We start from the raw sequence: 114,177 nt of genomic DNA on the forward strand, positions 1-114,177 counted from the left end.
CGGCCTCCTCGGGCTCGCCCCAGACGGCTCCGGCGAGGCCGTACTCGGTGCCGTTGGCGATGGCCAGGGCGTCGGCCTCGTCCTCGTACCGGATGATCGAGACGACCGGGCCGAAGATCTCCTCCCGGGCGATGGTCATGTCGGGAGTGACGTCCGCGAAGACGGTCGGGGAGACGTAGTAGCCGGTCTCGCGCGGGGCCTCGGGGCCGCCGGCGACGAGCCGGGCGCCCTCCTCGACGCCCTTCTCGATGTAGCCGCGGACGCGCTGCCGCTGCTTGGCGTTGACGAGGGGGCCGACGCGCTCGCCGGGGACGTACTTGGCGACGGCCTCGGCGGCGAGCGCCACCGCCTCCTCGTACCGCTCGGCGGGGACGAGCATCCGGGTCCAGGCGCTGCACGTCTGGCCGGAGTTGGACATGACGTTGGCGATGCCGACGGCGACGGCCTTGGGGAGGTCGGCGCTCGGCAGGATCACGTTGGCGGACTTGCCGCCGAGTTCGAGGGCGACGCGCTTGACGGCGCCGCCCGCGAGGGCGCCGATGCGGCGGCCGACGGCGGTGGAGCCGGTGAAGGAGACGAGGTCCACGTCCGGGTGTTCGGCGAGGGCCTGCCCGGCGACCGGGCCGAGGCCGGTGACCAGGTTGAAGACGCCGGCGGGCAGGCCCGCCTCGTGCACGGCCTCGGCGAAGAGCTGGGCGGTGAGCGGGGTGTCCTCGGCGGGCTTGAGGACGGTCGTGCAGCCGGCGGCGAGCGCGGGGGCGACCTTGGCGACGATCTGGTGGAGCGGGTAGTTCCAGGGGGTGATCGCGGCGACGACGCCGACCGGCTCGGCGTAGACGGTGGAGTTGCCGACCTTCTCCTCGAAGGGGTGGGTGGCGGCCAGCTCGGCGTACGTGCCGGCGACCGCGATCGGCAGGCCCGCGTGGACGGCGGCGGCGAGCTGCGGCGGGGCGCCGAGCTCGGCGGTGACGGTGGCGGCGATCTCCTCCGCGCGGGCGGCGAGCGCGTCGCGCAGGGCCGTGATGCGGGCGGCGCGCTCGGCGGGCGGGGTGGCGGCCCAGCCGGGGAGCGCGGCGCGGGCGGCGCGCACGGCGGCGTCGACGTCCTCGGCGGTGCCCGCCGGGACGTGGGCGATGACCTGCTCGTCCGCCGGGTTGATCACGGGGACGGTCTCCGTCGAGGAGGCGGGACGCCACTCCCCGCCGATGTACATCGCGTCGTGGGCCTTCATCCGCTGTCTCCTCACGTTACCGACGGGTTCGCCGCTCCGACCCAAACTAGCGCTGTTAGTTTTCCGGCGCCAGGGTCTCCCGGAGTGCCCCCGGTCTCAGTACCGGACGGAACCGATCGTGCCGCCCCGGCGCGAGCCCTGTCCACGGACACCCCGCACAGCCGTACGCGCCCGGATCTGGCGGAAGCCTCCTTGCGCCCCGGCGGCGGCCCCGGCCCCCGCGTCCCCACCACGTGTCCCGGCCCCCGCATCCCCACCACGTGTACCGGCCCCCGTGTCCCCGCCACGTGTCCCGGCCCCCGCGTCCCCACCACGTGTCCCCGGCCCCCGCGCCCCGGCGGCCGGTAATTCCCCAGTAACGGCCCGGACCTAGCGTCCCCGACCGAGCCCGCCCCGCCTCCCCCAGGGCCTTCCCCCAGGTCCGTACGGGGTGGCGGGGCGTCGGCTTCCCCCGTACCAGCGTTGGAGGAGCCACCCACATGCACCTGCCCCGCTCGCCGATCCGGCGCGGAACCACCGTCTGGGCCACGGCCGCCGCCACCCTCACGGCTCTGCTCGTGGCCCCCGCCGTGGCCGCGGCGCCGTCCACGGCCGCCGCGCCCTCCCCCAAGGCCGCCACGGCCACCGTCGACCCCGGCGTCACCGCCGCCGTCGACGCCGGTGGCGAGGCGACCTTCTTCGTCGTCCTCGCCGACCGCGCCGACCTCTCCCGGGCCCGCTCGCAGCGCGGCCACGAGAAGAAGGCCCGGACCACCTTCGACGCCCTGCGCACCGAGGCCGCCCGCAGCCAGCTCTCCCTGACGCGCTTCCTCGACCGGTCCAAGGTCGGCTACGAGGCGTTCTGGATCGCCAACGCCGTCAAGGTCACCGGCGACAAGGCCCTCGTGCGGAAGCTGGCCGCCCGCCCCGACGTGGCCTCCCTCCGCCAGGAGCGGCACTACGCCCTCGACACGGTCGAGCAGTCCTCCATGACGGTCGGGCAGTCCGCGGCGACCGCCGCGCGGTCCTCCGCGACCGCGGAGGAAGCGGTGACCCCCGAGTGGGGCGTCAAGGACATCGGCGCCGACCAGGTCTGGTCCCGGTACGACAACCGCGGCGAGGGCATCGTCGTCGCGAACGTCGACTCGGGCGTGCAGTACGACCACCCGGCCCTGAAGGGCAACTACCGGGGCAACCTCGGCGACGGCACCTTCAGCCACGACTACAACTGGTACGACCCGACCGGTCAGTGCGCCGGCGGCACGCCCTGTGACAACAACGGCCACGGCACCCACACCATGGGCACGATCGCCGGCGCGGGCGGCGTCGGTGTCGCCCCCGGCACCACGTGGATCGCCGCCAAGGGCTGCGAGGCGCGCAGCTGCTCCGACTCGTCGCTGCTGAAGTCGGGCCAGTGGATCCTGGCGCCGACCGACCACAACGGCGAGAACCCGCGCCCCGACCTCGCCCCCGACATCGTCAACAACTCCTGGGGCGGCGGGAACACCACCTTCTACCAGGACATCATCGAGTCCTGGAACGCCGCGGGCATCTTCGAGGCCTTCGCTGCGGGCAACGCCGGCAACGGCACGAGCTGCTCCACCACCGAGGCTCCGGGCGCCCAGGCCCCGGCCTACGGCGTCGGCGCCTACGACGTGAACGGCAGGATCGCCTCGTTCTCCGGCTTCGGCCCGTCGCTCGTCGACGGATCGATGAAGCCGAACATCTCCGCCCCGGGCGTCGACGTCCGCTCCGCCTGGCCGGGCAACGCCTACCGCGCCATCTCCGGTACGTCGATGGCCACCCCGCACGTCGCCGGCGCCGTCGCCCTCCTCTGGTCCTCGGCCCCCTCCCTCATCGGGGACATCGACGGCACCCGCGCGGCTCTGAGCGGCTCCGCCCGCGACGTCGACGACACCCACTGCGGCGGCACCGCCGCCGCCAACAACGTCTGGGGCGAGGGCAAGCTCGACATCCTCGCCGCCGTGGACCGCGCGCCGCACTCCGCGGCCACCGTCACCGGCACGGTCACCGACCGGGCCACCGGCTCCCCGCTCGCCGGAGTCACCGTCACCGCCACCGCGGGCGAGGCCCGCCGCTCGGTGACCACGGACGCCTCCGGCGCCTACCGGCTGACGCTGGCGGCCGGCACGTACTCCCTCACGGTCGGCGGCTACGGCTACCGGGACCTCGTCGAGGACGCGCTCACCGTCACCACCGGCCAGTCCCTCGCCCACGACCTGGGCCTGGACGCCGTCCCCGCGCACGCCGTCACCGGCACCGTCCTGGACGTCACCGGAAAGCCCCTGAAGGGCGCCACCGTCCGCTTCACTGACGCCCCGCTCACCCCCGTCGTCACCGACGCCGCCGGCGCCTTCCGCTTCCCGGCCGTCGCCGAGGGTTCGTTCACCCTCACCGCCGCCCCGGCCGCGCCCGTCCTCTGCAACGGCACCTACAGCGCCGCGCTCGCCGTGGACGCCGCCGAGACCGTGACGGCCGCCCTGCCTGCCCGTACCGACGCCGCGGGCAACGGCTGCCTCCCCACCGCGTACTCCTGGATCGGCGGCAGCTCCAAGGTCGCGCTGTCCGGCGACGAGAACGCGAAGACGATCTCCCTGCCGTTCCCCGTCTCGTTCTACGGCGTGCCGTACGGCCAGGCGAGCGTCACCACGAACGGCCTGGTGAACTTCCTGGCGCCGCGGCTCGGCGACTACAAGAACACCGCCCTACCGTCCCCCGGCCAGCCCAACGGCATCCTCGCCGCCTTCTGGGACGACCTGACCCTGGACTCCAAGTCGGCCGTGAAGACCGCCGTGAGCGGCACCGCCGGTCAGCGCCGGTTCGCGATCGTCTGGGAGAACGCGGCCTTCGCCGCCGACACCGCCAAGCGCGTCACCTTCGAGGCCGTCTTCGAGGAGGCGACCGGCGCGGTCGTCCTCCAGTACCAGTCGATCGGCGCGAACGCCCTGGAGACCGGTGGCGGCGCGACCGTCGGCATCGAGAACCAGGCCGGCACGGACGCCCTGCAGTACTCCTTCGACCAGTCGGTCCTCGCGGACCGTTCGGCCATCCGTATCTTCCCGAAGGCGGCGTGATGACCCACCGTTCCCGGCGCGGCGTGCGCCTCGCCTCCGCCCTCGTCGCGGCCGGCCTCGCGCTCACCGCACTGCCCGCCACCACCGCGTACGCCGACGACGAGCCCCTCGGCCGGGTCCTCACCGACGCCCAGGCCGACGCCCTGGAGCGGCGTGCCGAACCGGCCGCGCCCCTCGACGTCACCCCGCAGGACCCGACACGGACCAAGCTCCAGGGCACCTCCGACACCGCCGACACCACCGACACCACGGCCGGTGGCCTGGCCGTCACCAAGACCTCCGGTCTGGAGACGTACCAGGGGCAGGCCGACACCGCCCAGCTCGGCGGCGGGCGCGGCGACTTCCTCGCCGTGCACAGCCTCGGCACCGTCACCCGGCTCGCCGAGGACGGCCGCACGGTCTGGAAGCGGGACAACGCCTCGCTGTACGCGGACTGGCAGGTCACGAACATCCGTCCGTGGCAGACCGAGCCGTACCCGGCCCGGATCACCACCGGCTACCACGCCAACAGCCCGTTCGCCGACAGCTCCGACCGGGGCTGGACGCAGGGCGACCTGACCGGCGACGGGGTCGCGGACGTCGTCTTCACGGCCGACGTCGGCACCAGCCCGTACCGTCCGTTCACCTCCCCCGGCTCCACACTGACCACCGGCACCTTCGTCACCGTCCTCGACGGCGCCACGGGCCGCACGCTGTGGTCGAAGCTCTTCGCCGACGCCCAGCAGGTCACGCTCGTCGGCGACACCTTGCTCGTCGGCGACCAGCCGTCGACGAGCCTCAACTCCCCGAAGGACGCCACCGCCGCACTGCGGGCCTTCCGCTTCGCGTACGACGGCACGAAGCTCACGCCGTCGGCGACCTGGACGTACGAGACGGGGCAGCGCAACGGCCGGTGGGGGTCCACCCTCCCGCTCGGCGACGGGCGCGTCGCCGTGTCCTGGTACGTGAAGAAGACCGCCACGGACCCCGCCGCGGGCCACACCCTGGTCCTCGACACGGCCGACGGCTCGGTCACGTGGCAGACGGACAACGACCTCTACTCCCGCCAGCTGGCCTACGACGCGGCACGGAAGCGGCTGGTCGCGCTGGAGCAGGCCGACCTCCGGGACGGCGTCCGGTACGAACTGGCCGCCTACGACCCGGCCGACGGGACCCGCACCACCCTCGACACCCGGGTCAACGCCCTCGGCGTCGGGCTGCGGGTCGGCCAGCTGCGCGGCGACTCCGCCCCCGAGTACGCGATCAGCGAGTCGACGCTCGACGAGTACCTCTACGTCAACACCGCCACCGTGCGCGCCGTGGACGGCGGCGACGCCGCCGAGCTGTGGTCCCACACCGTCAAGCGCGCCGAGGACAACTTCAAGGACGGCGACTCCGCGCTCGGCCTGCGGATCGCCGACGGGAAGGTGCTCGCCTCGTACATCTCCACCGAGGGCGTGGAGACCGCCGCCAACCCGGGCGGCGGCCGCTTCGGCATCCTCACCGCGCTGAACGGCCGGGACGGGGAGGTCCGCTGGCAGCACACGGGCGCCACCGCCTCGCCGATCTACGCCCAGCCGTACCGCGAGGACGACGAGTGGCGCGTGCGGACCGTGGACACCGAGCAGAACATCCGCTCGTACCGGCTCGACAGCGGCCGGCAGGCCGCGATCACCCCGCTCCAGGGCGACCTGAGCACGGGCCTCGCCGCCGACGTCAACGGCGACGGGCGCGAGGACGTGATCGTCGGCGGCCAGTCCCACGGGCTGTGGGCCTACGACGGGCCCTCGCTGGTCTCCGGGAAGCCGCGGGTGCTGTGGCAGGCCACGCTGCCCGGCTCCGTGCAGGGTGAGATCCGGATCGGCGACACCGACGGCGACGGCCGGCGCGACGACCTCGTCGTCGCGGCCGACTCGGCGGCGGTCGTCGTGGATGCCCGTAGCGGCCGGGTCCGCGAGACCATCGACGGGAAGGGCCAGTTCGTCCGCTCCGTCACCGTGGCGGACCTGGACCGGGACGGCGACGAGGAGATCCTCGTGCCGACCGACGCGATCCGCGCCTACAGCGGCGGCGGGCGCGCCCTCTGGACGTACGCGCCCGCACCCGGCCTGGCCTTCTCCGACCTCGCCGTCGCCGAGGGCAAGGTCCTCGGCTCGTACCAGACGCGCGGGGTGAACGACGGGACGGCCGTCGTCGGCGGCACGGCCCTGGACGCCCGTACCGGCAAGGCTCTCTGGTCGGCGGACCCGACCTGGACCGGCGACGCCGACACCACGGTCTACGCGGCGCAGCTCTTCCACGGCGTGTACGCCTCGCCCGGCATCCCGTACGCGGACGGCCACGCGGTCGTCTACTCGTGGATCGTGAAGGAGGGCACCGACTGGAGCACGTACGTCGAGTTCCGCGACCTCCGTACCGGCAAGGTCGTGCACACCGCGGCCGGCGGCGGCGCCTGGACGCTCGGCAACTGGTTCACCGGCGACGAGGGCCTGATCCTCGCCGGAACGGCCTCCCTGCGCACCTTCGCCAAGGGCGGCGAGGAGCACGAGATCTACACGCTGCCCACGCTGCACAACGCGCGCTTCGGCACGGGTCCGGGCGGACGCCGGCTGATCTTCGGCGGCACCGAGGGCGGGGCCTACCTGTGGGACCCGTCGGTGCTCACCGCTGACGACAACTACCCGAACCACCTTGCCAAGCTGAACGGCTACGCGACCCAGAACCTGGTCGTCGCGGACCTCGACGGCGACGGCGTGGACGAGGTCGTCGGCCTCGGCAAGGACGACACGGGCTACGACCGCACGATCGAGCTGTCCGGCGGGCGCTACCTGCTCCAGGACAGCGCGATCCACGGCATGGTGACGGGCAGGCTGACCGCCCAGTAACCCGCCACGGATCACGGACCCCCGCCCGCGCCACCGGGCGGGGGTCTCCGGCCTTCTCCGGACCACGCCATTCCGGTGCACGGGGCACCCATTACAGTGGGCGCCCTCATGAGCGCAGACATACCAGCGGGCGCACCTCCGGTGCTTCGAGTGCGCCTCTTCGGCGGGTTCCGGGTCGACCGGGACGGCGGGCCGCCGCTCTCCGAGCGGTGGCCCCGGCCGAGCGCGCGCACGCTGGTGAAACTGCTCGCGGTCTGCCCCGGGCACAGCCTCCACCGCGAGCAGGCGATGGAGATCTGCTGGCCGGACGCGGATCCGCAGGCCGCGCTGGGCAGTCTGCGGGTGGCGCTGCACGCGGCCCGCCGGGCGATCGAACCCGAGCTGGCTCCCCGGTCCGTCTCCTCCTATCTGACCGGCGAGGGCTCCTTGCTGCGGCTCGATCCGCGGACGGTACGGATCGACGCCGACGAGGCCGAGGCCTTGGCGAAGGCGGCGCTCGCGCACGGCGGGCGCGCCGAACTCGCCGCCGCGCTGGCGGCGTTCACGGGCGAGCTGCTGCCCGAGGACCGATACGCGCCCTGGGCCGAGACCCGCCGCGAGCGGCTGTCCGCGCTGCGGGAGCGCGCCCTGCTCGCCCTCGCCGCCGCCCACCTGGCCGCGGGCGCCCCCGAGGAGGCGGTCCCCGCGGCCGAGCAGGTCCTCGCGGCGGCCCCGGCGGAGGAGGAGGCGCACCGGGTCCTGATCGAGGCGTACGTGCGGCAGGGGCTGCGGCGCCGCGCGGTGGCCCAGTACCACTTGTGCCGGGAGGCGCTGGACGCGGAGTTCGGCGTGCGCCCGGGCCCGGAGACCGAGCGGCTGCACCGGGCGGCGCTCGCCGCCCCCGTGCCGGCCCCCCGCTCGGTGGGGCCCGCGCTCCCGGCCGTGGTGCGACAGCCGCCCACTGCTCCCCTGCGCGGCCGGGACGACCTGCTCGCCCGGCTGCTCGCCGCCGGTTCCCCGCCCGTGCTCGTGCTCACCGGGGAGGCGGGGCTCGGCAAGACGCGGCTGGCCGGGGAGGCGGCCCGGCGGGCGGCCGCCGGGGGGACGGCCGTGCTGTGGGGTGCGGGCCACGACGCGGAGGGGCACACGCCGTACGGCCCGTTCGCCGAGGCCCTGGACGGCTGGCTGGCGGACCGGCCGACCGCGGAGCGGGCCAGGACGGGCGCGGAGTATCCCGAACTGGCGGCGCTCCTGCCGTCCTTGGGGCGGGTGCGTCCGGAGAGCGGGCGCAGTCCCGAGGAGGAGCGGGACCGGCTGTTCCGGGCGACGGCGGGGCTGCTCGGCGAACTGGCGGCCGAGCGGCCCGTGATGGTGGTGCTGGACGACCTCCACGCGGGGGACGCGGGCTCGTTCCAGCTCCTCAGCCATCTTGCCCGCCGGGCCCGCGAGGTGGGAAGTACCTGGCGATTTCTCGCCATTGTCCGTCCTGAGGAACTTCCGGCGTCCGACCCTCGCCGCCAGGTCCTGGACCTGCTGCTGCGCCAGTCCCTCGCCGCCGCGGTCGAGCTGCCCCGGCTGTCCCGCGAGGCGTGTCTGGCGCTGACGGCGGACGCGCTGGGCGCCGACGGAGCCGTACCGGAACGGGTGTGGGAGCTGTCGCTCGGCAATCCGCTGTTCGCGCTCGAACTGGCCCGGGCCGTGCGGGACGGCGACGGACGGCCCCGTGCCCCGGAGGGCGTACGGCAGTTGGTGGCGGAGCGCCTGGGCCGGCTGGGTCCCGCGGCCCGCCGGGTGGTCGACGCGGTCGCGGTCGCCGGGCAGGACGCGGCCCTCACCGAGGTCCTCGACGTGGCCCGGCGCGGCGGCCATCCGCGGCTCTCGGCCGCCGAGGCCACGGAGGGCGTGGAGGCGGCCGTCGCCGCGTCGGTGGTCGAGGAGCGGCGGGTGGTCAGCGAGGGCCGGCCCGTGGCCGGGCTCGCCTTCCGGCATCCGCTGGTCCGGCTGACCTGCTACGAAGGGCTCTCGGCGGCCCGCCGCCGGCTCCTGCACTCGGCGTACGCGGAGGCGGTGCTGCGCCGCCGGCCCGATGCCGTGGACACCCTCGCCGCCCATCTGGCCCGGGCGGACGACCCGCGCGCCACCGGCTATCTCCGGCAGGCCGCCGAGCGGGCGGCGGCGCTCTACGCGAACGACACCGCCGACCGCTACTACGCCGAACTCACCGGCCGCCTCGACGCGCTCGCGGCCGAGTCGGCACGGGCACGGATCGACCGGAGCGCCGTGCTGCGCCGCATGGGCCGCTTCGACGAGGCGGCCCGGCTGCTCGGCGAGGCCCTGGAGGAGCTGGGGAGGCGCGGGGACGCGGACGGCCGGGTCCTGGCAGCGGCGCGGCTCGCGGAGCTGATGCCGAAGACCCGCGGGACGGAGGACGGTTTCCGGCTGCTCGACTCCTGCCCGCCCGGGCCCGGGACCCCGGCCGCCGCGGCGAGCGCCCACCATCTGGCGCGCGCGGTGCTGTGTTTCGTCGCGGGCCGGTACGAGGAGGGGGTGGCCGCCGCGCGGGCCGCGGAGGACGCGGCGCAGGCGGTGACGGGGCCGGAGCGACGCGGGCTGCTCGCCAGGGCGCTGGCCGCGCGGGCGACCTCGCTGGGCCTCGCGGGCCGCTTCGGCCAGGCGGGACCGGTCGCGGACCGGGCGCTTCCGCACGCGGAGGCGTTCGGCGATCCGCAGCTGCTGGCCTCGGTGCTCTCGGTGCTGCGCGAGACGGCGCGGCGGGCGGGGCGGCTGCGGGAGGCGATCGCGACGGGCCGCCGGGCGCTCGCGCTCGCGGAGCGCTCGGGCGATCCGACGGCGACGGTCTTCGAGCGGGCCAACCTGGCGGAGCTCCACCTCCTGGTGGAGGAGGTGGAGGAGGCCCGGGAGCTCGCCGAGACGGCGGTGCGGGACACGGAGTCGCACGCGGTGTGGTGCGCTCCGTACGCGCTGGTCGCGCTCGCCCGCGTCCACATGCGGGAGGCGACGCCCGGCGCGGGCGCGCTGCTCGACCCGGCCGAGCGGACGGCGGTGGCACAGGGCGACCATCAGGCCGCGTACGAGGTGCGGTCGGCGCGGGCCGAGCTGGCGGTGCGGGAGGGCCGGCCGGAGGAGGCGCTGCGGCTCCTCGCGGGGTACCGGGAGGCGGGCACGGCGCATCTGACGGCCTGGGCGCTGCTGGCGTGCGGGCGGGCCGCGGAGGCCGCGGAGGTGGCGGGCGCCGAGGTCGGGCGGGCGGAGCGGGCCGGTGAACGGCTCGCGGAGACCGAGGCCCGTACGACGCGGGCCGCCGCACTCGCGGCGCTGGGCCGGGAGCGGGAGGCGGCGGAGGGCTTCGGCCGTGCGGCGGCCCTGGCGGAGGAACTGCCGTACCCGGCGGGCGCACGCCGGCTGGCGGGAGCCCGCCGGAGCGGGGAGAGCGGCGGACGCTCGGAGGGTGATCGACCCTCGGAGAGTGGCGGACGCGGGTCGAACGACCGGCGCGGCTAGAGCGACGGGCGCGGCTGGGGCCCGTCGGTCGGAGCGTCAGATCGTGCGGTCGATGTCGGTGAGGTGGGCGAAGACGACGATGTTCGCCTCGTAGCCCGTACCGCGGTCGAATGCTCCGCCACAGGTGAGCAGCCGCAGTTCGGGCCGCCCCGTGGCGCCGTACACCTCCTTGTCGGGGAAATCGGCCTTGGGGTACGTCCGGACGCGGTCGACCGTGAAGACGGCGACCTTGCCGTCGGCGCGGGCGACCCGGATCGTGTTGCCGGGGCTGAGCGAGTCGAGGTTGAGGAAGACGGCGGGCCCGCTGCGGGTGTCGCGGTGGCCGACGACGACGGCGGTGCCGCGCTCGCCCGGGGTGGCGCCCTTCGCGTACCAGCCGACGACCCGGGGGTCGTCGACCGGCGGGGTGGCGAGTCGCCCCGCCCCGTCGAGGCCGAGTTCGATCACCGGGGCCTCGATGGTGATGGCCGGGACGGCGAGCACCGTGGGACGCGAGCGGGCGAGCGGCCGGGGCGCCGGTGCCGGCCGGGGCGGGGGCGTGGCCCTGGGGAGCGCCCGGGGCTTCGCCTTGTGGTCGAGGGCGGCCGGGGCGCCGGCCGCCTCTTCCGCCGCGGCCGGTCGCGCAGCGGGAGGTCCCGCGGCGGCCGGTCCTGCGGCGAGCGGCGGGTCGGCCGGTTCCCCGTCCCCGGCCCACCAGGCGACCCCGGTCACCAGGACGCACGTCACCGTGACCGTCCTGGTGAGCCGGAGCAGTCGCCTCCGCCTCCGCGTGAGGCGGGACCGGCGCGTGAGGCCGGACCTACGCGGCGCCATTGTCGCGGCGGCGCGAGCGACGGATCAGGACCAGTCCGGCCGTGCCGGCGAGGCCCGCCGCGACGGCCGCCCCGATGCCGAAGGTCGAGGAGTCCTCGGCGGCGATCGGCGCGCTGCCGCCGCCGCCCGCGCCGACCGGGCCGTGCGGGGGCTTGTGGTGCGGGGGCTTGCCGTGGCCGTCACCGCCGGGGCCTCCGCCCGGGCCGCCACCGGGGCCTCCGCCGGGGCCGCCGGTCCCGTTGGTGGCGGTCGGCGTGGGCGTCGGGTTGGTGACCACGCCGCAGTTGACCCGGAAGACCTTCGACTTCGCCGCGCCGTTCTGGCCCACCCACGTCCATTCGACCTTGTACATGCCGGACGACAGGCCGGTGATGTCGTCCGTGTGTCCGTCACCGTTGCTGTCGACGGCGATGCTGCCGTTCTTCAGCGACGGGTCCTGGTTGCCTGGCTGGCCGGGCTGCTCGTAGATGTTCCACTGGACGCTCTGCAGGCCGTCGAAGTTGAAGGCCGCGAAGCGGAAGGTGCATCCGACCAGAGGCTCGTTCTCCTGGCTGGTGTCGGGGGTGCCCTGTCGGTGGACCTTGACGTCACCGTTGTCGCCGGGCGCGGCGAAGGCCGCCGGGGCGCCGGCGAGGGTCACGCCGCCGAGCGCCAGGGTGGCGAGTGCCGCGCGGAGCAGAGTGCGGGTGGGGGGAGTCGTCATGAGGGAGGTCCTCCAGTCGTGAGTGAGCAGAGCGGACGCGCATTGCGATAATCCGACTATCTGTCACGACATGGACACAGAAGGTGACGACTCGACCGCACCGGCCTCCGTCTCCACCCGTCCGGCCCACGCCCCGGCGCCACACGGGAGGGGCCGGGCCGGGGCCGCCCGGCTCAGATGATCCCGAAGAGGATCCCCGCCGCCAGCACGACCAGCGAGGTCAGCGCGGCCCACTTCACCGTGAACCGGGTGTGGTCGCCGAACTCCACCTTCGCCATGCCGACGAGGACGTACACGGCGGGCACCAGCGGGCTGGACATGTGCAGGGCCTGGCCGACCAGCGACGCCCGGGCGATCTCCAGGGACGACACGCCGTGGGCCGCGCCGGCCTCCGCGAGGACGGGCAGCACACCGAAGTAGAAGCCGTCGTTCGACATGAAGTAGGTGAGCGGGAGGCTCAGGACGCCGGTGACCACGGCCATGTGCGGGCCCATGCCCTCGGGAATGGCGCCGACCAGCCAGTCGGCCATGTGCTTGACCATGCCGGTGCCGGTGAGCACGCCCGTGAAGACGGCGGCGGCGAAGACCATGCCCGAGACGTTGAGGACGTTGTCCGCGTGAGCGGCGATCCGGGCCCTCTGCTCGGCCATGTTCGGGTAGTTCACGGTGAGCGCGAGAGCGGCGCCGAGGAGGAACAGGACCGGGATCGGCAGCAGCTCCAGGATCATCGCGGCGAGCAGCACGACGGTCAGGCCGGCGTTGAACCAGTACAGCTTGGGGCGGAGGGTCGCGCGGTTCGGGTCGAGCCCCTGGAAACCGTCACCGTCGCCCGCGCCCGTACCCGCGTCCGCCTCGGCACCGGATCCGCCGACCTGCTTCTTCGGCGTGTCCGCCCCCGTACCCGCCCCGCCGCCCGCCGCGACCAGGACGGTCTCGGTCTCCGGCACCAGGGCCTCGTCGAGCGTGAGGTAGCCGATGCGCTTGCGCTCGCGGCGCCCGAGGACGTACGCCAGGGCGAAGACGAAGAGCAGGCCCACGCCGAGCGCGGGGATCATCGGGACGAAGATGTCGGCGGCGTCCAGCTTCAGCGCGGTCGCGGCGCGGGCCGTGGGACCGCCCCAGGGCAGGGTGTTCATCACGCCGTTGGCGGTGGCGGCGACACCCGTCATGACGACCAGGCTCATACCGAGCCGCTTGTAGAGCGGATACATCGCCGAGACGGTGATCATGAAGGTGGTGGAGCCGTCGCCGTCCAGGGAGACGATCGCGGCGAGCACCGCCGTACCCACGACGACGCGTACCGGGTCGGCCTTGCAGAAGCGCAGGATGCCCCGGACGATCGGGTCGAAGAGGCCGACGTCGATCATGACGCCGAAGTAGACGATCGCGAACATCAGCATCGCGGCGGTCGGCGCCAGCTTGCCGACCCCCTCGATGACGTAGTCGCCGAGCTGGGCCCCCTGCCCGACCGCGACGCAGAACAGCGCGGGGATCAATACGAGCGCCGCGATCGGCGACATCTTTTTCATCATGATCAGGACCAGGAAAGTCGCGATCATGGCGAAGCCGAGGACGGTCAGCATGGAGGACACCTCACGTTCACCGTTGAACTGCCGCCGAGCGGCGGTCCGGATGACGGTAGGTGCCCTCTTCTGCCGTTAACAAGATGTTGACGCGTGAGCAATACGAGCAAAACCCCAGGTCAGAGCCGAGTCGACGGCAGGAGTCATGGCTGGGGTCATGGCGGGGGGGCACGGCAGGAGTCACGGCGGGGGTCACGGCAGGGGTCACGGCAGGGGTGCCACCTGCACGGGGAAGCCGTTGAGGACGGCGGTGCCCGAGAGGGGGTCGATCCGGGAGCCGTCGAGGAGCTGGTTGACGTTGACGCCGGGGCGGGTGGCGGCCACGGAGAGCCGGGTGCCGGGCCGGTCGTGGCCCCACCCGTGCGGGAGGCTCACCACGCCCGGGCGCACCCCGTCGGTGATCTCCACCGGAGCCTCCAGGGAGCCGCCTTCCCCGGTGATCCGGGCGGGTGCGCCGTCGGTCAGTCGCAGTCGGGCCGCGTCCTCCGGATGCACCTGGAGGGTGCAGCGGTTGGAACCGCCGCCCAGGGCAGGGGTGTTGTGCAGCCAGCTGTTGTTCGAGCGCAGGTGCCTGCGCCCGACGAGCTGGAGGGTGCCCGGGGCCGGGACGGCGTGCAGCGCGGCGCGCAGGCGGGGCAGGTCGGCGGCGAGGGGCGCGGGGAGGAGTTCGATCCGGCCGCTGCGGGTCTTGAGCACCTGCTGGACACGCGGCTTGAGCGGGCCGAGGTCGATGCCGTGCGGCCGGTTCCGCAGCTCGTCGAGGGTGAGTCCGTACGGGCCGAGGCGCAGCATCAGGTCGAGGCGGCGCTCGGGTCCGGTGGCGCCGGTCAGCCGGTCCGCGAACTCCTTCGGATCCGCGCCGTACGCCGGGGAGTGCTCCTGGGTGACGGCCTTGGCGAGGGTGGTGTCGATCGCGAGCTCGTCGACGGCGGACGGCGGGGCGCCGTGCATGCCGGAGACGGCGAGGATCAGGCGGGCGTGGATCTCGCACTCGTCCATGGAGTCCGCTTCGAGGGGGATCGCCGCCGGGGTGTAGCGGGCCTGGTCGCGGACGGCGAAGGCGTTGAAGGCGAAGTCGAAGTGGGCGCTCCGGGAGGGCGGGGGCGGGGGCAGGACGACGTCGGCGTGGCGGGTGGTCTCGTTGAGGTACGGGTCGACGGCGACCATGAGGTCGAGGGAGTCGAGGGCCGCGTCGAGCCGGTTCCCGTCGGGGGCGGAGAGCACGGGATTGGCGGCGACGGTGATCACCGCCCGGATGCGTCCGTCCCCCGGGGTCTCGATCTCCTCGGCGAGCGCGACCAGCGGCAACTCCCCCTTGACCTCGGGGTGGTGCGAGACCCTGCTGTGCCGGCGGCCGAGGGCGAAGCCCTTGCCGGGGCCGGCCGGGCGCGGGGCGGGTGCGGTGGCGGAGAGCGGGAAGAGGGCGCCCCCGGGCCGGTCGAGGTTGCCGGTGAGGACGTTGAGGACGTCGACGAGCCAGTTGCCGAGGGTGCCGTACTCCACGGTGGAGCTGCCCATCCGCCCGTAGACGGCGGCGGAGGGCGCGGCGGCCAGTTCGCGGGCGAGGGTACGGATCGTGGCGGCGTCCACGTCGCAGGCGGGGGCGACGGCCTCGGGGCTGAACTCCCCCACCGCCGCTCGCACTTCCTCGACCCCTTCGACGTGGGCGGCGAGCGGGCCGAGGTCGGTGAGGCCCTCCTCGAAGAGGGTGTGGACGAGGGCGGCGAGGAGGAGCGCGTCGGCGCCGGGGCGGATGGCGACGTGGCGGTCGGCGAGGCGCGCGGTGCGGGTGCGCCGGGGATCGACGACGGTGAGGGTGCCGCCGCGGCGGCGGAGCGCCTTGAGCCTGCCGGGGAAGTCGGGGGCGGTGCACAGGCTTCCGTTGGAGTCGAGCGGGTTGGCGCCGAGGATCAGGAGGTGGTGGGTGCGGTCCAGGTCCGGGACGGGCACGGCGAAGGGGTCTCCGAACAGCAGCCCGCTGGAGACGTGCTTGGGCATCTGGTCGAGCGTGGACGCCGTGAAGAGGTTCCGCGTGCGCAGGGCGCCGATGAGCAGGGGCGGGTAGAGAGCGCCGGCGATCGTGTGCACATTGGGGTTGCCGAGGACGATACCCACGGAGTCCGGCCCGTACTCCTCGATCAGCGGGCGGATCCGGGCGGCGATGGTGTCGAACGCCTCCGCCCAGCTCGCCTCCTGAAGCCGGCCGTCCTTCCGGACGAGCGGGCGGCGGAGCCGGTCCGGGTCGGCGTCGACCTCGGGGAAGGCGGCGCCCTTGGGGCAGACGAACCCCTGGCTGAACACGTCCTCGCGGTCGCCGCGGGCTCCCGTGACCCGGGAGCCGTCGGGCGTCAGGGTCAGGGCCAGTCCGCAGGTCGCTTCGCAGAGGGGGCAGATGCGCAGGACGGTGGGCATGGCGTCTCCCTGGTGCGTCGGGTGGCGCCGAGCATACCGACCGGTTGGCACGTGCGGGAGGGGTGTGCGGGAGAGGCGTGCGGGAGCCTCGTGCGGAGGCTGCCCGCGGAGCCTCTAGGAGAGCGAGGGTGCCAGGTAGGCGTACAGGAGTTGGCGGGTCTCGTCGATCAGCGCCGGGTCGCCCTCGGGGTCCGTGCGGAAGGCGAGCCGGACGAGGGCGTCGGCGGTCTCGACGCCGACCAGGACCTTCCGGCGCAGGGCCTCGTCGGCGGCGCGGCCGAGGTGGACGGCGAGCAGCTCGCAGAGCCGCTCGGCGACGAGGTCGTTGGGGTGTCCGGCGGAGTCCTCCGCCCCCTCCCCCACCTCGTCCGCCCCCGACTCCTCCCCCGTCTCCCCCGTCTCGCCCGGCGCGCCGAAGTCGACGAGCGCGAAGCCCGGGACGGTCCGCTTCATGGCGATGAACTCGTCGAGGACCCCGTCGATGGCGCCGTACGCGTCGAGGACGGGCGTCGCGGCGAAGCGGGTGGAGATCCGCTCGGCGTACTGGTCGAGGTTGCGGTGGGCGAGGGCGGCGACCATCGCCCGCTTGTTGCCGAAGAAGCGGTAGACGGAGCCGATGGGGACGCCCGCGCGGGCGGCGACGGCGCGGGTGCTCAGCTGCTCGTAGCCGGTCTCGTCGAGGAGAACGGCGCAGGCGTCGAGGATCCGGGCGAGCCGCTCCGCGCTGCGCTGCTGGACGGGAGTGCGGCGGAGCGCGGGCGGGGGCTTGGGGCGGGTCTGGGGCACGGGGACCATGATGCCGCTCCGGTGGTTGTCAGGCGATGAGCAGGCCGATGCCTCCGAGGGTGTACGCGATCATCAGCAGGAACAGCGGCAGTTGGCCGGCGACGGCCCGGGCGGGCGGGAAGAGCCGGACGGACCGGTCGTGGGCGGCGACGACACCGAGGACGTGACCGGTGACGATCGCGGCGACCTGGAGGGTCGCGAGGCCGCCGGGGCCCAGTGGTGGGGCGGGCGAGAGGGCGTTGTCAGTGCCCGCTGCCATGATGACTGTGCGTGGTCCTTCGGTGACGAAGAGCGAGAAGTAGTGGGCGACGAGGTAGCCGAGGGCGATGGGCAGGAGTGAGTGGGCGAAGGAGGTGAGGGGTGTGGTGAGGGACCGGTCCATGAGGCGGAGGGCGCCCGCGCAGAGTCCGTAGAAGGCGGCGGCGAGGGCGACGACGGCGAGCAGGCCGAGCGTGGCGGTGACGGTGGGGCCGAGGGAGGAGGTCTGGAGGGTGGTGATCCAGCGGGGGTTGTCGGAGAGGCCGTCGTAGGCGGTGGAGCCGAGGAGGACGCAGACGGTGGCGACGAGACCGGGGGTCTGTGGGGTGGAGTCGAGGCCGTGGAAGGGGGAGCGCAGGACCAGGCGGCCGTCGGCGCGGCGGCCGAGGGGGGAGAGCCGGGCGAGGAGGGAGGAGTAGACCTCGAAGGGGTCGGCGTGGGCGAACCAGCGGTCGCCGTAGCGGGCGGCCCCGAGGAGCTGGACGCCCGCGTGGACGGCGAGGGCGATGAGGAGGGTGGTGGCGGAGGCGTTGTCGGGGGCGACGAGTTCGAGCCAGGTGAAGAGGAGGAGCCCCGCGGCGGCCGGGCGGATGCCGAGGGCGGCGGGCAGCGGGCGGGGGTTCCGTGGCGGGCGGAGGGAGTGGAGGGTGCGGAGCGGGTTGAGGAGGCGCCAGACGGGGCCGAGGAGGAGGGAGGCGGGGACGAGTCCGACCCAGAGGAGGACGTAGAGGGCGCCGGGCGCGGGGTTGCGGTCCGGGTCGTCGGGGCCGAGGAGGAGGTGGAGGAGGAACAGCAGGGCGACGGCGGCGCCCAGGAGCCGGAGGGTGGTACGGGTGGCCGGCGCGTCGGCCACCCGCTGGACGGATACGGGGAGGGGGCGCCCGGCCAGGTCTCCGCGGAAGCGGGAGGAGGACCAGAGCAGCCCGAGGGCGAGGAAGGAGACGAGGAGTGCGGTGAAGGCGCCGGCGTAGGCGTAGAAGGGCGAGAGGGGGAGGTCGTGCCGGGAGCCGACGCCGTGGGCCAGGGGGACGCCGGTCACCGGACGACGAGCTGGGTCAGGAGGAGTCCGGATTCGTGGGTCTCGACCTCGAAGAGGCCGGTGCGGTCCGCGGTGAGGGTGAGAGTGGCGGGGACGCCGGGAGAGAGGGGGAGTTCGCGGTCGTAGCCGTGCACGTGGAGGGTGTCGGCGCGGTCACCGGTGACCTGGAGGGTGAGGCGCTCGCCCTTCTTCAGCTCGATGCGGGAGGGGGGCGGCTGGACGGTCTTGCCGTTGATGGTGAGGCTGACGGTCCGGCCGGTCGCGGACGGCCGGGGGCTCGGCGGCGCGGTGGTGGCGGTGGCTGTGGCTGTGGCGGTGCCGGACGGCCGGGGGCTGGGCGGGGCCGAGGCGGCGGGGGCGCCGTCCAGGCGGACGGTGGCCTGGACGGGTGCGCCGGCGACGGCCCAGACCGTGTGGTCGTCCGCGTGGAGGCGGACGGTCAGGGTACGGACGCCGGGAGGTACGTACCCCCAGGCGCCGTACAGGCGGGCGGTCTCCTTGCCGTCGGCCAGGAGGCGGGCGTGGCCCCGGCCGAGGAGGGCGGCGCCGCCGGTGCTGTCCGGGGTGAAGCGGAACCTCTCCACCGTGAGGTGGACGTTCCAGCCGCCCTCGGTGTCGGGCCTGGCCTCGACGCGGACGGTGGGCGCGGTCGCCGCGGGGACCTCCCGCAGCCGGTGGCCGGATTCGTCGCGGGCCGGGAGCAGGGTGCCGCTGCTTCCGCCGGCCTGCTCATGGGTGGTGCCGGGCTTGTGATGGGTGGTGGCCCGGCCGCCGCAGCCCGCGAGGGACAGGGCGGCGGTCAGGACGAGCACCAGGGAGAGGAGGGGCGTCGCCGCCCCGCGGGGGTGCGTCACGCCGTTCCCTCCTCGCGGGGCCGCGGGTCGGCAGGGGCGGAGCCGGGGGTGGCGGCGGAGCCGGGGGTGGCGGGCGCGGCGGCGGAGGTGGGGACGGGCTCTGCCTCGTGCTCGGGCTCGGGGGTGGCCGGTCGCGGGGTGCGGGTGCCTGCCGCGATCACCGCCCAGAGGACCCAGATCACGCCGAGCAGCAGGCGGAACCAGGCGGGGCTGAGGGGGATGCCCGGGACCATCAGGACGGCCTTGTCGAAGGCGTCGAGCAGGGTGAGTGCGCCGAGGGCCACCGTGGTCCAGGCGAAGACGGGGCGGGTGGGCCGCAGGGCGAGGCCGATGACGGTCCACCAGACGCCGGTGAGGAGCAGCGCGAGGGCCGGGACGAAGGTCGGGGTGAGGGCGAGGGTGGAGCCGGCGACGTCCAGGGTCAGGCCCGCGAGGCCGACGAGGGTGGCCGCGCCGGCGAGCCGGTGGCCGCGCAGGCGGCGCCACCACAGGGCGGTGCCGGCCAGGGCGAGGACGAGGGCGCTGCCGAGGGCGAGCTGGGTCTCGACGCGCTGGATGCCCCGGGCGCCGTACCAGTCGCAGCCTGCCGGGAGGCGGCGCGCCTGGACGCTGTAGTCGGCGCAGACGAGGAGCTGGGCGAGCTTGACGGGCTCGCCGACGAGACGGTCGGTGTTCCCGGAGACGTCGCCGCGGCGTGCCCCGCAGCCGGGCAGGGCGCCGGGGCTGGAGGCGCCGACGTCGGTCTGCCAGCAGTTGCCGCTGCCCTGGCCGTCCCAGGAGACGTCGGTGCGGTTGGGGCGGGAGTTGCCGGCCTTGTCGACGCCGAGGTGGTTGTCGGCGTAGCGGTTGTGGTGGGAGGTGTCGGTCTGCTTGCCCCAGGCGGACTCGCCGCGGATGAAGGCGGGGACGGCGTTGAGGTAGAAGGCGGTGCGCTGGTGGCCGTACACCCAGTTGTTCTCGTAGAGGTTCCAGTTGCCGCCGGCGGTGATGATGCCGGTGCCGGGGGGCATGGAGATCTGGGGGCAGACGACGCCGCGTTCGTAGCCGCGGTCGACGGGCGGCTTGGCGCAGGTGCCGTCGGCGACGTACGGGTAGTAGTTCTCGTTGTTGTCGTGGATCAGGTTGCGTTCGAAGCGGGCGTGGTTCTGGGGAAGTCCGGGGTGGCCGGGGAAGGCGGAGTCCATGGAGGCGCCGCCCATGTTGTGGTCGAACTCGTTGTCGTGGACCCAGACCGAGTCTCCGGCGGTGCCGGAGTAGCCGACCATGTTGTGGTGGCTGCGGCAGCCGGTGATCTCGATGGAGTAGCGGGGTACGTCGTAGCCGCGGCCGTTGTTGATGTTCGAGGCCGAGCCGGGGTAGATGCCGGAGTCGCCGTTGCCGTACGACTCGCAGTTCTTGTAGAGGCCGTGGTCGGAGGCGAAGGTGAGGAAGCCGTACTCGTCGTTCCAGCGGGTGAGGACGTCGTCGATGACGAAGCCGTCGGCGGCGAGCACGTACAGGGAGTTGAAGGTCGTGCGCTGGGCGGTGAAGTTCCGGAAGTAGACGCCGTCGGACTGGTCGGCGCGGATGCCGTTGAGCTTCTGGTACTTGGCGTCGAAGACGACGTCGAGGCGGGAGGCGCCGGTGCCCTCGATCTGGAGGTTCTTCTTGCCGAGGATGGCGACCAGGTTCTGGTTGTGCGGGCACTGGCGCTGCTGCTCGTAGCTGAGGATCTGGTAGCCGAGCGAGGAGTTCGGGGCCTTGAGGGTGGCGCAGGCGCCGGTGGGTTTGGGCAGGGAGGGCTCCTCCTCGTAGAGGCCGGGGAGGACGGCGATCGTCATCCCGGGCCGGTCGACGGCGTCGACGGCCTCCTGGAGGTGGCGGTAGCCGTCGCGCGCGCAGCGGTCGAGGAGGGCGAGGTTGCGGGCCTTCACCGGGGCCGGGAAGCCGGATATCCGGCGGGCGAAGTCGGCGCGGTCGGTCTTGCAGACGAGGAGGTCGGGTTCGCCGGAGCGGGGCGTCGGCACGCTGCCGGAGCCGTCGGGGAAGGTGACGGGCCGCTCCTCGTGGGCCTGGGCCCCGGGCGCGGTGAGCAGGGCTCCGGCGAGGGCCGCGAGCACGACCGAGAGGGCGAGGACGAATCTTCGGGTCCAGGACATGCGCGTGAGAGTAGAGCATTGTTCATCTTTTCTGACCCCCTCGCGCGGTACCAATCCGGAACACCTCCGGCCACGCCCCCGTTGACGGAAGCGTCGCGGAATCCTACGGTCATGCATAGGATTCCCTTGTGGGCTCAGGACAGGAGCGGGCGATGACCACGGAGCAGGCCAGGAAGACGGCCGAGGCGCTCGAGTACAGCACCGGTTTCGGCAACGAGCACAGCTCGGAAGCGGTCCCCGGCGCACTGCCGCACGGCCGCAACTCGCCGCAGCGCGCACCCCTCGGCCTCTACGCCGAGCAGCTCTCCGGCAGCGCCTTCACCGAGCCGCGGGCGCACAACCGCCGCTCCTGGCTCTACCGGATCCGCCCCTCGGCCGCGCACCCGCCGTTCACCCGGATCGACGACGGCACGCTGCGCGGCGCCCCCTTCACCGAGACCGTGCCCGACCCCAACCGGCTGCGCTGGAACCCGCTGCCCGAGCCGGCCCCCGGCACCGACTGGCTCGCCGGCCTGTGGACCCTCGGCGGCAACGGCGACGCGACCCAGCGCACCGGCATGGCCGTGCACCTCTACCACGCGAACGCCTCCATGGAGCGGGTCTTCGGCGACGCCGACGGCGAGCTCCTGATCGTCCCCGAGCGCGGCGGTCTGCTGCTCCGTACGGAGCTGGGCCTGCTCGCCGCCCACCCCGGCGAGGTCGCGCTGATCCCCCGCGGCGTCCGTTTCCGCGTCGAGCTCCTCGACGAGACGGCCCGCGGCTACGTCTGCGAGAACTACGGGGCGCCCTTCCAGCTCCCCGACCTCGGCCCGATCGGCGCCAACGGCCTCGCCAACGCCCGCGACTTCCGGGCCCCCGTCGCCGCCTACGAGGACGTCGAGGGACCGGTCGAGGTGGTCAACAAGTACTGCGGCCACCTCTGGTCGGCGACCTACGGCCACTCCCCGCTGGACGTCGTCGCCTGGCACGGCAACCACACCCCGTACGTCTACGACCTGCGCCGCTTCAACGTCATCGGGACGATCTCCTACGACCACCCCGACCCGTCGATCTTCACGGTCCTCACCGCGCCGTCCGACACCCCGGGGCTCGCGGGCGTCGACTTCGTCGTCTTCGCCCCGCGCTGGCTCGTCGGCGAGGACACCTTCCGCCCGCCGTACTTCCACCGCAACGTGATGAGCGAGTACATGGGCCTCATCGAGGGCGCGTACGACGCCAAGGCGGAAGGCTTCGTGCCGGGCGGCGGCTCGCTGCACAACATGATGTCCGCGCACGGCCCCGACCGGGAGACCTTCGACAAGGCCAGCGCGGCGGAGCTGAAGCCGCAGAAGATCGACGACGGCCTCGCCTTCATGTTCGAGACCCGCTGGCCGGTGACCGCGACCCCGCAGGCCGCGAACGCCGACCATCTGCAGAAGGGGTACGACGACGTATGGCAGGGTCTTGAGCGCCACTTCCGGCCGTAGTGTCTCGGCCGTAAGCCCGTAGCCTTCGTACGGAGAACACGTGACCGCCTTCGCTCCCGACTCGCTGGTCCTGAACCGCAAGCTGCCGCTCTGGTATCAGGTCTCGCAGTCGCTGCGCGCCTCGATACTGGGCCGCACGCCCGACGCCTCGCTGCGGCTGCCCACCGAGGAGCAGCTCGCCACCCACTACGGCGTGAGCGTGCTGACCATGCGCCAGGCCCTCAAGGAGCTGGAGGAGGAGGGCCTGATCAGCCGGCACCGCCGGCGCGGCACCTTCATCGAGCCGGGCGCCCGCCGCTCCACCCCGCGCCGGCTGCTCGGCTCGATCGACACGATCGTGGCCCAGCAGTCGGGCGAGCGGACGACGGTCCTCGGGCACGGCGCCGTGCCGGTGCCGGGCGAGCTCGCCGAGTACTTCCCGGACGTGGCGGAGGTCGTGGCGTACCGGCGGCTGCGCCGTGACGGGGAGAGCGGCGAGCCGACGAACTGGGTGGAGAACGCGGTGCGGCCCGAGCTCGCCGCCGCGATCGACCCGGCCGACCTGGAGCGCTGGCCGATGACGAAGGTGCTGCGGGACGTGGTCGGGGTGCGGATCAGCCGCATCACGGACACGGTCGAGGCCCGCCTCGCCGACCCGGAGACGGCGGGCCTGCTCCAGGTCCCGCTGCTCTCGCCGATCCTCCACTACACCGGCGTGACCTACGACGAGGACGGCCGGGTCGTCGACGTGGCCCGCATCCGGTACCGCGGCGACCGCTTCTCCTTCACTGTCACGGTGGAGGCGCACTGACAGCGCTGGTTAGCATGCGGGGCGTGACGGAAGCCAAGGGCTCGGACGATGCTGTGCCCGCTCTCGACGACCTGCCCCTCCTCGACGACCTCATGCCGTGGTCCGTCGCGCCGCTGCGCTTCGGGCGGTCCTGGATCGTGGCGCCGGACGTGCGGACGCTGCGGGTCCGCTGGGACCGGCTGACCGGCGCCGAGGGGGCCGAGCGCGAGGCGCTCTTCCGGCCGAGCCGGGCGCGGACGCCGTCGAGCGCGGTGGCGGCCCTGCCCGGGCAGCGCACCGGGACCGTGCGGTTCGCCCGCGAGGCGGGCCCGTGCCCGGAGCCGGTGCGCGTCGCCCACGGGCCGTTCGACGAGCAGTGGCTGCTCCCCGACCACCGGCTCATCGACACCGCGCGCCCCGAGCTGTGGCGGGTCGCCGGGGAGCCGCAGGTCTTCGCCGTCGAGCAGGGGTACGTCCCCGGGGCGGCCGGGCCCGCGCTCCTGGTGACGGCGGCGCTCCCCGAGGGCCGCTCCCCGGCGGGCCGCCCCGGCCGGATCCGCCCGCTGTTCCGGCGCCCGGGCGGCCGGGAGCCCAATCTCGCGCCCGGCCTGCTGCCGTTCCTCACGGAGCGGTACGGGCGCGAGGTCGACGCCCGGGAGTGGCTCGCCTGGACCCTGGCGGCCGCGACCCCCTCCCCCGCCGGATGCCGCGTCCCGCTCCCCGGGGACCCGGAGGTCTGGGCGGCGGGCGTGGCGCTCGGCCGGGACCTCGCCGACGTGCAGCTGCGGGGCGCCCTGAGCGGGTCGAAGCCGAGGCTGCCGGGCGGGCGCCGCCCCTATGTGCGGGCGGCGGTCCCGGCGCGGCCCGAGGGGGTGACGTACGACGCCGGGGACGAGGTGCTCGGTCTCGGCGAGGGCCGGATCTCCCCCGTACCGCAGGAGGCGTGGGAGTTCCGGGTCGGCGGGGTGCGCGTCCTGGAGCAGTGGTTCGCGCACCGGACCGCGGCGGCCGAGCCGGGCTCCCTGGAGGCCCTCGGGCCGGCCGCCTGGCCCCAGGAGTGGACCTCGGAGCTGCTCGACCTGGTCACGGTCCTGGCGCTGCTCGGCGCGCGGGACACGGAGCGCACCGCCTTCACGGCGACGGACTCGGTGTCGCGGGAGGAGCTGCGGGCGGCCGGGGTGCTGCCGGTGCCGGACCGGGCCCGCCGCCCCGCGTCCGTACTGGACCATCAGGAGGAGGGCCCGGAGGGCCAGTTCGCACTGCTCTAGGGCCTGTCCGACCCTGATCCGCCGGACAGGCCCTGGTCGCCGTGCCTCAGGCGGGCGCCGGGACGAAGGAGTCGAGCACCCTGCGCATGGTGCGCTCGAAGAGCTCATCGGGGTCGAGCGGTTCGATCCCGGCCCCGGCGAGCACGGCGGCCAGCCGGGGGTAGCCGCCGCCGGAGATCTGCCGCACCAGGTAGGCGGTGCGGACGGCCTGTTCCTGTTCGCCGGACCAGGGCAGGGAGCGGGCGCGTTCGGCGAGGGCGATCTCGTTGGCGACGATCGTCATCACGGTGCCGTTGACACTGGCGATCAGTTCCATCTTGGTGCCGCCGGGCAGGTCGAGGCCGTCCAGGCAGCCGAGGCAGTGCTCCAGGAACCGCAGGGCGTTCGGACCGTAGGCGTAGCCCGTGGTCATCAGCCGGATCACCCAGGGGTGGCGCCGCAGGATCCCGCGCGCCTGCCGGCCCATGTCGAGCATGTCCGCGCGCCAGTCGCCGCCGGAGGTGCCGAGCGGGTCGGAGAGCGCGTACTCGCCGCTGACGGCGTCGACCATCAGCTCGTACAGATCCTCCTTGCGCGGGACGTAGTTGTAGAGCGACATGGTGCCGCAGCCGATGTCGGCCGCGATGCGGCGCATCGAGACCGCGTCGATGCCGTCGGCGTCGGCGATGCGGACCGCGGCGGTCACGATGTCGCTCCTGCTGTACGCCGGCTTCGGGCCGCGGCCCGCGCGCTCGGGCCGCGCCCAGATCACTTCAGGTTCGGCCGCTCGGCCCGCCATGGATCATCACCTCGCCCCCCATCGTAGTTACGTACACCGTACGTAGTGGGGTATGGTCACGCCATGACTACTACGTACGCTGTACTTAGTGAGGGTCTGCAGAAGCGGTACGGGGAGGTCCACGCCCTGCGCGGGCTCGACCTGGCCGTCCCCAAAGGCACGGTCTGCGGCGTCCTCGGCCCCAACGGCGCCGGCAAGACCACCGCCGTCCGGGTCCTGACGACCCTCGTGGCGCCCGACGCGGGCAGCGCCCGGGTCGCCGGGATCGACGTGGTGCGCGACCCGGCGGGCGTCCGCCGCAAGATCGCGGTCACCGGCCAGTACGCCTCCGTCGACGGCGACCTGACCGGCGCCGAGAACCTCCGGCTCTTCGCCCGGCTCCTGCGCGCACCGCGCTCCCGCGCCGACGAGCTCCTGGAGCGGTTCGGCCTGACCGCCGCGGCCGACCGGTCCGCGCGCACCTACTCGGGCGGCATGCGGCGCCGGCTCGACCTGGCCGCCAGCCTGCTCGTCCGGCCCGACGTCCTCTTCCTCGACGAACCGACGACCGGCCTCGACCCGCACAGCCGGAACGGGATCTGGGACGCTGTAAGGGACTTGGCGTCCGAGGGCACGACCGTCCTGCTGACCACGCAGTACCTGGAGGAGGCCGACCAGCTCGCCGACGACATCGTCCTGATCGACGAGGGACGCGTCGCCCAGCGCGGCACACCGGCCGAACTCAAGGCGCTCATCGGCAGCCACGCCGAGGTCGTCGTCGCCGACCCCGCGCTCCTGGAGGCGGCCGCCGCCGTCCTCGACCGGCTCACCGGCGCGGCCCCGGTCCTGGACGCCGAACGGCGCACGGTCGGCGCGGTGACCGTGGACACCACGCTCACCCTCCCCCGGATCGTCCGCGAGATCGACGCCGCCGGGGTCCACATCGTCGACGCGTCCCTGCGTCCGCCCACCCTCGACGAGGTGTTCCTGCGCCTCACCGACCGGAAGGAGCTCATCGCGTGAGCGCCCTCGTGCACGACGGGACCGCCGTCCTCGGCCGCCATCTCCAGCGGATCCGGCACGCCCCCGCCATCACCGTCATGACCCAGACGATGCCGATCGTCTTCCTCCTCTTCTTCGGGTACGTCTTCGGCAGCGCGCTCGCCATGCCGGGCGCCGAGTACCGGGCCTATCTGGTCCCCGGCATGCTCGTGGCGACGGCCGCCGGCGGCCTGATGACGGGCATGTTCCAGGCGGCGCAGGACTCGCACCGGGGCGTCATGGACCGCTTCCGGACCCTGCCCGTGAGCCGGTCCGCCGTGCCCCTCGGGCAGGCGCTCGCGGACCTCGTGGCGAGCGCGGTCGGCACGGTCCCGCTGATCCTCGTCGGCCTCGCCATGGGCTGGCGGATCGAGGGCACGGCCCCGGAGGCCCTGGGCGCCTTCGGCCTGCTGCTCCTCTTCCGCTTCGCGACGACCTGGGTCGGCATCCTGCTCGGCCTGGCCTCGCAGAGCGAGGAGGCCGCGGGCCAGCTGGGCAGCGCGACGTTCATGCTGCCGCTGCTCTCCAACGCGTACATCCCGACGGACGGCATGCCGGGGTGGCTGCGCACGGTCGCGGAGTGGAACCCGATCTCGGCGGTCACGACGGCGGTGCGGTTGCTCTTCGGCAACGCGCCCGTACCGGCGGACGCGGCCTGGCCGGTGGCCCACCCGGTGGCGGGGGCGCTGCTCTGGTCGCTCGCCCTGATCGCGCTCTTCGCACCGCTCGCGGTCCGCCGCTACGCCCGCCGCTGACCCCGCTACGCCCGCCTCTGCCCGCACCGGGCTCGCGCACGGCCGCCCGGGGTGACGGATCCCCTGATGACAGGGGCGGCCCGGCAGGGTAGGCAGGGCTGTCATGAGCACTCAGCCACTCCCCCTCGAAGGGGTCACGGTCGTCGCCGTCGAGCAGGCCGTCGCCGCCCCCTTCGCCACCCGGCAGCTCGCGGACCTCGGCGCCCGCGTCGTCAAGATCGAGCGCCCCGACGGCGGGGACTTCGCCCGGGGGTACGACACCGCGGCCCGCGGCCTCGCCTCGCACTTCGTGTGGTGCAACCGCGGCAAGGAGTCGGTGGCGGTCGACCTCAAGGACCCCCGGGGCCTGGCGCTCGTCCGGCGTCTGGTGGCCGGCGCCGACGTCTTCGTCCAGAACCTGGCGCAGGGCGCCGCGGCCCGGCTCGGTCTCGACGCCGCCACGCTGTGCGCCGCGCACCCGCGGCTGATCGCCGTGGACGTCTCGGGGTACGGGGCCGCCGGGCCGTACGCGCACAAGCGGGCGTACGACATGCTCGTCCAGTGCGAGGCGGGCCTCGTCTCGGTGACCGGCACCCCGGAGCAGCCGGTCAAGTCGGGGATCCCGGCGGCCGACATCGCCGCCGGGATGTACGCCTTCTCGGGTGTCCTCGCCGCACTCGTACGGCGCGGCACGACCGGGCGCGGCGGCCCCGTCGAGGTCTCGCTGCTCGACTCGCTGGCCGAGTGGATGGGGCATCCGCTGCACCACGGGTCGCACGGGGGCACGGCCCCGGCGCGAACGGGGCTCGCGCACGCGGTGATCGCCCCGTACGACGCCTATCCGACGGCCGACGGCGGCCTGGTGCTGCTCTCCGTGCAGAACGACCGCGAGTGGCGGCGGCTCGCCGAACAGGTCCTCGGCCGCCCCGAGCTGGCCGACGACCCGGCCTTCGCGACGAACACGGCCCGGGTCGCCGGGCGTGCGGCGACGGACGCGGCGGTGGCGGAGGCGCTGGCCCCGCTCACGGCCCCGGAGGCGCTGGCGCGCCTCGACGCGGCGGGCGTCGCCTGCGCCCGGCTCAACTCGGTCGCGGAGCTCGCGGACCACCCGCAGCTGACGGCCCGGGACCGCTGGAGGCCGGTGGACTCCCCGGTCGGGCCGCTGCGTTCACTGCTGCCGCCGATCGTCTTCCCGGACGGCCCGGAGCCGCGGATGGACCGGATCCCGGCCCTCGGACAGGACACGGACGAGGTGCTCGGGGAGCTCGGGGTGCCCGAGGCGGAGGTGAAGGAGCTCAGGAGCGCGGGCGTGATCGTCTGACGGTCACCCGCCGCACCGGGACGGCCGGCGGGACGGCCGGCGGACGCGGGTACGACGAAACGCCGGACGGGTGGGGACACGTCCGGCGTTGTCGCGAGCGGAGTCGTACGTACGGGAGGCCGGGCGGAAGCGGGCGGGTACCTCGGGGTACGCGGCCGGCCCCCCGGCCTGCTAGCGGCGCGCGCCGAAGAGCGAGCGACGCAGGCGGCGGAGCGGGGCGAAGAGCGAGACGCGTGCGCTGCGGCCGCGGTGGCTGTGCACCGGCGCCTCGGGCATACGCGACGTCAGTTCCCGCATCAGCAGCGTCGCCTCGGCCACCTCGCGCTGCGGCACGGCGGGACCGCCGAGCACCGCGAGATGGCGGTCCAGCCGCGAACTCGTCGCGCTGCTCCCGCAGGTGATGGCAGGCACTCGCGGCCTGCTGCGCATTGCTATCTGTTCCATGTCACTCCCCACCCGTACAAGGGCACCCGGCCCGGGCAGGCTAACCCTATCGCTCCACTGTCACACCCGTGTATCCCGCCGACGGGATTCACCGCACCCGTACGAGGGTTGACGGTCACCGTGCGAATCCATCTGATTCCAGGGTGAGTTGGACAGGCCTCGAACACCTGTCGAACCGTCACGAACCATCCTGCACCCGAGGCCGTGACCTCCGGACACGCAGACGGGTGTGATCTCCGACACCAAGATCGCCCCGCCGTTCGTTCCCGTACGGACCGGAGTCGGAGGGACACCGCTCGGTTACCGTGGAGCCATGACGGTGATCGCGGGTCGTTACCGACTGCTGGACGTCCTCGCGGAAGGGGCGACGGGCCCCGTCTGGCGCGCCCTCGACGAGACGCTCGTCCGCGAGGTGGCCGTCAAGGAGTTCCGCGCCCCGGCCGGACTGCCGGCCGACGACGTCCCCCTCTGGTACGCGCGCTTGGAGCGCGGGGCGCGGGCGGCCGCCCGGATCTCCCACCCCTCGGTGGTGACGGTGCACGGCGTGGCCACCGAGGACGGCCGGCCGTGGGTCGTGATGGAACTGGTCCGCGGCCTCACCCTCGCCGAGACGCTGGAGGCCGGCGGCCCGCTGCCGCCACCGGAGGCGGCGCGCGTGGGCGCCGAGGTCGTCGCCGCGCTCCGGGCGGCGCGGGAGGCGGGCGTCCACCACACGGGCGTGAACCCGGGGCACGTCCTGCTCGCCAACGACGGACGGGTCGTCGTCACCGGATTCGGTACGCGATCCACCACCGTCCCGCCGGCGGACGAGCCGGACACGGCGGCGGGGCCGCGGTCTCTCGGGGCGCTCCTCGACGCGGCCACCGGGGGCCGGCCGGGACCGCTGGCCCCGGTGATCGACCGATTCCTGGGCGAGGACCCGGAGTCGGTCCTGACGGCGGATCAGGCCGAGCGGGAGCTGCGGCGGATCGCCCCGGGGGGCGCACCGCGGGCAGCGGGGCCGCTGAGGTCGGATTCCTCCGCCCCGAGGAAGGGGAGCCGTGACGACGGGCCGCGCGGCGGGAGCCCGGCCCGTGCCGCCGGGACACCACCGCCCCGGCGATCCTCACGGCCCCGCCGGGGCCCGGTCCTGGCGGCCGGGCTCGTCGGGATCCTGCTGATCACGGGGGCGTTGACGTATCACCTCGTGCGGGACGGGGAACCGGGCGCCGGTCCCGGTCCGGGCGGGGTCACGAGCACCGCTCCGGCCGGGCCCGGCTCCACGGGTCCGGGGGACGGGTCGGCTACGCCGCCCCGTTGAAGGACGGCAGGTAGCCGCCCGACTGGCCGGCGGCGGTCGGGTGGTAGGACTCCCCGATGTTGAGCCAGTTGACGCTGTGCAGCCATTCGGAGCCGGAGCAGATCTCATGGCCGGTGAAGGGGGCGACGACGCTGGCGAAGGCGTAGCCGTGGTCGGCCGCGCGCTTGGCGACGGCCGCGTTGAGGTAGTCCGAGGCGCCGTTGATGGCGCTGCGCTCGTTCTCGCTCAGGCCGGCGATGCAGCCGCCGCCCAGCTTGTAGAAGCGCGGGTAGCCGAGGACGACGACCCGGGCGGCGGGTGCCTTGTTCCTGATGGCCGTGTAGACGGAGTCGAGCTTGCCGGGCAGCGTGGAGTCCACGTACGCCTTGGCTTGATTCACGCGGTTGATGCAGGTGGCCTCGGACTGAAGCACACAGGTCGTCATGACGTCGGCGAAACCGGCGTCATTTCCCCCGATCGTGAGGGAGACCAGGTCGGTGGCGGCGGACAGGGGGCCGAGCTGATTGGCGGTCACATCACCCGTTCGGGCGCCCGAGCAAGCCGTGAACGCGAAGGACGACGGGGCGTTGGCGTTCTTCCAGAGCACCGGATACGCCTTCGTGGAGCGCTTGCAGTCGCCACTGGCGCTGTCATAGCTGCCGGCGCCGACGCCGGAGGAGTACGAGTCTCCCAGCGCCACATAGTCGAGGGCGGCGGTTTCGGCCGCCTGAGCCGCGCTCGCCCCGGTGAGGGTGAGGACGGCGCCGAGCAGGAGCGAGGACGAAAGGGCCGCGAAGCGGGACAGTCTCATGGAACCTCCCTGTAGCAGGATCTCTGCGTTACCAGGTAGTAGCATCGGATCCGCCGCGCCGGAAGTGTTCATGTCAAAACTGGGGATGAACTCCAGCTCCCCTCAGGCGATCCTCCAGTGGCAACCATCGAGATCCGGCCATGACAGGAAGCGGAACTTCCGCTCCCGATGGACGATCGAACGAGATCGCGACACATTCCCACAACAAAACACAGAAGTGTGATCCCGCATCACTGTTCCCTGCATGCAAACGGATTGACCGAATCCGACCGGGACAGTTGCGCATCTGAGCGGCGAAGCTTCGCCAAAGTGCGGAAAAGCGGGCCACCGATCCGGGACTTGCCATACAGTCCCATTCATCAATACCGTCGTACATCTCACCCGCACAGATCCATCAGACACAAGGCTCAGGGGAGGGCTCCAGCGTCGCGATGGCTCCCGTGCGGGGCGCGGCAGGGGGGTGCCGTGCTCGGTGTGCGCACGTGCGCCGAGTCGCGGGTACCGCGCGGCCAGTCATGCCAACTCGCCGTTCCCGCAAGGAGATCGTTCCTGTGCGGGCGGGGAGCACCCCCCTTTCGAACCGGACACACCATCGGACCGCCCAAGGGGTGGGCGGCCCACCGGACGAGAGGGAATCCAGACCCATGAGCTCGTTCCTGCGCCCGTCCACTACGGGCCAAGAAATGGCCGAGCCGAGTCGAATAGCGGCCCAGTACCGGGCGATCACTTCGCATTTGGCGATCACTCCCCCGGTGAGTGTCGTCATTCCCGCGATGAATGAGGCAGAAAATCTTCCGTACGTCTTCAAGACGTTGCCGGAATGGATCCACGAAGTCGTCCTCGTCGACGGAAATTCCACCGACGACACCGTGAACGTCGCCCGCGAACTCCGGCCGGACGTCAAGGTCGTCAAGCAGGTCGGCAAGGGCAAGGGCGACGCCCTGATCAGCGGCTTCGCCGCCTGCACGGGCGACATCATCGTCATGGTCGACGCGGACGGCTCGGCCGACGGCCAGGAGATCGTCTCCTACGTCTCCGCCCTCGTCGGCGGCGCCGACTTCGCCAAGGGCTCCCGATTCGCCAACGGCGGCGGCACGGACGACATGACGACCATTCGCCGCCTCGGCAACTGGGCGCTCTGCACGCTCGTCAACCGCAAGTTCGGCGCCCGCTACACCGACCTCTGCTACGGCTACAACGCCTTCTGGCGTCACTGCCTCGACAAGGTCACGCTCGACTGCACCGGATTCGAGATCGAGACCCTGATCAACATCCGGGTCGTCAAGGCCGGCCTCAAGGTCCAGGAAGTGCCCAGCCACGAGTACCTGCGCATCCACGGCGTCAGCAACCTCAACGCCGTGCGCGACGGGATCCGGGTCCTCAAGGTCATCCTGAAGGAGAAGGGCGTCCGGAAGGCGGCGCGCCGCCGGCCCGCCGCGTTCTCGGTCAACGTCCCCCGGGGAGAGGCGTCTTGAGCGACGGCACGTCCCCGCACGGCTTCTCGGTGGTGATCTGCGTGTACACGGAGGAGCGGTGGGAGGACATCCTCGCCGCCGTCGACTCCGTACGGAAGCAGTCGCTGCCGGCGCTGGAGACCCTGCTCGTGGTCGACCACAACGAGCGGCTCCTGGCACGGCTCACCGAGGAGTACGCGGACGAGCGGCGCCGCGAGGAGGTGCGGGTGCTCGCCAACGCGGGCCCCCGCGGCCTCTCCTCCGGCCGCAACACCGGGATCGCCGCCGCCCGCGGCGAGTTCGTGGCCTTCCTCGACGACGACGCCGTCGCCGAGTCCGACTGGCTCCACCACCTCGCCGCCGCCTACGAGGGCCCCGAGGTCATGGCCGTCGGCGGCCGGACCCTGCCCGCCTGGGCCTCCGGCCGCCGCCCGGCCTGGTTCCCCGAGGAGTTCGACTGGGTCGTCGGCTGTACGTACCGGGGCCTGCCCCCGGGCCGGGTCCGGGTGCGCAACGTCCTCGGCGGCAACGCCTCCTTCCGCCGTACGGCCTTCGACGCGGCGGGCGGCTTCGCCACCGGCATCGGCCGGGACGGCGACCGGCGGCCCCTCGGCTGCGAGGAGACCGAGCTGTGCATCCGGCTCGCCAAGGCGCTGCCCGGGGCGATCCTGCTCATCGACGACCGGGCGGTCATCCACCACAAGGTGCCCGCCGTCCGCGAACGCTTCGGCTACTTCCGTACCCGGGTGTACGCCGAGGGGCTGTCCAAGGCGCTCGTCGCGCAGAGCGTCGGCGCGCAGAAGGGCCTGGAGTCCGAACGGCGCTACACGACAAGGGTGTTGCCCTCGGGCGTCCTGCGCGGGGTGCGCGACGCACTGCGCGGCCGGGCCGGCGGCGCGGGGCGGGCCGGGGCGATCGTGACCGGCGTGACGGTCGCCGCCGGCGGCTACGCGCTGGGCACGCTGCGGGCCCGGCGGGGCGGGCCGGCCTTCTCCTGGGGACCGATCGAACGGGCCGAGGACAGTGCCACCGAGGGAGCTACCGCCTCGTGAGCGCCGAGACCCGAGCCGTACCCGCCGGAGCCGGCGCCAACCGGGCCGGCGCCACCCGAGCCGTACCCGCCCGGGGCGTGCCCGTCCTCATGTACCACGCCGTCGACCGGGATCCGGCCCCCGCCACCCTGGGGCTCTCCGTCACCCCCGAGGCCTTCGCCGCGCAGATGGCGGTGGTCGCCGAGCGCGGCTTCACCCCGCTGACGACCGCGGCGCTCGGCGCCGCCTGGCGAAACGGCGTCCCGCTGCCCGCCCGGCCGCTCCTCATCACCTTCGACGACGGCTACGAGGGCGTGCACCGGCACGCCCTCCCGGTGCTCGCCGCGCACGCGTTCGCGAGCACCGTCTTCGTCTCCACCGGCTGGCTGCGCGGCAAGCACGACGAGGGCGGCGCGCTCGACACCATGCTCGACTGGGAGCAGGTGCGCGAACTGGCCGACGCGGGCACGGAGATCGGCGGCCACAGCCACACCCACCCCCAGCTCGACCAGCTCGACGCACGGCGGCTGCGCTTCGAGACGCTGCGCTGCCGGGAGATCGTCGGCGAGGAGCTCGGAAGCGCCCCGGTCTCCTTCGCGTACCCGTACGGCTACTCCAGCCGGCGGGTCCGGCGGACGGTCCGGGAGGCCGGGTTCGCGCAGGCGCTCGCCGTCGGCAACGCCCTGGCCTGCCGCGGCCAGGGGCCGTACGCCCTGGAGCGGGTCACCGTGCGCCGGTCGACGGGGATCAAGGAGTTCACCCGGCTCGTGGAGGGCCGGGCGATCGCGTGGAACTTCGCGGCCGACCGGGTCGCGACGAAGGGGTACGCGCTCGTACGGCGCGCCCGGGGAACCGCGCGGGGCCACGGGATCTGACGTACCGCCGGACCTGCGAGCGCCGACCGCCGACCCGCGCCCAGGGGGGAACGTCCCGTTCAAAACACGGTGCGCGGAATGCCCGGTTGCCGGATCATGGGCGCCATGGCTGACACCTCACCGGTACCGTCCGAGCCGCAGCGGTCGCTGCCGATCAGGCTCAACCTCGACGACAGCGACTCGCCGTCGGACGTCGTCGACGCGCTCTTCCTCGGCCGCTTCGCGACCGGGGAGCAGCCCCACTCGCACAGCACCACCCTGGACCGGGTCAAGCCCGAGGCGACGCTGCTCCCCGCGGACGCCACGGTGCTGCGGGCCGCGAAGGACGACGACCGCAGCGCCGTACTCGCCGAGGGCGAGGGGTGGACGCTGCTGATCTCCCGCTGGAACCGGGGCGCCGACGTCACCGTCACGGCCTCGGACCCGGAGCTCGCGGAGCGGGTCCTCAAGGAGGCGACCGACGGCGCGAAGGACGACCCGGAACCGCAGCCGGAGAACGTGACGATGGGGTTCTGGTACGTGTCGCCCCGGCGCGGCCCGCACCGCACCACCCGGCAGATCAGCGCCGGGACGTGGGACGAGGTCCGGCCCAACTACTCGGCGCCGGTGGCCGAGTCCATGGACCGGCTGATGAAGGTGACGCCCGAGTCGATCGCGGGCCGGCTCCTGCTGCTGCACGGGCCGCCGGGGACGGGCAAGACGTCCGCGCTGCGGACCCTGGCCAGGTCCTGGCGCGACTGGTGTCAGGTGGACTGCGTCCTGGACCCCGAGCGGCTGTTCAACGACGTCGGCTATCTGATGGACATCGCCATCGGGGAGGACGAGGGCACGGCGAAGGGCCGCTGGCGGCTGCTGCTCCTGGAGGACTGCGACGAGCTGATCCGGGGCGAGGCGAAGCACACGGCGGGGCAGGCCCTGTCACGGCTGCTCAACCTGACGGACGGGCTGCTCGGGCAGGGGCGCAACGTCCTGGTCGGGGTCACCACCAACGAGGACCTGGAGCGGCTCCACCCGGCCGTCGTCCGCCCCGGCCGCTGTCTGGCCCGTGTCGAGGTCGGGCCGCTGACCAGGGCGGAGTCGGTGTCGTGGCTCGGGCGCGAGGAGGGCGTGCCGCGCGAGGGCGCGACGCTGGCGGAGCTGTTCGCGCTGCGCCGCGGCACGCCCTCGACGGAACTCCCGGAGCCCCGCACGGCGGGGGCGGGGCTCTACCTGTAGAGCGGTGGAGACGGTCCGTCGCTCCCCCCGCGGAACGGTGGAGACGGTCCGTCAGGCGTCGTACGCCGCGCGCAGGGCCTCGCTCACCGCCGCTTCCGCGGCCGCGCGGCTGAGGCCGAGGCGATGGGCCTCCTCGGCGTACTGAGCGGCGGCGGTGGCGGCCCGGCGGGTCGCCGCGTCGCCGGCCGCCGCGACGAAGGTCCCGTGGCGGCCGCGGGTCTCGATCACCCCGTCCGACTCCAGTGCCTTGTACGCCTTGGCGACCGTGTTCGCGGCGAGGCCCAGCTGCTCCGCGAGCCCGCGTACCGTCGGCAGCTTGTACCCGACCGGCAGTCTGCCCGAGCGGGCCCGCTCCGAGATCTGGGCACGCAGCTGTTCGTACGGAGCGGTGGTGGATTCGTGGTCCACGGCGATGGTGAGTGTCACCCCTCCGATTCTGCCCCCACCCCACCGGAAAATGGGAGGCGGCGGCACACCCTCCGCACGTAGCGTGCGGCCACATGACTGTGATCGTCCGTGATGTACGGGCCGAGGACGCCGAGGGCTTCGCCCGCGTCCGCCGCGCCTCGGTGCCCTTCATGCTCGCGACCGCCGAGCAGCTCGTGTTCGACTGGGCGCGCGCCCACCCCGACAGCCACGAGCGGCCGCTCGTCGCGGTGACCGAGGACGGCGAGATCATCGGGACCGTCCAGCAGCGGATCGCGCACGACGCGCCGGAGCCGGGGATCGGCTCCGTCAACGTGTACGTGGACCCCGCGCGCCAGCGGCTCGGCGCCGGGACGGCACTGCTGCGCGCCGCCGAGGAGCACCTCGCGGAGCAGGGCGCGCGGACCCTGTACAGCTGGGTCATGGACACGCCGGAGGACCGCGCGTGGGCCGAGCGGCGGGGCTACGCGCCGAGCCGTTCCGCGCACTTCCTCCGCCTCGACCTGACGACGGCCGAACTGCCGCCGCTCCAGGAGCCGCCGGCCGGTGTCGAACTGCTGCCGGCCGAGTACTTCGCGGCCGATCCGCGGCCGATCTTCGAGCTGGACGCGGTGACGACCGCCGACGAGCCGAGTGACGTGGGGGCCTCGCTGGACGACTACACGCACTGGCGGGAGACCACCTGGAACCATCCCCTCCACGACCGGGCGCTGACGACGATCGCGGTGGTGGACGGGGTGCCCGCAGCGTTCAGCGCGGCGCAGACGGACGGCCTGGGCCGGTACAACTCGGGGATGACGGGCACGGCCCCCGCCTTCCGCGGCCGCGGGCTCGCGAAGCTCGCCAAGAACGCGTCCCTGCACCGAGCCCGCGCGGCGGGTTGCGTGGAGGCGTTCACCAGCAACGACGCCGGCAACGAACCGATGCTGGCGATCAACAAGTGGTTCGGCTACGAGATCGGCGCGGTGGAGGTACGGCATGTCCGGACGATCGGTTGACATCACCCTGGTGAAGGCGGGGCGGACGAAGATCCGCTACCCGGCGGAGGTCCTCACGGAGGAGGGCGGCCGTCTCTCGGTCCGCGCCCCGTGGGCCGCCGAGGGGGTACGGGACTTCGGCTTCGTACGGTTCGAACCGGGCGACGTCTTCGTGGAGCACTACTGGGGCGACCGCTGGTACACGGTCAAGGAGGTGTGGTCCGCCGACGGCACCCTCAAGGGCTGGTACTGCGACATCACCCGGCCGGCCGCGATCGGCGGCTCGGAGGTGGTGGTCGAGGACCTGGACCTGGACCTGTGGGTGTCGGCGGACGGCAGCGAGGTGCTGCGGCTCGACGAGGACGAGTTCGAGGCGAGCGGCCTCGCCGCCTCCGACCCGGAGGCGGCGGCCCGCGCCGTCGTGGCCCTCGACGAGCTCGAAGTGCTCGGCCGCGAGGGCCTGATCGACCTGCTGGGTCGGTAGAGGCCAGGAGGACAGTGCGACGCGGCCGGCCGGTACGGCTCGACGTCGTCGGCCGGTACCGCTCGCCACCCTCGGTCAGTGCAGCTCGCCGCCCTCGGTCAGTGCAGCTCGACGTCCGCCTTCTCCGTCGCGAGGAAGCCGGGCGTCGGGAGGCCCGTCCCGCCGGCCGTGAGCTGCATGAGATGGGCCTCGACCCGGGCGGCGCCCGGCCGGTAGGCGGGGTCCTTCACGACGGAGGTGTTGACCCACTCGTGGGTCTCCCCGTCGCACACGGCCTGGGTGCCGCCGATGCCGGAGGAACGGTTCCCCTGAACGAGGGTGGAGCTGACGAAGACGGGACCCGCGCTGTCGTCGACACAGCGGTACGTGCCGGAGAGGGTGACGGTGCTGTCGGCGCCGACGGTTCCGTGTCCGTGGACGGAGAGGCCGTCGGCCTCTCCCGCCTGGGCGAGAGGGGCGACGGCGGCGGCGAGCAGGAGGCCTGCGGCGAGTGCGGCGAGGGTGGTACGGACGCGCATGAGCGGGGTCCCTTCGGGGCGTGGGGGGGATGGTGCTGCCCGCCAGGGATACCGGATCAAGCCGCTCGGTGTCCGAAACTCACCCCATCGGGGGCGAGTTGAGGAATTTTCGGTAGTGGATACGATCGTACGGTCCGTCCGCGCGCCGCTCGACGACCTCGTAGCCGTACCGCTCGTACAGCTTCTGGTTCTCCCACATCATCGCGTTGGTGAGCAGCCGCACCTCGGGGAGGCCGAGCTGTCGCGCCCGCGCCTCCACCCACCGCAGGAGGGTGCGGCCCAGGCCGGTGCCCCGGGCGTCGGGGTGGACGGCGATCGCGTCGAGGTAGAGGTGATCGGTCTCGGGGACGACGACCACGAGCCCCCGCACGGGGGCACCGGTCACGAAGACGAGCCCGGCGGCCACGTTCGCCGCGTGGTCCGCCTCCATCGGGGCCGGTACGAGACCGATCCGTTCGATGTAGGGGTGGAAGGCCGCGTCGATCACGGCCTTCACGGCGGGCACGTCGGCGGTGCCCGCCGGGCGGATCACGTCGTCATCTGTCACGCCATCTGTCATACCGTCACATTACGACGGCGGAGGATCACCTTCCTCAGCAGCGGCCAGGCGAGCAGGATCACGACGACGGCGTACACGGTGACCGAGAACGGGGTGTTCACCAGGCCCGTCACGGAGCCGTCGCTGATCTGGAGGGCGCGGCGGAGCTGCTGTTCGGCGGCCGGGCCGAGGATGACGCCGATGACGGCGGGCAGCACCGGAAGGCCGTACCGCCGCATCCCGAGGCCGATGAGCCCGATGACGAGCAGGATGACCAGGTCGAGCGCCTCGCCGCCCACCGTGTACGCGCCGACGGCGGCGAAGAAGAGGATGCCGGCGTAGAGGTACGGGCGCGGGATGCGAAGGAGCTTGGCCCAGACGGGCGCGAGCGGCAGGTTGAGGGCGAGCAGCAGCACCATGCCGACGAAGAGCGAGGCGATCAGGCCCCACACCAGGTCGGGTTCCCGCTCGAAGAGCAGCGGGCCGGGCTGGATGCCGTACTGCTGGAAGGCGGCGAGCATCACGGCGGCCACGGCGGTCGTGGGCAGGCCGAGGGTGAGCATCGAGACGAGGGTGCCGGCCGCGGAGGCCGAGGCCGCCGACTCGGGTCCGGCGACGCCCTCGATGGCGCCCTTGCCGAACTGGTCCTTGTTCTTCGAGAGCCGCTTCTCCGTGACGTACGACAGGAAGGTGGGGATCTCGGCGCCGCCGGCCGGGATCGCGCCGAACGGGAAGCCGATGAGGGGCCCGCGCAGCCAGGACTTCCAGGTCCGCTTCACGTCGTCCCTGCCGAGCCACGGCCGGCCGACGGGGATGGCCTCGCCCGTCGTGCGGCGCAGGTGCGCGGCGACCCACAGGGCCTCGCCGATCGCGAAGAGGCCGACCGCGACGATGACGACGTCGACGCCGTCGGCGAGCTGGAGGGAGCCGAAGGTGAGGCGCTGCTGGCCGGTCATCTGGTCGAGGCCGACCAGACCGATCGTGAGGCCGATGAGGAGGGAGGCGAGGCCGCGGATGCGGGAGGAGCCGAGGACGGAGGTCACCGCGATGAAGGCGAGGACCATGAGCGCGAAGTAGTCCGGGGCGCCGATGTCGACGGCGAGCGCGGCGACGGTCGGGGCGAGGACGACGAGCAGGATCGTGCCGATCATGCCGCCGGCGAAGTGGCCGATCGCGGCGGCGGCGAGCGCCTGCGCGCCGCGGCCCGCCTTGGCCATCGGGTTGCCCTCGATGGCGGCGACGACGGCGGCGCTCTCGCCGGGGGTGTTGAGCAGGATCGAGGTGGTGGAGCCGCCGAACATGGCGCCGTAGTAGATGCCGGCGAACATGATGAACGCGCCGGTCGGTTCGAGTCCGTACGTCACCGGGAGCAGCAGGGCGACGGCCATGGCGGGGCCGATGCCGGGCAGGACGCCGATGGCGGTGCCGAGGAGCACGCCGACGGCGGCCCACAGCAGGTTGATCGGGGTGAGGGCGGTCCCGAAGCCGTCGATGAGGGAGTACAGGGAATCCATGGATCAGATCACTCCCATCAGCGGGCCGCCGGGCAGCGGGACGCCGAGCAGCTTGTCGAAGACGCCGTAGGTGAGGAGGGAGAGGGCGGCCGCGATCAGCGGGTCGCGGTGGAGGTGGCGGCTGCCGAGGGCGTAGGCCGCTCCCCAGAAGAGGAGGGCGCCGGCGACGGGGAAGCCGAGGGGGCCGATGAGGACGGCGAAGGCGAGGAAGACGCCGGCGAGGAGCAGGACGGTGCGCCAGTCGGCGGGCTCGGTCAGGTCGACGTCCTCGCCGCCCTCGGCCTCGCCGCGGCCGCCGCGCAGGACGTCGACGGTGAGGAGGACGGCGACGACGAGGAGGCCGCAGCCGACGACGAGGGGGACGGTGGCGGGGCCTACGGGGCCGCGGCCGGTGACGTCGGTGTCGAGGGTGAGGGCGTCGGTGAGGACGAGGACGCCGAGGAGGAAGAGGAGGACGCCGACGCCGAGCTCGGACCGCTCGCGCAGCCAGTTCTTCCCGGCCTTCCCGGTCTTCCCGGTCTCCTCGGTCTTCTCGGTGGTGTTCGTGGTGGTCACAGTCCGAGCTCCTTGAGGACGGAGGCGACACGTCGGTCCTGTGCCGTGAGGAACTCGCCGAACTCCTCGCCGGGCAGGAAGGCGTCGTTCCAGCCGTGGGTCTTCAGGGACTCCCGCCACTGCGGCGAGGCGTGCAGCTCGGTGGCGAGGCCGACGAGCTTCTCGCGTTCGGCGTCGGACAGGCCGGGCGGGGCGACGATGCCGCGCCAGTTGGTGAACTCGGTGTCGAGACCCGCCTCGCGGAGGGTGGGGGCGTCGAGGCCGGGGACGCGCTTCGGACCGGTGACGGCGAGGAGGCGGAGCTCGCCCGCCTTGATCTGGTCGAGGTACTCGCCGACGCCGGAGACACCGAAGCCGACCTTGTTGCCGAGGATGGAGGCGAGGAGTTCGCCGCCGCCGTCGAAGGGGACGTAGTTGACGTCCTTGGGGGCGATGCCGGCGGCCTGGGCCATCAGCATCGGGGCGAGGTGGTCGGGCCCGCCGGGCGAGGAGCCGCCGCCGACGGGCAGCTTGCCGGGGTCCTTCTTCCAGACGGCCAGCAGCTCCTGGATCGTCTTGTACGGGGAGTCCTTGCCGACCACGACGATGTCCTGCTCCTCGGTGAGCCGGGCGATCGGGGTGGTGTCGGCGAGGGTCCTGGGGGTCTTGTTGGTGTGGACGGCGCCGACGACGCCGAGGCCCATGGACATGGCGAGGCGGCCGTTGCCGCGTTCGCCGACGAGCCGGGTGAGGCCGACGGTGCCGCCCGCGCCGGGCAGGTTGAACACCTCGATGTCGCCGGTGAGGCCCGCCTCCTCGGCGTTCTTGGCGGCGGTACGGGCGGTGATGTCGTATCCGCCGCCGGGGGTGTTGGGGACCATGAAGCGCAGTCCGGGTATCTGCGTGCCGGTGTCGGTGTCGCTGCCGCTGGTGAGCAGCGGCGGGCCGACAAGGACCAGCAACGCCGACCCGAGGAGAGCGAGGGGAGTGCGCAGACGCACGTGTGCCGCCTCTCAGGAAGGAGAGAAATGGGGGTGTGAGGTGGCCCACATGTTGCCGGTACGTGAAGAAGCTGTCTCTCTTCCGCAATCAATGGACGTTGTGGTCGTTGTGGTCGCGACCTAGCGTGTCGGCGTGACGAATGTGCTGGTGGTGGACGACGACTTCATGGTCGCCAAGCTGCACTGCCGCTATGTGTCGGCGGTGGAGGGCTTCACCGTGTCCGGGGTCGCGCACAGCGGCGCCGAGGCGCTGCGCGCGGCCGAGCGGCTCCGGCCCGACCTGGTGCTGCTCGACGTCTTCCTGCCGGACATGGACGGCATCCAGGTGCTGCGGGAGCTGCGCGCCGCGGGCATGGGCATGGACGCGCTGTTCATCACGGCGGCGCGGGACGTGAGCACGATCCGCGAAGCCCTACGTGCCGGGGCGCTGCACTACCTGATCAAGCCGTTCAGCCAGGCGGCGCTGCACGAGCAGCTGCGCCACGTGGCCTCGCTGCGCAGCCGCCTCGACGACCTCGGCGAGGCCCGCCAGGAGGACGTGGACCAGATCTTCGGCACCCGCCCGCGGGGCTCCCGCGAACTCCCGAAGGGCCTCGCCGCCCACACGGCCGACCTGGTCGACTCGATCCTCCGCGCCCACCCGGAAGGCCTCTCGGCCACGGAATGCGCGGAAGCCGGCTCCCTCTCCCGCGTGAGCGCCCGCCGCTACCTGGAGTACTTCGCCCAGACGGGCCGCGCGGAGATCACGCTGCGGTACGGGGGGACGGGCCGCCCGGAGCGGCGGTACCGGCGCCTGGGCTAGGGGTACGGACGGGACATCCCTGGGAGGGCTGGGACGGCCGGGCGGCGGACACCATCCCTAGGGTTCCGACTGCCGGTCGCGGACCAGCCCCGGCACCGTCCAGCCACACGTACGTGACCCGGGCCGCGCAGTGCTACGTGCCCCCGAGCCAGTCCGGCGACTGGACGAGCTGCGACGTGGCAGGAGCCCTCTGAGCCCCGGCGCACAGCGGGGGGAGGCGGTTCCTCAGCCGCCTCTTACGCCTGCCTTAAAGCGGTCCTAAGGATCGCCATCTCCCCTTCTTCACCGGCTTTTTCACGCTTCCGGGCGGCTAGCTTCCTTGCCAACCCCCCACGCCCCACCCTCGTGAAGGAGCTGTCCCCCCATGACTTCTCGCCGTACGGCCGCGGCCGTCACCGTCACCGCCCTGTTGGGTCTGTCCGGGCTCGCGTCGGCGCCCGCGTTCGCGCACGGGTCGATGACGGATCCGGTGAGCCGGGTCTCGGCCTGTTACGCGGAGGGGCCCGAGGCGCCGCGGTCGGCGGCCTGCAAGGCCGCGGTGGCGGCGAGTGGCGCCCAGGCGTTCTACGACTGGAACGCGGTGAACATCGCCAACGCCGCCGGGAAGCACCGGGACCTGATCCCGGACGGCAAGCTGTGCAGCGCGGGCAACGACAAGTACCGGGGGCTCGACCTGGCGCGGGCCGACTGGCCCGCGAGCCGGCTGGACTCCGGGGCGCACACCTTCCGTTACAAGGGGACCGCTCCGCACCGGGGTTCGTTCGAGCTGTACGTGACGAAGGACGGGTACGACCCGACGAAGCCGCTGACGTGGTCGGACCTGGAGGCGAAGCCGTTCGCGACGGTGACCGATCCGCGGATGGAGAGCGGCGACTACGTCTTCCAGGGCACCGTGCCGAAGAAGTCCGGGCGGCACCTGATCTACTCGATCTGGCAGCGCTCCGACTCCCCCGAGGCGTTCTACACCTGCTCCGACGTGGTGTTCGGGGAGGAGACCGGCGGTGCCGCTCCGGCGCCGACCGCCTCCGCGCCGAGCGAGGAGCAGATCGAGGACGGGAAGGACGAGTCCTCCGTCGAGCACGGCGGGCACGGGGACGCCGACCCGTCGACCGGGGCGGAGGAGACGGCGGCCGCTCCGGCGCCGACCACCGCCGGGACCGGGGGCGAGGCCGGGGCCGAGAGCCCGGACGCCGCCGAGACCGCGGGCGCGGAGGCCACTCAGGTGCCCAACGCGCCCGCTCCCGCCGCCGGTTCCGGTGCCGGCTCGGATGAGCTCCTCGCCGAGACCGGGGGCGACGCCGGCACCCCGTACCTCGCGGTCGGTGGCGCCGCCGTGCTCGCGCTCGGCGCGGCCGTGCTCTTCGGGACGGCCCGGCGGCGGCGTACCCAGCAGTAGGCGTCGGCCGGGTCAGATGCCGCAGCCGGAGGCGGACCAGAAGCGGCTGGGGCGGTGGTCGACGTGGGTGTGGTCGCTGTGGCCCGGGTATCCGGGGCCGAGGATGCCGTTGAAGCCGTGGTTGCGGGCCTGCTGGGCGAGGAGGCACAGCGAGTGGGGGCCGGAGCCGAGGTCGGCCGCGTCGCCGTACAGGTGACGGCTCGACGCGGCCCCGCCGACCGCGTCGTTGCAGGCCTGGCTGCGGAAACCGCTGGTGACCCGGATGGACTGGTCGCCGAGCGCGTGCCGGAGGGCCTCCAGCTTCCACATGGTGCGCAGCGCGTTGGACTTGGCGGTGGCGGCGCTCACCGCGCCGCCCGCCCAGGTGCTGTTGCAGGTGTTCAGCTCGGCGTAGGTGAAGTGGACCGGTGTGCAGTCGTCGTCCTGAAGGCTGTAGATCTTGCTGAAGGTCGCCGGGCCCGCGACCCCGTCGGCGGCCAGTCCGTAGGCGGCCTGGAAGCGCTTGACGGCCGCGGCGGTACCGGGGCCGAAGGCGCCGTCGATCGCGAGGACGCCGCCGTAGCCGGGATAGCCGGCCACCCGGATCTGCAGTTCCGTCACATCGGAGCCGGAGGCTCCCTCGGAGAGGGTGCGCGACCAGGTGTAGCAGCCGTCGGCGTGAGCGGTGCCGGCGGTGACCACCACCCCGCCCACCACGGAAGCCATGAGCATGACAATCGAGAGAAGAAGGCGGACGGGCTTGGAATGTGCGGTACCTCGGGGCATCGAGCCTCCATTGCCTCACAAGACCGGGGGCGACCCGTGGCCGGGCCACCCCCGAGACTGACCGGCGCGTCGACGCGCGTCAACCACGCCTGACGAGCGTCATTTGTCGGCCCAATGGCGGTACCGGCTCTAGCCGATCACCGACAGGCAGGTGGTCGGGGTCGCGTGGGCCGGGTCGAGGGCGTTGGCCACCTCGTGGAAGGTGACCCGGTCCACCGTGCCGATCGCCACGTGCTCGGAGAGGTCGAGCGCGCACTTGTCCTGGATGAGGACGTTGGTGACGTTCGGGCCTGACAGGAACTGCGAGCGGTACGGGGTGACCACCTCGTCGTACTGGGACGCGATGACGTGGTAGCGGACACCGGGGACCGTGTCGCCGCCCTCGTTGAGCTTGGTGATGAACGGCGAGCCGGCGATCTGGTCGGCCAGGCCCGGCGTCGTGGAGCTGATCAGGTCCTCGGCCCCGGGGAAGTACGGCAGGAGCTTGGTGAGGCCGAGGAGGGTGGTGCCGTGGTTGTCGGGGGCGATCCCGACGAGCGTGTTCACCTTCTCGGCCCCGCCGAGGAACTTGAGGTACCAGCGGGGCATCATGCCGCCCTGCGAGTGCCCGACGAGGTCCGCCTCGGGGGCGCCGGTCGCGGCGAGGACCCGGTCGACGTACGCGTCGAGCTGCTCGGCGGACTTCGCGATGGGGCCGAGGCCGTGGAACAGGGGCACGTTCGGCAACTGGCCGTAGTCGAGCGAGAAGACGCAGTAGCCGCGGTTGACGAGGTACGGCGCGAGAACGAGCCAGTTGTCGACGGCGTTCCCGAAGGTGCCGTGGACGAGGACGACCGGGCGGGGGTGCGCGGCGGAGGGCTTGCAGGAGAAGTCGTTCCAGCCACGACCGGCGGTGGCGGTCTCCGTCTGGGCCGAGGCGGTGACGGTGGGGGCGAGCGTGGCGGCGGCGGTCAGCAGCAGGACGGACAGCGCTCTGACGGCACGCTTCCAGGACTTCCCGGGCTTCCGGGACTTCGGGGGCAGCATCGGGCGATCTCCTTGCGGCTCAAGGGGATGGTGGGGGTGCTGTGCCCTGCGGCCCGGACCACAAGTGGGGATGCGCGGTGGGGATGCGCTTCAGCCAAGCTACGCACGGGTAGCCTCGGCTGGGAAGTTACGCGTCGGTAAAAAGTGCCGCCTCGTCACAACGGAGTAATCGGGGGCCCTTTCAGGCCGCCAGCGACCCCGGCAGCACCGCCCTCGGACCGAACTTCGCCCGCGCCCGGTCCGCCACCGCCTCGATCCGCCGCGCCTTCTCGTCCGCCGGGTCCAGGGACAGCTGGTGCGCGGCCCCTTCGGCACCCGTCAGGCCCTCGGCGCGCAGCGTGATCCCCCGTACCCGGGCCCGCTGGAGGCCGAGGGCGTCGTGGAGCGCGTACGCGAGGGCGCCGAGGGCCGCCGAGTGGGCGGTCGGTTCGGGCAGCGTACGGCTCCGGGTCGTCGTGGTCCGGTCCGCGTACCGCACGGTGAGCGCGAGCGAGCGGCACACCTGCCCCTCCGTCCGCAGCCGGGCGCCGAGTTCGACGGCGAGCGAGAGGAGGGCCCTGCGGTGCTCGGTCCGGTCGACCTCGTCGTACGGGAAGGAGCGTTCGGCCGCTGCCGACCGGGAGACCGCGTTCGGGACGACGGGGGTGCGGTCGACGCCCCGCGCCCGCTCCCACACCTCACGGCCGGCCCTCGCGCCGACGAGCCGCTGGAGCACGGCGAGCGGCGCGTCCGCGACGCGGCCGACGGAGTCGAGTCCGTAGCCGCAGAGGGTACGGGCGGTGGCGCGGCCGACGCCGTCGAGCGCGACGACCGGCCGGTCGCGCAGGAAGGCGGCCGGGTCCTCGACGACGAGGGTGACGCCGGGCCGGGCCTCGCGGGCCGCCATCCGGGCCAGCATGGGGTTGGGCCCGGCGCCGATGACGCAGTCGACGCCGTACAGGGCGAGCGCCCGGACCCGGATCACCGAGGCGAGTTCGACGGGGCTCCAGTCGAAGTAGCGCAGCGCGCCGCGCACGTCGGCGAGCGCCTCGGAGGGCGGGGCGGCCTCGACGGTCGGGGTGAACTCGCCCAGGAGTTCCACCAGTCGGGGAAGCAGGGCTTCCCGCTCCGGTGCGAGGCGGAAGCGTACGCAGAGGATCATCCCGCGCTCCCCGGGCTGCTGTGCCAGAGCTTCCTCGGCGGCGTCGTCGCGCCTTCGCCGGCCGGCTTGAGGTCCGCCCAGGGGTTCATCTCGTAGCCGGTGGACATCGCGATGCGGCGGCCGGAATCGCCGTCCCCGCCGGTCGGCGCGGGCTCCGCGAGCCGCGCCCCCACCGCTTCCAGGCCGCCGGAGGCCCGCAGTTCGACCAGTTCGGCGAGGTTCCAGGCAGCCGAGCCGACCACGCTGAGGCTGCGCGGGCCGCGCCGCTGCACCACGCCCCGGACGAGGAGCAGCCAGGAGTGGAAGACGGTGTGGGCGCAGCGCTCGTGGGCGTCGTCGAAGAAGGCGAGGTCGACCAGGCCCGTGCCGTCGTCGAGCGTGCTGAAGATGACCCGTTTCCCGGAGCGGATCGGCGGGGTCTGGGTGGCGGCCTTGGCGCCCGCGACCAGGACGGTCCGGCCGTGGGGGGTGTCGCGCAGCCGCTGGGCGGAGACGACGCCGAGTTCGCGGAGGAAGGCGTGGTGGTCGTCCATGAGGTGGCGGGAGGCGTCCATGCCGAGGATGCCGAGCTCGGCGCTGAGGCGTTCCGTGTCGTCGAGGTCGGGCAGGCCGACGGGGGCGGTCTTCCCGCCCTGGGCGAGCGGGAGTTGGCCGCCGTGGGAGGCGGCTCCCCGGTGGATGCGCCGGAGTTCGGTGAGGTGGAGCAGGAGGTCGCGGCGGTTGGCGCCGAAGGCGTCCAACGCGCCGACCTGGGCGAGGCGTTCGGCGACGGGGGTGCGCGGGCGGGCCCGCTCCCAGAAGTCGAGCAGGGAGGCGTAGGGCTGTCCGGCCTCGATGCGGGCGCTCTCGGTCCCGGCGATGCCGTGGACGTCGGCGAGGCCGAGCCGGAGGCCCCACAGCACCGGGCGATCGGACACCAGTTCGATACAGTGGGCGACCGCCGAGCGGTTCACGTCCAGCGGCAGCACCGGCACCCCGCGCCGCCGCGCGTCCGCGAGCAGCAGCCGCTTGGGGTACATGCCGGGGTCGTGGGTGAGCAGCCCCGCGTAGAAGGCCGCCGGGTGGTGCGCCTTGAGCCAGGCCGACTGGTACGTCGGCACGGCGAAGGCCACCGCGTGCGCCTTGCAGAAGCCGTACGAGCCGAAGGCCTCCACGATCTCCCAGGTGCGGGCGACGACCTCGGCGTCGTATCCGCGCGCCGTGGCCTGCCGCGCGAACCAGACCTTGATCCGGCCCTGCGACTCGGGGTCCGAGAGCCCGCGCCGCACCTGGTCGGCCTCGTCGCGACCGCAGCCGGTCACGATCCGGACGATCTCGATGATCTGCTCGTGGAAGACGACCACGCCGTACGTCTCCTTCAGCGGGCCCTCCAGGTCGGGGTGCGGGTAGCGGACGGGGGCGCGGCCGTGCCGGGCCTCGATGAAGGGGCGGACCATGTCGGCGGCGACCGGTCCCGGCCGGAAGAGCGAGATGTCGACGACGAGGTCGTGGAAGGTCGCGGGCTGGAGCCGGCCGACGAGGTCGCGCTGGCCCGGGGACTCGATCTGGAAGCAGCCGAGGGTCTCGGTGGAGCGGATGAGCCGGTACGTCTCGGGGTCGCCCTCCGGGATCGCGTCGATGTCCGGCCGGGTGCCGGTGGCTCGGGCGACCTCGGCGACGGCGTGGGCCATCGCGGACTGCATGCGCACGCCGAGGACGTCGAGCTTGAGCAGCCCGAGGTCCTCCACGTCCTCCTTGTCGAACTGCGACATGGGGAAGCCCTCGCCGCTGGTGGGGACCACGGGGGTACGGGTGAGCAGCGAGGCGTCCGAGAGCAGGACCCCGCAGGGGTGCATGGCGATGCCGCGCGGGAGGGCGTCGAGCGCCTCGACCAGCTCCCAGAGCCGGCCGTACTTCTCCCGCTCCCCCGCGAGTTCGCGCAGTTCGGGCAGTTCGTCGAGGGCGGCGAGCGCGTCCCGGGCGCGGATGTGCGGGAAGGCCTTGGCGATCCGGTCGGTCTCGGCCGGGTCCAGGGAGAGGGCCGCGCCCACGTCCCGTACGGCATGGCGGACCCGGTAGGTCTCGGGCATGGAGACGGTGGCGACCCGTTCGGTGCCGAAGCGGCCGATGATCGCCCGGTACACCTCCAGGCGGCGGGCGGACTCCACGTCGACGTCGATGTCGGGCAGGGCGGTGCGGCGCTTGGACAGGAAGCGCTCCATCAGCAGGCCGTGCTCGACCGGGTCGGCGTGGGCGATGCCGAGGAGGTGGTTGACGAGGGAGCCGGCGCCGGAGCCCCGGGCGGCGACCCGGATCCCCATGCCCCGGACGTCGTCGACGACCTGGGCGACCGTCAGGAAGTAGGTGGCGAAGCCGTGGTGGGCGATGACGTCCAGCTCGCGGTGCATTCGGTCCCAGTAGGCGCGCCGGTTCCCGTACCCCTTGAGGACCATGCCGGCGGCGGCCCGGGAGGTGAGGACGCGCTGGGCGGTGCGGTGCTCGGCGCCGACGAGGTACGGCTCCGGGAAGTGCGCGGAGCCGATGCCGAGGTCGTCCTCGGGGTCGACCAGGCAGGCGGCGGCGACCGCCGCGGTCTGGTCGAGCAGCCGGTGGGCGGCGTCCCGGCGGAAGCCCGCGGCCTCGACGATCAGCTCGGCGGCGGCCAGCATGCCGTCGGGCCCTTCGGCGCCCTTGAGCCAGGCCTCTCCGCTGTCGAGCTCCTTGCGGGGGTCGATCGGGACGAGGCGGCGGGCGGAGTCGAGGACGTCGGCGACGGGCCCCTGGCCGGGGTCGGCGTAGCGGACGGCGTTGGTGAGGACGGGCCGGACGCCCTGCTCGGCGGCGAAGCCGACGGTACGGGCGGCGAGCCGCAGGGAACCGGGTCCTGTGCCGGTACGGCCGTGGTGGACGGCCTCCAGGCGCAGCGCGTCGCCGTACCGCTCGCGCCAGGGGGCGAGCAGCCGGGCGGCCCGGTCGGGGCGGCCCGCGGCGAGGGCGCGGCCGACGTCGGACGCGGGGCCGAGCAGCACGGTCAGGCCCTCGTCGTGGCCGGCGGCCCAGGGCAGCAGGGGCTGCTCGCCCGCACCTCCCCCACCCGTCCCGGCGTGGGCGGCGGTGATCATGGCGCAGAGGGAGGCCCACCCGGCGCGGGAGCGGGCGAGGAAGAGGGCGCGGGGCGCGGACTCGTCGACGAAGGCGCCGCCGCGCACGGGCACCCGGCGGGCGGAGCCCGGGTCGACGGAGCCCGGACCGCCGGAAGCCCGACCGGCAGAGCCCCAGACCGCGGAACCCGGACCGGCAGAAGCCCGGCCGGCGGAGCCGGGTTCGGGGGTGGCGGGGACCTCGCAGGCCAGGTCCACGCCGAACAGGGGGCGGATGCCCTCCTTCGCGCACGCCTTCGCGAAGCGGACCGCGCCGGAGAGGGTGTCGCGGTCGGTCAGGGCGAGTGCGTCCATGCCCCGCTCGGCGGCGCGGCCGGCCAGCCGTTCGGGGTGCGAGGCCCCGTAGCGCAGGGAGTAGCCCGACGCGGTGTGCAGGTGCGTGAATCCCGGCATGGCGCACCTCCCGCACTCCCGCATCGAATTCGTACGTACGTTCCCACCCCCTCGTCCCCACCCTAGCCCATTTCGAACGTGCGTACGATAACCCGTACGGACGACACCCCACCGCTCCCCGAGTCAGCCATTCGGCTCCCTCCCACCTGCGGAAACACCGCCCTCCCCGGAGCCTGGGGGGCATGAGTCTCGTCGATGAACTGAAAAGCGCTGTCACCCCCCGAGCCGCCCTGCTCGTCGTCGGCGTCTTCGCCCTCCAGCTCCTGTTCATCACCTCGTACGTCGGGGCCCTGCACCACCCGAAGCCGACGGACGTCCCCTTCGGCGTCGTCGCGCCCCCACAGGTCTCCGCGCAGCTCGTGGGGCAGCTGGAGAAGCTCCCCGGCGAGCCGCTCGACCCCCGGGCCGTCACCGACGAGGCCGAGGCGCGGCAGCAGATCCTGAACCGGGACATCGACGGGGCCCTCCTCGTCGACCCCACCGGCCGCACCGACACCCTGCTCGTCGCCTCCGGCGGCGGCACCGTGCTCTCCTCCGCCCTGGAGACGATCTTCACCAAGGTGGAGGCGACCCAGCAGCGCACCCTGAGGACGGTCGACGTGGCCCCCGCGTCGCCGGAGGACTTCGACGGACTCTCCGCCTTCTACCTCGTCGTCGGCTGGTGCGTCGGCGGCTACATCTGCGCCGCGATCCTGGCGATCAGCGCGGGCTCCCGGCCCGCGAACCGCGAGCGCGCGATCATCCGCCTCGGCGTCCTGGCGCTCTACGCGATCCTCGGCGGCCTCGGCGGCGCGATCATCGTCGGGCCGATCCTGGGCGCCCTGCCCGGCAGCATCGCGGCCCTGTGGGGCCTGGGCACCCTGGTCGTCTTCGCCGTCGGCGCCGCCACCCTCGCCCTGCAGTCGGTCTTCGGGATCGTCGGCATCGGCCTGGCGATCCTCCTCATCGTGGTCGCGGGCAACCCGAGCGCCGGCGGCGCCTTCCCGCTGCCGATGCTGCCCCCGTTCTGGAAGGCGATCGGTCCCGCCCTGCCGCCGGGCGCCGGCACCTGGGCGGCGCGCTCGATCGCGTACTTCAAGGGCAACGACATGACCTCCTCGATGCTGGTCCTCTCGGCCTGGGCGGTCGTCGGCTCCGTCGTCACCCTGGTGATGTCCTCGCTGAAGCGGAAGCCCGAGTCCGAGCCGATCGCGGAGGAGCTGGGCGAGGCCCGTCCCTGACCACCGCACGCGAAGGGCCCCCGGCGGATCGCTCCGCCGGGGGCCCTTCGCCGTACCGGGTACCGAGTACCGGGTACCGAGTACCGAGGTCTACTTCCCGTAGTACGCCCGGGTCATCAGTTCCTTCATGTCGTCGATCATCGGCATCCGCGGGTTGGCCGGCGCGCACTGGTCGGCGTACGCGTTCATCGCCTGCTGCGGCAGGGCCGCCAGGAAGGCCGCCTCGTCGACGCCCTCCTCCTGGAAGGAGGCCGGGATGCCGCACCGGTCGCGCAGCTCCTCCACCGCGCGGGCGTACGACTCCACGCCCTCCTCCGGTGTCGCGGCCGGCAGGCCGAGCATCCGCGCGATCTCCTGGAACCGCTCCGGGGCCCGGTAGACCTCGGCCTTCGGCCACGGCACGGCCTTGTGGGTGACGGTGCCGTTGTGGCGGATCACGTGCGGGAGCAGCAGCGCGTTGGTGCGGCCGTGGGCGACGTGGAAGGTGTTGCCGAGGGTGTGGGCCATGGCGTGGACCAGGCCGAGGAAGGCGTTGGCGAAGGCCATGCCGGCGATGGTGGACGCGTTGTGCATCTTCTCGCGGGCCTCGGGCGCCCTGGCGCCCTCCGTCACACAGGTCTCCAGGTTCTCGAAGATCAGCTTGACGGCCTGGAGGCACTGGCCGTCGGTGAAGTCGTTGGCGTAGGCGGAGACGTACGCCTCGGTGGCGTGGGTCAGGGCGTCGAAGCCGGAGTCGGCGGTGACGGTGGCCGGGAGGTGCAGCGGAAGGACCGGGTCGACGATGGCGACGTCCGGGGTGAGCGCGTAGTCGGCGAGCGGGTACTTCTGCGCGGCCTCGGGGTCGGAGATGACCGCGAAGGGGGTGACCTCGCTGCCCGTCCCCGAGGTGGTCGGGATCGCGACGAGCCGGGCCTTCTCGCCGAGCTTCGGGAAGCGGTAGGCGCGCTTGCGGATGTCGAAGAACTTCTCCTTGGTGTCCGCGAACTCGACCTCGGGCCGCTCGTACATCAGCCACATGATCTTCGCCGCGTCCATCGGGGAGCCGCCGCCGAGGGCGATGATGGTGTCCGGGCGGAAGTCCCGCATGGCGGCGGCGCCGGCCTGGACGGTGGCGAGCTCCGGGTTGGGCTCGACGGAGTCGATGACCTGGAGGGTGACCGGCTCCTCGCGGCCGTTGAGGATGTCGGTGATCTTCCGGACGAAGCCGATCTCGCCCATGGTCCGGTCGGTGACGATGGTGACCCTCTTCAGGCCCTCCATCTCGCCGAGGTAGCGGATGGCGTTGCGCTCGAAGTAGATCTTCGGCGGGACCTTGTACCACTGCATGTTGGTGTTGCGCCGTCCGATCCGCTTGACGTTGATCAGGTTGACCGCGGTGACGTTGTTCGAGACGGAGTTGTGCCCGTACGAGCCGCAACCGAGCGTGAGCGAGGGGAGGAAGGAGTTGTAGACGTCGCCGATGCCGCCGAAGGTGGAGGGGGCGTTGACGATGACGCGGATCGCCTTGACGCGCTTGCCGAACTCCTCGGCGAGCGCCTCGTCCTCGGTGTGGATCGCGGCGCTGTGGCCGAGGCCGTGGAACTCGACCATGCGGGCGGAGAGTTCGAGGCCGTGCTCGGTGGAGTCGGCCTTGAGGGCGGCCAGGACCGGGGAGAGCTTCTCGCGGGTGAGCGGCTCGGCCTCGCCGACCTCGGCGCATTCGGCGACGAGGATCGAGGTGCCTTCGGGGACCTCGAAGCCGGCCTGTTCGGCGATCCAGTGCGGGGACCTGCCGACGACGGCCGCGTTGAGCTTGGCGCCGCCGCAGTTGGTGGCGTAGGCGGTGGTGCCGAAGACGTACTCCTCCAGTTTGGTCTTCTCGGCGGCGGTGACGACGTGGGCGCCGAGCCGCTCGAACTCGGCGATGCCCTCCTCGTACACCTCCTCGTCGAGGATCACGGCCTGTTCGGAGGCGCAGATCATGCCGTTGTCGAAGGCCTTGGAGAGCACGATGTCGTGGATCGCCCGCGGGAGCTTTCCGCTCTTCGTGACGTACGCGGGGACGTTTCCGGCGCCGACGCCGAGGGCGGGCTTGCCGCACGAGTAGGCGGCCCTGACCATCGCGTTTCCACCGGTGGCGAGGATGGTGGAGACGCCTTCGTGGTTCATGAGGAGGCGGGTGGCCTCCATGGAGGGCTCGTCGACCCACTGCACGCAGTCCTCGGGGGCGCCTGCGGCGACGGCGGCGTCGCGGACGATCCTGGCGGCCTCGGCCGAGCACTTCTGCGCGGAGGGGTGGAAGGCGAAGACGATGGGGTTGCGGGTCTTGAGGGCGATGAGCGCCTTGAAGACCGTCGTCGAGGTGGGGTTGGTGACGGGGGTCATCGCGCAGACGACGCCGACGGGCTCGGCGATCTCGGTGATGCCGTTCAGCTCGTCGCGGCGGATGACTCCGGCGGTCTTCAGACCGGCCATCGAGTGGGTGACGTGCTCACAGGCGAAGAGGTTCTTGACCGCCTTGTCCTCGAAGAGGCCGCGCCCGGTCTCCTCGACGGCGAGCTTCGCCAGTTCGCCGTGCGCGCTCAGCGCCGCGAGCGAAGCCTTCTTCACGATGTGGTCGACCTGCTCCTGGTCGAAGGTCTCGAACCGGTCGAGCGCCGCGAGGGCTCCCTGGACCAGTCCGTCCACCATCTCCTTGGCCTCCATGGCAGGTACTCCTTCTTCGGGTCCCTTTTTCTCTCTGATGTCTCCATTCGACACCCGATGACCTGCGAGAAGGTCCGGAGAAAGACCCGGAGGGAGGGGCCGGAAGTCCTCTTGTGAACGGATTCACAAGAGGACTCCGGTCCGCGCCTGCCGTCGTTGCTAGAAGACGCTCACGCCGTACGCGCTCAGCGCCTCCGTCACCGGCTGGAAGAAGGTCGTGCCGCCCGAGGAGCAGTTGCCGCTGCCGCCCGAGGTGAGGCCGATGGCCCGGCTGCCGGAGTACAGCGGGCCGCCGGAGTCGCCCGGCTCGGCGCAGACGTTCGTGCGGATCATGCCGTAGACGATGTCCCCGCCGCCGTAGTTCACGGTGGCGTTGAGGCCGGTCACCGAGCCGCTGTGGATGCCGGTGGTGGAGCCCCGGCGGGTGACCGACATGCCGACGGTCGCGTTGGCGGCGCTGGTGATGTCCACGCTGCCGACGGTGCCGGACTTGGTGACCGTGCTGTTGGTGTAGCGGACGATGCCGTAGTCGTTGGTCGGGAAGCTCGACCCGGCCGTGGTGCCGAGGACGGTCGACTGCGAGGAGCTGGAGTACCAGGTGCCCGCGCCGTCGGTGCAGTGACCGGCGGTGAGGAAGTAGTAGGCGCCCGCGCTGTCCCGGACGTTGAAGCCCAGGGAGCAGCGCCAGCCGGCGTCGGCGTAGATCGCGTCGCCGCCGGAGATCAGCTTGGTGAACCTGCCGGGCGTCCGCTCGACCCGGATCGCGCCCGCGTCGGGCCCGGCCTGCCGCTTGATCTTCGCGATCTCGGCGGGGGTGACGGTGGAGTCGGCGGTGACGACGACCGCGCCGGTGGCGGTGTCGACGTGCCAGGCGGTGCCGGCCACGTCGGCGGCGAGCACGGCGTCGCTCGCCGCCGAGAGCCGCTCGGCGCCGAAGGTCTGCGCGGAGTCGGCGCTCGCGGTGGGGACGGCGAGCGCCGCGGCGGCGGCGAGACCGACGGCGACGGCGAACATCCGGACGGTTCTCGTGGGGGTGGTGCGCGTGGTCCTCACTTCTCGTTCCTCCAGAGGGGAATCGGGGGCCCGCCGTGGGGTGCCGGGCCCGTGAGGCGCGGCCCGAGGCCTGCGCTGTGGGGGAGTCTCGGGCCGCACGACTTCCGGCCGCAAGGGCGCCTTTCGGCCGTACGGCCCTCAACAGGCCTTGCTTTCAGGCTAGTTGGAGAGAATCAGTAGAGGCTGACCTTGTACTTGGCGAGGGCCTCCGGCACCGGCTGGTAGAAGGTCGTGCCGCCGGTGGAGCAGTTGCCGCTGCCTCCGGAGGTGATCCCGAGCGCCTTGGTGCCGTCGTAGAGCGCGCCCCCGGAGTCGCCGGGCTCGGCGCAGACGTTGGTCTGGATCATGCCGCGGACGGTGCCGCCACCGGAGTAGTGGACGGTGGCGTCGAGGCCTGTCACCGTGCCGCCGCGGGTGCCCGTGGTGGAGCCGGAGCGCTTGACCGACTCGCCGACGTAGGCGTCGGCGGCGGTGAAGCCGCCGGTGTGGCTGAGCGAGGTGTTGTCGTAGCGGACGAGCGCGTAGTCGTTGCCGGGGAAGCTGGAGCCCACGGTGGCACCGATCAGGGTGGACTGCGCCGAGTTGGCGTACCAGGTGTTGGCGACGTTGCCGCAGTGGCCGGCGGTGAGGAAGTAGTACGTGCTGCCGCTGCGGACGTTGAAGCCGAGCGAGCAGCGGTAGCCGCCGCCGTAGATGGCGTCGCCGGCGCCGAGCAGGGGGGTGAAGACGCCGGAGGTGCGCTGGACGCGGAGGGCTCCGGCGTCGGCGCCGGCCGCCGCGCGGATCTTCGCGAGCCCCGCGTCGGTGACGGTGGAGTCGGCGGTGACGACGACTCTGCCGGCCGTTCTGTCCACGTACCAGGCGGTGCCGCCGACCTGGGCGGCGTCGACGGCGGCATCGGCGCGGGCGAGCCGTGCCGCTCCCGCCGGGCCGGGGTCGGGGGCGGCCTGGGCGCCGGGGAGGCCGAGGGCCGTCACTGCGGCGAGTCCCGCGGCGATCGCGAGCAGTCGGGTGCTGGTGATCCTCACTGTGCTCCTCACTGTTCTCCTTCTGGGAAAAGCGGAGGGGCCCGTGGGTGGCGGGCCCGTGAGGCGCCGTCAGGTGACGTGTCCCTGACATGCACCGTGAGCGATAGTGACCCCCGCGGAGCGGGCGCACAAGACCGCCGGACGCACGGGCACCCCCGGCCGTCGCGGCCGGGGGTGCCCGATATCCGTACACCTTGCGGAGAGCCCAGGTCAGGTGGGCCGGAACGCGTCAGGAGGCGTTCAGCTGCCGCTCCCCCGCCGGTACCGCGGTGTCGAGCGTGTTGCCCGGCGGCGGGAACGGGCAGATGAAGTGGTCGGCGAACGCGCACGGCGGCAGCAGCGCACGGTTGAAGTCCACCGTCACCGAGCCGTCCGCCGCCGGGGCCTCGGGCCGCAGGAAGCGGAAGCGGTAGCTGTCCCGGCCGCTGGTGGCGTCCGCGAAGACCGCCCACAGCGAGCCGTCGTCCTCGACGGCCACCTGGAGGGTGTGCTCGCCGCCGTGCAGGTCGAAGGCCAGCTCGCCGGCGAGCCCGAGGCCGCGCTCCCGGCCGTCGGCGTTCTCGACCCGTACGCTGCGCGCCTCCTCGTACGGACGGAAGACGCCGGACACCACCCAGCGCTCGTCGTACGGGGTGGCCTCGATGCCCGCGAAGGCGCTGCGCGCCGCCGAGCCGGGGTCGAAGTCCCGTACGGCCCAGAGCCCTTCCCGCCGCAGGACCACCAGCCGCCGGCCCGCCGCCTCGACCCTGGACTCGTGGATCGGGGCGTGGTCGGCGGTGAGCCGTACGGTGCCGGTGAAGGGCTTCCCGTCGACGGTGATCGCGTCCTCGGCGTCCGCCGTCAGGACCACCTCGTCACCGTCCTCCCGCCACTCGCCGGGAACGGCCGGAATTCGACCCTCCGGGTGATCCGAGAGCCAGTGCGTGCCCGTGAGGGAGAGCGGGCCGTACGAGGAGGCGACCGCCGCCTCACGCTGCTCGTGCCAGTGCTGCCAGTCCTGCTGCGGATCCGTGCTCATGGTGTTCCACCTTTTCATACGGGCTTCGAAAGCCCGGGGCGCGCCGTGGGTCAGTTCTTGGTGCGGGGCAGGCCGGGCGGGTTGATCTCCGACTTCTCCACGGCCTCGCTGCCCAGACCCCACCGCTTGAGCACCTCGCCGTAGGTGCCGTTCCCGACGATGTGGTCGATCGCGGCCGCATAGGCGGCGACGAGGCCGCTGTCCTTCTTCGTGGTGGCCGCGATCTTCCCCTGGAGCCCGGCGCCCGCGCCGGAGAACTTCCCGGCGACCTCGGTCTGCCCGGCCGAGGCCACGTGGTACGCGACGACGGGGTTGGGGCCGAGGTAGCCGTCGATCCGGCCGGACTGGAGGGCCAGGTAGTAGTCGCTGTTGTTCTGGAAGTACGAGATCTCGACGCCCTTGCGGCCCGCCTTCTCGTTCTGCGCGGACCAGTCGACGAGGATCTTCTCCTGGTTGGTTCCGGAGCCGACGGCGATCTTCTTCCCCGCCACGTCCTCGGGGCCCTTCACCGTCCAGCCGGAGCCCTTCTTCGCCTCGAAGGCGAGGTCGTCGAGGCGGTAGGTGGCGAAGTCGTACTTGTCCTTGCGCTCCTCGGTCACGGTGACGTTGGAGAAGACGGCGTCGAACTTGGCACTGTCGAGGCCGACGAAGAGGTTCTCCCAGGAGACCGCCTCGAACTTCGGCTCCAGTCCGAGGGTGTCGGCCACCAGGGTCGCGATGTCGAGCTCGGTGCCGATCAGCGTCTTGTCGTCGGTGGCGCGGAAGGAGAGCGGCGGACTGGTGTTCGCGGCGACGCCGATGACGAGCGTGCCTCTCTTGCGGACGGCCTCGGGCACCTGCGCGGCGATGGCGTCGACCTTGGCGGTGTGGATGCGCTTCTGGTCCGGGCCCACGTTGATGCCGTTCCCCTTCTGCCCCTCGGGCTTGATCTCGGAGGTGGCGGCATCCCCCGAGCCGCAGGCGGTGAGGACCCCGAGGGCGGTGAGCGAGGCGAGGGCGGCGAGGACGGTGCGGCGGGACTTCATGACGGGACTCCTGGTGCGGGAAGGGTGACGAGCGGTCGTACGGGAAGAGCGAGGAGCGGTGGGGGGATGTGGGGCAGGGGGGGATGTGGGACGGGGGGAGATGGGAGAACGGGGGGTACGCGCGGTCAGAGGACCTTGGAGAGGAAGGCGCGGGTGCGCTCGTGGCGCGGGCTGTCGAGCACCTCGGCCGGCGGGCCCTGTTCGACGATCCGGCCCTCGTCCATGAAGACCACGGTGTCGGCGACCTCGCGGGCGAAGCCGATCTCGTGCGTGACGACGATCATGGTGGTGCCGGAGGCGGCCAGGTCCTTGATGACGTCGAGGACCTCGCCGACCAGTTCGGGGTCGAGCGCGGAGGTCGGCTCGTCGAAGAGGAGCAGCCCCGGTTCCAGGGCGAGCGCGCGGGCGATGGCGACGCGCTGCTGCTGGCCGCCGGAGAGCTGCTTGGGGTACGCCTCCGCCTTGTCGGCCAGTCCGACGCGGTCGAGGAGCTTCCGGGCCGCGGCCTCGGCCTCCTTCCGGGGGCGCTTCAGGGCCGAGACGGGGGCCTCGACGATGTTCTCCAGGACGGTCAGGTGCGGGAAGAGGTGGAAGTTCTGGAAGACGAAGCCGATCCGGGTGCGCTGCTTGAGGATGTCGCGCTCCCGCAGCTCGTAGAGCTTGTTCCCGGAGCGGCGGTAGCCGACGAGGGTGCCGTCGACGCTGACCGTGCCGCTGTCGACCTTCTCCAGGTGGTTGATGGTCCGCAGGAGCGTGGACTTGCCGGAGCCCGAGGGGCCGAGGACGACGGTGACCTCCCCCGCCCGGACGTCGAGGTCGATGCCGCGCAGGACGTGGAGCGGGCCGAAGTTCTTGTGGACGGAGCGGATCTCGACCTTGGCCGTGGTGGACTCGGGGACGGTGGTGGTGGCGGAGCTCATCGGGCGCTCCCCTTCGCGTAGTGGCGTTCGACGTAGTGCTGGACGACGGAGAGCGCGGTGGTGAGCAGGACGTACCAGGCGGTGGCGACCATCAGGAGCGGGACGACCCGTCCGTTGCGGCCGTAGACGACCTGCACCTGGTAGAAGAGTTCGCCGATCGCCATGACCGAGACGATCGAGGTGCCCTTGAAGAGCGAGATGATCTCGTTCGCGGCGTTGGGCAGAATCGAGCGCATCGCCTGCGGCAGCACGATGCGCCGCAGCTGCCGGAACTTCGGAATGCCGAGGGAGGCCGCAGCCTCCGACTGGCCCTCGTCCACGGCGACTACGCCGCCCCGGACGATCTCCGCCGCGTAGGCCGCCTGGTGGAGGGCGAGGCCGAGGACGGCGGCGCTCATCTCCCCGACGAGACCCATCGTGTCGAAGGAGAGGAAGCTCGGCCCGAAGGGGATGCCGATGCTCAACTCCTTGTAGAGATAGGCGAGGTTGAACCAGAAGAGCAGCTGGACGATGAGCGGGATGGAGCGGAACGCCCAGATGTAGCCGAAGGCGACCGAGCGCAGGAACGGGTTGGCCGACAGGCGCATGAAGGCCAGCACGATGCCGATCGCGAAGCCGAGGACCGTGCCGTAGAAGGTGAGCTGGAGGGTGACCCAGACGGCCTGGAGGATCGTCTCGGTGGTGAAGAACGCGGCGAAGACGTCCCACTCCCAGCCGGGGTTGGTGACGAGCCCGTGGGCGAACTGCACGAGCAGGACGGCGGTGGCGGCGACGGCCACCCAGCGCCAGGGGTGACGGACGGGGACGACGACGAGTTCGACGGGCGCCGGCGGGGTGGCGGCGGCTTCCGGGTCCTTCGTGACGGGGGTGTTCGTGAGGGGGGCGGTGGAGGGCGGATCGCTGGTGAGAGCCATGGCGGTTCCTCGGAAACGGGTCGGGAGGCGAGGCAGAAGGGGGAGCGCGGATCAGGCGCTCAGCGGGGCCGGAAGGCGACAGCTCCGGTCGGCGCGGTCGGCCTGGCCGCTCCGGACGCCCTGGTCACTGCGATCGCCCAGGTCACCCTGGTCGCTCAGGTCGCCCTGGGCGCCCTGGTCACCTCGGTCGCTCAAGTCGCTCAGGGCACCCCGGTCGCCCCGGTCGCTCCCCTCGCTCCCGTCGCTCAGGAAGGTCAGCGCGGCCCGTGCGGCGACGTCGTTCTGTCCGAAGGCGATCCCGCCGGTACGGGGCCGGGTGAAGGCCCCGCCCGCCCGGGCGGTGGTGTGCGGGCCGAGCGCGAAGCGGCGCGGGTGCGGGCGCCCGTCGCGCTCCAGGATCCGGGCGTCGGCGGGGTCGACGACGAGGAGGCCGCTGGCGGTGGCCCGGGCCCCGTCCTCGTACAGGGCGCGCAGCAGCGGGCTGCCGGTGAGCTCCAGGGTGGGGTCGGGCAGCCGGGCCTCGACGAGGGCGCGCGCCTCGGTCCACTCCCCCGGCACGGCGGCGGACGCGGCGCGGAAGACCCCGCGCTCCTCGTCGGTCTCGACGGTGACCTGCGGCCCGAGGAACCGGACCACGCCGGCGCGGGAGAGCGCGAGCAGCTGGCGCAGCCGGGGCCCCGGCGGGCCGGAGGCGATGTAGCTGAAGAAGCCGTGCCACCAGCCGCCCAGGTCGACGCGGCTGCCGAGGCTCAGGAGCTGGGCGTAGACGGAGAGCAGGGCCGCGAAGACGGCGGCGTCGGGGCTGTGGGCGGGGTCGTGGCGGCGGGTCAGATCGTCGGTGACGTAGTCGCGCAGGCCGTGCTGGAGCGCCTCGGCGGAGACGAAGCGGACCCCGTCGAGGGGGTGGTCGAGGGCGTCCAGGTCGAGCCGGTCGGCGGGGTCGGGGACGGCCGCGGCGACGAGCGCGGCGATCTCCGCCCCGCGCGGCGGCGCCTGTGCGTACGCCTCCTCGAAGTCGCTCCAGTCGAGGGAGGTCCGCTCGGGGTGGGTGGAGAAGAGCCGGTGGTAGTGGGCCCAGCCGAGTTCCTTGTCGATGAGCGGCCACACGTCGCGCCGGAAGTCGAGCGGCTCGTCCCGCTTCAGGAGGGCCTCGGTCTGCTCGGCCCCGAAGAACCGGGGAAGCGGGGGCCGTTCGCCGTCGAGGACGTATCCGATCTTCGAGTGGTACGGGACGCCCCGCCGCGATCCGACGTGCAGCACGGGCTCCCGGCCGGAGGGTACGTAGACGAGGTCGTCGCCCTCGCCCTCGTACCGTCCGCCGCGGCCCTCGGTGAGGAGCACCATCAGGTCGACGAAGGCGAGGCCGAAGCCGCGGACCAGGACGGGCGCGCCGGCGGGCAGCGCGGAGAGGTCGCTGTCGGCGGTGAAGTCGGGCGGGAGGTGGACGAGCCGGTGGCGGGCGGCGAAGTCGGCGAGCTCCCGCTGCTCCGGGTCGGGTTCGGCGTCGAGGTGGCCGACGGTGAGGACGACGAGGTCGGCGAGGAGCGGCTCGGCGCCGGCCTCCAGCCAGACCCGCTGGCGTCCGTCGCGGGGGCCGCCGAGCCGCAGCGCGGTGGTGCGGTGCTCGTGGACGGTGACGGAGGCGGGCAGGTCGGCGAGGACCCGCTCGTACACCCAGCGCAGGTAGGCGCCCTGCTGGGGGCGGGTGGGGAAGACGCGGCCCTCGATGCCGGCCCAGTCGGCGAGGGTGGGTCCCGGCAGGACGGGCCCGTCGAGCTCCACGGTCTCGTCGGTGAACATGGTGACGTCCTCGGCCTGGGAGTTCATCCAGAGCAGCGGGGACTGTTCGGTGCGCCAGATCCGGCCGGGGCCCGGCGGGTGCGGGTCGACGAGGTGGAGGTCGAGGCGGCCGTCGCCGTACAGCTCGGGCAGGTTGGCGGCGAGCCGTTCGAGGAAGCCGGTGCCGCGCGGCCCCGCGCCGACGATGACGATCGAGGGCGTCGAGTGCGTCGAGGGCGTCGAGGGGGCGGGGCTCATCGGGCACCGCCCGTGCCGCGGGCGTAGTACCGCTCGACGTAGTGCTGGCCGAGGCTGAGGACCGAGGTCACCGCCACGTACCAGAGGGTGGCGACGAGGAGCATCGGGATGACCTCGTACGTGCGGTGGTAGACGAGCTGGGTCGAGTAGAGCAGGTCCTGGACGGCGATGACGGAGACGATCGAGGTGCCCTTGAGGGTGCCGATCAGCATGTTTCCGGCGGGCGGGACGATCGAGCGCATCGCCTGGGGCAGCACGATCCGGGTGAGCCGGCGCCACCGGCCGAGGCCGAGGGACTGGGCGGCCTCGATCTGGCCGCGGTCGACGGAGAGGATGCCGCCGCGCACGACCTCGGCGGCGTAGGCGGCCTCGTGCAGGGTGAGGCCGATGACGGCGACGGCGACGGGGCCGAGGAGGTTGACCGTGTGGATGCCGAGGACGGTCGGGTAGAGCGCGCCGATGTTGAACCAGAAGAGCAGCTGGACCAGGATCGGGGTGGACCGGAAGAACCAGACGTACCCCCAACTGACCCCGCGCAGAACCGGGTTGGCGGACAGCCGGAAGACCGCGAGCAGGGTGCCGAGGACGAAGCCCAGGACCATGACGAGGGCGGTCAGCCACAGGGTGAGGCCGAGGCCGCGCAGGACGGACGCGGAGGTGAAGTACTCGGCGACGACGTCCCACTGGAAGGCCTTGTTGCGGACGACCGAGAGCAGTCCGAGGGCGAGGAGGACGAGGACGGCGGCCGATGCGGCCCACTGGCCGGCCCGGCGGGCGGGAACGACGCGGGGAGGCGGCTCGGCCGGCGGGGCCGTGGAGGGAGTCTTGACGAGGGTCGCGGACATGCGAAGGCTCCGTGGATGCCAGAGGGCGGATCGAACACGGGGGTGCGCCTTCACACGCGGAGAGCACGGACATGGGCCCCTCAGCCCGATCCGCCCTTCGAGGCTATGCGGTCAACATGCCCTGCTGTCAAGGGTGTCCACAGGGTGAGCTGTGCGTCTCATCATGGTTGACGCGGAAACGGATGCCTGTTCAACTGGGGCCATGCATCCGCAGCAGCTGGTCACGCGCTCCCACATCGACTTCGGTCGCGTGTGGTCCTCTTCCTGTTGAGCTGACCCTCTGCTGTGCCCCGCCCGCGTGCTGTTTTCCGCGGCGCCTTCACACACAGGCCCCTCGTGAGTGCCTGAGCCCTCCCCTCCCCTCGCTCCGCCTCGCTGTCCTCCTTCGCCCTGAAGGACCGTCATGCCCTTCGCGTTGTCCGTGTACCGGACCACGACCACCGACCCCTTGGCGCGCCCGCTCCTCGACGAGCTGGCCTACGAGTACACGACCCGGTACGGCTCCGCGCACGATCTGAGCCTCTATCCGGCCACCGAGTTCGCTCCTCCCCACGGCGCCTTCCTGCTCCTCATGGAGCACGGCCGGCCCGTGGCCGGAGGCGCGTACCGCCGCTACGACGACCACACCGCCGAGCTGAAGCGGATCTGGACCCACTCGGCGCACCGCAGGCGCGGGCTCGCCCGCCGCGTCCTCACCGTGCTCGAACGCGACGCCGCCGCCCGCGGCTACACCCGCATCTACCTGACGACCGGGCCGCGCCAGCCGGAGGCCAGGGGCCTCTACCTGGCGACCGGCTACCGGCCGCTCTTCGACGTGTCCGCCGATCTTGAGTCGCTCGGCCCCCTGCCGTTCGAGAAACTCCTGGAGAACCCGAAACCATGAGCACGCGTACGAGTTCCGGCACTGCCCGCACGACCCTCGGCTTCGCGCTGATCACCGCCGCCGCACTCACCCTCACCGCCTGCTCCGGAGGCGAACCCACGACGGCGCCGGCCGGGGCCTCGGGAGCACCGGGCGCCGCGAAGGGCACGCTCCCCAGCGAGGACGTGGTGTCGGCGGTGAAGAAGAACGAGGCCGCGGCGAAGCTGCTTCCCGCCGACGTCCGGCAGCGGGGCAGCTTCACGGTCGCCGCCTCGGTCGGGACCCCGCCCAGCTCGGCCTACCTGCCCGACGGCAGGACCGTGGTCGGGGTGGACGCCGACTTCGCGGACGCCGTGGCGAAGGCCCTCGGCCTGGAGCTGAAGCGCGAGGCCGTCGGCTTCGAGGCGATCCTGCCGGCGCTGACCAGCGGCAAGTACGACGTCGGCACCGGGAACTTCGGGGTGACCGAGGAGCGGCGCAAGACCATCGACTTCGTCACCTACATCAACGACGGCCAGGGCTTCGCCACCCGGTCCGACAGCCCGCTGAAGGCGGTCACCGACCTCACGCAGCTGTGCGGCCTGAAGGTCGCGACGGGCGCGGGCACCACCTTCGAGCAGACCCTGGAGAAGAACAAGGGCCGGTGCGCGGAGGCCGGGAAGCCGGCGTACGAGGTGAACGTCTTCAACGAGACGGGCGCGGTCTGGATGTCGCTCCAGCAGGGCCGCAGCGATGTCGTGATGAACACGATCAACGGCGTGCGGTACGCGGTGACGCAGCAGAAGAACGTGAAGTTCCTCAACGAGTACCGGCGGCTCGACGTCGGCTTCGCCTTCAAGAAGGGCACCCCGCTCGCACCGGCCTTCCAGGCGGCGGTGAACGGCCTGAAGGCCGACGGGACGTACGACCGGATCGTGAAGAAGTGGGGGGTGGCGGGGTCGGGGATCGAGCAGTCGCAGATCACCCCGCCGGAGATCCCGGCGCCGACGAAGTAGCGGAGCCGTCGCCCCGCCGGAGGCAGACGGGGTGTCAGCAGTCGCAGCCGCAGCTGCAGTCCCCGCAGCAGCCGTCTCCCTCGCAGCAGGAGGAGCAGTTGCTGCAGCAGTCACAGCAGTCGCAGCAACTGCCGGGGTCACACTGCTGGCAGAGCCCCTCGCGACGCTGCCGGCTCCAGGGGTCCTCGAAGGTCCCGCAGCACATCTGGCAGGTGCAGGCCAGACCGACCCAGAGGGCGCACCCTGCTATCAGGCCGCGCCGGTTCGGCGGCCCGGGCGGGAACGGCCCGCCGGGGCCTCCGGGGCCACCGGGACCGGGGCTGTAAGGCCCGCCGGGTCCCCCCGGGCCGGGGGCGTACGGGTTGCCGGGGACGGGTCCGGGCCCCTGGGGCGCATACGGGTTCCCCGGCACCGGGCCCTGTCCGTGCACCGACCCCGCCCCCGGCGTCCCGTGCGAGCAGCTCGTCGTACCGAAGGCCCGGTCCACCGACGTCCGGAGCTCATGGGCGAGGAGGACGTGGACGAGCTTGCCGTCGGCGAACTCGGCGTCCTTCAGGGCGAGGCGGATGCCGTGCAGGGCGTCGTCGGCGAGCCGGCGCGCCTCCTCACGGGAGGTGCCGGTCGCGGTGAGCGGGTTCCACGCGCCCGCCGCCGCGTCGGCCTGCTGGTCCTCGACGGCGTCGAGGAGGTGGGCGAGGCGGCCGAAGAGCCGGCCCGCCTCGGCGAGCGGCGCGGCGTTGTCCGGGCGCCCCGCGAGGACGGCGGTGTGCGCGAAGGCGGCCGCGGTCGCGGTCTCGGTCGGCTCGGTGACGGCGAGCAGCGGCGTTCCGAGGCCGGCGAGGGTTTCGAGCCCGGTCTGCCGGTCGACGGCGTCGACGAGGACGGCGGTGTCGAAGCCGAGGGCGCGGCCGGTCCTGGCGCCGGCCCGGTCCCAGGAGCGGGCGACCCGGCGGGCCGCGGCGGCGACGGGCTTGCGCGCCAACAGGCCGTCCCGGTCGGCGACGTGGTCCCGTACCTTCGCCGAGGCGAGGACGAGCGAGACGGCGGCGGCGAGGCGCGCGCCCTCCCCCTGGGCCACGGGCGCGGTCCGCATCCCGCGCAGCGGGCAGGGCCCGGCGGTGCGCCGCCCGCTCGCCATCGTGCCGGTCTGAGCCTCCGTCAGGACCGAGACGATGAGCCCGTCGTAGTTGGTGACGACCCGCGCGAACTGTCCGTGGTCCGCGCGAAGTGCCAGGCAGAGGCCGCAGAGGTGGGCCATCCAGTCGACTTTGAGTCCGTCGGTGAGCCGGTGCGTGCAGGGTCTGACGATTCCGAACATGAGGTGCCCCCGTGAGCCGTGCGAAGTGCCGTCGAGCGGCATCGCGGCATCGTAGCGAGCCGGGTCGTTCACCCGTACGCGCCCACCGTCACCCTTCTGGCCCGACTTTCATATTTTAAGTTGCGCGCCCCTCCGTCAGGCCCCGCATACCGCAAGTTTCCTGACGTATCGCCAGAAATCGACGCTCACGTTCTGCACCAGTACCGTCACGAATCCCCTGCGCGCCGTGTATCCACTTGGCGCGCGATCCGCATCATGGACGACGATAGGGATTGCGGAACCACAAGTGACCGCGCTGAAAGGAGGCGTCCATGGGATCGGTGCGCAAGGCAAGTGCCTGGCTGGGACTCGTCGAGGACAACGACGAGCGTTACTACGACGACGAGTACGCCGACGGTGCCGAGAACGGCGACGCCTGGGTGACGGACCCCCGGGTCCGGGTGGCCACGGACACCGCCCAGGATCAGGGCCGCCGGATCGCCACCGTCTCCCCCGACGGCTTCCGGGACGCCCGGGGCATCGGAGAGCTCTTCCGGGACGGTGTTCCGGTGATCGTGAACCTGACCGGGATGGAGCCGCACGACGCCAAGCGCGTGGTCGACTTCGCCGCCGGCCTCGCCTTCGGTCTGCGCGGCTCGATCGAGCGCGTGGCGACGCGGGTCTTCCTGCTCACTCCCGCCGACACCCAGATCGTCGGCGGCGAGTCCCGTCGGCGTCCGCAGGACGGTTTCTTCAACCAGAGCTGAGCGGGTCCGCCGGCCCGACCGGGCATCACCCGAGGGATCGGGTCAGTGCACCGGACGTCCCGAGCCGGCGGGCTCGATCGCTTCCCGGGTCGCGGGCACCCGCGGCTCGGCCGGCTCTCGCGCCTCGACGGGCTCACCCGTCACAACCGACTCGCCCCGCCCGACCGGCTCGCACCCCGCGAGCGACTCGCACGACTCGGCCGACTCGACCGACGTACACGACTCGGCCGGCTCGCAGGACGCGTCCGGTTCCGCCGGGCACTCCATGACCCGGGGCAGTCGCCGGGCCATCACCGCGCCGGCGAGCAGCAGGACGGCGCTCACGCAGAGCGTGATGTGCAGACCGTCCACGAAGGCGTGCCGGGCCGCCTGGTGCAGGGCCGTGCCCGCCGCGCCGCCGAGCTGGTCGGCGACCTGGTAGGCCTCGCCGAGGGAGTTCGACGCGGCGCTGCTCGCCTCCGCCGGCACTCCGGGGACCGAGGCGAGCCCGGGGGCGTACGCGGCGTTCATCACGCTGCCGAGCAGTGCGATGCCCATGCCGGCGCCGAGCTGGTACGAGGTCTCGCCGATCGCGGCGGCGCCGCCCGCGCTCCGCTGCGGCGCCTCGCTGAGCATCGACTCGTACGCCGAGAAGAGCGTGGTCTGCAGGCCGAAGCCGAGCAGCACGAAGCCCACCGTGAGCAGCAGCGGCCGGTCGTCCTGCCCCATGAAGGTCAGCAGGAGCACCGCGGCGGCGGTGAGCACGAAGCCCCAGCCGACCATCCGGCGCGGGCCGATCCTGCGCAGGGTGTACGAGCCGGTGGCGCCGGCCGCCATGGCGGCGAAGGTGAGCGGCAGGAGCCGGAGCCCGGTCTCCAGGGGGCTCAGTCCGAGGACGAGCTGGAGGTACTGGACGGCGATGAGCTCCAGGCCGACCAGGGCCAGCATGGCGAGGACGATGCAGCCGACCGAGGTGGTGAAGGCCGCCCGGGAGAAGAGCCGCATGTCGATCAGCGGGTGCGGGCGCCGCTTCTGTCGGCGGACGAAGAGGACGAGGAGCGCGGCGCCGACGAGCAGCGGTCCCGCGGTCGGCAGGGCGAGCAGCGGCTCGCCGGCCCCGGCGCGCTTGACCCCGAGGACGCAGCCGAGGACTCCGGCGGCGGCCATGAGGGCGCCGAGGACGTCCCAGGGGCCGTCGGAGTCTCCCCGGGACTCGGGGAGGAGGCGGCGGCCCAGCGGCAGTATCAGCGCCATCAGCGGAATGTTGATGAGGAAGACGGAGCCCCACCAGTAGTTCTCGACGAGGAAGCCGCCGAGGACCGGTCCTGTGGCGGCGCCGACCGCGGCGACCGCGGTCCAGATGCCGATGGCGGTGGCGCGTTCCCGGCGGTCGGGGAAGACCGCCCGGAGGATGGAGAGCGTCGCGGGCATGATCATGGCGCCGCCGACGCCGAGCAGCGCGCGGGCCGCGATGAGGACCCCCGGCTCGGTGGCGAGGGCGGCGATCGCCGAGGCGACGCCGAACAGCGCGTAGCCGAGGAGGAGGACCCGCCGTCTGCCGACCCGGTCCCCGAGGGTGCCGAAGAGGATCAGCAGCGAGGCACAGATCAGCGGGTAGGCGTCGACGATCCAGAGCAGCGCGGTGGAGCTGGGGCGCAGGTCCTCGGTGAGCGAGGGGACGGCGACGTGGAGGATGGTCGCGTCGAGGGCGACCAGGAGAAGGCTGACGCAGAGGACGACCAGGACGACCCAGCGGTTGGCTCCGCCGTCGGCGGCACGCTCTCGTGCTCGGGCCGTGATCGTCCGCGACATGTACGTACCTCCCAGTGAAGCTCTCGCGCTCGGCAGGCGCCGACCAGGGCGTATGCCCCTGGGGCGGCCCGACATCGACGGGCGAGTGAGCCGTCAGCGTACGCGAGTTCAAGCCCCGAGCGCGTGGTGCAGCTCTCACCCCGGCGGGCCTCCGCGTGTGGCGTACGCCACTCGGCGGGGCCCGCGCGTCGCATGGAATTCCGTACGTATATCTGTTTGAAGCAATTCCCTTGCGTTCAAACACTCTTCCGGAAAGCGCCACGCCGGCAATAGGGCAGAAGGTCATCGGATTTACCGACGGACGTCGGGAATGATCCGGCGGCTGAGACCTACTCCACATCACATGGTCATCACGAAGACACCGGATCGACCGGGACGGCTTCTCACTCCCTGTAACGTCGATTGGGTGCGTACCGACATCTTTGCCCGGCTGGACCGGGAGCCGGAACCGCCGAAGATAGAGGTCCCGGGGATGACCCGCACGCGTCTCGCGCTCTTCGGCGGGACGTCGGCGTTCTATCTGGCCATTGTCGTCGCGGTCCTCCTGTCGAGCTGGCTGGTGACCCTCGACTGGAAGATCATGCTGTTCCGGCCCTATCAGCAGTGGCCGGAGATCCACGGCTTCCTCGACTACTACGTCGTCCTCGGCCAGCGCGGCCCCACGGCCGTCATGGTGGCCGCGTGGCTGGGCTGGCGCTCCTGGCGGCAGCACACCCTGCGGCCGCTCCTGTGCCTCGGCGCGGCGCTGCTGCTGCTCAACGTCTCGGTCGGCGCGGTCAAGCTCGGGCTCGGCCGTCTCGGCCCCCACTACGCGACGCAGGTCGGCTCCGCCGAGCTCTTCGGGGGCGGCGATATATTTCCGTCGGGACACACCGCCAACGCGGTCGTGACCTGGGGCATCCTCGCCTATCTGGCGACCACCCCGCGGGCCAGGCGCTATCTGTCGGCCCTCTCGGCAGTGGTCGCGCTCGGCGTCGGCCTCACCACCGTCTATCTGGGCACGCACTGGCTGAGCGACGTCCTGCTCGGCTGGGCCGCCGGGCTCCTGGTCCTGCTCGCCCTGCCCTGGTGCGAGCCGGTCCTCGCGGTGGCGGAGTCCTGGATCCTCGCGGCACGCGACCGGCTCCGGGACCGGCTGCGCGACCGCCGCCGGCTGGTGCCCTCCCTGCCCGTGGCCTCCGGCGGACCGCGCCCGGGATTCTTCCCGCAGCGTCCGGCCGGCGCCGAGGAGCCCGTCCGCGAGACGGTGGGAGTGGCCCGCGGCCGCGCCCCCGCGACACGCGGCTGACCGCACCCCGCGTCACGGAAGGGCCCCGACCGTCCTCGGCCGGGGCCCTTCCGCATGCGGGCGCGTACGCCGTCAGCCGAGCCAGCAGCGGCTGACGGTGCCGTCCTCGACCTCGAAGTTGATGCGTCCCGACAGGTATTCCATGGTGATGATCGAGCCCGGCGGCAGAGATCTGACGACCTTCCAGCCCCGTGCCCTGGCAAGCCGCTCGGCGCCGTCCCCGTCGAGTCCCACATAGGACTCGGGAGCGTCGCGGGGCGGTTCGGGAGTGCGCGATGTGGGTGACATGGGCCTCACGTTAGCCTCTTTGCGGTCACGCTTGTGTCACAAGTTCTCGACATATGTTTGACACGCCGCCCGTCACCCGATGGGACAGTTTCGGGTCGATTCTCCAGCAATTCCGAAGAGCTTCCAGCAGTTCACACGAAGAGACTCCCCGCATCGATAAGCCCCGGGGAATTCCCTCTTCTCCGCACGTCACACGCCGAATTACCCCGTTCGCACACGCGGCGCCCTCACGCTTCCCTTACACAATGCTTACGCGTACGCGGCGGCCGGCTCGGCGGAGGAAGTGTCGGCCGACCGGAGCAGCCGCCCCCTCCGCCTCCCTCGCCCGCCGACCCGCCGCGCGCATCATGTCCGGACGCCCGGCGAGCAGGACACGCCCCGGCGGACCGGCACTAGGGGGCGCAGCGATGGACACCGAGACGGCGACCGCGACCGTCGAATCGGCCCGGCAGCGACAGGGCCGCGTCCTGATCGACTGGGCCACCACGACCGACCACAAGAAGATCGGCCACCTCTACCTGGTCACCTCGTTCGTCTTCTTCCTGCTGGCCGGGCTCATGGCCATGCTCATGCGCGCCGAGCTGGCCCGCCCGGGGCTCCAGCTCGTGTCGAACATGGAGTTCAACCAGGCCTTCACGCTGCACGGCACGATCATGCTGCTGCTCTTCGCGACGCCCACCTTCGCCGGCTTCGCCAACGAACTGGTGCCGCTGCAGATCGGCGCCCCCGACGTCGCCTTCCCGCGGCTGAACATGTTCTCGTACTGGCTGTTCCTCTTCGGCGGCCTGATGGTGATCGCCTCGCTGCTCACCCCGAGCGGCCCCGCCGCCTTCGGCTGGACCGCCTACGCCCCGCTCAACAGCCTGGAGCGGTCGCCGAGCGTGGGCGTCGACCTGTGGATCATGGGACTCGCGCTCTCGGGCTTCGGCACGATCCTCACCTCGGTGAACTTCCTCGCCACCATCATCGGGATGCGGGCCCCCGGCATGACCATGTTCCGGATGCCGATCTTCACCTGGAACATCCTCTTCACCGCGGTCCTGGTGATCGTCGCCTTCCCCGTCCTCGCGGCGGCGCTGCTCGTCCTGGAGGCGGACCGGCGCCTCGGCTCCGTGGTCTTCCAGCCCGAGAACGGCGGGGCGCTGCTGTGGCAGCACCTCTTCTGGTTCTTCGGCCACCCCGAGGTCTACATCATCGCGCTGCCGTTCTTCGGGATCGTCAGCGAGATCATCCCGGTCTTCGCCCGCAAGCCGATCTTCGGCTACGCGACGCTCGTCGGGGCCACCATGACGATCACCGGCCTGTCGGTGGTGGTCTGGGCCCACCACATGTTCGCGACGGGCGCGGTGCTGCTCCCGTTCTTCTCGCTCCTGTCGTTCCTGATCGCGGTGCCGACCGGGGTGAAGTTCTTCAACTGGACCGGGACGATGCTGCGGGGCTCGCTCTCCTTCGAGACGCCCATGCTGTGGTCGGTCGGCTTCCTCGTGTCGTTCCTCTTCGGCGGGCTCACCGGGGTGATCCTCGCCTCGCCGCCGATGGACTTCCAGGTCACCGACTCGTACTTCGTCGTGGCCCACTTCCACTACACGGTCTTCGGCACGGTCGTCTTCGCGACCTTCGCCGGCTTCTACTTCTGGTGGCCCAAGTTCACCGGCCGGATGCTCGACGAGCGGCTCGGGAAGGCCCACTTCTGGACGCTGTTCGTCGGCTTCCACCTGACCTTCCTGGTGCAGCACTGGCTCGGCGCGGAGGGCATGCCACGGCGGTACGCCGACTACCTGGCCGCGGACGGCTTCACCGCCCTCAACACGGTGTCGACGATCGGCGCCTTCCTGCTCGGCGCGTCGACCCTGCCGTTCCTCTACAACGTGTGGTGGACCCACCGGTACGGCGCGAAGGTCGACGTGGACGACCCCTGGGGCTTCGGACGCTCGCTGGAGTGGGCGACGACGTGCCCGCCGCCCCGGCACAACTTCGACGCCGTGCCGCGGATCCGCTCCGAGGCGCCCGCCTTCGACCTGCACCACCCGGAGTTCGCGGCCTACGAACGCATGCGGATCACGAGCCCGCCGGCGTCTCCCCCGGTGTCTCCCCCGACCTCTCCCCCGTCCTCGCCCTCGTCCCCGCCCCCGGACTCTCCCCCTCCGTCCGGTCGAGAGCGCGGGACAGCCGGTCCCTGAGGTCGCGGACCCGTTCCGTCAGCTCCGGCGGATCGACCACCTCGAACTCGAGCCCCATGAGCACCACGTGCACCACCGCGACGTGGAGGTTGTGCGCCCCCGCCCGCAGCAGACAGCTCCCTTCGCCCTCGGGCTCCAGGACCCCGTCCATCGGGCCGACGATCGCGGCGGCCTCGGCGAGCGGGACGAACAGCCGGACGGTGACCTCCGTCGCGTACGCCGCACCGGACACGCCCTTCGACACGTACGCGGCGAGGTCCTCGGCGGGCGGTTCGCGGGGCGGGAAGCGCGGCCCGTGCGGCGGCCTGGGCTCGATGCGGTCGGCCCGGAACGTCCGCCAGTCGCCGCGGTCCACGTCCCACGCCACCAGGTACCAGCGCCGCTCGGTGCAGACCAGCCGGTGCGGTTCGACGGTCCTGCGGGTGGCGTTGCCGCCGTGGTCGCGGTAGGCGAAGCGGAGCCGCTCGCTGTCCCGGCAGGCGTTGGCCAGCTCCGTGAGCACCCCCGGATCCACCATGTCCCGGGGCGTACGGAGCATGGGCACGGTGAACTCGGTGAGCGCGCCGACCCGCCGCCGCAGCCGCGCCGGCAGGACCTGCTCCAGCTTGGCGAGGGCGCGTACGGACGTCTCGCCGATGCCCTCGACGCCCTGACCCGCCGCCGTGCGCAGGCCGACCGCGACCGCCACGGCCTCCTCGTCGTCGAGGAGCAGCGGCGGCAGCTCGGCCCCGGCCCCGAGCTGATAGCCGCCGCCGGTGCCGGGGCTGGCGTGCACGGGATAGCCGAGCTCGCGCAGCCGGTCGACGTCGCGCCGTACCGTGCGCGAGGTCACCCCGAGCCGGTCGGCGAGATCGGCACCGGACCACTCCCGGTGGGCCTGGAGCAGCGAGAGCAGGCGCAGCAGCCGTGCGGAGGTCTCCAACATGCCCCGAGTCTGCCAGCCGTCGCGGACACCTACGGTCCTCGATGCGACCGCGGGAACCCGGCGGATTCAGCGGAGCGGACGGCCCCGGACCAGCCGGGCGGCCCTCGCCGTCAGGGCGTAGACCGCGTCGACGGCCCGGCCGATCTCGTGGTGCCGCCTCGCGCGCCCGGCCGCGTGGACGCGCCGGCTCGCGCCCCGGTCGACGAGTTCCGTCCAGAGCGCCTCGTGGCGGGCGGCGAGCCGGGCGGGCACGGGCGCGCCGTCGGGCACGGCCTCGATCCGTACGCCGGGCAGCCCCATCCTGCGGTAGGCGCGGGCGTCGGCCTCGGTGGCCGTCGTGACGGCGTCGAGGAGCCGGTACTCGTGGCCGATGTCCCGGCGGAGCCGGATGCCGTGACCGGCGGGGGCCAGGTGCTCCTGGCCGACGAGGACCGGCCCCCGCCGGGCCTGTCGGGCGAGGTGCACGGTGAGCCCCGGGCGGGTGGCGACGAGGACGTCGGCCTCGACGCCCCGCAGGTACGCGCCGATCCGGGCGTCGGTGAGCGCGCTGTACTGCTTCCAGCGGTCGTCGCCGCGCGGGAAGACCTCGGCGGACCGGTGGAAGTCGGGATGGTCACCGTCGTACCCGGGGCTGTCCTCGCGCAGGTCGACGAGATGACGCAGCGTCACGTCCGAGGGGAGTCCGAGGGCCGGCCGGTCGCGGTGGCGGAACACCGAGACGATCTCGACCTCGTGGCGCCTGGCCAGCTCCTCGGCGAGGGTGAACGTGGTCCGGATCGTGCCGCCGTGGTCGTAACCGTCGTGAAGCAGAAAGGAGATGCGCATCGGGCTGCCGGTTCCCCCCGGTCAGTCAGGCTGTCGGTCGGTCGGTCGGGCCGACTGTACTGCCGGGACGAACCCCCGTTTCACGGGCGAAGTCGCACGGGCGGGGCCGCACGGGCGACGGTTCGCGGGTGAGGTCGGGCGGGTGACGGTCACGGGCGATAGCCGAGTTGGGGCACGGTCGCGCAGTTCTCCGTCATGTCGCCCTGGCTCACCCAGCCCCGGCCGTCCTCCCAGCGGGCCACGGACAGACAGGTGTGACGGGTCTCGGGCGGTCGCGCGAGGTGCTCGAAGCGGACGGGCAGCAGCAGTCCGCGCGCGGTGTACGGCTCCGGACGGTTCAGGAACTCCTCGACGCACCCACGGGTGAGCCCGGCCCCGGCTCCGTCTCCGGTCGCGTCCCCGGCTCCGTCCGCGGACCCGGACCCCGTTCCGTCCCCGGCCAGGCACGAGCGGGCCGCGTCGGTGAACCACATCGCCGCCGCCCACCCCTCCAACTGCCACTGCGAAAGCTCCCGTTGCCCCATGGCCGCCCGGAACTCGCGAACGGCGGGATCGCCGGTGTCCTGGTGGTTGCGGCTGGCTCCGGTCACCCACAGGGAGCTCAGGCAGCCGGGAGCACGGGCGTAGTCGCGGGCGACGGACGAGGACCAGTTCTGCACGTTGGTGACCTTGGCGTCGACGCGGACCCCGAGCGCCTCCATCGCCTCGCACAGCCGCACGTTCCCGTGGGTGTCCATCGCGTCGAAGAGGAGGTCGACGCCCTGGTCCCGCAGATCGGCCGCGACCGCGCGGAAGTTGGGCAGGGCGAAGTCGACCTGCTCGTCGACGACCCGGTAGCCCTCGGCGCGCAGCCCGTCGGAGACCAGCCGGGCGTACGCGGCGGACGCGGCCTGGTTGTACGAGACGACGGCGGCGGTCCGCGCCCCCTTCTCCCGCGCGAACCAGCGGTAGACCTCGGTCCCGCCGTACAGCGTCCCGTTCCAGCCGGGCTTGCCGCCGGTGCGCGGGGCGGAGCTGCCGTAGATGCCGTAGAGGTGCGGATAGGTGTCGTAGGCGGGGGTGAGGGGCTGGCCGCCGATGTCGGGGACACCGGCCTTGGCGACGAGGGGCGCGCCCGCGTAGTTCAGGGCGGTGGTCGCGACGAGCGCGAAGACGTGGCGCTCGTCGATCAGCCGGTGCACGCACGCGTTGTTGCCGACGCCGCTGCCGCCGTCGTCGCAGGTCTCGGCCTCGATCCTGCGCCCGTCGAGGCCGCCGCGGGCGTTGAGGGCGTCGAAGTAGGCGCGGGCGCCGTCGCGCGGTCCGGTGAAGGCCTTCCCGCCGACCGGGCTCGTGGCGCTGGTGATGATCCCGACGCGGAGCGGCTCACCGCCGGAGGGGGTGGCGGTGGGCCGCGTCTCGAAGGCGCGCTCCGGGAGCCGGCTGCCGCAGGCCGTGAGCACGGCCAGAAGCGCGAGCAGCACGGCGAGGAGCAGCGCCGCGCCCGGTTCAGCAGCCCGGAACGGTGACACCGCTCAGCTCGACCAGGCCGCAGAGGGTCTTCACGGAGACCTTCCAGGTGCCGTCCTGGAGGATCGAGGTGCCCTGGGAGTCGGGCAGGGCGGGTGCCCCGCCGACGAGCAGGTCGTAGGTGACGTTGGCCTCCTCGGCCGAGGTGAACTCGACGCCGGTGACCTTCGCCGCGGTCGTGGCGGCGTTCTCGTTGCCGGCGAAGGCGGCGAGGACCGGCTCCATCGCGGCGCCGTTCTCCAGGAGCTTCACCTTCTCGGCCGCGGTGGTGTTCGGGTCGAAGAACGCCGTCCAGTTCTCGGTGATCTCCGCCTCGGCGGCGGCGGGGTCGGCGGGCTCGCCGGCCGTCGCGGACGGCGACGCGCTGTCGCTTCCCGTGCTGCCGCTCCCGTCGTCGGAGCAGCCCGCCATGGCGGGGGCGAGGGCCAGGACGGCGACGGCCGCGAGGGCCGCGAGCCGGGGGCGTCCGCCGAGTCGTGCGAGGGCCATATGCCTCACCACCGGGTGTCTCTCCGGACCGTACGGTCTGCTGCTTCCAGGGTGGGGCGAACCGGGGCATAGTGCAAGGAAAGGAAAGAGGTGGAGCAAGGGAAGGGACGAGAGCAAGACGACGAGGGAGGCCCGGTGCCGAGATCCCGGATCCTGCTGTGGGGCGGTGTCACGGCGGCCGCCGCGGGCGCGGTGCTGTGCGTCCTCGGCTGGTACGGGATCTCCGGCGAGCGCTTCGCCGAGCGGCAACTGCCCTATCTGGCCTCGTGCACGGTGCCGGGGGCGGCGCTGATCGTGGCGGGCGTGGTGCTCGTCGCGGCGGCGCTGCTGCTGCCCGTACGCCCTCCGGAGCCGCACCCGCCGGAGCGGGAGGGGACGCCCCCGCCGTCCTCGGACGGCCCGCGCCTCCGGGTCCCCGGCGGGACCCTGGCCCACCGCCCGGACTGCCCGCTGGTCGCGGGGAAGGCGGAGGCGACGGAGGTGGGCGACGCGGCCCTGGACCCCTGCCCGGTATGTGAACCATGGCCTCCCTGACGTACGAGCTGACGCTCGCCGGCCTCGCGGTCGGCAGCGCCGCCGCGCTCACCGGGATCGGCCTGGTCGTCACCTACCGGGCGACGGGGGTGCTGAACCTGGCGCACGGCGCCGTCGCCATGATCTGCGCGTACGTGCTGCGGCAGCTGGTCGTCGTGTGGGGCTGGCCGCTGCCGCTGGGCGCCCTGGTCACGCTCCTGGTGGTGGCCCCCGGCATCGGTCTGGTCCTCGACCGCGGCGTGTTCCGCCCGCTCGCCCTTCTCGGCTCGAACCCGGCGCAGACCCTGGTGGCCTCCATCGGCGTCTTCGTGCTGCTCGTCGGCGGGGCGGCGCTGCTGTGGGGCGGCGGGGCGCGGGGCGACGTGCCGGTGCTGCTCGGTGACGACCCGTGGGCGCAGCTGGCGGCGGTGGTGGCGCTGGCCTGCCTGGTGGCGGCGGTGACCCGCTGGACCCGCTTCGGCCGGGAGCTGAGGGCGGTGGTGGACAACCGTCCGCTGGCCGTCCTGTCGGGGGTGGACGCGGACCGGGTGGCGTCGGCGGGGTGGGCGTTCGGTTCGTTCACCGCCGGGCTGACGGGCGTGCTCCTCGCCCCGTACGTCCGGCTCGACCCGTACGGGATGCCGCTGCTCGTCATGGAGGTGATCGCGGTCGCGGTGATCGCCCGGATGCGCTCGCTGCCGGTCGCGGTGGCGTCCGCGGTCGCGATCGGGGTGGCGCAGGCGCAGATGACGCGGCTGCACCCGGAGGGGTGGGCGGGGCCGCTGGTCCAGGCCCTCGGCACGAACCTGTTCGTGGTGGCGCTCCTGGTGGCGGCGCTGGTCCTGCCGGGCGTGGGCGGCAAGGGCCGGGACGCCCTGCCCCCACCGGCCCGCACCCCGCAGGTCCCCGCGCCCGTCTGGCCGGCCGTCGGCATCCTGCTCCTCCTCCCCCTCGGCTTCGCGGGCTCCGACCTGCACACCGCCGTGCAGGTCCCGGCGCTCGCCGTGATCCTCCTGTCCCTGGTCGTGGTGGCGGGCCGGGGAGGCCAGATCGCCCTGGGCCAGGCGGCGTACGCGGGCCTGGGCGCCCTCCTGACGGCCCTCCTGTCGACGGCGGGCGTTCCCGCCCTCCTGGCGCTGGGGCTCGCGGTGCCGATGGTGGCCGTGGTGGGCCTGGCGACGGCCTGGCCGGCGATCCGACGCCACGGCCTGGCGCTCGCCCTGGTCACGCTGGCGACCGGAGTAGCGGTGAGCCGCTTCGTCCTCGTCCAGCCGTACGCGACGGCCGGCCTCTCGCTCGGCCGCCCGGCGGGCTTCGCCGACGACCGCGCCTTCTACGCCCTGGAACTGCTGCTCCTGGCCGGCTGTCTGGCCCTGGTGGCGGCGCTGCGCCGGGGCCGCACGGGCCGCGCGCTGGCCGCGCTGCGGGACCACGAACCGGGCGCGGAGGCGACGGGCGTCCCGGTCCCCGCCCTCAAGCTCCTCGCCTTCGTCCTGGGCGCGGCCCTGGCGGCCCTCGGCGGCGGCCTCCTGGGCATGGGCCTGCGCGCCTTCGACCCGGAGGCGTACGACCCGGTACGCGGCCTGCTCTGGTTCGCGGCCGTCCTGGTCCTGGGCGCCGACAGCCTCCTCACGCCCCTGGCGGCGGCCGCGCTCCTGGTCACCCTGGACGCGGGCCCCCAAGCGGGCGCGGCAGCAGCCCTCATAGGCCTCCTGGCCACCCAAACCGGCCGCCTCCCCCCACTGACGACCCTGCTCCACCCCAAGGCCACCGCCACCCGCACGGGCGGTGGAGGCAGGAACCCAGGTACGGCCGAAGGCCGAACGCACCCCCACGACCCGCCGGCCGCCGACGGCCCCGCACCCCCCACGGGAAGACCCGCACCTCTGTCGACGACCCGCACGGGCGGCGCGGGTGGGAACCCCAGCCCGACCGCAGGTCGGGCGCACCCCCACCGGCCCGCACCGGGCCACGCACCCGCACCCACCAACGCCCCCGCCGCCCCCGCCCCGGAACTCCGCGCGCTCGACCTCACCCTCACCTACCCCGGAGGGATCACCGCCCTCTCCCACGTCACCCTCACCCTCGCCCCTTCCCGCGTCACCGCCCTCGTCGGCCCCAACGGCGCCGGCAAGAGCACCCTCTTCGACTGTCTCGCCGGGACCCTCCGCCCCCGGCGCCACCAGGGCCTGATCACGCTCGACGGCGTCGACATCACCTCCCGCACGGCGCACGCCCGGACGCGGCTCGGGATCGCCCGGACCTTCCAGCGGCTCGCCGTCTTCCCGTCGCTCTCCGTCGAGGAGAACGTCCGCCTCGGCGCGGAGCGGGGCCGTGTCCGAGGAGACCCCGCCGCCGTCGAGCGGAGCCTGCGGCTGCTCGGCCTCGACGGCCCCGTACGCCACCGCGCCGCCGCCGACCTCCCCACCGGGACGCTCCGCCGCGTCGAGCTGGCCCGCGCGCTCGCGGGGCAGCCGCACACACTGCTCCTCGACGAACCCGCCGCCGGCCTCGACGCCGGCGAGACCGCCGCCCTCGCCCGGATCCTCGCCGCGCTCGCCGCCGACGGCCTGACGGTGCTCGTCGTCGAGCACGACCCGGACCTCGTCGCCGGGATCGCCCACACCGTGCACACCATGGAGGGCGGCCGGATCCTGTCATGAGCGTCGAGATCGAGCTGCGCGCGGCCCGGGTCCGCTACGGCCCACTGGAGGCCCTGCACGGCCTCGACCTGCCCGTGCCCGCCGGCACCGTCACCGTGCTCCTGGGGCGGAACGGCGCGGGCCGCACCACGGCCCTGCGGGCCCTCGCCGGCACCGTACGGCTCTCCTCCGGCCGGGTGCTGTGGCGCGGCGCCGACGTGACCCGGCTGCCGCCGCACGAGCGGGCCCGCCGCGGCCTGTGCTTCGTACCGGATCTGCGGGCGGTGTACGAGGGGCTGACCGTCGCCGAGAACCTCGCGCTCACCGCGCCGGACGCCCCCGCGCCGGACGCCCCCGCCCCGTACCCCGAGCTCGTCCCCCTGCTGTCCCGGGCCGCCGGGACCCTCTCCGGCGGGGAGCGCCGGATGCTGGCCCTGTCCCGCGCCCTGCTGAGGCCCGCGCGGGTGGTGCTGGTCGACGAGCCGTCGCTCGGCCTGGCCCCGCCGGTCGCGGCCCGTACGTACGGGCTCCTCGCGGCGCTCGCCGTGGAGCGCGGGGCGGCGGTGGTCCTCGCCGAGCAGCGCGTACCGGAGGGGCTGCCGCGCGGCTCACTCGTCCACGAGCTGCGGCGCGGCTCCCGCGCGTCCAGCGGGGAGCCGTCCGAGTTCGCCCCGGGCCCCGTGGAGTGAGGTCAGAGCGGCGCGATCCGCAGCATCGTGCCGACGACGATCCGGTTCGGGTCGGGCCCGATGAGGCTCCGGTTCGCCGCGTAGAGCGCCTGCCAGCCGCCCTTGACGGCGAAGCGGCGGGCGATCGAGCCGAGCGAGTCCCCCGCCTGGACGGTGTGGACACGGCCGCTCAGCCCGTACCGCTTGGAGCAGACGGGCCAGGCTCCCCAGCCCTGGGTGCGGAGGACCTCCTCCGCGATCCTGATCTGCTGCGGGCGGGTGGCGAGGTCCGCGCGCGGGGCGTATTTCGGTCCGCCGTGCTCGACCCAGGTCGGCTGCCAGAACTGGAGCCCGCCGTAGAAACCGTTGCCGGTGTTGATGTGCCAGCGGCCGCTGCTCTCGCACTCGGCGACGCATCCCCACGGCCACTGGTCGGCGGCACAGGCGTAGCCGGGTACCGCGGCCGCCGCGCGCAGGGCGTCGGCGGAGGCCGAGAGCGCCCCGGAGACAGCCCCGGAAGCCGCGCCTGAGACCGCCCCCGAGACCACCTCTGAAGCCGCCCCTGAAGCCGCCCCTGGAACCGCCCCGGCCGCCGCCGGCGCGACGGCGGTGTCCCACGGTCCCTCGGCCGCGTCCCGAGCCTGTGCGGACACGGGCGTCAGGGTGATCAGCGCCGCCGCGGCCGCCACGGAGCCGGCCGTCCAAAATCGGATCTTCGACATCGGGGCAGGCTAGGCAGCCGCGCGGCACCCCCGGCCCGTGCCGCGCGGAACACTGTTCACACCCCACCCGGTCGGAGTCACGGGCCCCGCCGCACGCGCCACCGGCAAGTTGCCTCGCTTCCACGCGTGACCCCGGCCGATCCTGACCCGTTGAACTCGGCATGAGACGCCCGGGATCGGCCCGGCGTCCCCCCGTACCGAGTCCAGGGAGCCCCCCGTGCCGCGCATGCTCGACGTCAGCGAGGACGTACGCGCCGAGATCGGCGACGAAGAAGCCGACCGGCTGCTTGCCGGCGACAACGCCCCGGGCAGCTACGACTGCACCTCCTGCCGCACGCCGGGGGACTCCGAGCAGGAGCGCACCAGCACGGTGCTGTTCGTCGGTGAGGAGACCGCGGTCCTCGCGTTCGCCCACGCCAGCTGCATCCCGTCGCAGGTCGTCAAGGTCGCGGAGGCGCAGCTCCAGGGCGCCGTCGCCTCGATCACGGCGTCGGACGCCGCCGACGCGCTGTCCGCCGCCCACCCCGAGCAGGCCGTGCTCGGCGTCACCAGCGGTCTCGTCCTGATCGAGGGCGAGCTGCACCCGGCGCTGGTCGTGGAGCCGACCGCCCCCGTGGCCCGCCCGGGCACGGACGGCCTCGTCGACGAGTTCCTGCCGCTCCTCGCGGAGCAGGGCTTCCGGCCCGTCGTCGACCTCAACGAGAAGCCGGCGGTGCTGCCGGGCTGGTCGGTCCTGGTCGCCATGGGCCAGCTGCACTCCGTCCTCCAGCCGGGGCCGAGCGGCGCCGGTCAGGCCGCCTGGTGGCAGGCGCACCAGCCGCTCCAGGTCACCGAGGGCTGGCGTGCGGCGGCCAACAAGTCGCACACGGTGCTGGTCTTCGCCGCGCCGGTGGGCTCCATCGGCCAGCAGCCGCGCGAGGACCTGCTGCGGGACGCCCTGGAGAAGGCCGCGGTGAACGGACGCCTGGTGGCGGCCGCGATGCCGCTGGCCGGCACCTGATGGACGACGGCCGGCCCGGCATAGGGCCCGCGCGGTTCCCAGGGGGGCGGGCGGGACCGCCGGCTCCCGCAGGGCTGGGAGAGCCGGGCAGGCCGAGCGGACCGGCAGGACACGTCGGACCGGCGGCCTCCGCTGGACCGGCGACATCCGTCGGACCGGCGACATCCGTCGGACCGGCGTCATCCGTCGCACCAGCGGCGTCCGTCGGACCGGTGCCGGCGGGCGCCTCTGCGGGGGCGGCCGCCGCGCGGGCCGCGGGCGGCTCGGCGGTGCCGGGGGCTCCGACCGTGCCGCGCCCCCGGCGGGCGTCTCTTTCGGAGAGCCGCCCGCATCCGACCGGCGGCGGGGTCGTTGGCACATACGTGCACCCATACGACCCTTTCCTCCAGCCGTATCCGAGCCAGATCCCCTCCATGCGCCCGGCGCAGGACGTCACGGCGGGCCAGTCGGCCACGCCCATCTACGACGCCCTGTTCTCGGAGTACCGCCGGTCGTTCCGCACGCTGCCGGGTGACCGCAGCGGCGAGGAGGAGGTGACCTTCCGGGCCTTCGGCACGACCGCGAGCACGGGTCTGTACGGCACCGGGCAGGGATACGGCAGCGGGCAGCGGCACGCCGCCGCGTATCCCCCGGTGTGGACCGCGCAGCAGCACCACACCCCGGCGGCGCTCCCGCCGGGTCCCCGCCGGGGCTTCTGACGACGGCGGACACCGCGGCGGACACCTGTGACACGGCTGAGGGCCGGGGCTCGTCGCCCCGGCCCTCAGCCGTGTCGTACCGCGCCGCCGACTACTTCTTGCGGCCGCGCTTCTCGCGCACGCGCACCGAGATGTGGATCGGGGTGCCCTCGAAGCCGAACTCCTCGCGCAGACGGCGCTCGATGAAGCGCCGGTAGCCGGCCTCCAGGAAGCCCGAGGCGAAGAGGACGAACCGCGGCGGCTTGGTGCCCGCCTGCGTGCCGAACAGGATGCGGGGCTGCTTGCCGCCGCGGATCGGGTGCGGGTTGGCCGCGACGATCTCACCGAGGAAGGCGTTCAGCCGGCCGGTGGGGACACGGGTCTCCCAGCCGGCGAGGGCGGTCTCGATGGCCGGGACCAGCTTCTCCATGTGGCGGCCGGTCTTGGCGGAGACGTTGACCCGGGGCGCCCAGACGACCTGCTGCATCTCGGTCTCGATCTCGCGCTCGAGGTAGTAGCGGCGCTCCTCGTCGAGCTCGTCCCACTTGTTGTAGGCGATGACGATGGCGCGGCCCGACTCGACCGCCATCGTGATGATGCGCTGGTCCTGGACCGAGATCTTGTCGGTGGTGTCGATGAGGATGACGGCCACCTCCGCCTTCTCGATGGCGGCGGCGGTCCGCAGGGAGGCGTAGTAGTCCGCGCCCGACTGGAGGTGGACCTTCTTGCGGATGCCCGCGGTGTCGACGAACTTCCACGTCACGCCGCCGAGCTCGATGAGCTCGTCGACCGGGTCGCGGGTGGTGCCGGCCAGCTCGTTGACGACGACCCGCTCCTCGTTCGCCACCTTGTTGAGCAGCGAGGACTTGCCGACGTTCGGGCGGCCGATGAGGGCGATGCGGCGCGGGCCGCCGACGGCGTTGCCGAAGCGCTGCTCGGGGGCCTCGGGCAGCTTCTTCAGGACCTCGTCGAGGAGGTCGCCGGTGCCGCGGCCGTGCAGCGAGGAGACGGGGAACGGCTCGCCGAGGCCCAGGGACCAGAGCGTGGTGGCATCGGCCTCGCCGGACTGGCCGTCGACCTTGTTGGCGGCGAGGACGACCGGCTTGCCGGCGCGGCGGAGCAGCTTGACGACGGCCTCGTCGGTGTCGGTGGCGCCGACGGTGGCGTCCACGACGAAGAGACAGGCGTCGGCGGCCTCGATGGCGAACTCGGCCTGGGCGGCGACGGAGGCGTCGATGCCGAGGACGTCCTGCTCCCAGCCGCCGGTGTCGACGACCTTGAAGCGGCGCCCGGCCCATTCGGCCTCGTAGGTGACGCGGTCGCGGGTGACGCCCGGCTTGTCCTCGACGACGGCCTCGCGGCGGCCGATGATGCGGTTCACCAGGGTCGACTTGCCGACGTTCGGACGGCCGACGACGGCGAGGACGGGGAGGGGGCCGTGCCCGGCCTCCTCGATCGCGCCCTCGATCTCTTCGGCTTCGAAACCTTCTTCCGAGGCGAGCTCCATGAACTCCGCGTACTCGGCGTCGCCAAGTGCCCCGTGGTCGTGCTGGTCGTTCATGAAGTCCGTTCCTTGATCATTCGTGGTCGGTGGGTCCCCGAGCCGCGGGGCCCACTACTGAAAGTCTCGCTCAGCGCCCGGTGAGGCGCCTGGCGTTTTCCAGGTGAGCGGTGAGCTGTCCCTGGATCCGTACGGTGGCCTCGTCGAGCGCCTTGCGGGTACGGCGGCCGGAGCCGTCGCCCGCCGCGAAGGCGCCGCCGAAGACGACGTCGACCCGGCCGCGCAGCGGAGGCAGTGCCTTGACCAACCGTCCGCGGCGCTCGGTGCTTCCCAGGACGGCGACGGGGACGATCGGCGCGCCGCTGCGGACGGCGAAGTAGGCGAGGCCGGCGCGCAGCGAGGCGAAGTCGCCCTCGCCGCGGGTGCCCTCGGGGAAGATCCCGAGGACGCCGCCCTGCTCCAGGACGCCCAGGGCGTTGCCTATCGCGTTCCGGTCGGTGCTGTCGCGGTCGACCTTGACCTGCCCGATGCCCTCCAGGAAGGGCCCGAGGGGCCCGACGAAGGCTTCCTTCTTGATGAGGAAGTGCACGGGGCGCGGTGCGGTGCCCATGAGCATGGGGCCGTCGATGTTGTGCGCGTGGTTGACGGCGAGGATGACGGGGCCGGAGGCCGGCACCCGCCAGGCGCCGAGGACGCGCGGCTTCCAGAAGCCGTACATCAGGCCGATGCCGATGCGTCGGCCGACGACGGCGCCCTTCGCGGAGGGCAGGGTCACTTGGCGGCCGTCCGCTTCTCGTCCACCAGGGTGACGACGCACTCGATGACCTGGTCCAGGGTGAGGTCGGTGGTGTCGACCTCGACGGCGTCGCCGGCCTTCGCGAGCGGGGAGGTCTTGCGGCTGGAGTCGGCCGCGTCCCGCTTGATCAGGGCTTCCTTCGTCGCGTGCACGTCGGCGCCCTTGAGCTCGCCGGAGCGGCGGGCGGCACGGGCCTCGGGCGAGGCGGTGAGGAAGATCTTCAGGTCGGCGTCCGGCAGGACGGTGGTGCCGATGTCCCGGCCCTCGACGACGATGCCGTGCTCGGCGCCCTTCGCGATGGACCGCTGGAGCTCGGTGATGAGCGCCCGCACCTCGGGGACGGCGCTGACGGCGCTGACCTTGGAGGTGACCTCTTCGGTACGGATGGGACCGGCCGCGTCGGCACCGTCGACGGTAATCGTGGGGCGGCCCGGGTCCGTGCCGGAGACGATGACCGGCTTGGAGGCGGCGTTGGCGACGGCCTCGGCGTCGGTCACGTCGATGCCGTTGCTGATCATCCACCAGGTGATCGCCCGGTACTGGGCGCCGGTGTCGAGGTAGCTCAGCCCCAGCTTGGCGGCGACCGCCTTCGAGGTGCTCGACTTGCCCGTGCCGGACGGCCCGTCGATGGCGACGATCACGGATTCCACGGTGGGAACACCTTCCTGGGGGAGCTCTAGGGCCTCGGCGGAGATGCAGGGGGCCTCCACAAGGTTACCGAGTCCCACGCACCCGTTCGGCCCAGCCCACGTCCGGCCGCCGTCCGGCCGCTGTCCGGCCGCTTGTCCGGCCGCTGTCCGGCCCTCCTGCGGGGCCCCGATGAGGCCCCGCAGGAGGTGGGTCGTGCGGGCCCGCCCGTCAGCTCGTCCGCAGGGCCCAGCCGCGTTCCTGGAGGGCCGTGCCGAGGGCCGGGGCGGCCGCGGGGTCGACCATGAGCTGGACCAGGCCCGCCTGCTGGCCGGTCGCGTGCTCGATGCGGACGTCCTCGATGTTGACGCCCGCGCGGCCCGCGTCGGCGAAGATCCGGGCCAGCTCGCCCGGCTGGTCGCTGATGAGGACGGCGACGGTCTCGTAGGCCGTGGGGGCGGCGCCGTGCTTGCCGGGGACGCGGGCGCGGCCGGCGTTCCCGCGGCGCAGGACGTCCTCGACGCCCGCGGCGCCGTACCGGCGCTTGTCCGCGTCGGCGGACTGCAGGGAGCGCAGGGCGCGGACCGTCTCGTCGAGGTCGGCGGCGACGCCGGAGAGGACGTCGGCGACGGGGCCCGGGTTGGCGGAGAGGATCTCGACCCACATACGCGGGTCGGAGGCGGCGATCCGGGTGACGTCGCGGATGCCCTGGCCGCAGAGGCGTACGGCCGACTCGTCGGCCTCCTCCAGGCGGGCGGCGACCATCGACGACACCAGCTGCGGGGTGTGGGAGACGAGGGCGACGGCCCGGTCGTGGGCGTCGGCGTCCATGACGACGGGGACGGCCCGGCAGAGGGCGACGAGCTCCAGGGCGAGGTTCAGGACCTCGGTGTCGGTGTCCCGGGTCGGCGTGAGGACCCACGGCCGCCCCTCGAAGAGGTCCGCGGTCGCCGCGAGGGGGCCCGAGCGCTCCTTGCCGGACATCGGGTGCGAACCGATGTACGAGGTGAGGTCGAGGCCCAGCGCCTCCAGCTCGCGCTTCGGCCCGCCCTTGACGCTCGCCACGTCCAGGTAGCCGCGCGCGAGACCGGCCGACATCGCCTCGGCGAGGGTCGCGGCGACGTGCGCCGGGGGTACGGCGACGATCGCGAGGTCCACGCGCCCCTCGGGCGCCTCGTCGGTGCCCGCGCCGAGCGCGGCGGCCGTCCGGGCGCGCACCGGGTCGTGGTCGCGGAGGTGGACGGTGACGCCCCGGCCCGCGAGGGCGATCGCGGCGGAGGTGCCGATCAGTCCGGTGCCGATGACGAGCGCTGTTCTCACTGGGCGATGTCCTTGCGCAGGGCGGCCGCGGCACCGAGGTAGACGTGCGCGATCCGGGACTTGGGCAGATCGGTCTCGACGTGGGCGAGGAGCCGGACGACCCTCGGCATCGCGCCCTCTATGTCGAGCTCCTGGGCGCAGATGAGGGGCACGTCGTCGATGCCGATGCCGATCCCCCGGGCCGCGGCGGCGGGGAAGTCGCTGTGCAGGTCGGGCGTGGCCGTGAACCAGATGCTGATCAGGTCGTCGGCGGTGAGGTCGTTGCGCGCGAGGACGGCGGTGAGCAGCTCCTGGACCTGCTCGCGCATGTGTCCGGCCTCGTCCCGCTCCAGCTGGACGGCGCCTCGGACCGCTCGTACCGCCACGTCGTGCTCCTTCGCCTGCGTCAAGTGCTCCGTTCAGCCTAGTCAGCGGTGGGGGCGGCGCGTCGCGGCGCCCGCCTTCCGAGACGGACGGCGGGCGCCGGAGGCACGGTCGGCCCCACGGCCGGACAGGCGCTGGGGCACGGCCTACAGCCGCTGCCGGCGGATGAGGTCCTCCAGTGAGCCCTCGGGCACCGAGCCGTTCGGGGTCAGCTTGTCGACGGCCTGCGGCAGGGACCGGGCGATCTGGTCGGCGGCCTCCTGCGGGCTGACGCCGGCGTCGGCGGCAACCTTCTGGAGGGTGTCGCCCGGGAGGGCTTCGGCGATCTGGGCGCCGCTGACGGGCTGGTTGTCGCCGGTGCCGACCCAGGACTGGGCCTGGTCGACGAGCCCGGACTTCGTGAGCATGTCGAGGAGTCCGCCGAGCGGGTTCGCGCCGTCGGCGCCGCCGCCGCTCCTGCCGCCCGCGAGGGCGCCGAGCAGGGAGCCGAGGATGCCGCCGGCGCCGCCGCTACCGCCCTGGCCGCCGCCTCCGAGGAGGCTTCCGAGGAGACTGCCGAGGTCGTTTCCCGCCATCGTTCTGCCTTTCGTCCGGTACGGAACAGGCCCAATCTCACCCATACCGGTACGCTCCGCCACTCGGCGTACACACCGGACCCGGTAGAACTGTCGGCATGCTGCTGCACGTCGTACCGCTGGCCGACTGGTCCGAAGACCCCGCCGATCCCGCCGCCCCCTACGCCCCGGCGTCGCTCGCCGCCGAGGGCTACGTCCACTGCTCGCCCGACGAGCCGGCGGCCCTGGCGATCGCCGACGGCCCCTACCGGTCCGCGCCCGGCCCGCTCCTCGTCCTCGTGATCGACGAGTCCCGGCTGAGCGGCGAGGTCCGCTGGGAGGGCTCGGAGGGCCGGCTCTTCCCGCACGTGTACGGAGCGATCGAGCGCGCCGCGGTGACGGCGGTCCTGGAGGTCCGCCGGGACGCGGACGGCCGTGCGAGGGAGCTGACGCCCCGCCCGTAGGCGTGTTGCGGGACCCCGGGCCGGGGCCCGGCCAAGCTGGCGCCATGACTTCACGCGCCACGAACCGCCGGGCCGTCCTGTTCGCCGCCGCGGCCCTGACGACGGGCTGCGGCTCGGACGGCGGGGGTGACGGCGGTACGGCCACCTCCAGCGCCCCGGCCACCGCCGACGGGTCGGCCACGGCGGGCACCCCCACGGGGTCCGCGGCGTCGCCCGCCCCGAGCGGTGCCGCTCCCCTGGCGAAGACGACCGATGTCCCGGTCGGCGGCGGCACGGTCTTCACCGAGCAGAAGGTGGTCGTCACCCAGCCCACTGCCGGGGAGTTCAAGGCCTTCTCCGCGATCTGCACCCACCAGGGCTGCCTGGTGAACAAGGTCGCGGACGGCACCATCGACTGCCCCTGCCACGGCTCCAAGTACCGCATCGCCGACGGCTCGGTGGCGGCCGGACCGGCTCCCCGCCCCCTCCCGGCCGAGCAGATCAATGTCTCGGGGGAATCGATCACCCTCGCGTAACCTCACCCGCATGACCCCGGAAGCGCTGGTGCGCGATCACACGATCTACTCCTGCGTCATGGGCTCGCGCGCCTTCGGTCTGGCGACCGAGGACAGCGACACCGACGTGCGGGGCGTCTATCTCGCCCCGGCGCCGCTGTTCTGGCGCTTCGACAAGCCCCCGGCCCATGTGGAGGGCCCGGGCGAGGACCAGTTCAGCTGGGAGCTGGAGCGCTTCTGCGAGCTGGCCCTGCGCAACAACCCGAACGTCCTGGAGTGCCTGCACTCCCCCGTCGTCGAGCACGTCGACGACCTGGGCCGCGAACTCCTCTCGCTGCGCGGGGCCTTCCTCTCCCGGCAGGCCCACCAGACCTTCGTCCGCTACGCCGCCGGCCAGCGCCGCAAGCTCGACGCGGACGTCCGCCAGTACGGGCACCCGCGCTGGAAGCACGCCATGCACCTGCTGCGGCTGCTGACGAGCTGCCGCGACCTGCTGCGCACGGGCGAGCTCCGCGTCGACGTCGGCGAGGAGCGCGACCGCCTCCTCGCGGTCAAGCGGGGCGAGGTGCCGTGGCAGGACGTCGAGTCCTGGATGAACCGCCTCCAGGACGAGGCTGACCAGGCTCACGGCACGAGCCCGCTCCCCGCCGCCCCGGACCACGCCCGCGTCGAGGACTTCCTGATCCGCGCCCGCCGCGCCTCGCTCTGACGCCGCTCCCGGCTCGTCACTCCCCCGGGCGCCCGGCTCAGACGTCCCAGAGCGCCCCGAAGGTCAGCAGGTCGCTCCGGTACTCGACGCGCTCCGCCCACTCCTTCGGCCAGGCGTCCGCGCCCAGGTGCGCGCCGGCGAAGGCGCCCGCGAGGGCGGCGATCGAGTCGGAGTCGCCGCGGGTGCAGGCCGCCCTGCGCAGGGCGGTGAGGGGCTCGTCGGGGAAGAGGAGGAAGCAGAGCAGGCCGGTCGCGAAGGCCTCCTCGGCGATCCAGCCGTCGCCGGTGTACTCGCAGGGGTCGAGCTCGGGGTCGGCCGTGCGCTGGACGGCGTCCAGGCGCTCCAGGACGGCCAGGCACTCGTCCCAGCCGCGCCGGACGAAGGAGAGCGCGGAGGGGTCCTGGGAGCGGGTCCAGAGGTCGCCGAGCCAGTGCTCGTGGTAGCGGTCGCGGTTCTCGTACGCGTACGAGCGCAGCTGTCCGACCAGGCCGGCCGGGTCCACGCCCTGGGCGAGGAGGTACACGGCACGGGCGGTGAGGTCGGAGGCGGCGAGCGCCGTGGGGTGGCCGTGGGTGAGGGCCGCCTGGAGCTGGGCGGCGCCCGCGCGCTGCTCCTCGCTCAGCCCGGGGACGAGGCCGATCGGCGCGACCCGCATGTTGGCGCCGCAGCCCTTGGAGCCGAGCTGGCTGGCGTCCTGCCAGGGCCGGTCGCCGTCGAGGAGCTGGCAGGCGCGCAGGCAGGTGTTGCCGGGGGCCCGGTTGTTCTCCGGGGAGTGGTACCAGTCGACGAACTCGTCCCGGACCGGCCGGACGAGGCGCAGCGGGGCGAGGACGCCCCGGTCCATGGCCGTGCGGACGCCCCTGGCGAGGGCGAGGGTCATCTGCGTGTCGTCGGTGACGTACGCCGTCCCCCGGGCGAGCGGGAGCGGCAGCTCCCGCCAGGGGCCGAACGCGGCGAGGATCGCCGGCACGTCCTTGAACTCGGTCGGGAAGCCCAGCGCGTCGCCGAGCGCGAGGCCGACGAGGGAGCCGGTCGCGGCCTGCTTCACCGCGGTACGGGTCGGGTTCGGGGTCATGAGGGTCGTCCTTCCGGTCGCAGGAGGGGCGGGTGGAGGGCCGTGGCCTCGCCCGCCCGGTAGAGAGCGGCCGGTTTCCCCCGTCCGCCGGTGCGGCGCGGCGGTCCTTCCACGGCCCGGACGAAGCCGGGCGTGGTGAGGACCTTGCGCCGGAAGTTGGGGCGGTCGAGTTCGACGCCCCAGACCGTCTCGTACACCTGCCGCAGCTCGCCGAGCGTGAACTCGGTCGGGCAGAAGGCGGTGGCGAGGCAGGTGTACTCGAGCTTGGCGCCGACGCGCTCGCGGGCGTCGGCGAGGATCCGGTCGTGGTCGAAGGCCAGGGGCCCGTACGAGCCGTAGGGCAGCCACCGGGCCTCGGCCGCGTCGCCGCCGCCGCGCGGCTCGGGCAGGCCGGGGACGAGCGCGGTGAAGGCGACGGAGACGATCCGCATCCTGGGGTCCCGGTCCGGGTCGCTGTAGGTGCGGAGCTGTTCGAGGTGGAGTCCCGCGACGGTGGCCTCGGGCAGTCCGGTCTCCTCGGCGAGTTCACGGCGGGCGGCCGTCTCGGCGGACTCGCGGGGCAGGACGAAGCCGCCGGGCAGCGCCCACTCCCCCGCGTACGGCTCCTGGCCGCGCTGGACGAGGAGGACGTGCAGGTGGTCCTCGCGGACGGTGAGGACGGCGAGGTCGACGGTGACGGCGAAGGGCTCGAAGGCGTGCGGGTCGTAGCCCTCGGGCGCCCGTGGGGTGCTCATCGGTGCTCCGGGTGGGGATCGGCGGGGCGCGTGCCCTCGGCGAGGAGCGCGTCGACGGCGGCGACGGCCGCCGCGAGCCGCTCCTCGTGCGGGCCGCTGAGGACGGCCGTCCGGCGGCCGGAGTGGGCGAGCTGGGTGAGGAAGCGCGCGGTCATCCAGGGCCGCAGGCGCTCCCCGTCGCCCGGCCCGTCGTCCGTGAAGGGGACGCCCCGGTGGTCGGTGAGCAGCCACAGGTGCTGCCGGCCGCGGGCGGCGATCTCCCCGGTCTCGGCGCTCGCGATGCCCAGGTACCGCTCGTGCCAGATGGTGGTGGCGAAGGCGTCGGTGTCGCAGAAGAGCACGGGCGAGCCGTCCCGGGCCGCCTCCTCCTCCCGTTCGGCCTGGCGCTGCGCGACGACGGGGAAGTCGGAGGAGCGGAAGGTGACGTCGGCCCGGGTGGCGCCGGGGCGGTCGGCGCGGAGCTCGGCGAGCTTGAGTGCGCCGAACTCGCGCCCGTACGCCGGTACGCACCGCGTGCGGGCCCAGACGCCGCCGCGCCGCCGGTAGTGGTCGGCGAGGGCGAGGGCCATGGTGGTGGTGCCGGTGGACTCGGCGCCGAGGACGACGACGCGGCGGGTGAGCGCGGAGCGTACCGGCGGCTCCAGGAAGTCCCAGCAGCCGGCGAGGTCGGCGCGGACGGCGGCGTCGGAGACGGGGAAGCGGGTGCGGTCGGGGTCGGGACCGAGGTCGACGCGTACGGCCTCCGCCCCGAAGAGTCGGCCGAGCTCCTGCCCGTACGACTCCGCGTACGGCTCCGCGTCCGCCGGCTCCCCGTACGGCTCCGAGGTGAAGACGGCGTCGACGCGCTCGGGCACGGCGGCCAGCAGGCCGTCGGGGCTGCCGTCGGCGGCTCCGACGACAAAGGCCTCGGGGTGGATCTCGCGCATCCACGCGACGCGGTCCGCCAGGGGCAGGCTCTCGTCCGAGGAGGCGCGGACGAGCACCGTGAGGCGCTCGCACCGCTCGCGCGCGGTGCGGACGAGGTGGTGGTGGCCGGCGTGCGGCGGGGAGAAGCCGCCGATGACGAGGCCGTGGCCGTAGTCGCGGCCGTGATCGTGGTCGTGGTCGTGGCGCCGCATGCCGCCTCCCTCCTTAAGAGTCACTCTGACTATAAATGGAGGGGTGCTTCTGCCACAAGCACGAGCGGACACGGGAAAGGCCCGTGACCGACCGGCGGTCACGGGCCTCTCACGGCGAGGAGGGGGATTACATCCCGACTTCCTTCATCAGCATGCCGACCTCGGTGTTGGTCAGACGGCGCAGCCAGCCCGACTTCTGGTCGCCCAGCGAGATCGGGCCGAAGGCCGTACGGACCAGCTTGTCGACGGGGAAGCCGGCCTCGGCCAGCATCCGGCGCACGATGTGCTTGCGGCCCTCGTGCAGCGTGACCTCGACGAGGTAGTTCTTGCCGGTCTGCTCGACGACACGGAAGTGGTCGGCGCGGGCGTACCCGTCCTCCAGCTCGATGCCGTCCTTGAGCATCCGGCCGACCTCGCGGGGCAGCGGGCCGGTGATGGCGGCGAGGTAGGTCTTCTTCACGCCGTACTTCGGGTGCGTGAGGCGGTGGGCCAGCTCGCCGTGGTTGGTGAGCAGGATGATGCCCTCGGTCTCCGTGTCGAGCCGGCCGACGTGGAAGAGCCGGGTCTCACGGTTGTTGACGTAGTCGCCGAGGCACTGGCGGCCTTCCGGGTCCTCCATGGTGGAGACGACGCCGGCGGGCTTGTTCAGCGCGAAGAAGAGGTGGGACTGGGTGGCGACGGTCAGGCCGTCCACCTTGATCTCGTCCTTCTCCGGGTCGACGCGCATGCCCTGCTCGATCACGATCTGGCCGTTGACCTCGACGCGGGACTGCTCGATGAGCTCCTCGCAGGCACGCCGCGAGCCCATGCCGGCACGGGCGAGGACCTTCTGCAGACGCTCGCCCTCCTGCTCGGCGCCGGGGAAGGTCTTCGGGGTCTTGATCTCCGGCTTGCCGGCGTACCGCTCCCGGTTGCGCTCCTCCGTACGGGCGTCGTACTCGCGCGAGCGGGACGGCTCGGTACGGCCGCCACCGCGCTGCGGGGACTGCCGGGGGCCACCCTTGGCGCCACCGCGCGCGGACGCGCCGCGGCCGCTCTTGGGGCCGCCGGCGGAGCCGCCGAGGCCGGGTACGTCGTACTGGCGCTCTTCGGGACGCGGGTTGCGCGGCCTGCTGCTGCTGCTGCCGCCGCCCTGCCTGTCGTCGCGGCCGCCGCCGGCGCCGCGGTAACCGCCGCCACCGCCGCTGCTGCCGCCGCGACCGGCGCCACCGCCACCGCCGCCGCTGCCACCACGACCGGCGCCGCCGCCGCTGCTGCCGCCGCGGTAGCCACCGCCACCGCTGCTGCTGCCGCCGCGGCCACCGCCGCTGCCGCCGCGGCCGCCGCTGTTGCCACCACGGCTCCCGCCGTTGTTTCCGCTGCTGTTCCTGCCGCTGCTGCTTCGCATCAAATTTCCGTCTTGTCGTCTACGTCTGCGTCCGGATCGAACGACGGGACGCCTTCCAGTGAATCCGGCTCGACCGCCTCCGCCTCGGGGAGGAAGGGCGCGAGCTCGGGGAGTTCGTCCAGGCCGCGCAGGCCCATCCGCTCCAGAAAGTAGTTCGTCGTCCTGTACAGGATCGCACTTGTTTCGGGTTCCGCGCCCGCCTCCTCCACCAGACCGCGCTGGAGGAGGGTCCTCATGACCCCGTCGCAGTTGACCCCGCGGACCGCGGAGACCCGGGAACGGCTGACCGGCTGGCGGTACGCGACGACCGCGAGGGTCTCCAGGGCCGCCTGGGTGAGCCGGGCCTGCTGCCCGTCGAGCACGAAGGCCTCGACGGCCGCGGCATGGGCGGCGCGGGTGTAGTAGCGCCAGCCGCCGGCCACCCGCCGCAGCTCGAAGCCGCGGCCCTGGGCGGTGTACTCGTCGGCCAGCTCGTGCAGGGCGTCGGCCACCTCGCGGGGGGCGCGGTCCAGGACCTTGGCGAGGTGCTGCTCGGTGGCGGGCTCGTCGACGACCATCAGGACGGCTTCGAGGGAGGGCTTGAGGTCGCTCACTCCTGGGCCTCCGTTTCTGGGGCGGATTCCTGGTCTGGGTCCGGGTCCGGGTCGGAGTCCCGGTCCGGGTCGGGTTCCCGGTCGAACTCGTCGGTGACGCGGGTCTCGCCGTCTCCGCCCGCCCAGGTGACGGTGAGCTCCCCCAGAGCCGTCTCCTGGTCGAGGCCGACGGCCTTCTCCCGGTAGAGCTCGAGGAGGGCGAGGAAGCGGGCGACGACGGTGAGGGTGTCCCCGGCGTCCTCGATCAGCTCGCGGAAGGCCGCCGTCCCGCGCTCGCGCAGCAGCGCGACGACCACGGCGGCCTGCTCGCGGACGCTGACGAGCGGGGCGTGGATGTGGTCGACGTACACCTGGGGCTCGGCCTTGGGCTGCATGGCCTTGACCGCCAGCCTGGCGAAGCCCTCGGCCCCGATGGAGATGACGACCTCGGGAAGCAGCTCGGCGTGGTGCGGTTCGAGTCCGACCGTACGGGGGTGGCGGCGACCCTCGGCCTCCCAGCGGTCCTGGAAGATCTCCGCGATCCGTTTGTACGCGCGGTACTGGAGGAGGCGGGCGAAGAGCAGGTCGCGGGCCTCCAGGAGGGCGAGGTCGGCCTCGTCCTCCACCTCGGCCGCGGGGAGGAGCCGGGCGGCCTTGAGGTCGAGGAGGGTGGCGGCGACGACGAGGAACTCGGTGGTCTGGTCGAGGTCGCCGTCGGGGCCCAGGGCGCGCAGGTGCGCCATGAACTCGTCGGTGACCTGGGAGAGGGCGACCTCGGTGACGTCCAGCTTGTGCTTGGTGATCAGCTGGAGGAGGAGGTCGAAGGGCCCCTCGAAGTTCGCGAGCCGCACGGTGAACCGCCCGTCGCCGACCTCGCCGGGCTCGACGACCTCGGTGACCTTGGCGGCCTTGGCGACCTTGGCGGGCTCGACCACCTCGGTGGCCTTGGCGGGCTCGACGGCATCGCCGGACTCGGCCGGCTCGGTGGCCTCGGCCGGCTCGACGACCTTGGCGGGCTCGCCGTGCTCGACGGGCTCGACCACCCCGGCGGCCTCGCCGGCCTCCGCAGCCACGACCTCCAAAGGCTCCGCCGGCGCCGGCCCCTGCGTCTCGCCCGGGCCGCGGCCCAGGGGGCGGCGGCCCGGCGGGCGGGACGTTTCGTCAGAGGCGTGGCGCATGGGGGTCCAGGGGGAACGGGGAGCTCGGCAGCCCGCAGGCTACCGTCAGCGGCCGCGCAGGCGGCGTACGAGGATGCTCGCGTCGCCGCGGGACTCCAGGTCCGCCAGGACGACGGCGACCGCCTCACGGACGATCCTGCCCCGGTCGACGGCGAGACCGTGCTCGCCCCTGAGGACGAGCCGGGCGTGCTCCAGGTCCATGAGCTCCTCGGCGGAGACGTAGACCGTGATCTTCTCGTCGTGGCGCTCCCGGCCGCTGGGCCGCCGGTTCGGGGCCCGGCCGCCGCGCCGCCGTGCCGCCGCCGGGGCGGGCACCGCGGCGGAGGGCGCGGACTTTGGAGCGGCGCTCTCGGGCTCCGCCGTCCGGGCGCGCGGTTCGGCCGCCTCGGAGTCCGCCGCCGTATGCTCCGCGGAGCGCTCGGCCGCCGTCGTGTCGCTCTCGCCCGCCGGAGCCGGGACGGCCCGGCGGGGTGAGGACGACTGGAGCGCCGTCCCCCCGGTCGTACGGAAGAGTTCGTCGGCGCCGGGCAGACTCACTCGGCGTGACACCGGGCGAGCACCTCCCTGGCGAGCTGACGGTAGGCGGCGGCGCCCACGGAGTTGGAGGCGTAGGTGGTGATGGGCTCGCCGGCGACCGTGGTCTCCGGGAAGCGCACCGTCCGCCCGATGACCGTGTGGTAGACGTGGTCGTCGAAGGCCTCGACGACGCGCGCGAGGACCTCACGGCTGTGCACGGTCCGCGAGTCGTACATCGTGGCGAGGATGCCGTCGAGCTCCAGGTCGGGGTTGAGCCGCTCCTGGACCTTCTCGATCGTCTCGGTCAGCAGCGCCACTCCGCGCAGGGCGAAGAACTCGCATTCCAGCGGCACGATGACCTTGTGAGCCGCCGTCAGGGCGTTCACGGTCAGCAGGCCGAGCGAGGGCTGACAGTCGATCACGATGTAGTCGTAGTCGTTCATCAGCGGCTTCAGGGCGCGCTGGAGCGTGGACTCGCGCGCGACCTCGCTGACCAACTGGACTTCGGCGGCCGAGAGGTCGATGTTGCTCGGCAGCAGGTCCATGTTGGGAACGGCGGTCTTCAGGAGGACCTCGTCCGCCGACATGCCCCGCTCCATGAGCAGGTTGTAGACGGTGAGGTCGAGCTCCATCGGGTTCACGCCGAGGCCGACCGACAGGGCTCCCTGCGGGTCGAAGTCGACGAGCAGCACCCGTCGGCCGTACTCGGCGAGCGCGGCACCCAGGTTGATGGTCGACGTGGTCTTGCCGACGCCGCCCTTCTGGTTGCACATCGCGATGATCTTCGCGGGTCCGTGGTCGGTCAGGGGACCCGGGATCGGGAAGTACGGCAGGGGCCGTCCGGTGGGGCCGATCCGCTCGCGGCGCTGACGGGCAGCGTCGGGTGCGAGGGTGGCCGCGTACTCCGGGTCGGGCTCGTACTCGGCGTCGGGGTCGTAGAAGTGCCCCTCGGGCACCTCGTCAAAGGCGGCGAAGTGGGTGGACTCTCGGCCCATCTCGTTGCCGGCCGTGGCGTTCACGTGTAGGCCGTCCATCGTCTTCATCGTGTGGGCTGTCGTCATGGGCTGGTGCGTCGCGAAGGTCCGCACCGCGACGGAGCCGATCGGGGCACCTGGCGCACCGCTCCCGGGAGTAATTGTCGACTCATTCACAAGTCGTCTTACCTCCTTGGATGTCACCAGGAACATTTATCGATAGGTCAGCGTGGCACCATGCCGACGGTTGGCGACTCTATGGCGTGTCACCGCTCCGCAGCAACACAATCCGCCGGACCCGGCCCGATGTGTCGGCAACCGAACACGTCTCTGTCAAGGGTGCGCAGGCATGCATCCACACGTTTCAGGGGTGCGCGAAACGGTTAAAGGGTTACGTTCGAGGCGAGTTGCGCGGGCCCCGGACGTGGCCGGACGCACAGCCGGCCGGACCTTGTCGAACAAGGTCCGGCCGGGTGTGTGGCATTGACGGCACGCGTTGACGGCGATGCCTCGGGGGTCAGCCCAGGAGGGCGCTCAGCTCGACGTGGTCGAGACCGTGCGCCTCCGCGACCTCCTTGTAAACCACCTTGCCGTCATGGGTGTTGAGACCCAGGGCGAGCGCGGAGTCGCGGCGCAGGGCCTCGGCCCAGCCGTTGTTCGCCAGCGACACGATGTAGGGCAGCGTGGCGTTGGTGAGCGCGTAGGTGGAGGTGTTCGGGACCGCGCCCGGCATGTTGGCGACGCAGTAGAAGACCGAGTTGTGGACCTGGAAGGTCGGCTCGGCGTGGGTGGTCGCGTGGGAGTCCTCGAAGCAGCCGCCCTGGTCGATCGCAATGTCGACAAGGACACTTCCGGGCTTCATCTTGGCGACGAGCTCGTTGGTGACCAGCTTCGGGGCCTTGGCGCCCGGGATGAGGACGGCGCCGATGACGAGGTCGGCCTCGACGACGGCCTTCTCCAGCTCGTAGGCGTTGGAGACGATCGTCTTCACCTTGGTGCCGAAGATCTTGTCGGCCTCGCGGAGCTTGTTGATGTCGCGGTCGAGCAGGGTCACGTGGAAGCCCATGCCGACGGCGATCTGCGTGGCGTTCCAGCCGGAGACGCCGCCGCCGATGACGACGCACTCGCCGGCGTGGGTGCCGGGGACGCCGCCGGGGAGGACGCCGCGGCCGCCGACCGAGCGCATCAGGTGGTAGGCGCCGACCTGCGGGGCCAGACGGCCCGCGACCTCGGACATCGGGGCGAGCAGCGGCAGGGCGCGGTTCGCGGTCTCGACGGTCTCGTAGGCGATGGCCGTGGTGCCGGACTCCAGCAGCGCGTCCGTGCACTCGCGGGAGGCGGCGAGGTGCAGGTACGTGAAGAGGGTCTGGTCCTTGCGGAGGCGGTGGTACTCCTCCGCGATGGGCTCCTTGACCTTGAGCAGCAGGTCGGCGGTGGCCCAGACCTCGTCGGCCGTCGCGAGGATCTCGGCGCCGGCGCCGACGTACTCCTCGTCCGTGATCGAGGAGCCGACACCGGCGTTCTGCTCGACGAAGACCTGGTGGCCGTTGCGGACGAGCTCGTGGACACCCGCAGGGGTGATGGCCACGCGGAACTCGTTGTTCTTGACCTCGCGGGGGATGCCGACCTTCATCGTCGATCACGGTCCTTGAATCTGGGGGGACAACTGGGGCACTGCGATACATACCCGGATGCACTGCGGCGCACCGGGGCAGACCACGTTCGAACGCGGCGGACCCAGTCTAATGAAGGAGTTCCCGGTGTCTAGCCTTTCAAAGTACTAATCTTTCTCGAACCCACTGCGGATTTCGTAGGCTGGGGGATCCGTTTCCAGCAATCGCTCGGCTGCGGCCCTGTGGAGCCTGGCGGCAGCCGGGTCACCGAGCCGGTCGAGGGTGTCGGCGAGCCGCAGCTGGAGCGCCGCCTGGAGCCGGGTGTCCTGCGCCCGGCGGGCCCACTCCACCGCCTCCTCGCAGGTCCGCAGCGACTCCTCGGGCCGTCCCGCGTACTCCTGGACGCGGGCCGCCTCGCTCAACGCCCGTGCGTGGCCCGGGAGATCGGCGAGCCTGCGGTAGCCGGCCGCGGCGGCCCGCCAGTTCCGCAGGGCCTCGCCGTACCGTCCGGCATAGGTCTGTACGGCGCCGAGGCGGCCGTACAGCCGGGCCTGGTCGGGGCGCTCGTCGCGGGCGAGGCGCTGGGCGAGCGCCCGCCCGTACCAGTCGCCGGCCCGCTGCCAGTCACCCAGCTCCTGATACGAGCCACCTACGGATTCCATTGCGCGACCGGTGGCGTACGGATCATTTGCTGCCCTTCCGGCATCCAATGCCAACCGATATCGCAGCAGTGCGTCTTTCGTGCGTCCGGTCCTGGCATCGAGATCGGCCAGGTTCAGCAGGGCCGCCGCCCGCTCGCGGTGCAGTCCGCGCCGCTCGGCCACGTCCAGGACGAGCTGGTGGAGGCCGTACAGCTGGGGCGCCGCGGCCTCGGCGCCGCGGTGCGCGGCCAGCGCCCTGACCAGGGAGGCGATCAGGCGGCGGGCCAGGGTGTCGAGCTCCCCGTCGGCGACGGCGAGGCGGGCGGAGGCCAGCAGGACGGGCTGCCGGGAGCGGAGCCAGTCGGCCCCGGCCTCCCGGGTCGGGAACCGCAGGGCGCGCGGCAGACCGGCCAGTTTCCGCCGGGCGGGCGAGCCCTCGGGTTCGGTGACCGCACGGCACGACTGGAGGAGCCGTACGGTCCGCTCCAGCATCCGGGCCCGGGCGAGCTGCACCTCGGCGGGCCGGTCGCGCTCCTCCAGCTGAGCGCGAAGGAGGGGGACGAGATGGGCGGGGACCTCGTACTGGCCGTCGTCGCCGCCGGAGACGAGCCCCAGGGCGGCGAAGTCGGCGAGGGTGGTGTCGGCCGCGGAGACCGAGCAGCCGGCCAGGGCGGAGGCGGTGTGGGCGTCGGCCCGGCCGAGCGGGGCCAGGGAGAGGAATCGCAGTATCCGGGCGGCGGTCGCGGGCAGCGCCTCGTGGGCGAGCAGGAAGGTCCGGGTGAGCGGGTCGCCGCTCAGCCCGCGCAGCTGCTTCGCGAGGTCGGCGACGGAGGCCTTGGGGCGGGTGGCGAGCCAGCCCCCGGCGAGGACGACGGCGGCGGGCATCCCCCCGCACGTCTCGACGAGGGTCTCGGCGGCCTGCGGGTCGACGGTGATGCGCACGGAGCCGGTGAAGGCCGTGAGCAGCTCGATGGCCGACTTGGGGTCGAGCCCGCCGAGGGTGCAGGGCCGTACGTCGGGGATGCCGGTGAGCGGTCCGCGCGAGACGCCGACGACCAGGGTGTCGGGGTTGTCGGGGATCAGCGGGTCGGCCTGCTCGGCGTCGACGGCGTCGTCGAGGATCAGGACGGCCCGGCGCCCGGCGAGGGCGTGCCGGACCAGTTCGGTCAGCTCGTCCTCGCCGGCGCCGGGCGGCTCGGCCACGCCGAGCGCGGCCAGGAGTTCCTGGGCGACGCGGGCGGTGGGGACGGGGTCGCCGCCGGGCTCGGTGAGCCGGGCGCGGAACACCCCGTCGGGGTAGCGGTCGGCGAGCCCGCCGGCCAGCTCCTCGGCGAGGGCGGTACGCCCGGAGCCCGGCTTGCCGGCGACGAGCAGGACCCGGGCGCGGGGTGCCTTGCGGCCCGTGAGGGTGTCGAGGCCGGTCCGTTCGATGTCGGCGCGCAGGGCCTTCAACTCCCGCTGCCGGCCGAAGAACCGCCGGCCCACGGCCGCCGCCACCGCCTGATCCGTCACGGGCCACGCTCCCGTCCACCTGCGCACGAGCCGATCCCGCGGGGGTCTCCGCACGGGTGATTCCGAGCGTAGTTCAGGGCGCGGCACGGACCCGGTGGAGCGCGGCGGACACATCCCCCGATCGGATCAGCCGATGGTCACACCGCCGGGTCGTGAGCGGGCGCCCAATGCGGCAACGCACGTCCGGACCGCGGCGGACCGCGACGTCCCGCTACGGGCCGCGACGCGGGCCCGTTACGCGTCGAACGGGCGGGCCGGCCAGGGCGCCTCCGCCGGGCGCAGCGCCTCCACCCCTTCGCCGGCGCGCGCGGCGGCCAGCGACAGGACGCCCACGACCAGGCAGTTGTTGTGTAGCTCGCCCGCGAGGACCCCCTTCACGAGCTCCGCGAGCGGCACCCGCGCCAGCTCCATGTCGGCCTCCTCGTCGGAGACCTCGTAGCGCTCGCCCTCCGCCTCCGCGAGGTCCTGGGCGAGGAAGATCCGTACGGCCTCGTCGCAGCCGCCGGGGGTCGTGTAGACGTCGGTCAGGACCCGCCAGTCCCCCGCCTTGACGTGGGCCTCCTCGTACAGCTCGCGCTGGGCGGCGTGCAGCGGGTTCTCACCGGGTACGTCGAGGAGCCCCGCCGGGATCTCCCAGAGCTTCTGCCGCACCGGGTGCCGGTACTGCTTGAGCAGCAGGACCCGGTCCTGCTCGTCCAGGGCCAGGACGGCCACCGAGCCGGGGTGGACCTGGTAGTCGCGGCTCGCGACCGTGCCGTCCGGCATGACCACCTCGTCCGTGCGGACACTGGTCTTCTTTCCCTGGAAGGGGGTCGTCGTCGCGACGACCCGCCACTCCTCCGGGGTGTCCTGCAGCTCCATCTGGGTCCTCCCACGTACGCGCACACACGAAAGCCGGGGTACGCGTCCGTGAGGACCCGTACCCCGGCAACGTTAACGCCGACCGACGACAGCGCCGGTTACTTCGCGGGCTTGCCCGTCTTGCGCTCGACCGCCGCCTTGACCAGGCCCGCGAAGAGCGGGTGCGGGCGGGTCGGGCGGGAGCGGAGCTCCGGGTGCGCCTGGGTGGCGACCAGGTAGGGGTGGATCTCGCGCGGGTACTCGACGTACTCGACGAGCTTGTTGTCCGGGGAGGTGCCGGAGAAGACCAGGCCGGCCTTCTTCTCCAGCTCCGCGCGGTAGGAGTTGTTCACCTCGTAGCGGTGACGGTGGCGCTCGTCCACGTACGGCTGGTCGCCGTAGACCTCGCGGACGATCGAGCCCTCGGCGAGCTTCGCCGGGTACAGGCCCAGGCGCATCGTTCCGCCCAGGTCGCCGGCGCCCTCGACGTACGCGAGCTGCTCCTCCATCGTGGAGACGACGGGGTGCGCGGTGGCCGGGTCGAACTCGGTGGAGTTGGCGTCCGGGATGTCCGCCAGGTTCCGCGCGGCCTCGATGACGATGCACTGCAGGCCGAGGCAGATGCCGAGCAGCGGCACCTTGTTCTCACGGGCGTACTGGATCGCGCCGATCTTGCCGTTCACACCGCGGTCGCCGAAGCCGCCGGGGATGAGGATCCCGTCGACGTCGCCGAGCTGCTTCTTGGCGCCGGCCGGCGTCTTGCACTCGTCGGAGGTGACCCACTTGACCTTGACCCGCGCCTTGTTGGCGAAGCCGCCGGCGCGCATGGCCTCGGTGATCGAGAGGTAGGCGTCGGGCAGGTCGATGTACTTGCCGACGAGCGCGACCGTGACCTCGTGGTCGGGGTTGTGGACGCGGTCCAGCAGGTCGTCCCAGGTGGACCAGTCCACGTCGCGGAAGGGCAGGTCGAGCTTGCGGACGACGTAGGCGTCCAGGCCCTCGGTGTGCAGGACCTTCGGGATGTCGTAGATCGACTTGGCGTCGATCGCGGCGACGACCGCGGCCTCGTCGACGTCGCACATCAGCGAGATCTTGCGCTTGATGGCGGTCGGGACCTCGCGGTCGGCGCGCAGGACGATCGCGTCCGGCTGGATACCGATGTTGCGCAGGGCGGCGACCGAGTGCTGGGTCGGCTTGGTCTTCAGCTCGCCGGAGGGGCCGATGTAGGGCAGCAGCGAGATGTGCACGACGAAGACGTTGTCGCGGCCGACCTCGTGGCGGACCTGGCGGACGGTCTCCAGGAACGGCAGGGACTCGATGTCGCCGACGGTGCCGCCGACCTCGGTGATGACGACGTCCACGTCGTCCGTCGCCATGCGGCGGATCCGGGACTTGATCTCGTTCGTGATGTGCGGGATGACCTGCACGGTGTCGCCGAGGTACTCGCCGCGCCGCTCCTTGGCGATGACCTGCGAGTAGACCTGGCCGGTGGTGACGTTGGCCGAGCCGTCGAGGTCGACGTCGAGGAAGCGCTCGTAGTGGCCGATGTCCAGGTCGGTCTCGGCGCCGTCGTTGGTGACGAACACCTCACCGTGCTGGAAGGGGTTCATCGTGCCCGGGTCGACGTTGAGGTACGGGTCGAGCTTCTGCATCGTGACCCGCAGGCCCCGGGCCTTGAGGAGCGCACCCAGGCTGGAGGCGGTCAGGCCCTTGCCGAGGCTGGAGGCGACACCCCCGGTGACGAAGATGTGCTTGGTCGTCGTGGTGTTGGGCGGCATCGCCAAGAGGGGGCTCCCGTGGTCGCGTTCTGGAGGTGCGTACCGGCGTCCCCTCCGGAAGAATCGGGGGGTGCCGTCGCTGCGGTTTCGGGGTCCTCGGCTGTCGCCGTTTCCCACCGGTCCACGGGGTACCAGGGTATCAGCGACATCGGGAGACCGCTTCCGGCCACACGCGGCAGTCGGGTGTACACGGACGGCTACGAAAGGGGTGGGGCGGGATCCGTCCGGCGGGGTGATCGGCGAGGTCACGGACGTGTTCACCCGATCGGAGCAGCGACGTTACCCGCGTGATCACCGGGTCACTAGGGTGCGACGTATTCTGCTCGGACATAGCCCGCCGAGCAGGCCGGCCAGCGGCACCACCCCGCCAGCACAACCGGACCGAAGCTCGTCGACGATCCCTTGACCGCTGACACACACAGACCCGGCTGACACCCAGCCGGCGCATCTGGAGCAAGCGCCCCGCGGGGCGGACATGGCCGTTCGACTGGAGTGAAGCACGTGGCCGGGCGCATCGAGGATTACGCACTCATCGGAGACATGCAGACCGCCGCCCTGGTCTGCCGGGACGGCAGCGTGGACTGGCTGTGTCTCCCCCGCTTCGACTCGCACGCCGTCTTCGCGGGGCTGCTCGGCACCGAGGAACACGGATTCTGGCGGGTGGGACCCGCCGTGTCCGAGGACGCCGAACCGCCCCCGGCGGACCGGCGCCGCTATCAGGGCGACTCGCTGATCCTGGAATCCGAGTGGGACACCCCGCGCGGCACGGTCCGGGTGACGGACTTCATGCCGCCGCGCGACGGCGCCCCGCAGATCATCCGGATCGTGGAGGGCGTCTCCGGCCGGGTGCCGATGAGTTCCGCGCTGCGGATGCGCTTCAGCTACGGCCGGATCGTGCCCTGGGTCCACAAGGTCGGCGACCGCACCGTCGCCGTCGCCGGGCCCGACTCGGTGTGGCTGGACACGGACGCGGAGACGCACGGCGAGGACCTCACCACGTACTCCGAGTTCACCGTCTCCCCCGGTGACCGGATCACCTTCACGCTCTCCTGGCAGCCCTCCCACAAGGAGCCGCCCGCCCTCCCGGACCCGGAGGGCTCGCTGGAGGCGACCGCCGACTTCTGGCGCGAGTGGGTCGCGCACTGCACGTACCACGGCCCCTACCGGGAGGCGGTGGTCCGCTCCCTGATCACGCTGAAGGCGCTGACGTACGCGCCGACCGGCGGGATCGTGGCCGCGCCGACCACCTCGCTGCCCGAGGAGATCGGCGGCGTCCGCAACTGGGACTACCGCTACACGTGGCTGCGGGACGCGGCGATCACCCTCTCCTCGATGCTGCGCACCGGCTACCGCGAGGAGGCCCGCGCCTGGCGGGACTGGCTGCTCCGCGCGGTCGCGGGCGACCCGGAGAACCTCCAGATCATGTACGGCATCGCGGGCGAGCGGGAGCTCGGCGAGGCCGAGCTCGACTGGCTCCCGGGGTACGAGAACTCCGGCCCGGTCCGGGTCGGCAACGGCGCCGCGAACCAGCTCCAACTGGACGTCTACGGCGAGGTCACCGAGGCCCTCCACCTCGCGCACATGACGGGGCTCTCCCGCAACGACTACGCCTCGACCCTCCAGCTGAGGCTGATCAAGTACCTGGAGACCCACTGGGACCAGCCCGACGAGGGCATCTGGGAGGTCCGCGGCCCGCGCCGCCACTTCACCCACTCCAAGGTGATGGCCTGGGTGGCCGTCGACCGCACGATCAAGCTCATCGAGTCCGGGGACGCCGACGGCCCCCTGGAGCGCTGGCGCGACCTCCGCGACGAGATCCACCGGGACGTCTGCGAGAAGGGCTACGACCCGGAGCGGAACACGTTCACGCAGTCGTACGGCTCCAAGGAGCTGGACGCCTCGCTGCTGCTGATCCCGCAGATGGGTTTCCTCCCGCCGGACGACAAGCGGGTCATCGGCACGATCGAGGCGATCCAGCGGGAGCTGTCCACGGAGGACGGCTTCGTGCTGCGCTACCCGACGGCCGGCGAGGAGGCCGGTGTCGACGGCCTGGAGGGCGACGAGGGCGCGTTCCTCGCCTGCTCCTTCTGGCTCGCCGACGACCTGGCGATGATCGGCCGCGTGGACGAGGCCCGCACCCTCTTCGAGAAGCTGCTCTCGCTCCGCAACGACCTCGGGCTGCTCGCCGAGGAGTGGGACCCGCGGCTCCAGCGCCAGGTGGGGAACTTCCCGCAGGCGTTCAGCCACGTCCCGCTGATCGACACCGCCCTGCGCCTGACGGCCAGCGGGGCGTACGGCGGCTAGGGACTGTCACCAGGGCTTGTCCGGCCCTGATACGCCGGACAAGGCCTGGGCGGCCCGCGCGGGGGACGGCGCCCGGACCTACGATGAGAAGGTCCCGTCCCCCCGCACGAAAGGGGGGCTCCCCATGGCTCCCCATGTCTCCGAAAGCGCTCTGGCCGGACTGGTCGAGGACCTGGCCGGTGAGGTGATCACCCCCGGCGATCCGGGCTACGACGAGGCACGCGCCCTGCACAACGGCATGATCGACCGGCGCCCTTCGGTGATCGCCCAGTGCGCCGGCCAGGCCGACGTGTCCAACGCGATCCTGTTCGGCCGCCGGACCGAGCTGCCGATCGCGGTGCGCGGCGGCGGCCACAGCGTCGCCGGGAGTTCCATGATCGACGGCGCGCTCGTCGTCGACCTCCGCAGGATGCACGGCGTCGTCGTGGACCCGGAGGACATGACGGTCAGGGTCGAGGGCGGGGCGACGATGTCCCACCTGGACCACGCCTGCCAGCCGTTCCAGGTGGCGACCACCGGCGGGCGGGTGTCCACCACGGGCGTCGGCGGCTTCACGCTGGGCGGCGGCTCCGGCTGGCTGGAGCGGAAGTTCGGTCTCGCCAGCGACAATCTGCTCGCCGCCGACCTGATCACCGCCGAGGGCAAGCACGTCCACACGGACGCGGAGGAGAACCCGGAGCTGTTCTGGGCGCTGCACGGCGGCGGCGGCAACTTCGGGGTGGCGACCTCGCTGACGATGCGGCTGCACCCGCTGCCCGAGATGAGCGTCGCGATGCTGCTGTTCCTGCCCGCCGACGCGCCCGAGGTGGTGCGCACCTTCCGCGATCTCGGCGCCCGCGCGCCGGACGAGATGGGCGGCGGCGCCATCTACATGCCCGCGCCCCCGGAGCCGTTCGTGCCCGAGGACCTGGTCGGCAAGCTGGTCTGCGGGGCACTGTTCACGTACACCGGTCCGGTCGCCGAGCTCCGCGAGTTCGCGGCGCCGCTGTTCGCGCTGAAGCCCGTGGTGGAGGTCGTCACGGACATCCCGTACGTGGACCTCCAGACGATGCTGGACGACCCGCCGGGGCTGCGGAACTACTGGTCGGCCGAGTACCTGCGAGAACTCCCCGACGAGGCCGTGGACGTCTTCTGCGACCGCGGCGCGCGGATCCCGGCCTCGACCGCCACCCAGCACGTGCTGTTCCTGATGGGCGGGGCCGTGGCCGCGGGGCCCTCCGGATACCCGCAGCCGTGGCGCACCGCGCCCTGGGCGGTGCACCCGTTCGCGACCTGGGAGGACCCCGCGTACGACGAGCAGGCGAAGCAGTGGGTCCACGACGTGCGGGCCGACGCGCGGCCGTGGGCCCTGGAGGCGACGTACCTGAACTTCATCGGGGCCGAGGGCGAGCAGCGGATCGTCTCCTCCTACGGTGAGGACAACTACCGCCGGCTCGCCGCCGTGAAGAACGCGTACGACCCCGACAACGTGTTCCGCTTCAACCAGAACATCGCGCCGGCCGGCTGAGCCGGCTCAGCGCAGCGCGTCGATCACCTCCTTGGCGGCGCGCTCGCCCTCCGTGGCCCCGCCCTCCATGAAGCCCTGGAAGTCGTAGCTGCAGTGCTCCCCGCCGATGTGGACGTTGCCCTGGGCCTTGCCCTCGTACCCCGCGTACTGGTGGAGGTAGCCCACGGGCCAGCAGGAGTACGCGCCGAGCGCGTACGGGTTCTTGTGCCAGGCGGAGAGCTGGGCACGGCCGGTGTACGCCCTGGACGTGCCGGGGAAGAAGGCGTCGATGCCCGCGAGGTAGCGGGTGACGAGGCCGCGCACGTACGGGTCGGACTCGGTGGAGAACGGCCCGGCCGGGTTCAGGTTCCTGGCCAGGCTGCCACCGCCGTACTGGAGGAGGATGCCGCCGGTGCCGCCCTGGATCTTGGTGGTGTCCCAGGTCTGCTGGACCTCGCCGTCGGTGAAGCAGTCGCCGGCGGAGACCCCGGGCCAGGGGCCGGTGCCGCGCCAGGGACGGGTGCCGAACTGCATGTTGAGCTTGGTGCAGTAACCCATGCGGGCGTCCCGCAGGAGGTTCCGCATGAGCGGGTCGAAGCCGGCCTGGGAGAGGTCCAGCTGCTGGAGGATCGGCAGCGGGAGACAGAGGATCGTGTGGTCGGCGGTGACGGTCCGGGTCGCGCCGGCCTCGCTGAAGGTCAGCGTCTGGGTGCCGTCGGCGTTGGCCCGTACGGCGGTCAGGGACCAGCCCTGGCGCAGGGTGCCGGCGGTGAGGGCCCCGGCGACGGCGTTCGGGAGCTGATCGTTGCCGCCGACGATGTGGTACCGCTCGTTGGACAGGCCCCAGACGTTGAAGTTGCCCGGATTGGTCTGGTAGCCCATGAGGAGGACGAGGGCGAGCGAGGACTGTTCGGTGGTGTCGGCGCCGTACTCGACGTTGTAGGCGACGTCGATGAACTTGCCGAGCGGTGAGGAGTGGCCGCCGGGGATCCGGCTCTCGATCCACTCGTACACGGACATGTTGTCGAGGGCGGTGCCGGTGGGCGTGGTCTGGTTCCAGCGGACCTCGCCCGCCTCGGAGATGTCGCGGCGCAGCGCCTGGTAGACCGCGTTGAAGTCCTCGTCGGCCTGGTGGCGCGGGTAGTAGGCGCCGCCGAACCAGAGGACCTCCTCGGCCCCGTTGGGCCCGCCGCCGAGGAAGTCCTCGACGGCGAGGTCGAAGCGGCGGCAGAGCTCCAGGATCTTCTTGTGGCTGGTGTCGATCAGCTCGCCTCCGATCTCGGAGGTCTGGCCGTACGCCCAGTGGGCGCGCTGGGTCCACATGCGGCCGCCGACCCGGGAGGGGTTGGCCTCGTAGAGCACGGGGCTCAGGCCGGCGTCCTGGAGGGTGAGGGCGGCGGTGAGGCCGGATATCCCGGCCCCGACGACGGCGATCCTGGCGGTGCTCTTGACGGGCGGGGACGGGGTGGCGGCGCGGGCGGGGACGGCCCCGCCCAGACCGGCGGCGCCGACGCCGACGGCGACACCGGCAGCGGCGGCGTACGTGAGCAGGGAGCGGCGCCCGAGGGCGTCGGCTCTCATGCCTCTGAGTTCGTCGACGGGGATGTCCAGCCGTCGGGCGTCGGCGTGCTCGGCGGCGAGACGCTTCAGGAGGTGCATCGGGTTGGTGCGTGCCATGGAGCGCTCCTGGAAGAAGGGGGAATCAGCTCTGAGGTACGGCGAGGGGGGCAGCCCTGAGGTACGGCAGCGGGGGCAGCCCTGGGGTACGGCGGAAGGGGTCAGCCCTGGGGTATGGCAGCGAGGGTCAGCCCTGAGGTACGGCAGCGGGGGCGGGGGCCTCCGCGGCGGGGCGCTCGGCCGCGTCCTCCAGGACGATCCGGCCGATGATCTCGTACCGCTCGGGCCGCTTGGCCTTGAGGTAGAAGCCGAGGCCGAGGCCGCCGAAGAAGACCGCGCCGACGATCCAGGGGATCGCCTTGAAGAAGAGGGAGTCGGCGGCGAGACCGGCCGCGGTCTCCATGTTGACGACCAGCAGGACGACGACGGCGATCATGCCGATGCCGCCGAGGAGCGGGGCGACGAGGGTCTTGAACCAGTGCCGGTCCTCGGGGTGGTTCTTGCGGAAGTAGCCGATGACGGCGAAGGAGCAGAGGGTCTGGACGATGAGGATCGCCATCGTGCCGAGGATCGCGAGCAGCGTGTAGAGGTGGATGTAGGGGTCCTGGCCGGTGAGCCAGAAGGCGAGGACGAGACCGACGGCGATCGCGCTCTGCACGTAGGAGGCGATGTACGGCGAGCCGTGCCGCGCGTGGGTGCGGCCGAGCGCCGGGTGGAGGAAGCCCTCGCGGCCGATGGCGTACAAGTAGCGCGAGGCGCACTGGTGGAAGGCCATGCCGCAGGCGAAGGAGCCGGTCAGCAGCAGCCACTGGAAGGCATCGACGGCCCAGGCGCCGATGAAGGACTGGGTGGGGGCGAAGAACAGGTCGAGCGGGCTGGCGGAGGCGGACAGCTTCACGGACTCGGTGAGGCCGTTCCCGGCGATCGTCATCCACGACACGTAGATGTAGAAGAGGCCGACGCCGATGACGGATATCAGGGTGGCGCGCGGGATGACCTTCTTCGGGTTGCGCGACTCCTCCCCGTACATGGCCGTCGACTCGAAGCCGACCCAGGACCAGAAGGCGAAGAAGAGGCCGAGCCCCGCGGAGGTGCCGGTGAAGGCGTTCATGGGGTTGATCGGCTCGACCGGGATGCCATCGGGGCCGCCGCCGGCGATGAGCACGGCGGTGGCGACCGCGAAGAGGACCGCGATCTCGGCGATGAGCATCACGCCGAGCGCCTTGGCGGTCAGGTTGATGTCGAAGTACGAGAGGAGGGCCGTCACGGCCAGCATGACCGCCGCGTACAGGATCCACGGAATGTCGACGCCGAGCTGATCGGCGACCGTCGTCCGGGCGAAGTACGCGAAGACGCCGACGATCGAGGCCTCGAAGACGATGTACGCGAGGACCGCGAGCATGCCGGAGGCCATGCCGGCGATCCGGCCGAGGCCGTGCGAGATGTAGCCGTAGAAGGCGCCCGCGGCCGTGATCCGCTTGGCCATGGCGACATAGCCGACGGAGAAGACGGTCAGGACGAGGGTCGCGAAGAGATATCCGGCGGGTGCGCCGGTGCCGTTGCCGAAGCCGACGGCGATGGGGAGGTTGCCGGTCATCGCCGTGATCGGGGCCGCGGTGGCCACGGCCATGAAGACGACACCGACCAGACCGACGGAGTTCGCCTTCAGCCGGTGGACCTCTGGGGTGGAGTTCTTTGCCATGGCGCGAGAGCATCCTCGCGTGTGACGCAGGCCACAATCGACATGCGGTCGCACAATTCCCGCCAGGGGGCGACGAGTTGTCGCCCCGATGGACGAAGTGTCCGGTCCCGTAACCGTGGGGTGATGTCACCGGAACACGGACGCGGGTAGCGTCCGGCCCCATGGACAATCAGGGCGGGATCACCGTGCAGCGGGCACTCGAACTCCCGGGGCTGCGCAGCGGGCTCCCGGAGGTCGTCGCCGGCGCGGACCGGCTGCACCGCACGGTGCGCTGGGTGCACGCGGGCGAGGTGCCGAACATCGCGTCGCTGCTCAAGGGCGGCGAGCTGCTCCTCACGACGGGCCTCGGCCTGGGCACCCGCCCGGCCGAACAACGGGCCTTCGTCCGCCGCCTCGCCGACCGGGGCATCGCCGCGCTCGTCGTCGAACTGGGCCCGCGCTTCGCCCGGCTGCCCGCGACGATAGTGGAGACCGCCCGGGCGGCCGGCCTGCCCCTCGTCCAGCTCCACCGCGAGGTGCCCTTCGTGGCCGTCACGGAGGAGATCCACACCGAGATCGTCAACGGCCACTACGCGCTCCTCCGGCAGGCCGAGGAGGTCCACCGGCAGTGCACGGAGGCGCTGCTCGGCGGCGGCGGGATCCCGCAGGTCCTGCGCATCCTCTCCGACTTCGCCGCGAACCCGGTCTTCCTGGAGACCCCCGACGGCCAGCTGCTGTACGCGGCGGGCACCGAGTCCGGGCCCGCCGACCCGCTCCAGGTCTGGGACGGGCTGCGCGGCCAGCGGGCGGCCCGCGAGTCGGGCCCGCCCACCGGCACGGTCCTCGTCGACGTGCCGGGCGGCGGCCCCGGTACGGGCTCGGTGCGGGCCCGCCTGGTCCTCCTCGCGGTCTCCGGCGCCCTCTCCCCCGTCCACCGGATGGCCGCCGAGCGGGCGGCGGGCATCCTCGCGGTCGTCCTCATGCAGGCCCGCCAGGAGGAGGAGCTGGCCGCACGCGGCCGGGGCGACTTCCTGACGGACCTGGCGGAGGGCCGGATCACCGCGGAGGCCGCGCCCGCCCAGGCCCGCGTCCTCGGCTTCAAGCCCGGCGACGGCCCCCTCCTCCCGGTGGTCATGCGCCTGGCCTCGGAACTCTCCCCGTCGGGCAACTGGGCCCTCCTCGCCCGGGCGGTCCTGGAAGAACTCTCCTCGGTCGGCGTCCCCGTACTCCTCGGCGTCCGCCCGGTCGAAGGCCGGGTCCCCCTCCTCCTGGGCCTGCGCTCGGAGTCGGAGCGCACGGCCGTCGCGGACCGGGTCGCGGCGGCGCTCCGCGCGGGCGTGGAGCGGGCCGGCCTGGAGCGCGCGGGCGTCCACCCGCCGGTGGTCGTCGTGGGCGTCGCCGGAAGCTGGGCGGCGGCCTCCGCAGGCCTGCGGCACGCGGCGGAGACGGCAACGGCCGCGCAGGGCCTCTCGGACCTCCCCTGGTACGACGCCCGCCGCCTGGACATCGACCTCCTCCTGTGGCGCCTACGGGACCACCCCGACCTGGCGGCCTTCGTGGACCGCGCGATCGGCCCCCTCCGCGACCACGACCGCACCTCCCGCCCGCCGCTGCTCCCCACCCTGGAGACGTACCTGGCCCACGCGGGCCGCAAGGCGGAAACGGCCCGAGAACTCCACCTCAACCGCCAGACCCTCTACAACCGCCTGGCCCGCATCTCCGAACTCCTCGGCACGGACCTGGACGACCCCCAAACGGTCCTGGCCCTCTCCCTGGCCCTGAGAGCCCGCCGCCACACGACGTAGCACCCCGGAGGGCCCCCTGAGCTCGCCTGCCGAGCCGAAGGCACCGTGGGGGGCACGACCCGGACCTCGACTGCTGCCGGCGCGAAGGCACTGCGGGGGGCACGACCCGGGCCTCGACTACTGCCGGCGCAAAGGCACCGCGGGGGGGCACGACCCGGACCTCGACTACTGCCGGCGCAAAGGCACCGCGGGGGGGCACGACCCGGACCTCGACTACTGCCGGCGCAAAGGCACCACGGGGGGGCACGACCCGGACCTCGACTGCTGCCGGCGCGAAGGCACTGCGGGTGGAGGCACGACCCGGGCCTCGACTGCTGCCGGAAGGCACCGCGGGGCGGCGAGGTCTCGCGTCTCGACTGCTGCCGGAAGGCACCGCGGGGGGGCGAGGCCCCGGGTCTCGCCCAGCGGCGCGAAGCTGCCGCACGGGCCAGGGGCCGGCGCCCCCGCCACCCGCCCCGCGGCGCGAAGCTGCCGCCTGGGGGGTTCGGGGGCGGAGCCCCCGGTCTCGTCAGAGTTTCGGGAAGGGGCGGGGTGGGGGAAACAACCCCGCCCCGAACCGGCACCGCGTCAGCGCCCCGCCAACTCGTCGTACACGCTCAGCACGTGCGCCACCGTCTCGTCCTCCGTCGGCCACGTCCCCGCCTGCACCCGCCCCGCCGCCGCCAGGTCCATCCGCCGTTCGGCGTCCTCCAACAGCCCCCGCACCGCCCCCGCGAGGGCCGCCGCGTCCCCGTACGGCACCAGCTCCGCCGCGTCCCCGACCAGTTCCGGCACCCCGCCGACCGCCGTCGCGACCAGCGGCACGCCGAGCCGCAGCGCCTCCTGCGCGAGCAGGGAGCGGGCCTCCCGGCGCGACGGGAGGACCGCGACGTCCGCCGCCGCCAGCAGCTCCGCGACGTCGTCGCGCCGCCCGATCAGCCGCACCGCGAGCCCCTCCGCGGTGATCCGCCGCTGGAGCGCGGCCCGTTCGCGCCCTTCGCCCGCGATGACGAGCAGCGGCTGCGGGTCGAGGTCCCGCCACAGCCGTGCCGCGTCGAGCAGGGTCCCGTACCCCCGCCCCCGTTCGAGCGCCCCGACCGCCATCAGCAGCGGCCGGTCGACCGCGCCCAGTTCGGCACGGGCCTTGCCGTCGTGCAGGCAGACGGGCCCTCGCGCGGCCGGCACGGTGACGGGGGCGAGCCGGGCGTCCCGCGCCCCGCGCCGCCGCGCCCGGTCGACGAGTTCGGACGACGTGCCGAGGACGACGGACGCGGCCCGCACGGTCCGCCGCTCCAGGAGCCGCTGCACCCCGCCCCGCGCCCCGTCCAGGTGGTTCCGGCTGTGCCAGGTGGTGACGAGCGGCGTGCGCCCCCCACCGGAGGGCCCCCGACCGAAGGCACCCCCACCGGAGGCGCCCCCACCGGACGAGCCCTCACCGAAGGACCCTCCACCGCACGGCACCGACAGCGCGAGCGCCGCCCGCACGGAGGCCTGGAGCCCGTGCGCGTGGACCACGTCCGCACCGATGCAGGCGTTACGGAGCGCGGTGACGGTCGCGGGGTCGCCGAGGCGCGGCAGGGGCACGAAGTGCGCGCCCGCGCCGAGGTAGTCGTAGAGACGGTCGAGTTCTGCCGGGGCGCACACGGTCACCCGCACGCCCCTCGCCACCAGCCCCGAGGCGAGTGATCGGACGTGGGAGCTGCTGCCCGCGCTGCCGCCGCCCAGCACTTGGACCGTACGGAGCTGTGTCACGCGCCCAAGGATGCCAGCCCGTGCCGCCGACCGTACGCACGTTCCGGCACCGAAACGGCGTCGTTCCCTTGTACGGAGGGCGTCCACCGTCCCGGCCCGCCCCAGGGTTCACCCACCCGGGTGAGCGCACGAGGCGGCGCCGCGCTCCCCCCACGCCGCGGCGGCCGCAAGACCCACCGCGTGCGCGACGAGCCCGAACCGCCCGTTCCCCGCGGCGATCGCGCCGCC

Annotated in this window: 93 protein-coding genes and 3 pseudogenes (2 of these 96 running past the window's edge); 35 read left to right on the forward strand and 61 right to left on the reverse strand. The window is 73.0% G+C overall.

Going from position 1 to position 114,177, the window contains the following annotated elements; all coding sequences use genetic code 11:
- Nucleotides 1-1,231, reverse strand: partial view of an aldehyde dehydrogenase family protein gene (locus ACZ6K0_RS25605; RefSeq protein ID WP_376407419.1) — the 5' portion only. 161 nt of this gene lie to the left of the window's left edge; the window shows 1,231 of its 1,392 coding nt (coding positions 1-1,231); it begins with the start codon at nt 1,229-1,231; its stop codon lies beyond the left edge, outside the window.
- Nucleotides 1,232-1,710: 479 nt separating this feature from the next.
- Here ACZ6K0_RS25605 and ACZ6K0_RS25610 point away from each other — a divergent pair, with 479 nt between their 5' ends.
- The 3 genes from ACZ6K0_RS25610 to ACZ6K0_RS25620 all read left to right on the forward strand — a co-directional run bounded on the left by ACZ6K0_RS25610 (nt 1,711) and on the right by ACZ6K0_RS25620 (nt 10,670).
- Nucleotides 1,711-4,305, forward strand: a complete 2,595-nt coding sequence (locus ACZ6K0_RS25610; RefSeq protein ID WP_469234487.1) for a S8 family serine peptidase — start codon at nt 1,711-1,713, stop codon at nt 4,303-4,305.
- Nucleotides 4,305-7,169 (forward strand): VCBS repeat-containing protein, encoded by a 2,865-nt coding sequence (locus tag ACZ6K0_RS25615; protein ID WP_469234485.1) that lies wholly within the window; start codon nt 4,305-4,307, stop codon nt 7,167-7,169. Before ACZ6K0_RS25610 ends, ACZ6K0_RS25615 begins: the two co-directional genes overlap by 1 nt.
- Before the next feature lie 108 nt (nt 7,170-7,277).
- A complete protein-coding gene (locus tag ACZ6K0_RS25620) occupies nt 7,278-10,670 on the forward strand; it encodes an ATP-binding protein (protein ID WP_469234484.1) in 3,393 nt (1,130 codons plus the stop codon).
- Nucleotides 10,671-10,706: 36 nt separating this feature from the next.
- Here the strand turns inward: ACZ6K0_RS25620 and ACZ6K0_RS25625 are convergent, their stop codons facing one another.
- The 8 genes from ACZ6K0_RS25625 to ACZ6K0_RS25660 all read right to left on the reverse strand — a co-directional run bounded on the left by ACZ6K0_RS25625 (nt 10,707) and on the right by ACZ6K0_RS25660 (nt 21,256).
- Nucleotides 10,707-11,483, reverse strand: coding sequence for a class F sortase (locus tag ACZ6K0_RS25625; protein WP_469234482.1), 777 nt, complete (start codon nt 11,481-11,483; stop codon nt 10,707-10,709).
- Entirely contained in the window at nt 11,470-12,186 is a 717-nt protein-coding gene (locus ACZ6K0_RS25630; protein ID WP_469234480.1) for a hypothetical protein, read from the reverse strand. Before ACZ6K0_RS25630 ends, ACZ6K0_RS25625 begins: the two co-directional genes overlap by 14 nt.
- A 173-nt stretch (nt 12,187-12,359) precedes the next feature.
- Entirely contained in the window at nt 12,360-13,769 is a 1,410-nt protein-coding gene (locus ACZ6K0_RS25635; protein WP_376407407.1) for a CitMHS family transporter, read from the reverse strand.
- 204 nt (nt 13,770-13,973) lie between these two features.
- Entirely contained in the window at nt 13,974-16,181 is a 2,208-nt protein-coding gene (locus ACZ6K0_RS25640; protein WP_469234477.1) for a molybdopterin oxidoreductase family protein, read from the reverse strand.
- Nucleotides 16,182-16,295: 114 nt separating this feature from the next.
- The gene (locus ACZ6K0_RS25645; protein WP_376407403.1) at nt 16,296-16,976 is read right to left on the reverse strand and encodes a TetR/AcrR family transcriptional regulator; all 681 of its coding nucleotides are present in this window, start codon (nt 16,974-16,976) and stop codon (nt 16,296-16,298) included.
- A gap of 19 nt (nt 16,977-16,995) precedes the next feature.
- Nucleotides 16,996-18,264 carry a hypothetical protein gene (locus ACZ6K0_RS25650; RefSeq protein ID WP_376407401.1) on the reverse strand — a complete coding sequence of 423 codons (1,269 nt, stop codon included), beginning with the start codon at nt 18,262-18,264 and terminating at the stop codon, nt 16,996-16,998.
- Nucleotides 18,261-19,118, reverse strand: coding sequence for a cupredoxin domain-containing protein (locus ACZ6K0_RS25655; protein ID WP_376407399.1), 858 nt, complete (start codon nt 19,116-19,118; stop codon nt 18,261-18,263). The genes ACZ6K0_RS25650 and ACZ6K0_RS25655 overlap by 4 nt, the downstream gene beginning before the upstream one ends.
- Nucleotides 19,115-21,256: a right-handed parallel beta-helix repeat-containing protein gene (locus ACZ6K0_RS25660; protein WP_469234474.1), complete on the reverse strand. Its 2,142-nt coding sequence runs from the start codon at nt 21,254-21,256 to the stop codon at nt 19,115-19,117. Before ACZ6K0_RS25660 ends, ACZ6K0_RS25655 begins: the two co-directional genes overlap by 4 nt.
- Nucleotides 21,257-21,408: 152 nt before the next feature.
- Here ACZ6K0_RS25660 and hmgA point away from each other — a divergent pair, with 152 nt between their 5' ends.
- From hmgA to ACZ6K0_RS25675, 3 genes are read left to right on the forward strand one after another with little or no spacing between them, the layout of a single operon-like run.
- Nucleotides 21,409-22,722, forward strand: coding sequence for a homogentisate 1,2-dioxygenase (hmgA, locus tag ACZ6K0_RS25665; RefSeq protein ID WP_376407396.1), 1,314 nt, complete (start codon nt 21,409-21,411; stop codon nt 22,720-22,722).
- A gap of 40 nt (nt 22,723-22,762) precedes the next feature.
- The gene (locus ACZ6K0_RS25670) at nt 22,763-23,512 is read left to right on the forward strand and encodes a GntR family transcriptional regulator (protein ID WP_376407394.1); all 750 of its coding nucleotides are present in this window, start codon (nt 22,763-22,765) and stop codon (nt 23,510-23,512) included.
- 14 nt (nt 23,513-23,526) lie between these two features.
- Nucleotides 23,527-24,759, forward strand: a complete 1,233-nt coding sequence (locus ACZ6K0_RS25675) for a type ISP restriction/modification enzyme (protein ID WP_469234471.1) — start codon at nt 23,527-23,529, stop codon at nt 24,757-24,759.
- Between the two features lie 46 nt (nt 24,760-24,805).
- Here ACZ6K0_RS25675 and ACZ6K0_RS25680 read toward each other — a convergent pair whose 3' ends face one another.
- Nucleotides 24,806-25,537, reverse strand: a complete 732-nt coding sequence (locus ACZ6K0_RS25680) for a TetR/AcrR family transcriptional regulator (RefSeq protein WP_376407390.1) — start codon at nt 25,535-25,537, stop codon at nt 24,806-24,808.
- 63 nt (nt 25,538-25,600) lie between these two features.
- On the opposite strand from ACZ6K0_RS25680, the gene ACZ6K0_RS25685 reads away from it, so the two are divergent.
- The 3 genes from ACZ6K0_RS25685 to ACZ6K0_RS25695 all read left to right on the forward strand — a co-directional run bounded on the left by ACZ6K0_RS25685 (nt 25,601) and on the right by ACZ6K0_RS25695 (nt 28,612).
- Complete coding sequence (locus ACZ6K0_RS25685) at nt 25,601-26,539, forward strand: ATP-binding cassette domain-containing protein (RefSeq protein WP_376407388.1); 939 nt, start codon at nt 25,601-25,603, stop codon at nt 26,537-26,539.
- Nucleotides 26,536-27,312 carry an ABC transporter permease gene (locus ACZ6K0_RS25690; RefSeq protein WP_469234468.1) on the forward strand — a complete coding sequence of 259 codons (777 nt, stop codon included), beginning with the start codon at nt 26,536-26,538 and terminating at the stop codon, nt 27,310-27,312. The genes ACZ6K0_RS25685 and ACZ6K0_RS25690 overlap by 4 nt, the downstream gene beginning before the upstream one ends.
- Nucleotides 27,313-27,415: 103 nt before the next feature.
- Nucleotides 27,416-28,612 carry a CaiB/BaiF CoA transferase family protein gene (locus ACZ6K0_RS25695; RefSeq protein WP_376407384.1) on the forward strand — a complete coding sequence of 399 codons (1,197 nt, stop codon included), beginning with the start codon at nt 27,416-27,418 and terminating at the stop codon, nt 28,610-28,612.
- Nucleotides 28,613-28,783: 171 nt separating this feature from the next.
- On the opposite strand, the gene ACZ6K0_RS25700 is transcribed toward ACZ6K0_RS25695, so the two are convergent.
- Nucleotides 28,784-29,056 carry a hypothetical protein gene (locus ACZ6K0_RS25700; RefSeq protein ID WP_125749544.1) on the reverse strand — a complete coding sequence of 91 codons (273 nt, stop codon included), beginning with the start codon at nt 29,054-29,056 and terminating at the stop codon, nt 28,784-28,786.
- A 313-nt stretch (nt 29,057-29,369) separates the two neighbouring features.
- On the opposite strand from ACZ6K0_RS25700, the gene ACZ6K0_RS25705 reads away from it, so the two are divergent.
- Entirely contained in the window at nt 29,370-30,356 is a 987-nt protein-coding gene (locus ACZ6K0_RS25705) for a serine/threonine-protein kinase (protein ID WP_469234466.1), read from the forward strand.
- Here the strand turns inward: ACZ6K0_RS25705 and ACZ6K0_RS25710 are convergent.
- Nucleotides 30,340-31,146: an SGNH/GDSL hydrolase family protein gene (locus ACZ6K0_RS25710; protein ID WP_376407380.1), complete on the reverse strand. Its 807-nt coding sequence runs from the start codon at nt 31,144-31,146 to the stop codon at nt 30,340-30,342. The genes ACZ6K0_RS25705 and ACZ6K0_RS25710 overlap by 17 nt on opposite strands.
- A 644-nt stretch (nt 31,147-31,790) precedes the next feature.
- Here ACZ6K0_RS25710 and ACZ6K0_RS25715 point away from each other — a divergent pair.
- The 4 genes from ACZ6K0_RS25715 (at nt 31,791) to ACZ6K0_RS25730 (ending at nt 35,721) form a co-directional block, all read left to right on the forward strand.
- Nucleotides 31,791-32,621 (forward strand): glycosyltransferase family 2 protein, encoded by an 831-nt coding sequence (locus tag ACZ6K0_RS25715; RefSeq protein ID WP_376407378.1) that lies wholly within the window; start codon nt 31,791-31,793, stop codon nt 32,619-32,621.
- Nucleotides 32,618-33,652 (forward strand): glycosyltransferase family 2 protein, encoded by a 1,035-nt coding sequence (locus ACZ6K0_RS25720; RefSeq protein WP_469234462.1) that lies wholly within the window; start codon nt 32,618-32,620, stop codon nt 33,650-33,652. The genes ACZ6K0_RS25715 and ACZ6K0_RS25720 overlap by 4 nt, the downstream gene beginning before the upstream one ends.
- A gap of 89 nt (nt 33,653-33,741) precedes the next feature.
- The gene (locus ACZ6K0_RS25725; RefSeq protein ID WP_469234681.1) at nt 33,742-34,506 is read left to right on the forward strand and encodes a polysaccharide deacetylase family protein; all 765 of its coding nucleotides are present in this window, start codon (nt 33,742-33,744) and stop codon (nt 34,504-34,506) included.
- A gap of 96 nt (nt 34,507-34,602) precedes the next feature.
- The gene (locus ACZ6K0_RS25730) at nt 34,603-35,721 is read left to right on the forward strand and encodes a DUF5925 domain-containing protein (RefSeq protein ID WP_469234679.1); all 1,119 of its coding nucleotides are present in this window, start codon (nt 34,603-34,605) and stop codon (nt 35,719-35,721) included.
- A gap of 51 nt (nt 35,722-35,772) precedes the next feature.
- On the opposite strand, the gene ACZ6K0_RS25735 is transcribed toward ACZ6K0_RS25730, so the two are convergent.
- On the reverse strand, nt 35,773-36,147 hold the full coding sequence (locus ACZ6K0_RS25735; protein ID WP_376407374.1) for a GntR family transcriptional regulator: 375 nt from the start codon (nt 36,145-36,147) through the stop codon (nt 35,773-35,775).
- Between the two features lie 74 nt (nt 36,148-36,221).
- On the opposite strand from ACZ6K0_RS25735, the gene ACZ6K0_RS25740 reads away from it, so the two are divergent.
- Complete coding sequence (locus ACZ6K0_RS25740) at nt 36,222-37,145, forward strand: GNAT family N-acetyltransferase (protein WP_469234460.1); 924 nt, start codon at nt 36,222-36,224, stop codon at nt 37,143-37,145.
- Nucleotides 37,126-37,608 carry a ribonuclease FAU-1 family protein gene (locus ACZ6K0_RS25745; protein ID WP_376407370.1) on the forward strand — a complete coding sequence of 161 codons (483 nt, stop codon included), beginning with the start codon at nt 37,126-37,128 and terminating at the stop codon, nt 37,606-37,608. Before ACZ6K0_RS25740 ends, ACZ6K0_RS25745 begins: the two co-directional genes overlap by 20 nt.
- 98 nt (nt 37,609-37,706) lie before the next feature.
- On the opposite strand, the gene ACZ6K0_RS25750 is transcribed toward ACZ6K0_RS25745, so the two are convergent.
- From ACZ6K0_RS25750 to ACZ6K0_RS25770, 5 genes are all read right to left on the reverse strand, one after another.
- On the reverse strand, nt 37,707-38,126 hold the full coding sequence (locus tag ACZ6K0_RS25750; RefSeq protein ID WP_376407368.1) for a DUF6299 family protein: 420 nt from the start codon (nt 38,124-38,126) through the stop codon (nt 37,707-37,709).
- A 79-nt stretch (nt 38,127-38,205) separates the two neighbouring features.
- A complete protein-coding gene (locus tag ACZ6K0_RS25755; RefSeq protein WP_376407366.1) occupies nt 38,206-38,685 on the reverse strand; it encodes a GNAT family N-acetyltransferase in 480 nt (159 codons plus the stop codon).
- On the reverse strand, nt 38,682-40,178 hold the full coding sequence (locus tag ACZ6K0_RS25760) for a tripartite tricarboxylate transporter permease (RefSeq protein WP_469234457.1): 1,497 nt from the start codon (nt 40,176-40,178) through the stop codon (nt 38,682-38,684). The genes ACZ6K0_RS25755 and ACZ6K0_RS25760 overlap by 4 nt, the downstream gene beginning before the upstream one ends.
- A gap of 3 nt (nt 40,179-40,181) precedes the next feature.
- A complete protein-coding gene (locus tag ACZ6K0_RS25765) occupies nt 40,182-40,733 on the reverse strand; it encodes a tripartite tricarboxylate transporter TctB family protein (RefSeq protein WP_376407362.1) in 552 nt (183 codons plus the stop codon).
- On the reverse strand, nt 40,730-41,713 hold the full coding sequence (locus tag ACZ6K0_RS25770; protein ID WP_376407360.1) for a Bug family tripartite tricarboxylate transporter substrate binding protein: 984 nt from the start codon (nt 41,711-41,713) through the stop codon (nt 40,730-40,732). Before ACZ6K0_RS25770 ends, ACZ6K0_RS25765 begins: the two co-directional genes overlap by 4 nt.
- A 133-nt stretch (nt 41,714-41,846) precedes the next feature.
- Here ACZ6K0_RS25770 and ACZ6K0_RS25775 point away from each other — a divergent pair, with 133 nt between their 5' ends.
- Both ACZ6K0_RS25775 and ACZ6K0_RS25780 read left to right on the forward strand, forming a co-directional pair.
- Nucleotides 41,847-42,515, forward strand: a complete 669-nt coding sequence (locus ACZ6K0_RS25775; RefSeq protein ID WP_376407358.1) for a response regulator — start codon at nt 41,847-41,849, stop codon at nt 42,513-42,515.
- Between the two features lie 364 nt (nt 42,516-42,879).
- Nucleotides 42,880-43,911, forward strand: a complete 1,032-nt coding sequence (locus tag ACZ6K0_RS25780; protein WP_469234453.1) for a lytic polysaccharide monooxygenase auxiliary activity family 9 protein — start codon at nt 42,880-42,882, stop codon at nt 43,909-43,911.
- Nucleotides 43,912-43,923: 12 nt separating this feature from the next.
- Here the strand turns inward: ACZ6K0_RS25780 and ACZ6K0_RS25785 are convergent, their stop codons facing one another.
- From ACZ6K0_RS25785 to ACZ6K0_RS25800, 4 genes are all read right to left on the reverse strand, one after another.
- The gene (locus ACZ6K0_RS25785; protein ID WP_376407354.1) at nt 43,924-44,676 is read right to left on the reverse strand and encodes a D-Ala-D-Ala carboxypeptidase family metallohydrolase; all 753 of its coding nucleotides are present in this window, start codon (nt 44,674-44,676) and stop codon (nt 43,924-43,926) included.
- 129 nt (nt 44,677-44,805) lie between these two features.
- Entirely contained in the window at nt 44,806-45,702 is an 897-nt protein-coding gene (locus ACZ6K0_RS25790) for an esterase/lipase family protein (protein ID WP_376407352.1), read from the reverse strand.
- 181 nt (nt 45,703-45,883) lie between these two features.
- A complete protein-coding gene (locus ACZ6K0_RS25795; RefSeq protein WP_376407350.1) occupies nt 45,884-46,843 on the reverse strand; it encodes a DNA polymerase Y family protein in 960 nt (319 codons plus the stop codon).
- Nucleotides 46,840-50,376, reverse strand: coding sequence for a DNA polymerase III subunit alpha (locus ACZ6K0_RS25800; protein WP_469234450.1), 3,537 nt, complete (start codon nt 50,374-50,376; stop codon nt 46,840-46,842). Before ACZ6K0_RS25800 ends, ACZ6K0_RS25795 begins: the two co-directional genes overlap by 4 nt.
- A 182-nt stretch (nt 50,377-50,558) precedes the next feature.
- On the opposite strand from ACZ6K0_RS25800, the gene ACZ6K0_RS25805 reads away from it, so the two are divergent.
- Entirely contained in the window at nt 50,559-51,596 is a 1,038-nt protein-coding gene (locus tag ACZ6K0_RS25805) for a DUF3533 domain-containing protein (protein ID WP_376407346.1), read from the forward strand.
- Nucleotides 51,597-51,686: 90 nt separating this feature from the next.
- Here the strand turns inward: ACZ6K0_RS25805 and adhE are convergent, their stop codons facing one another.
- From adhE to ACZ6K0_RS25850, 9 genes are all read right to left on the reverse strand, one after another.
- Complete coding sequence (gene adhE, locus ACZ6K0_RS25810) at nt 51,687-54,281, reverse strand: bifunctional acetaldehyde-CoA/alcohol dehydrogenase (RefSeq protein ID WP_469234447.1); 2,595 nt, start codon at nt 54,279-54,281, stop codon at nt 51,687-51,689.
- A 159-nt stretch (nt 54,282-54,440) separates the two neighbouring features.
- The gene (locus ACZ6K0_RS25815) at nt 54,441-55,334 is read right to left on the reverse strand and encodes a S1 family peptidase (protein ID WP_469234446.1); all 894 of its coding nucleotides are present in this window, start codon (nt 55,332-55,334) and stop codon (nt 54,441-54,443) included.
- A 173-nt stretch (nt 55,335-55,507) separates the two neighbouring features.
- Complete coding sequence (locus tag ACZ6K0_RS25820) at nt 55,508-56,362, reverse strand: S1 family peptidase (protein ID WP_376407342.1); 855 nt, start codon at nt 56,360-56,362, stop codon at nt 55,508-55,510.
- Nucleotides 56,363-56,591: 229 nt separating this feature from the next.
- A complete protein-coding gene (locus ACZ6K0_RS25825; protein ID WP_376407340.1) occupies nt 56,592-57,380 on the reverse strand; it encodes a DUF1684 domain-containing protein in 789 nt (262 codons plus the stop codon).
- Between the two features lie 50 nt (nt 57,381-57,430).
- On the reverse strand, nt 57,431-58,405 hold the full coding sequence (locus ACZ6K0_RS25830; protein ID WP_376407338.1) for an ABC transporter substrate-binding protein: 975 nt from the start codon (nt 58,403-58,405) through the stop codon (nt 57,431-57,433).
- Between the two features lie 125 nt (nt 58,406-58,530).
- Nucleotides 58,531-59,325, reverse strand: coding sequence for an amino acid ABC transporter ATP-binding protein (locus ACZ6K0_RS25835; RefSeq protein WP_376407336.1), 795 nt, complete (start codon nt 59,323-59,325; stop codon nt 58,531-58,533).
- Complete coding sequence (locus ACZ6K0_RS25840; protein WP_376407334.1) at nt 59,322-60,239, reverse strand: amino acid ABC transporter permease; 918 nt, start codon at nt 60,237-60,239, stop codon at nt 59,322-59,324. The genes ACZ6K0_RS25835 and ACZ6K0_RS25840 overlap by 4 nt, the downstream gene beginning before the upstream one ends.
- A 51-nt stretch (nt 60,240-60,290) precedes the next feature.
- On the reverse strand, nt 60,291-62,276 hold the full coding sequence (locus ACZ6K0_RS25845; protein WP_469234442.1) for an FAD/NAD(P)-binding protein: 1,986 nt from the start codon (nt 62,274-62,276) through the stop codon (nt 60,291-60,293).
- On the reverse strand, nt 62,273-63,121 hold the full coding sequence (locus ACZ6K0_RS25850; protein WP_469234440.1) for an amino acid ABC transporter permease: 849 nt from the start codon (nt 63,119-63,121) through the stop codon (nt 62,273-62,275). The genes ACZ6K0_RS25845 and ACZ6K0_RS25850 overlap by 4 nt, the downstream gene beginning before the upstream one ends.
- 403 nt (nt 63,122-63,524) lie before the next feature.
- Here ACZ6K0_RS25850 and ACZ6K0_RS25855 point away from each other — a divergent pair, with 403 nt between their 5' ends.
- On the forward strand, nt 63,525-64,004 hold the full coding sequence (locus ACZ6K0_RS25855) for a GNAT family N-acetyltransferase (protein ID WP_376407328.1): 480 nt from the start codon (nt 63,525-63,527) through the stop codon (nt 64,002-64,004).
- Complete coding sequence (locus ACZ6K0_RS25860; protein ID WP_376407326.1) at nt 64,001-64,978, forward strand: ABC transporter substrate-binding protein; 978 nt, start codon at nt 64,001-64,003, stop codon at nt 64,976-64,978. Before ACZ6K0_RS25855 ends, ACZ6K0_RS25860 begins: the two co-directional genes overlap by 4 nt.
- Nucleotides 64,979-65,012: 34 nt before the next feature.
- Here the strand turns inward: ACZ6K0_RS25860 and ACZ6K0_RS25865 are convergent, their stop codons facing one another.
- Nucleotides 65,013-66,296, reverse strand: a complete 1,284-nt coding sequence (locus tag ACZ6K0_RS25865; protein ID WP_469234438.1) for a DUF5685 family protein — start codon at nt 66,294-66,296, stop codon at nt 65,013-65,015.
- Between the two features lie 311 nt (nt 66,297-66,607).
- On the opposite strand from ACZ6K0_RS25865, the gene ACZ6K0_RS25870 reads away from it, so the two are divergent.
- Nucleotides 66,608-67,042 carry a cell division protein SepF gene (locus ACZ6K0_RS25870; RefSeq protein WP_024761734.1) on the forward strand — a complete coding sequence of 145 codons (435 nt, stop codon included), beginning with the start codon at nt 66,608-66,610 and terminating at the stop codon, nt 67,040-67,042.
- A 42-nt stretch (nt 67,043-67,084) separates the two neighbouring features.
- Here the strand turns inward: ACZ6K0_RS25870 and ACZ6K0_RS25875 are convergent, their stop codons facing one another.
- Nucleotides 67,085-68,833 carry an MFS transporter gene (locus ACZ6K0_RS25875; protein WP_469234435.1) on the reverse strand — a complete coding sequence of 583 codons (1,749 nt, stop codon included), beginning with the start codon at nt 68,831-68,833 and terminating at the stop codon, nt 67,085-67,087.
- Between the two features lie 406 nt (nt 68,834-69,239).
- On the opposite strand from ACZ6K0_RS25875, the pseudogene ACZ6K0_RS25880 reads away from it, so the two are divergent.
- Nucleotides 69,240-70,118: pseudogene (locus tag ACZ6K0_RS25880) on the forward strand (phosphatase PAP2 family protein); the annotation flags it as partial.
- A gap of 75 nt (nt 70,119-70,193) precedes the next feature.
- On the opposite strand, the gene ACZ6K0_RS25885 reads toward ACZ6K0_RS25880, so the two are convergent.
- Nucleotides 70,194-70,409, reverse strand: coding sequence for an I78 family peptidase inhibitor (locus tag ACZ6K0_RS25885; protein ID WP_376407320.1), 216 nt, complete (start codon nt 70,407-70,409; stop codon nt 70,194-70,196).
- A gap of 407 nt (nt 70,410-70,816) precedes the next feature.
- On the opposite strand from ACZ6K0_RS25885, the pseudogene ctaD reads away from it, so the two are divergent.
- Nucleotides 70,817-72,451, forward strand: a pseudogene (gene ctaD / locus ACZ6K0_RS25890) (aa3-type cytochrome oxidase subunit I); the annotation flags it as partial.
- Nucleotides 72,452-72,467: 16 nt separating this feature from the next.
- Here the strand turns inward: ctaD and ACZ6K0_RS25895 are convergent.
- The 4 genes and pseudogenes from ACZ6K0_RS25895 to ACZ6K0_RS25910 form a co-directional block, all read right to left on the reverse strand.
- Nucleotides 72,468-73,514, reverse strand: coding sequence for a helix-turn-helix transcriptional regulator (locus ACZ6K0_RS25895; RefSeq protein WP_469234433.1), 1,047 nt, complete (start codon nt 73,512-73,514; stop codon nt 72,468-72,470).
- A 105-nt stretch (nt 73,515-73,619) separates the two neighbouring features.
- Nucleotides 73,620-74,339: pseudogene (locus ACZ6K0_RS25900) on the reverse strand (glycosyltransferase family protein); the annotation flags it as partial.
- A 149-nt stretch (nt 74,340-74,488) separates the two neighbouring features.
- Nucleotides 74,489-75,850: an ABC transporter substrate-binding protein gene (locus tag ACZ6K0_RS25905; RefSeq protein ID WP_469234431.1), complete on the reverse strand. Its 1,362-nt coding sequence runs from the start codon at nt 75,848-75,850 to the stop codon at nt 74,489-74,491.
- Nucleotides 75,828-76,337, reverse strand: a complete 510-nt coding sequence (locus ACZ6K0_RS25910; protein ID WP_376407312.1) for an MTB12 C-terminal domain-containing protein — start codon at nt 76,335-76,337, stop codon at nt 75,828-75,830. The genes ACZ6K0_RS25905 and ACZ6K0_RS25910 overlap by 23 nt, the downstream gene beginning before the upstream one ends.
- Before the next feature lie 135 nt (nt 76,338-76,472).
- Here ACZ6K0_RS25910 and ACZ6K0_RS25915 point away from each other — a divergent pair, with 135 nt between their 5' ends.
- From ACZ6K0_RS25915 to ACZ6K0_RS25925, 3 genes are read left to right on the forward strand one after another with little or no spacing between them, the layout of a single operon-like run.
- Nucleotides 76,473-76,871, forward strand: a complete 399-nt coding sequence (locus ACZ6K0_RS25915; RefSeq protein WP_469234428.1) for a hypothetical protein — start codon at nt 76,473-76,475, stop codon at nt 76,869-76,871.
- Nucleotides 76,859-79,513, forward strand: a complete 2,655-nt coding sequence (locus ACZ6K0_RS25920) for an ABC transporter permease subunit (RefSeq protein ID WP_469234426.1) — start codon at nt 76,859-76,861, stop codon at nt 79,511-79,513. Before ACZ6K0_RS25915 ends, ACZ6K0_RS25920 begins: the two co-directional genes overlap by 13 nt.
- A complete protein-coding gene (locus ACZ6K0_RS25925) occupies nt 79,510-80,181 on the forward strand; it encodes an ATP-binding cassette domain-containing protein (RefSeq protein WP_376407306.1) in 672 nt (223 codons plus the stop codon). Before ACZ6K0_RS25920 ends, ACZ6K0_RS25925 begins: the two co-directional genes overlap by 4 nt.
- Nucleotides 80,182-80,183: 2 nt before the next feature.
- On the opposite strand, the gene ACZ6K0_RS25930 is transcribed toward ACZ6K0_RS25925, so the two are convergent.
- Nucleotides 80,184-80,882, reverse strand: a complete 699-nt coding sequence (locus ACZ6K0_RS25930) for a LysM peptidoglycan-binding domain-containing protein (RefSeq protein ID WP_469234423.1) — start codon at nt 80,880-80,882, stop codon at nt 80,184-80,186.
- Nucleotides 80,883-81,099: 217 nt separating this feature from the next.
- On the opposite strand from ACZ6K0_RS25930, the gene ACZ6K0_RS25935 reads away from it, so the two are divergent.
- On the forward strand, nt 81,100-81,882 hold the full coding sequence (locus tag ACZ6K0_RS25935) for a hypothetical protein (protein ID WP_376407302.1): 783 nt from the start codon (nt 81,100-81,102) through the stop codon (nt 81,880-81,882).
- 413 nt (nt 81,883-82,295) lie between these two features.
- Nucleotides 82,296-82,580 (forward strand): hypothetical protein, encoded by a 285-nt coding sequence (locus ACZ6K0_RS25940; RefSeq protein WP_469234420.1) that lies wholly within the window; start codon nt 82,296-82,298, stop codon nt 82,578-82,580.
- Between the two features lie 91 nt (nt 82,581-82,671).
- Here ACZ6K0_RS25940 and der read toward each other — a convergent pair whose 3' ends face one another.
- The 6 genes from der to ACZ6K0_RS25970 form a co-directional block, all read right to left on the reverse strand.
- Nucleotides 82,672-84,120 (reverse strand): ribosome biogenesis GTPase Der, encoded by a 1,449-nt coding sequence (gene der / locus ACZ6K0_RS25945; protein WP_376407298.1) that lies wholly within the window; start codon nt 84,118-84,120, stop codon nt 82,672-82,674.
- 70 nt (nt 84,121-84,190) lie between these two features.
- Nucleotides 84,191-84,778 (reverse strand): lysophospholipid acyltransferase family protein, encoded by a 588-nt coding sequence (locus ACZ6K0_RS25950; RefSeq protein WP_469234678.1) that lies wholly within the window; start codon nt 84,776-84,778, stop codon nt 84,191-84,193.
- Nucleotides 84,779-84,831: 53 nt separating this feature from the next.
- On the reverse strand, nt 84,832-85,506 hold the full coding sequence (gene cmk, locus ACZ6K0_RS25955; protein WP_376407296.1) for a (d)CMP kinase: 675 nt from the start codon (nt 85,504-85,506) through the stop codon (nt 84,832-84,834).
- 208 nt (nt 85,507-85,714) lie between these two features.
- The gene (locus ACZ6K0_RS25960; protein ID WP_376407294.1) at nt 85,715-86,803 is read right to left on the reverse strand and encodes a prephenate dehydrogenase; all 1,089 of its coding nucleotides are present in this window, start codon (nt 86,801-86,803) and stop codon (nt 85,715-85,717) included.
- Complete coding sequence (aroH, locus tag ACZ6K0_RS25965; protein WP_376407292.1) at nt 86,800-87,168, reverse strand: chorismate mutase; 369 nt, start codon at nt 87,166-87,168, stop codon at nt 86,800-86,802. Before aroH ends, ACZ6K0_RS25960 begins: the two co-directional genes overlap by 4 nt.
- Before the next feature lie 144 nt (nt 87,169-87,312).
- Nucleotides 87,313-87,741, reverse strand: a complete 429-nt coding sequence (locus ACZ6K0_RS25970; RefSeq protein WP_469234417.1) for a YidB family protein — start codon at nt 87,739-87,741, stop codon at nt 87,313-87,315.
- Nucleotides 87,742-87,839: 98 nt separating this feature from the next.
- Between ACZ6K0_RS25970 and ACZ6K0_RS25975 the strand changes: the two genes are divergently transcribed.
- The 3 genes from ACZ6K0_RS25975 to ACZ6K0_RS25985 are packed head-to-tail and all read left to right on the forward strand — an operon-like array spanning nt 87,840 to nt 89,387.
- Nucleotides 87,840-88,184 (forward strand): DUF952 domain-containing protein, encoded by a 345-nt coding sequence (locus ACZ6K0_RS25975; protein WP_469234415.1) that lies wholly within the window; start codon nt 87,840-87,842, stop codon nt 88,182-88,184.
- Nucleotides 88,185-88,228: 44 nt separating this feature from the next.
- Entirely contained in the window at nt 88,229-88,699 is a 471-nt protein-coding gene (locus tag ACZ6K0_RS25980) for a Rieske (2Fe-2S) protein (protein WP_469234412.1), read from the forward strand.
- Nucleotides 88,700-88,709: 10 nt separating this feature from the next.
- On the forward strand, nt 88,710-89,387 hold the full coding sequence (locus tag ACZ6K0_RS25985) for a nucleotidyltransferase domain-containing protein (RefSeq protein ID WP_469234410.1): 678 nt from the start codon (nt 88,710-88,712) through the stop codon (nt 89,385-89,387).
- 37 nt (nt 89,388-89,424) lie between these two features.
- Here ACZ6K0_RS25985 and ACZ6K0_RS25990 read toward each other — a convergent pair whose 3' ends face one another.
- From ACZ6K0_RS25990 to ACZ6K0_RS26045, 12 genes are all read right to left on the reverse strand, one after another.
- Nucleotides 89,425-90,462, reverse strand: a complete 1,038-nt coding sequence (locus ACZ6K0_RS25990) for an ADP-ribosylglycohydrolase family protein (protein ID WP_376407282.1) — start codon at nt 90,460-90,462, stop codon at nt 89,425-89,427.
- Entirely contained in the window at nt 90,459-91,196 is a 738-nt protein-coding gene (locus ACZ6K0_RS25995) for an NUDIX hydrolase (RefSeq protein ID WP_469234408.1), read from the reverse strand. Before ACZ6K0_RS25995 ends, ACZ6K0_RS25990 begins: the two co-directional genes overlap by 4 nt.
- Nucleotides 91,193-92,314 carry an AAA family ATPase gene (locus ACZ6K0_RS26000; RefSeq protein ID WP_469234406.1) on the reverse strand — a complete coding sequence of 374 codons (1,122 nt, stop codon included), beginning with the start codon at nt 92,312-92,314 and terminating at the stop codon, nt 91,193-91,195. Before ACZ6K0_RS26000 ends, ACZ6K0_RS25995 begins: the two co-directional genes overlap by 4 nt.
- Before the next feature lie 127 nt (nt 92,315-92,441).
- Nucleotides 92,442-93,701, reverse strand: coding sequence for a pseudouridine synthase (locus ACZ6K0_RS26005; RefSeq protein ID WP_469234403.1), 1,260 nt, complete (start codon nt 93,699-93,701; stop codon nt 92,442-92,444).
- The gene (gene scpB / locus ACZ6K0_RS26010; protein WP_376407274.1) at nt 93,701-94,294 is read right to left on the reverse strand and encodes an SMC-Scp complex subunit ScpB; all 594 of its coding nucleotides are present in this window, start codon (nt 94,292-94,294) and stop codon (nt 93,701-93,703) included. Before scpB ends, ACZ6K0_RS26005 begins: the two co-directional genes overlap by 1 nt.
- Nucleotides 94,291-95,451, reverse strand: a complete 1,161-nt coding sequence (locus ACZ6K0_RS26015) for a segregation and condensation protein A (protein WP_469234401.1) — start codon at nt 95,449-95,451, stop codon at nt 94,291-94,293. The genes scpB and ACZ6K0_RS26015 overlap by 4 nt, the downstream gene beginning before the upstream one ends.
- 45 nt (nt 95,452-95,496) lie before the next feature.
- A complete protein-coding gene (locus ACZ6K0_RS26020) occupies nt 95,497-96,000 on the reverse strand; it encodes a hypothetical protein (RefSeq protein WP_376407270.1) in 504 nt (167 codons plus the stop codon).
- Complete coding sequence (locus ACZ6K0_RS26025; protein ID WP_037631020.1) at nt 95,985-97,010, reverse strand: ParA family protein; 1,026 nt, start codon at nt 97,008-97,010, stop codon at nt 95,985-95,987. The genes ACZ6K0_RS26020 and ACZ6K0_RS26025 overlap by 16 nt, the downstream gene beginning before the upstream one ends.
- A gap of 448 nt (nt 97,011-97,458) precedes the next feature.
- A complete protein-coding gene (gene ald / locus ACZ6K0_RS26030; protein ID WP_376407268.1) occupies nt 97,459-98,574 on the reverse strand; it encodes an alanine dehydrogenase in 1,116 nt (371 codons plus the stop codon).
- Nucleotides 98,575-98,721: 147 nt separating this feature from the next.
- Nucleotides 98,722-100,707, reverse strand: coding sequence for a tetratricopeptide repeat protein (locus ACZ6K0_RS26035; RefSeq protein ID WP_376407266.1), 1,986 nt, complete (start codon nt 100,705-100,707; stop codon nt 98,722-98,724).
- A gap of 234 nt (nt 100,708-100,941) precedes the next feature.
- Nucleotides 100,942-101,568: an NUDIX domain-containing protein gene (locus ACZ6K0_RS26040; RefSeq protein ID WP_469234398.1), complete on the reverse strand. Its 627-nt coding sequence runs from the start codon at nt 101,566-101,568 to the stop codon at nt 100,942-100,944.
- A gap of 98 nt (nt 101,569-101,666) precedes the next feature.
- The gene (locus ACZ6K0_RS26045; RefSeq protein ID WP_469234395.1) at nt 101,667-103,325 is read right to left on the reverse strand and encodes a CTP synthase; all 1,659 of its coding nucleotides are present in this window, start codon (nt 103,323-103,325) and stop codon (nt 101,667-101,669) included.
- Between the two features lie 501 nt (nt 103,326-103,826).
- Here ACZ6K0_RS26045 and ACZ6K0_RS26050 point away from each other — a divergent pair.
- Nucleotides 103,827-105,629 carry a glycoside hydrolase family 15 protein gene (locus tag ACZ6K0_RS26050; protein ID WP_376407260.1) on the forward strand — a complete coding sequence of 601 codons (1,803 nt, stop codon included), beginning with the start codon at nt 103,827-103,829 and terminating at the stop codon, nt 105,627-105,629.
- A 124-nt stretch (nt 105,630-105,753) separates the two neighbouring features.
- Complete coding sequence (locus ACZ6K0_RS26055; protein ID WP_376407258.1) at nt 105,754-107,136, forward strand: FAD-binding oxidoreductase; 1,383 nt, start codon at nt 105,754-105,756, stop codon at nt 107,134-107,136.
- Between the two features lie 6 nt (nt 107,137-107,142).
- Here the strand turns inward: ACZ6K0_RS26055 and ACZ6K0_RS26060 are convergent, their stop codons facing one another.
- A complete protein-coding gene (locus tag ACZ6K0_RS26060) occupies nt 107,143-108,792 on the reverse strand; it encodes a flavin monoamine oxidase family protein (protein ID WP_376407256.1) in 1,650 nt (549 codons plus the stop codon).
- A 127-nt stretch (nt 108,793-108,919) separates the two neighbouring features.
- Entirely contained in the window at nt 108,920-110,434 is a 1,515-nt protein-coding gene (locus ACZ6K0_RS26065) for an APC family permease (protein ID WP_469234392.1), read from the reverse strand.
- A gap of 161 nt (nt 110,435-110,595) precedes the next feature.
- On the opposite strand from ACZ6K0_RS26065, the gene ACZ6K0_RS26070 reads away from it, so the two are divergent.
- Nucleotides 110,596-112,218 carry a PucR family transcriptional regulator gene (locus tag ACZ6K0_RS26070; RefSeq protein WP_469234390.1) on the forward strand — a complete coding sequence of 541 codons (1,623 nt, stop codon included), beginning with the start codon at nt 110,596-110,598 and terminating at the stop codon, nt 112,216-112,218.
- 567 nt (nt 112,219-112,785) lie between these two features.
- Here ACZ6K0_RS26070 and ACZ6K0_RS26075 read toward each other — a convergent pair.
- Together ACZ6K0_RS26075 and ACZ6K0_RS26080 are read right to left on the reverse strand one after the other, a co-directional pair.
- Nucleotides 112,786-113,949 (reverse strand): glycosyltransferase family 4 protein, encoded by a 1,164-nt coding sequence (locus ACZ6K0_RS26075; RefSeq protein WP_376407250.1) that lies wholly within the window; start codon nt 113,947-113,949, stop codon nt 112,786-112,788.
- A gap of 108 nt (nt 113,950-114,057) precedes the next feature.
- On the reverse strand, nt 114,058-114,177 hold the final stretch of the coding sequence (locus tag ACZ6K0_RS26080) for a hypothetical protein (RefSeq protein WP_376407248.1). The gene runs 624 nt beyond the window's last position; the window shows 120 of its 744 coding nt (coding positions 625-744); its start codon lies beyond the right edge, outside the window; the stop codon is at nt 114,058-114,060.

Source organism: Streptomyces sp. NPDC042346 (assembly GCF_055581845.1).

Coding starts and splice junctions, on each gene's coding strand:
- ACZ6K0_RS25610 (WP_469234487.1), top strand. CDS start 1,711: ATGCACCTGCCCCGCTCGCCGATCCGGCGCGGAACCACCGTCTGGGCC.
- ACZ6K0_RS25615 (WP_469234485.1), top strand. CDS start 4,305: ATGACCCACCGTTCCCGGCGCGGCGTGCGCCTCGCCTCCGCCCTCGTC.
- ACZ6K0_RS25620 (WP_469234484.1), top strand. CDS start 7,278: ATGAGCGCAGACATACCAGCGGGCGCACCTCCGGTGCTTCGAGTGCGC.
- ACZ6K0_RS25625 (WP_469234482.1), bottom strand. CDS start 11,483: ATGGCGCCGCGTAGGTCCGGCCTCACGCGCCGGTCCCGCCTCACGCGG.
- ACZ6K0_RS25630 (WP_469234480.1), bottom strand. CDS start 12,186: ATGACGACTCCCCCCACCCGCACTCTGCTCCGCGCGGCACTCGCCACC.
- ACZ6K0_RS25635 (WP_376407407.1), bottom strand. CDS start 13,769: ATGCTGACCGTCCTCGGCTTCGCCATGATCGCGACTTTCCTGGTCCTG.
- ACZ6K0_RS25640 (WP_469234477.1), bottom strand. CDS start 16,181: ATGCCCACCGTCCTGCGCATCTGCCCCCTCTGCGAAGCGACCTGCGGA.
- ACZ6K0_RS25645 (WP_376407403.1), bottom strand. CDS start 16,976: ATGGTCCCCGTGCCCCAGACCCGCCCCAAGCCCCCGCCCGCGCTCCGC.
- ACZ6K0_RS25660 (WP_469234474.1), bottom strand. CDS start 21,256: ATGTCCTGGACCCGAAGATTCGTCCTCGCCCTCTCGGTCGTGCTCGCG.
- hmgA (WP_376407396.1), top strand. CDS start 21,409: ATGACCACGGAGCAGGCCAGGAAGACGGCCGAGGCGCTCGAGTACAGC.
- ACZ6K0_RS25675 (WP_469234471.1), top strand. CDS start 23,527: ATGCGGGGCGTGACGGAAGCCAAGGGCTCGGACGATGCTGTGCCCGCT.
- ACZ6K0_RS25680 (WP_376407390.1), bottom strand. CDS start 25,537: ATGGCGGGCCGAGCGGCCGAACCTGAAGTGATCTGGGCGCGGCCCGAG.
- ACZ6K0_RS25685 (WP_376407388.1), top strand. CDS start 25,601: ATGACTACTACGTACGCTGTACTTAGTGAGGGTCTGCAGAAGCGGTAC.
- ACZ6K0_RS25695 (WP_376407384.1), top strand. CDS start 27,416: ATGAGCACTCAGCCACTCCCCCTCGAAGGGGTCACGGTCGTCGCCGTC.
- ACZ6K0_RS25700 (WP_125749544.1), bottom strand. CDS start 29,056: ATGGAACAGATAGCAATGCGCAGCAGGCCGCGAGTGCCTGCCATCACC.
- ACZ6K0_RS25705 (WP_469234466.1), top strand. CDS start 29,370: ATGACGGTGATCGCGGGTCGTTACCGACTGCTGGACGTCCTCGCGGAA.
- ACZ6K0_RS25710 (WP_376407380.1), bottom strand. CDS start 31,146: ATGAGACTGTCCCGCTTCGCGGCCCTTTCGTCCTCGCTCCTGCTCGGC.
- ACZ6K0_RS25715 (WP_376407378.1), top strand. CDS start 31,791: ATGAGCTCGTTCCTGCGCCCGTCCACTACGGGCCAAGAAATGGCCGAG.
- ACZ6K0_RS25725 (WP_469234681.1), top strand. CDS start 33,742: ATGTACCACGCCGTCGACCGGGATCCGGCCCCCGCCACCCTGGGGCTC.
- ACZ6K0_RS25730 (WP_469234679.1), top strand. CDS start 34,603: ATGGGCGCCATGGCTGACACCTCACCGGTACCGTCCGAGCCGCAGCGG.
- ACZ6K0_RS25740 (WP_469234460.1), top strand. CDS start 36,222: ATGACTGTGATCGTCCGTGATGTACGGGCCGAGGACGCCGAGGGCTTC.
- ACZ6K0_RS25745 (WP_376407370.1), top strand. CDS start 37,126: ATGTCCGGACGATCGGTTGACATCACCCTGGTGAAGGCGGGGCGGACG.
- ACZ6K0_RS25750 (WP_376407368.1), bottom strand. CDS start 38,126: ATGCGCGTCCGTACCACCCTCGCCGCACTCGCCGCAGGCCTCCTGCTC.
- ACZ6K0_RS25755 (WP_376407366.1), bottom strand. CDS start 38,685: ATGACAGATGGCGTGACAGATGACGACGTGATCCGCCCGGCGGGCACC.
- ACZ6K0_RS25760 (WP_469234457.1), bottom strand. CDS start 40,178: ATGGATTCCCTGTACTCCCTCATCGACGGCTTCGGGACCGCCCTCACC.
- ACZ6K0_RS25780 (WP_469234453.1), top strand. CDS start 42,880: ATGACTTCTCGCCGTACGGCCGCGGCCGTCACCGTCACCGCCCTGTTG.
- ACZ6K0_RS25785 (WP_376407354.1), bottom strand. CDS start 44,676: ATGCCCCGAGGTACCGCACATTCCAAGCCCGTCCGCCTTCTTCTCTCG.
- ACZ6K0_RS25790 (WP_376407352.1), bottom strand. CDS start 45,702: ATGCTGCCCCCGAAGTCCCGGAAGCCCGGGAAGTCCTGGAAGCGTGCC.
- ACZ6K0_RS25795 (WP_376407350.1), bottom strand. CDS start 46,843: ATGATCCTCTGCGTACGCTTCCGCCTCGCACCGGAGCGGGAAGCCCTG.
- ACZ6K0_RS25800 (WP_469234450.1), bottom strand. CDS start 50,376: ATGCCGGGATTCACGCACCTGCACACCGCGTCGGGCTACTCCCTGCGC.
- ACZ6K0_RS25805 (WP_376407346.1), top strand. CDS start 50,559: ATGAGTCTCGTCGATGAACTGAAAAGCGCTGTCACCCCCCGAGCCGCC.
- adhE (WP_469234447.1), bottom strand. CDS start 54,281: ATGGAGGCCAAGGAGATGGTGGACGGACTGGTCCAGGGAGCCCTCGCG.
- ACZ6K0_RS25825 (WP_376407340.1), bottom strand. CDS start 57,380: ATGAGCACGGATCCGCAGCAGGACTGGCAGCACTGGCACGAGCAGCGT.
- ACZ6K0_RS25830 (WP_376407338.1), bottom strand. CDS start 58,405: ATGAAGTCCCGCCGCACCGTCCTCGCCGCCCTCGCCTCGCTCACCGCC.
- ACZ6K0_RS25835 (WP_376407336.1), bottom strand. CDS start 59,325: ATGAGCTCCGCCACCACCACCGTCCCCGAGTCCACCACGGCCAAGGTC.
- ACZ6K0_RS25840 (WP_376407334.1), bottom strand. CDS start 60,239: ATGGCTCTCACCAGCGATCCGCCCTCCACCGCCCCCCTCACGAACACC.
- ACZ6K0_RS25845 (WP_469234442.1), bottom strand. CDS start 62,276: ATGAGCCCCGCCCCCTCGACGCCCTCGACGCACTCGACGCCCTCGATC.
- ACZ6K0_RS25850 (WP_469234440.1), bottom strand. CDS start 63,121: ATGTCCGCGACCCTCGTCAAGACTCCCTCCACGGCCCCGCCGGCCGAG.
- ACZ6K0_RS25855 (WP_376407328.1), top strand. CDS start 63,525: ATGCCCTTCGCGTTGTCCGTGTACCGGACCACGACCACCGACCCCTTG.
- ACZ6K0_RS25860 (WP_376407326.1), top strand. CDS start 64,001: ATGAGCACGCGTACGAGTTCCGGCACTGCCCGCACGACCCTCGGCTTC.
- ACZ6K0_RS25865 (WP_469234438.1), bottom strand. CDS start 66,296: ATGTTCGGAATCGTCAGACCCTGCACGCACCGGCTCACCGACGGACTC.
- ACZ6K0_RS25870 (WP_024761734.1), top strand. CDS start 66,608: ATGGGATCGGTGCGCAAGGCAAGTGCCTGGCTGGGACTCGTCGAGGAC.
- ACZ6K0_RS25875 (WP_469234435.1), bottom strand. CDS start 68,833: ATGTCGCGGACGATCACGGCCCGAGCACGAGAGCGTGCCGCCGACGGC.
- ACZ6K0_RS25885 (WP_376407320.1), bottom strand. CDS start 70,409: ATGTCACCCACATCGCGCACTCCCGAACCGCCCCGCGACGCTCCCGAG.
- ACZ6K0_RS25895 (WP_469234433.1), bottom strand. CDS start 73,514: ATGTTGGAGACCTCCGCACGGCTGCTGCGCCTGCTCTCGCTGCTCCAG.
- ACZ6K0_RS25910 (WP_376407312.1), bottom strand. CDS start 76,337: ATGGCCCTCGCACGACTCGGCGGACGCCCCCGGCTCGCGGCCCTCGCG.
- ACZ6K0_RS25920 (WP_469234426.1), top strand. CDS start 76,859: ATGGCCTCCCTGACGTACGAGCTGACGCTCGCCGGCCTCGCGGTCGGC.
- ACZ6K0_RS25925 (WP_376407306.1), top strand. CDS start 79,510: ATGAGCGTCGAGATCGAGCTGCGCGCGGCCCGGGTCCGCTACGGCCCA.
- ACZ6K0_RS25930 (WP_469234423.1), bottom strand. CDS start 80,882: ATGTCGAAGATCCGATTTTGGACGGCCGGCTCCGTGGCGGCCGCGGCG.
- ACZ6K0_RS25940 (WP_469234420.1), top strand. CDS start 82,296: ATGCGCCCGGCGCAGGACGTCACGGCGGGCCAGTCGGCCACGCCCATC.
- der (WP_376407298.1), bottom strand. CDS start 84,120: ATGAACGACCAGCACGACCACGGGGCACTTGGCGACGCCGAGTACGCG.
- ACZ6K0_RS25950 (WP_469234678.1), bottom strand. CDS start 84,778: ATGTACGGCTTCTGGAAGCCGCGCGTCCTCGGCGCCTGGCGGGTGCCG.
- ACZ6K0_RS25970 (WP_469234417.1), bottom strand. CDS start 87,741: ATGGCGGGAAACGACCTCGGCAGTCTCCTCGGAAGCCTCCTCGGAGGC.
- ACZ6K0_RS25975 (WP_469234415.1), top strand. CDS start 87,840: ATGCTGCTGCACGTCGTACCGCTGGCCGACTGGTCCGAAGACCCCGCC.
- ACZ6K0_RS25980 (WP_469234412.1), top strand. CDS start 88,229: ATGACTTCACGCGCCACGAACCGCCGGGCCGTCCTGTTCGCCGCCGCG.
- ACZ6K0_RS25985 (WP_469234410.1), top strand. CDS start 88,710: ATGACCCCGGAAGCGCTGGTGCGCGATCACACGATCTACTCCTGCGTC.
- ACZ6K0_RS25990 (WP_376407282.1), bottom strand. CDS start 90,462: ATGACCCCGAACCCGACCCGTACCGCGGTGAAGCAGGCCGCGACCGGC.
- ACZ6K0_RS25995 (WP_469234408.1), bottom strand. CDS start 91,196: ATGAGCACCCCACGGGCGCCCGAGGGCTACGACCCGCACGCCTTCGAG.
- ACZ6K0_RS26000 (WP_469234406.1), bottom strand. CDS start 92,314: ATGCGGCGCCACGACCACGACCACGATCACGGCCGCGACTACGGCCAC.
- ACZ6K0_RS26005 (WP_469234403.1), bottom strand. CDS start 93,701: ATGCGAAGCAGCAGCGGCAGGAACAGCAGCGGAAACAACGGCGGGAGC.
- ACZ6K0_RS26015 (WP_469234401.1), bottom strand. CDS start 95,451: ATGCGCCACGCCTCTGACGAAACGTCCCGCCCGCCGGGCCGCCGCCCC.
- ACZ6K0_RS26025 (WP_037631020.1), bottom strand. CDS start 97,010: ATGAAGACGATGGACGGCCTACACGTGAACGCCACGGCCGGCAACGAG.
- ald (WP_376407268.1), bottom strand. CDS start 98,574: ATGAAGGTCGGCATCCCCCGCGAGGTCAAGAACAACGAGTTCCGCGTG.
- ACZ6K0_RS26040 (WP_469234398.1), bottom strand. CDS start 101,568: ATGGAGCTGCAGGACACCCCGGAGGAGTGGCGGGTCGTCGCGACGACG.
- ACZ6K0_RS26045 (WP_469234395.1), bottom strand. CDS start 103,325: ATGCCGCCCAACACCACGACGACCAAGCACATCTTCGTCACCGGGGGT.
- ACZ6K0_RS26055 (WP_376407258.1), top strand. CDS start 105,754: ATGGCTCCCCATGTCTCCGAAAGCGCTCTGGCCGGACTGGTCGAGGAC.
- ACZ6K0_RS26060 (WP_376407256.1), bottom strand. CDS start 108,792: ATGGCACGCACCAACCCGATGCACCTCCTGAAGCGTCTCGCCGCCGAG.
- ACZ6K0_RS26065 (WP_469234392.1), bottom strand. CDS start 110,434: ATGGCAAAGAACTCCACCCCAGAGGTCCACCGGCTGAAGGCGAACTCC.
- ACZ6K0_RS26070 (WP_469234390.1), top strand. CDS start 110,596: ATGGACAATCAGGGCGGGATCACCGTGCAGCGGGCACTCGAACTCCCG.